Origin of the sequence: Streptosporangium sp. G11, assembly GCF_051192615.1 — a bacterium.
Lineage (GTDB): Bacteria > Actinomycetota > Actinomycetes > Streptosporangiales > Streptosporangiaceae > Streptosporangium.
In genome coordinates this window covers 1-114,004 of record NZ_JBPJUQ010000015.1, presented here as the reverse complement: position 1 = coordinate 114,004, position 114,004 = coordinate 1, and the positions used below count along the sequence as shown (strand labels likewise).

Annotated in this window: 95 protein-coding genes, 1 tRNA gene and 2 pseudogenes (1 of these 98 cut by a window edge); 49 read left to right on the top strand and 49 right to left on the bottom strand. The window is 69.7% G+C overall.

Annotation, left to right across the window (positions count from 1 at the left end):
* The 5 genes from ACSDR0_RS17405 to purD all read right to left on the bottom strand — a co-directional run.
* Positions 1-526, bottom strand: the 5' portion of a protein-coding gene (locus ACSDR0_RS17405; RefSeq protein ID WP_435289856.1) for an EamA family transporter. It extends 416 nt beyond the left edge of the window; the window shows 526 of its 942 coding nt (coding positions 1-526); the start codon lies at positions 524-526; its stop codon lies beyond the left edge, outside the window.
* A 417-nt stretch (positions 527-943) separates the two neighbouring features.
* Positions 944-2,233 (bottom strand): GTP cyclohydrolase IIa, encoded by a 1,290-nt coding sequence (locus ACSDR0_RS17400; RefSeq protein WP_435289855.1) that lies wholly within the window; start codon positions 2,231-2,233, stop codon positions 944-946.
* A gap of 225 nt (positions 2,234-2,458) precedes the next feature.
* Positions 2,459-3,727 (bottom strand): UDP-N-acetylglucosamine 1-carboxyvinyltransferase, encoded by a 1,269-nt coding sequence (gene murA, locus ACSDR0_RS17395; protein WP_435289854.1) that lies wholly within the window; start codon positions 3,725-3,727, stop codon positions 2,459-2,461.
* Between the two features lie 460 nt (positions 3,728-4,187).
* Positions 4,188-5,222, bottom strand: a complete 1,035-nt coding sequence (locus ACSDR0_RS17390; RefSeq protein WP_435289853.1) for a hypothetical protein — start codon at positions 5,220-5,222, stop codon at positions 4,188-4,190.
* A 100-nt stretch (positions 5,223-5,322) separates the two neighbouring features.
* Entirely contained in the window at positions 5,323-6,555 is a 1,233-nt protein-coding gene (gene purD / locus ACSDR0_RS17385) for a phosphoribosylamine--glycine ligase (protein ID WP_435289852.1), read from the bottom strand.
* Positions 6,556-6,973: 418 nt separating this feature from the next.
* Between purD and corA the strand changes: the two genes are divergently transcribed.
* On the top strand, positions 6,974-8,092 hold the full coding sequence (gene corA, locus ACSDR0_RS17380) for a magnesium/cobalt transporter CorA (protein WP_435289851.1): 1,119 nt from the start codon (positions 6,974-6,976) through the stop codon (positions 8,090-8,092).
* A gap of 21 nt (positions 8,093-8,113) precedes the next feature.
* Here the strand turns inward: corA and ACSDR0_RS17375 are convergent, their stop codons facing one another.
* The 4 genes from ACSDR0_RS17375 to fbaA all read right to left on the bottom strand — a co-directional run bounded on the left by ACSDR0_RS17375 (position 8,114) and on the right by fbaA (position 12,148).
* A complete protein-coding gene (locus tag ACSDR0_RS17375) occupies positions 8,114-9,040 on the bottom strand; it encodes a glycerophosphodiester phosphodiesterase family protein (protein WP_435289850.1) in 927 nt (308 codons plus the stop codon).
* Between the two features lie 84 nt (positions 9,041-9,124).
* The gene (locus ACSDR0_RS17370) at positions 9,125-10,408 is read right to left on the bottom strand and encodes an adenylosuccinate synthase (RefSeq protein WP_435289849.1); all 1,284 of its coding nucleotides are present in this window, start codon (positions 10,406-10,408) and stop codon (positions 9,125-9,127) included.
* A gap of 196 nt (positions 10,409-10,604) precedes the next feature.
* The gene (locus tag ACSDR0_RS17365; RefSeq protein ID WP_435289848.1) at positions 10,605-11,024 is read right to left on the bottom strand and encodes a DUF3151 domain-containing protein; all 420 of its coding nucleotides are present in this window, start codon (positions 11,022-11,024) and stop codon (positions 10,605-10,607) included.
* A 101-nt stretch (positions 11,025-11,125) separates the two neighbouring features.
* Positions 11,126-12,148, bottom strand: coding sequence for a class II fructose-bisphosphate aldolase (gene fbaA, locus ACSDR0_RS17360; protein WP_435289847.1), 1,023 nt, complete (start codon positions 12,146-12,148; stop codon positions 11,126-11,128).
* Positions 12,149-12,463: 315 nt separating this feature from the next.
* On the opposite strand from fbaA, the gene ACSDR0_RS17355 reads away from it, so the two are divergent.
* Positions 12,464-12,889 (top strand): hypothetical protein, encoded by a 426-nt coding sequence (locus ACSDR0_RS17355; protein ID WP_435289846.1) that lies wholly within the window; start codon positions 12,464-12,466, stop codon positions 12,887-12,889.
* A gap of 48 nt (positions 12,890-12,937) precedes the next feature.
* Here ACSDR0_RS17355 and pyrE read toward each other — a convergent pair whose 3' ends face one another.
* Complete coding sequence (gene pyrE / locus ACSDR0_RS17350) at positions 12,938-13,474, bottom strand: orotate phosphoribosyltransferase (RefSeq protein ID WP_435289845.1); 537 nt, start codon at positions 13,472-13,474, stop codon at positions 12,938-12,940.
* A 170-nt stretch (positions 13,475-13,644) separates the two neighbouring features.
* Here pyrE and ACSDR0_RS17345 point away from each other — a divergent pair, with 170 nt between their 5' ends.
* Both ACSDR0_RS17345 and ACSDR0_RS17340 read left to right on the top strand, forming a co-directional pair.
* Positions 13,645-16,329: a zf-HC2 domain-containing protein gene (locus ACSDR0_RS17345; RefSeq protein ID WP_435289844.1), complete on the top strand. Its 2,685-nt coding sequence runs from the start codon at positions 13,645-13,647 to the stop codon at positions 16,327-16,329.
* A gap of 385 nt (positions 16,330-16,714) precedes the next feature.
* A complete protein-coding gene (locus ACSDR0_RS17340) occupies positions 16,715-17,914 on the top strand; it encodes an NYN domain-containing protein (RefSeq protein ID WP_435289843.1) in 1,200 nt (399 codons plus the stop codon).
* Between the two features lie 39 nt (positions 17,915-17,953).
* On the opposite strand, the gene ACSDR0_RS17335 is transcribed toward ACSDR0_RS17340, so the two are convergent.
* Positions 17,954-18,586 carry a response regulator gene (locus ACSDR0_RS17335; protein ID WP_435289842.1) on the bottom strand — a complete coding sequence of 211 codons (633 nt, stop codon included), beginning with the start codon at positions 18,584-18,586 and terminating at the stop codon, positions 17,954-17,956.
* 3 nt (positions 18,587-18,589) lie between these two features.
* Positions 18,590-22,762, bottom strand: coding sequence for a HAMP domain-containing protein (locus tag ACSDR0_RS17330; protein WP_435289841.1), 4,173 nt, complete (start codon positions 22,760-22,762; stop codon positions 18,590-18,592).
* A gap of 120 nt (positions 22,763-22,882) precedes the next feature.
* Here ACSDR0_RS17330 and ACSDR0_RS17325 point away from each other — a divergent pair, with 120 nt between their 5' ends.
* The gene (locus ACSDR0_RS17325; protein WP_435289840.1) at positions 22,883-24,421 is read left to right on the top strand and encodes a PP2C family protein-serine/threonine phosphatase; all 1,539 of its coding nucleotides are present in this window, start codon (positions 22,883-22,885) and stop codon (positions 24,419-24,421) included.
* 153 nt (positions 24,422-24,574) lie between these two features.
* On the opposite strand, the gene ACSDR0_RS17320 is transcribed toward ACSDR0_RS17325, so the two are convergent.
* The 3 genes and pseudogenes from ACSDR0_RS17320 to rho form a co-directional block, all read right to left on the bottom strand.
* Positions 24,575-26,341, bottom strand: coding sequence for a S9 family peptidase (locus tag ACSDR0_RS17320; protein WP_435289839.1), 1,767 nt, complete (start codon positions 26,339-26,341; stop codon positions 24,575-24,577).
* Between the two features lie 176 nt (positions 26,342-26,517).
* On the bottom strand, positions 26,518-27,348 hold the full coding sequence (locus tag ACSDR0_RS17315) for a putative RNA methyltransferase (protein ID WP_435289838.1): 831 nt from the start codon (positions 27,346-27,348) through the stop codon (positions 26,518-26,520).
* Positions 27,349-27,421: 73 nt separating this feature from the next.
* A pseudogene (gene rho / locus ACSDR0_RS17310) lies at positions 27,422-28,489 on the bottom strand (transcription termination factor Rho); the annotation flags it as partial.
* Positions 28,490-28,816: 327 nt separating this feature from the next.
* Here rho and ACSDR0_RS17305 point away from each other — a divergent pair.
* A complete protein-coding gene (locus ACSDR0_RS17305; RefSeq protein WP_435289837.1) occupies positions 28,817-29,563 on the top strand; it encodes an MBL fold metallo-hydrolase in 747 nt (248 codons plus the stop codon).
* 7 nt (positions 29,564-29,570) lie between these two features.
* Here ACSDR0_RS17305 and ACSDR0_RS17300 read toward each other — a convergent pair whose 3' ends face one another.
* Together ACSDR0_RS17300 and ACSDR0_RS17295 are read right to left on the bottom strand one after the other, a co-directional pair.
* Entirely contained in the window at positions 29,571-30,803 is a 1,233-nt protein-coding gene (locus ACSDR0_RS17300) for an MFS transporter (RefSeq protein ID WP_435289836.1), read from the bottom strand.
* Between the two features lie 62 nt (positions 30,804-30,865).
* On the bottom strand, positions 30,866-31,633 hold the full coding sequence (locus tag ACSDR0_RS17295; protein ID WP_435289835.1) for a helix-turn-helix domain-containing protein: 768 nt from the start codon (positions 31,631-31,633) through the stop codon (positions 30,866-30,868).
* Positions 31,634-31,705: 72 nt separating this feature from the next.
* Here ACSDR0_RS17295 and ACSDR0_RS17290 point away from each other — a divergent pair, with 72 nt between their 5' ends.
* A complete protein-coding gene (locus ACSDR0_RS17290; RefSeq protein ID WP_435289834.1) occupies positions 31,706-32,956 on the top strand; it encodes a benzoate/H(+) symporter BenE family transporter in 1,251 nt (416 codons plus the stop codon).
* Between the two features lie 12 nt (positions 32,957-32,968).
* Here the strand turns inward: ACSDR0_RS17290 and ACSDR0_RS17285 are convergent, their stop codons facing one another.
* Positions 32,969-33,463, bottom strand: coding sequence for a hypothetical protein (locus ACSDR0_RS17285; RefSeq protein ID WP_435289833.1), 495 nt, complete (start codon positions 33,461-33,463; stop codon positions 32,969-32,971).
* A 325-nt stretch (positions 33,464-33,788) separates the two neighbouring features.
* On the opposite strand from ACSDR0_RS17285, the gene ACSDR0_RS17280 reads away from it, so the two are divergent.
* The 4 genes from ACSDR0_RS17280 to ACSDR0_RS17265 all read left to right on the top strand — a co-directional run bounded on the left by ACSDR0_RS17280 (position 33,789) and on the right by ACSDR0_RS17265 (position 39,021).
* A complete protein-coding gene (locus ACSDR0_RS17280) occupies positions 33,789-34,754 on the top strand; it encodes a magnesium transporter CorA family protein (protein ID WP_435289832.1) in 966 nt (321 codons plus the stop codon).
* Positions 34,755-34,904: 150 nt separating this feature from the next.
* The gene (locus ACSDR0_RS17275; protein ID WP_435289831.1) at positions 34,905-37,526 is read left to right on the top strand and encodes a DUF4118 domain-containing protein; all 2,622 of its coding nucleotides are present in this window, start codon (positions 34,905-34,907) and stop codon (positions 37,524-37,526) included.
* Positions 37,523-38,191, top strand: coding sequence for a response regulator (locus ACSDR0_RS17270; protein WP_435289830.1), 669 nt, complete (start codon positions 37,523-37,525; stop codon positions 38,189-38,191). Before ACSDR0_RS17275 ends, ACSDR0_RS17270 begins: the two co-directional genes overlap by 4 nt.
* 107 nt (positions 38,192-38,298) lie before the next feature.
* The gene (locus ACSDR0_RS17265) at positions 38,299-39,021 is read left to right on the top strand and encodes an HNH endonuclease family protein (RefSeq protein WP_435289829.1); all 723 of its coding nucleotides are present in this window, start codon (positions 38,299-38,301) and stop codon (positions 39,019-39,021) included.
* 115 nt (positions 39,022-39,136) lie between these two features.
* Here the strand turns inward: ACSDR0_RS17265 and ACSDR0_RS17260 are convergent, their stop codons facing one another.
* Positions 39,137-40,024 carry a DUF4429 domain-containing protein gene (locus ACSDR0_RS17260; protein WP_435289828.1) on the bottom strand — a complete coding sequence of 296 codons (888 nt, stop codon included), beginning with the start codon at positions 40,022-40,024 and terminating at the stop codon, positions 39,137-39,139.
* Positions 40,025-40,235: 211 nt separating this feature from the next.
* Here ACSDR0_RS17260 and ACSDR0_RS17255 point away from each other — a divergent pair, with 211 nt between their 5' ends.
* From ACSDR0_RS17255 to ACSDR0_RS17245, 3 genes are all read left to right on the top strand, one after another.
* On the top strand, positions 40,236-41,513 hold the full coding sequence (locus ACSDR0_RS17255) for an aminotransferase class I/II-fold pyridoxal phosphate-dependent enzyme (RefSeq protein ID WP_435289827.1): 1,278 nt from the start codon (positions 40,236-40,238) through the stop codon (positions 41,511-41,513).
* A gap of 244 nt (positions 41,514-41,757) precedes the next feature.
* Positions 41,758-43,167: a diaminopimelate decarboxylase gene (gene lysA, locus ACSDR0_RS17250; RefSeq protein WP_435289826.1), complete on the top strand. Its 1,410-nt coding sequence runs from the start codon at positions 41,758-41,760 to the stop codon at positions 43,165-43,167.
* A gap of 183 nt (positions 43,168-43,350) precedes the next feature.
* Complete coding sequence (locus tag ACSDR0_RS17245; protein WP_435289825.1) at positions 43,351-43,752, top strand: hypothetical protein; 402 nt, start codon at positions 43,351-43,353, stop codon at positions 43,750-43,752.
* Between the two features lie 3,134 nt (positions 43,753-46,886).
* Here the strand turns inward: ACSDR0_RS17245 and ACSDR0_RS17240 are convergent.
* A complete protein-coding gene (locus ACSDR0_RS17240) occupies positions 46,887-47,132 on the bottom strand; it encodes a hypothetical protein (protein ID WP_435289824.1) in 246 nt (81 codons plus the stop codon).
* 669 nt (positions 47,133-47,801) lie between these two features.
* Positions 47,802-48,797 carry a LacI family DNA-binding transcriptional regulator gene (locus ACSDR0_RS17235; RefSeq protein WP_435289823.1) on the bottom strand — a complete coding sequence of 332 codons (996 nt, stop codon included), beginning with the start codon at positions 48,795-48,797 and terminating at the stop codon, positions 47,802-47,804.
* A gap of 427 nt (positions 48,798-49,224) precedes the next feature.
* Here ACSDR0_RS17235 and ACSDR0_RS17230 point away from each other — a divergent pair, with 427 nt between their 5' ends.
* Both ACSDR0_RS17230 and ACSDR0_RS17225 read left to right on the top strand, forming a co-directional pair.
* A complete protein-coding gene (locus ACSDR0_RS17230) occupies positions 49,225-50,964 on the top strand; it encodes a discoidin domain-containing protein (RefSeq protein WP_435289822.1) in 1,740 nt (579 codons plus the stop codon).
* 96 nt (positions 50,965-51,060) lie between these two features.
* Complete coding sequence (locus ACSDR0_RS17225; protein ID WP_435289821.1) at positions 51,061-51,981, top strand: DUF1996 domain-containing protein; 921 nt, start codon at positions 51,061-51,063, stop codon at positions 51,979-51,981.
* Between the two features lie 204 nt (positions 51,982-52,185).
* Here ACSDR0_RS17225 and ACSDR0_RS17220 read toward each other — a convergent pair whose 3' ends face one another.
* A complete protein-coding gene (locus ACSDR0_RS17220; RefSeq protein ID WP_435289820.1) occupies positions 52,186-53,058 on the bottom strand; it encodes a hypothetical protein in 873 nt (290 codons plus the stop codon).
* 413 nt (positions 53,059-53,471) lie between these two features.
* On the opposite strand from ACSDR0_RS17220, the gene ACSDR0_RS17215 reads away from it, so the two are divergent.
* From ACSDR0_RS17215 to ACSDR0_RS17200, 4 genes are all read left to right on the top strand, one after another.
* Positions 53,472-54,236, top strand: a complete 765-nt coding sequence (locus ACSDR0_RS17215) for a 2,3-dihydro-2,3-dihydroxybenzoate dehydrogenase (RefSeq protein WP_435289819.1) — start codon at positions 53,472-53,474, stop codon at positions 54,234-54,236.
* Between the two features lie 83 nt (positions 54,237-54,319).
* The gene (gene dhbC, locus ACSDR0_RS17210; RefSeq protein ID WP_435289818.1) at positions 54,320-55,468 is read left to right on the top strand and encodes an isochorismate synthase DhbC; all 1,149 of its coding nucleotides are present in this window, start codon (positions 54,320-54,322) and stop codon (positions 55,466-55,468) included.
* A 146-nt stretch (positions 55,469-55,614) separates the two neighbouring features.
* Positions 55,615-56,283 carry an isochorismatase family protein gene (locus tag ACSDR0_RS17205; protein ID WP_435289817.1) on the top strand — a complete coding sequence of 223 codons (669 nt, stop codon included), beginning with the start codon at positions 55,615-55,617 and terminating at the stop codon, positions 56,281-56,283.
* Positions 56,284-56,362: 79 nt separating this feature from the next.
* A complete protein-coding gene (locus ACSDR0_RS17200; protein WP_435289816.1) occupies positions 56,363-56,644 on the top strand; it encodes a metal-sensitive transcriptional regulator in 282 nt (93 codons plus the stop codon).
* Between the two features lie 45 nt (positions 56,645-56,689).
* On the opposite strand, the gene ACSDR0_RS17195 is transcribed toward ACSDR0_RS17200, so the two are convergent.
* Positions 56,690-57,097 (bottom strand): MerR family transcriptional regulator, encoded by a 408-nt coding sequence (locus ACSDR0_RS17195; protein ID WP_435289815.1) that lies wholly within the window; start codon positions 57,095-57,097, stop codon positions 56,690-56,692.
* A gap of 175 nt (positions 57,098-57,272) precedes the next feature.
* On the opposite strand from ACSDR0_RS17195, the gene ACSDR0_RS17190 reads away from it, so the two are divergent.
* Positions 57,273-57,998, top strand: a complete 726-nt coding sequence (locus tag ACSDR0_RS17190; protein WP_435289814.1) for a methyltransferase domain-containing protein — start codon at positions 57,273-57,275, stop codon at positions 57,996-57,998.
* 118 nt (positions 57,999-58,116) lie between these two features.
* Here ACSDR0_RS17190 and ACSDR0_RS17185 read toward each other — a convergent pair whose 3' ends face one another.
* From ACSDR0_RS17185 to cmtR, 4 genes are all read right to left on the bottom strand, one after another.
* Complete coding sequence (locus ACSDR0_RS17185; protein ID WP_435289813.1) at positions 58,117-59,406, bottom strand: MFS transporter; 1,290 nt, start codon at positions 59,404-59,406, stop codon at positions 58,117-58,119.
* On the bottom strand, positions 59,403-60,611 hold the full coding sequence (locus ACSDR0_RS17180) for a PLP-dependent cysteine synthase family protein (RefSeq protein WP_435289812.1): 1,209 nt from the start codon (positions 60,609-60,611) through the stop codon (positions 59,403-59,405). Before ACSDR0_RS17180 ends, ACSDR0_RS17185 begins: the two co-directional genes overlap by 4 nt.
* A 158-nt stretch (positions 60,612-60,769) precedes the next feature.
* The gene (locus ACSDR0_RS17175; RefSeq protein WP_435289811.1) at positions 60,770-61,225 is read right to left on the bottom strand and encodes a hypothetical protein; all 456 of its coding nucleotides are present in this window, start codon (positions 61,223-61,225) and stop codon (positions 60,770-60,772) included.
* Positions 61,226-61,356: 131 nt separating this feature from the next.
* Positions 61,357-61,689, bottom strand: a complete 333-nt coding sequence (gene cmtR, locus ACSDR0_RS17170; protein ID WP_435289810.1) for a Cd(II)/Pb(II)-sensing metalloregulatory transcriptional regulator CmtR — start codon at positions 61,687-61,689, stop codon at positions 61,357-61,359.
* An 82-nt stretch (positions 61,690-61,771) separates the two neighbouring features.
* On the opposite strand from cmtR, the gene ACSDR0_RS17165 reads away from it, so the two are divergent.
* On the top strand, positions 61,772-62,695 hold the full coding sequence (locus ACSDR0_RS17165; RefSeq protein WP_435289809.1) for a cation diffusion facilitator family transporter: 924 nt from the start codon (positions 61,772-61,774) through the stop codon (positions 62,693-62,695).
* A 144-nt stretch (positions 62,696-62,839) separates the two neighbouring features.
* Here ACSDR0_RS17165 and modA read toward each other — a convergent pair whose 3' ends face one another.
* The gene (gene modA / locus ACSDR0_RS17160) at positions 62,840-63,631 is read right to left on the bottom strand and encodes a molybdate ABC transporter substrate-binding protein (RefSeq protein WP_435289808.1); all 792 of its coding nucleotides are present in this window, start codon (positions 63,629-63,631) and stop codon (positions 62,840-62,842) included.
* Between the two features lie 266 nt (positions 63,632-63,897).
* Between modA and ACSDR0_RS17155 the strand changes: the two genes are divergently transcribed.
* Positions 63,898-64,848 (top strand): LysR family transcriptional regulator, encoded by a 951-nt coding sequence (locus ACSDR0_RS17155; RefSeq protein ID WP_435289807.1) that lies wholly within the window; start codon positions 63,898-63,900, stop codon positions 64,846-64,848.
* Between the two features lie 125 nt (positions 64,849-64,973).
* Positions 64,974-66,143 carry an NAD-dependent formate dehydrogenase gene (locus ACSDR0_RS17150; RefSeq protein ID WP_435289806.1) on the top strand — a complete coding sequence of 390 codons (1,170 nt, stop codon included), beginning with the start codon at positions 64,974-64,976 and terminating at the stop codon, positions 66,141-66,143.
* An 89-nt stretch (positions 66,144-66,232) separates the two neighbouring features.
* On the opposite strand, the gene ACSDR0_RS17145 is transcribed toward ACSDR0_RS17150, so the two are convergent.
* Positions 66,233-66,742: a hypothetical protein gene (locus ACSDR0_RS17145; RefSeq protein ID WP_435289805.1), complete on the bottom strand. Its 510-nt coding sequence runs from the start codon at positions 66,740-66,742 to the stop codon at positions 66,233-66,235.
* Positions 66,743-67,071: 329 nt separating this feature from the next.
* Here ACSDR0_RS17145 and ACSDR0_RS17140 point away from each other — a divergent pair, with 329 nt between their 5' ends.
* Positions 67,072-67,563 carry a GNAT family N-acetyltransferase gene (locus tag ACSDR0_RS17140; protein ID WP_435289804.1) on the top strand — a complete coding sequence of 164 codons (492 nt, stop codon included), beginning with the start codon at positions 67,072-67,074 and terminating at the stop codon, positions 67,561-67,563.
* 142 nt (positions 67,564-67,705) lie between these two features.
* Here ACSDR0_RS17140 and ACSDR0_RS17135 read toward each other — a convergent pair whose 3' ends face one another.
* Positions 67,706-68,359: a TetR/AcrR family transcriptional regulator gene (locus ACSDR0_RS17135; RefSeq protein ID WP_435289803.1), complete on the bottom strand. Its 654-nt coding sequence runs from the start codon at positions 68,357-68,359 to the stop codon at positions 67,706-67,708.
* Between the two features lie 662 nt (positions 68,360-69,021).
* Between ACSDR0_RS17135 and ACSDR0_RS17130 the strand changes: the two genes are divergently transcribed.
* Positions 69,022-70,626 carry an aldehyde dehydrogenase family protein gene (locus ACSDR0_RS17130; RefSeq protein ID WP_435289802.1) on the top strand — a complete coding sequence of 535 codons (1,605 nt, stop codon included), beginning with the start codon at positions 69,022-69,024 and terminating at the stop codon, positions 70,624-70,626.
* Between the two features lie 15 nt (positions 70,627-70,641).
* On the top strand, positions 70,642-71,148 hold the full coding sequence (locus ACSDR0_RS17125; RefSeq protein ID WP_435289801.1) for a type II toxin-antitoxin system RatA family toxin: 507 nt from the start codon (positions 70,642-70,644) through the stop codon (positions 71,146-71,148).
* Between the two features lie 292 nt (positions 71,149-71,440).
* Here the strand turns inward: ACSDR0_RS17125 and ACSDR0_RS17120 are convergent, their stop codons facing one another.
* From ACSDR0_RS17120 to ACSDR0_RS17110, 3 genes are all read right to left on the bottom strand, one after another.
* Positions 71,441-72,205 carry a class I SAM-dependent methyltransferase gene (locus ACSDR0_RS17120; RefSeq protein ID WP_435289800.1) on the bottom strand — a complete coding sequence of 255 codons (765 nt, stop codon included), beginning with the start codon at positions 72,203-72,205 and terminating at the stop codon, positions 71,441-71,443.
* 435 nt (positions 72,206-72,640) lie between these two features.
* Positions 72,641-72,714, bottom strand: a tRNA-Pro gene (locus ACSDR0_RS17115).
* A gap of 35 nt (positions 72,715-72,749) precedes the next feature.
* Positions 72,750-73,673 carry a metallophosphoesterase gene (locus tag ACSDR0_RS17110; protein ID WP_435289799.1) on the bottom strand — a complete coding sequence of 308 codons (924 nt, stop codon included), beginning with the start codon at positions 73,671-73,673 and terminating at the stop codon, positions 72,750-72,752.
* 80 nt (positions 73,674-73,753) lie between these two features.
* Between ACSDR0_RS17110 and ACSDR0_RS17105 the strand changes: the two genes are divergently transcribed.
* Positions 73,754-74,212, top strand: a complete 459-nt coding sequence (locus ACSDR0_RS17105) for a GatB/YqeY domain-containing protein (RefSeq protein WP_435289798.1) — start codon at positions 73,754-73,756, stop codon at positions 74,210-74,212.
* Between the two features lie 337 nt (positions 74,213-74,549).
* Here ACSDR0_RS17105 and ACSDR0_RS17100 read toward each other — a convergent pair whose 3' ends face one another.
* Positions 74,550-76,826 (bottom strand): transglycosylase domain-containing protein, encoded by a 2,277-nt coding sequence (locus tag ACSDR0_RS17100; RefSeq protein ID WP_435289797.1) that lies wholly within the window; start codon positions 76,824-76,826, stop codon positions 74,550-74,552.
* Between the two features lie 266 nt (positions 76,827-77,092).
* Here ACSDR0_RS17100 and ACSDR0_RS17095 point away from each other — a divergent pair, with 266 nt between their 5' ends.
* A complete protein-coding gene (locus tag ACSDR0_RS17095; protein ID WP_012887233.1) occupies positions 77,093-77,389 on the top strand; it encodes a WhiB family transcriptional regulator in 297 nt (98 codons plus the stop codon).
* Between the two features lie 177 nt (positions 77,390-77,566).
* Here the strand turns inward: ACSDR0_RS17095 and ACSDR0_RS17090 are convergent, their stop codons facing one another.
* Both ACSDR0_RS17090 and ACSDR0_RS17085 read right to left on the bottom strand, forming a co-directional pair.
* Positions 77,567-78,694 carry an ArsA family ATPase gene (locus tag ACSDR0_RS17090; RefSeq protein WP_435289796.1) on the bottom strand — a complete coding sequence of 376 codons (1,128 nt, stop codon included), beginning with the start codon at positions 78,692-78,694 and terminating at the stop codon, positions 77,567-77,569.
* Positions 78,691-79,695: an ArsA-related P-loop ATPase gene (locus ACSDR0_RS17085; protein ID WP_435289795.1), complete on the bottom strand. Its 1,005-nt coding sequence runs from the start codon at positions 79,693-79,695 to the stop codon at positions 78,691-78,693. The genes ACSDR0_RS17090 and ACSDR0_RS17085 overlap by 4 nt, the downstream gene beginning before the upstream one ends.
* Positions 79,696-80,239: 544 nt before the next feature.
* Between ACSDR0_RS17085 and ACSDR0_RS17080 the strand changes: the two genes are divergently transcribed.
* From ACSDR0_RS17080 to ACSDR0_RS17065, 4 genes are all read left to right on the top strand, one after another.
* A complete protein-coding gene (locus ACSDR0_RS17080) occupies positions 80,240-80,395 on the top strand; it encodes a DUF4177 domain-containing protein (RefSeq protein ID WP_344742745.1) in 156 nt (51 codons plus the stop codon).
* Positions 80,392-80,850: a RidA family protein gene (locus tag ACSDR0_RS17075; RefSeq protein ID WP_435289794.1), complete on the top strand. Its 459-nt coding sequence runs from the start codon at positions 80,392-80,394 to the stop codon at positions 80,848-80,850. The genes ACSDR0_RS17080 and ACSDR0_RS17075 overlap by 4 nt, the downstream gene beginning before the upstream one ends.
* 398 nt (positions 80,851-81,248) lie before the next feature.
* The gene (locus tag ACSDR0_RS17070; protein WP_435289793.1) at positions 81,249-82,085 is read left to right on the top strand and encodes an NUDIX hydrolase; all 837 of its coding nucleotides are present in this window, start codon (positions 81,249-81,251) and stop codon (positions 82,083-82,085) included.
* The gene (locus ACSDR0_RS17065) at positions 82,082-82,870 is read left to right on the top strand and encodes an MBL fold metallo-hydrolase (RefSeq protein ID WP_435289792.1); all 789 of its coding nucleotides are present in this window, start codon (positions 82,082-82,084) and stop codon (positions 82,868-82,870) included. The genes ACSDR0_RS17070 and ACSDR0_RS17065 overlap by 4 nt, the downstream gene beginning before the upstream one ends.
* 130 nt (positions 82,871-83,000) lie before the next feature.
* On the opposite strand, the gene ACSDR0_RS17060 is transcribed toward ACSDR0_RS17065, so the two are convergent.
* On the bottom strand, positions 83,001-83,723 hold the full coding sequence (locus ACSDR0_RS17060) for a Crp/Fnr family transcriptional regulator (protein WP_329426616.1): 723 nt from the start codon (positions 83,721-83,723) through the stop codon (positions 83,001-83,003).
* 45 nt (positions 83,724-83,768) lie between these two features.
* On the opposite strand from ACSDR0_RS17060, the gene nth reads away from it, so the two are divergent.
* Together nth and ACSDR0_RS17050 are read left to right on the top strand one after the other, a co-directional pair.
* Positions 83,769-84,488 carry an endonuclease III gene (gene nth, locus ACSDR0_RS17055; RefSeq protein ID WP_435289791.1) on the top strand — a complete coding sequence of 240 codons (720 nt, stop codon included), beginning with the start codon at positions 83,769-83,771 and terminating at the stop codon, positions 84,486-84,488.
* Positions 84,489-84,605: 117 nt separating this feature from the next.
* On the top strand, positions 84,606-85,250 hold the full coding sequence (locus ACSDR0_RS17050; protein WP_435289790.1) for an NUDIX hydrolase: 645 nt from the start codon (positions 84,606-84,608) through the stop codon (positions 85,248-85,250).
* Here ACSDR0_RS17050 and ACSDR0_RS17045 read toward each other — a convergent pair.
* On the bottom strand, positions 85,200-85,751 hold the full coding sequence (locus ACSDR0_RS17045) for a HEAT repeat domain-containing protein (RefSeq protein WP_435289789.1): 552 nt from the start codon (positions 85,749-85,751) through the stop codon (positions 85,200-85,202). The two genes, ACSDR0_RS17050 and ACSDR0_RS17045, sit on opposite strands and share 51 nt — an antisense overlap.
* A gap of 72 nt (positions 85,752-85,823) precedes the next feature.
* Here ACSDR0_RS17045 and ACSDR0_RS17040 point away from each other — a divergent pair, with 72 nt between their 5' ends.
* Positions 85,824-87,023 (top strand): MarP family serine protease, encoded by a 1,200-nt coding sequence (locus tag ACSDR0_RS17040; RefSeq protein WP_435289788.1) that lies wholly within the window; start codon positions 85,824-85,826, stop codon positions 87,021-87,023.
* A 120-nt stretch (positions 87,024-87,143) separates the two neighbouring features.
* On the opposite strand, the gene ACSDR0_RS17035 is transcribed toward ACSDR0_RS17040, so the two are convergent.
* The 5 genes from ACSDR0_RS17035 to acs form a co-directional block, all read right to left on the bottom strand.
* Complete coding sequence (locus ACSDR0_RS17035; RefSeq protein WP_435289787.1) at positions 87,144-87,584, bottom strand: DUF309 domain-containing protein; 441 nt, start codon at positions 87,582-87,584, stop codon at positions 87,144-87,146.
* On the bottom strand, positions 87,581-88,504 hold the full coding sequence (locus tag ACSDR0_RS17030; RefSeq protein WP_435289786.1) for an alpha/beta fold hydrolase: 924 nt from the start codon (positions 88,502-88,504) through the stop codon (positions 87,581-87,583). Before ACSDR0_RS17030 ends, ACSDR0_RS17035 begins: the two co-directional genes overlap by 4 nt.
* Positions 88,501-88,968 (bottom strand): phage holin family protein, encoded by a 468-nt coding sequence (locus tag ACSDR0_RS17025; RefSeq protein WP_435289785.1) that lies wholly within the window; start codon positions 88,966-88,968, stop codon positions 88,501-88,503. Before ACSDR0_RS17025 ends, ACSDR0_RS17030 begins: the two co-directional genes overlap by 4 nt.
* Positions 88,965-89,120, bottom strand: a complete 156-nt coding sequence (locus tag ACSDR0_RS17020) for a hypothetical protein (protein ID WP_435289784.1) — start codon at positions 89,118-89,120, stop codon at positions 88,965-88,967. The genes ACSDR0_RS17025 and ACSDR0_RS17020 overlap by 4 nt, the downstream gene beginning before the upstream one ends.
* 560 nt (positions 89,121-89,680) lie before the next feature.
* Entirely contained in the window at positions 89,681-91,666 is a 1,986-nt protein-coding gene (gene acs / locus ACSDR0_RS17015; RefSeq protein WP_435289783.1) for an acetate--CoA ligase, read from the bottom strand.
* 467 nt (positions 91,667-92,133) lie between these two features.
* On the opposite strand from acs, the gene ACSDR0_RS17010 reads away from it, so the two are divergent.
* The 7 genes and pseudogenes from ACSDR0_RS17010 to ACSDR0_RS16980 all read left to right on the top strand — a co-directional run bounded on the left by ACSDR0_RS17010 (position 92,134) and on the right by ACSDR0_RS16980 (position 101,249).
* Positions 92,134-92,898, top strand: coding sequence for an oxidoreductase (locus ACSDR0_RS17010; protein WP_435289782.1), 765 nt, complete (start codon positions 92,134-92,136; stop codon positions 92,896-92,898).
* 1,637 nt (positions 92,899-94,535) lie between these two features.
* The gene (gene ssd, locus ACSDR0_RS17005; RefSeq protein WP_435289781.1) at positions 94,536-95,582 is read left to right on the top strand and encodes a septum site-determining protein Ssd; all 1,047 of its coding nucleotides are present in this window, start codon (positions 94,536-94,538) and stop codon (positions 95,580-95,582) included.
* Positions 95,579-96,193 (top strand): annotated as a pseudogene (locus ACSDR0_RS17000) (ATPase, T2SS/T4P/T4SS family); the annotation flags it as partial. The gene ssd and the pseudogene ACSDR0_RS17000, both read left to right, overlap by 4 nt.
* 105 nt (positions 96,194-96,298) lie before the next feature.
* Entirely contained in the window at positions 96,299-97,315 is a 1,017-nt protein-coding gene (locus tag ACSDR0_RS16995) for a hypothetical protein (RefSeq protein ID WP_435289780.1), read from the top strand.
* A gap of 133 nt (positions 97,316-97,448) precedes the next feature.
* On the top strand, positions 97,449-98,291 hold the full coding sequence (locus tag ACSDR0_RS16990; RefSeq protein ID WP_435289779.1) for a hypothetical protein: 843 nt from the start codon (positions 97,449-97,451) through the stop codon (positions 98,289-98,291).
* Positions 98,288-100,486 carry a hypothetical protein gene (locus ACSDR0_RS16985; RefSeq protein WP_435289778.1) on the top strand — a complete coding sequence of 733 codons (2,199 nt, stop codon included), beginning with the start codon at positions 98,288-98,290 and terminating at the stop codon, positions 100,484-100,486. Before ACSDR0_RS16990 ends, ACSDR0_RS16985 begins: the two co-directional genes overlap by 4 nt.
* A 283-nt stretch (positions 100,487-100,769) precedes the next feature.
* Positions 100,770-101,249, top strand: a complete 480-nt coding sequence (locus ACSDR0_RS16980; RefSeq protein ID WP_435289777.1) for a PASTA domain-containing protein — start codon at positions 100,770-100,772, stop codon at positions 101,247-101,249.
* Positions 101,250-101,261: 12 nt separating this feature from the next.
* On the opposite strand, the gene ACSDR0_RS16975 is transcribed toward ACSDR0_RS16980, so the two are convergent.
* Together ACSDR0_RS16975 and ACSDR0_RS16970 are read right to left on the bottom strand one after the other, a co-directional pair.
* Positions 101,262-101,765: a hypothetical protein gene (locus ACSDR0_RS16975; protein WP_435289776.1), complete on the bottom strand. Its 504-nt coding sequence runs from the start codon at positions 101,763-101,765 to the stop codon at positions 101,262-101,264.
* Positions 101,762-101,995, bottom strand: a complete 234-nt coding sequence (locus tag ACSDR0_RS16970; RefSeq protein ID WP_435289775.1) for a hypothetical protein — start codon at positions 101,993-101,995, stop codon at positions 101,762-101,764. The genes ACSDR0_RS16975 and ACSDR0_RS16970 overlap by 4 nt, the downstream gene beginning before the upstream one ends.
* Before the next feature lie 93 nt (positions 101,996-102,088).
* On the opposite strand from ACSDR0_RS16970, the gene ACSDR0_RS16965 reads away from it, so the two are divergent.
* The gene (locus ACSDR0_RS16965) at positions 102,089-102,376 is read left to right on the top strand and encodes a winged helix-turn-helix domain-containing protein (protein WP_435289774.1); all 288 of its coding nucleotides are present in this window, start codon (positions 102,089-102,091) and stop codon (positions 102,374-102,376) included.
* Positions 102,377-102,913: 537 nt separating this feature from the next.
* The gene (locus tag ACSDR0_RS16960; protein ID WP_435289773.1) at positions 102,914-104,404 is read left to right on the top strand and encodes a pentapeptide repeat-containing protein; all 1,491 of its coding nucleotides are present in this window, start codon (positions 102,914-102,916) and stop codon (positions 104,402-104,404) included.
* Positions 104,405-104,835: 431 nt separating this feature from the next.
* Here the strand turns inward: ACSDR0_RS16960 and ACSDR0_RS16955 are convergent, their stop codons facing one another.
* A complete protein-coding gene (locus tag ACSDR0_RS16955) occupies positions 104,836-107,022 on the bottom strand; it encodes an NACHT domain-containing protein (RefSeq protein ID WP_435289772.1) in 2,187 nt (728 codons plus the stop codon).
* 431 nt (positions 107,023-107,453) lie between these two features.
* On the opposite strand from ACSDR0_RS16955, the gene ACSDR0_RS16950 reads away from it, so the two are divergent.
* Positions 107,454-108,554, top strand: a complete 1,101-nt coding sequence (locus ACSDR0_RS16950; RefSeq protein WP_435289771.1) for a site-specific integrase — start codon at positions 107,454-107,456, stop codon at positions 108,552-108,554.
* A gap of 713 nt (positions 108,555-109,267) precedes the next feature.
* Here ACSDR0_RS16950 and ACSDR0_RS16945 read toward each other — a convergent pair.
* The gene (locus ACSDR0_RS16945; protein WP_435289889.1) at positions 109,268-110,281 is read right to left on the bottom strand and encodes a magnesium transporter MgtE N-terminal domain-containing protein; all 1,014 of its coding nucleotides are present in this window, start codon (positions 110,279-110,281) and stop codon (positions 109,268-109,270) included.
* A 199-nt stretch (positions 110,282-110,480) separates the two neighbouring features.
* Here ACSDR0_RS16945 and ACSDR0_RS16940 point away from each other — a divergent pair, with 199 nt between their 5' ends.
* Entirely contained in the window at positions 110,481-110,651 is a 171-nt protein-coding gene (locus ACSDR0_RS16940; RefSeq protein ID WP_435289770.1) for a hypothetical protein, read from the top strand.
* 199 nt (positions 110,652-110,850) lie between these two features.
* On the opposite strand, the gene ACSDR0_RS16935 is transcribed toward ACSDR0_RS16940, so the two are convergent.
* Complete coding sequence (locus tag ACSDR0_RS16935; RefSeq protein ID WP_435289769.1) at positions 110,851-111,357, bottom strand: hypothetical protein; 507 nt, start codon at positions 111,355-111,357, stop codon at positions 110,851-110,853.
* Positions 111,358-111,768: 411 nt separating this feature from the next.
* Here ACSDR0_RS16935 and ACSDR0_RS16930 point away from each other — a divergent pair, with 411 nt between their 5' ends.
* Positions 111,769-112,467, top strand: a complete 699-nt coding sequence (locus ACSDR0_RS16930) for a hypothetical protein (protein ID WP_435289768.1) — start codon at positions 111,769-111,771, stop codon at positions 112,465-112,467.
* A gap of 72 nt (positions 112,468-112,539) precedes the next feature.
* Here ACSDR0_RS16930 and ACSDR0_RS16925 read toward each other — a convergent pair whose 3' ends face one another.
* A complete protein-coding gene (locus ACSDR0_RS16925) occupies positions 112,540-113,064 on the bottom strand; it encodes a hypothetical protein (RefSeq protein WP_435289767.1) in 525 nt (174 codons plus the stop codon).
* A gap of 380 nt (positions 113,065-113,444) precedes the next feature.
* Here ACSDR0_RS16925 and ACSDR0_RS16920 point away from each other — a divergent pair, with 380 nt between their 5' ends.
* Entirely contained in the window at positions 113,445-113,633 is a 189-nt protein-coding gene (locus ACSDR0_RS16920) for a hypothetical protein (RefSeq protein WP_435289766.1), read from the top strand.
* The last annotated feature ends 371 nt before the right edge of the window (positions 113,634-114,004 follow it).

The window sequence follows — 114,004 nt, the reverse complement described above, 5'->3', positions numbered from 1 at the left end:
GGAACGAGCCGGCCGCCCACGACAGCGACGCCAGCAGGATGATCACGACTCCGGAGCCGTCGGCCGCGTTGCTCCCGCCGCTCAGCGACAGCACCGCCACGCCGCCGAACCCGATGAGCACCCCCACGAGCGTCAGTACCCGCGGCCGGTCCCTGAACGCGATCCTGAAGATGACCAGCCAGAGCGGCGTCGAGGCCACCAGCAGCGCCGCCAGGCCGCTGGAGATGTGCTGCTCGGCCACGGCGACCATGCCGTTGCCGCCGTTCAGCAGCAGCAGGCCGACCAGGGCCGCCCCGCCCGCCTCCTTCGCGGTCATCCGGAAGGCGCCCCGGCCCTTCAGCAAGCGCACCGCGACGCCCAGGACGAGCGCGGCCGTGACGAAACGGACAGCCCCGCTGAGCAGCGGCGGGATCGTCTCGATCGTGATCATGATCGCCAGGTACGTGGAACCCCACACCACGTACACGATCGCCAGCGCACCCCAGACGATGAGCGGCCTGCGGCTGTCAGTACTGTCTTGACGCATAGCTCATGACAATAGCGGCTGAAACCGACATTATGCTCGCGGGTTTCGGACCCTGAGATCCGGCGCGGCAGGCCGTGGCCCGGCGGATTCCGTGACACCGCCCCCGGCGGATCGCACGCCGGGGGATCGCGGCCCGGGGGTCCTCGCCGTACCGGGACGGGGGGGACCGTAATGACCGGGCCGGAATGAACAGGCTGCTGTGAACAGGCCGAAATAAACAGGCCGGAATGAACAAACCACGGTGAACACGCCGCCAGGAACAGGCCGTGGTGAACACGCCGCGGTGAACACGCGGCGACGAGCCGGCCGCGCCCCGGCAGGCCACGCCACGCCGGGATCGGCGTGCCGTGACCTGGGAGGTTCCGCCGCCCGGGTGCGGCGGAAGCCTCCAGGTCGGTAGAGGCGTCGGCGGAGGGCTCAGCGGGTGCCGAGCTTCTCCACGATCAGCCGGTACAGCTGCCGGGGGCGCCCCGGCTGCGGCGTCCGGTTCGGCGGAAGCGGCCACGCGAGTCCCTCGTCTACCAGCGTGCGCAGCAACCGCCGTGCCGTACGCGGGGTGACACCGAGCATCTTGCCGGCGCCCTCCGCGTCCACCACCGTGTCCCCACCCTCCAATTTGGCCGCCAATCGGGCCAGGACCTCCACGCCCTTCGGCTTCAGCGGTCCGGCGCCCTGTGGGGGCATCCTGGGGGCCGGGATGAGCGCTCTGCCCTCGCGGTCGACCGCGAAGCCCTGAGCCTGCTTGCCCGCCTGGGTGCGCGCCAGCGCGGCCCTGGCGTGCGACTCGGCGTCGTGGGTCGTACGGCCCATGCCGACGCCCACCTCGACCGCCAGGCCCAGCTCGTCGCGGACCCGCGCCGCGAACGGCAGGACCCGGAAGCCCTCGGTGGCCGCGGCCACCGAGCCACGGGTCGCGGTGACCATGTAGCTGTGGTCGTCGACCGCGGTGACCGACGCGTTGATCCGGTTGGCCTCCTGCACCAGCAACCGGTGCAGGGACAGCCGGAGCTCGTCGCGCCAGTAGCGCGGCGCGGCCCGGCGAACCGGCTCGCGCAGCGTGGGCACCTCCACCAGGACCACGGTGAGCTGCGACTCCTCCAGCCGGTGGTGCGCGCCCAGCAGGGCCGCCGTGTGCAGCGCCGTGCGCACCGCGGCGGAGGTGGGGCGGATCCTGACCACGGGCACCCCTGCCGTCTGAAGGCGGTCGGCGACCGCGGGCAGGCAGGTGAGCGCCCCGCTCGTGCTGCCCTGGCGGGCGAGGCGTTCATGGAAGGCCGCGATCGTACCGGTGGCGCCCGGTTCGTCGCGGCTCTGCACGTCCCCTGAGGGGAGACTCAGATCGTTGTACGCCTCCTCGACCTCTGCTCTGCTCAGGACGTCGATGCTGACCCTGCGTGGGTCTATCCGTTCGTCCAGCGCGGCCCTCGCCAGCGCGGCGATCAGCGCGGCGCCGCCGAGCTGGACATACGTCGCGGGCATCGTCAGCACCCCCGATCGCCGGGCCAGATCGTAGGGAACCGGGCTGGCGAACAGACACGCGTCCACCCCGGCTCCCAATCGGGTTACCTTGTCTGCGGCCTCCTGCTCGTCGCGGTACGCCGCCGCCACAAGGCGGCAGGGCAATGGGGCAGCCGCATGCCCCATCAACATCACCCGTTCGACGAGGTCATGGGGGCCCACCACACCGATAGTGAGGTCCGGTGTCATGGCACCCGGGCGTGACACTCGTGGCGCTTCTTCGGCCCGCTCGACCAATGTTCGTCCCATCATGCCGTCCGTTTGTTTTCGGCTCTCTTTTGGAACGATCGCTCGCGAGGGCCGTAATGTCACGCCCGATTTGCGGCCAATTCCGGAAGCCACTTCCGGGTTAAAGCCATGACTGGCACCGTTTACACAGGTCAGAGCGGTTTTTGAGTGTCTCAAACCCGCTGATTATGATGCTGAAATCTCTCGTCGCACGTCGGCTCCCAGGGCCTGCATACGCTCGGCCAGATAAGAGTGCCCGCGGTCGATGAGATATCCCGATCCGATCACGGTCTCCCCCTCGGCGGCCAGACCCGCGAGCACGAGCGCGATTCCCGAACGCAGATCGTGAGCGGTCACCTCTGTACCGGTGAGCGGAGTAGCGCCGCGAACGACGGCACTGTTCTCTTTCACTTCAATATCGGCGCCCATCTTGTTCAGTTCTGAGGCCAGAGCGAAACGCCCATCGAAGATGCGTTCATGAATGTAACTGGCACCGTCGGCGAGACAGGCGACCGTCATGATCGGCGACTGCAGGTCCGTGGCGAAGCCGGGGTAGGTGTCGGTGATCACGTTGATCGGGCGCAGCGGGCGGTCCCTGCGCACGTGGAGCACCGCGCCGTGGTCGGCGAACTCCACCCCCATCTGCTCAAGCTTGTAGCGGACCACGCCGAGGTGGTCCAGGTCGGCGCCGACCAGGTTGACCTCGCCGCCGGTGATGGCGGCGGCCATGGCGAACACGCCCGCGTCGAGGCGGTCCGGCATCACGGTGTGCTCGACGGCCTGGAGCTCCTCCACGCCCTCCACGGTGATGAACCCCGTGCCGCCGCCGCTGATCTTCGCGCCCATCCGGGTCAGCATGTCGATCACGTCGAGGACCTCGGGCTCCAGCGCCGCGTTCTCGATCACGGTGGTGCCGCGCCCGAGGGCGGCCGCCATGATCAGGTTTTCGGTGCCGGTGTGCGAGGGGGTGTCCAGGTACAGGGTGGCGCCGGTGAGGCCCGCCGACTTGACGTGGATGACCGAGTCGCCCTCGTCCACGATCGCGCCCAGGCGCTTGTAGCCCAGGTAGTGGAAGTCGAGGTTGCGGCTGCCCAGGTTGCAGCCGCCCACGCCCTCGATGATCGCCTCACCGAGGCGGTGCAGCAGGGCGGGCACGAACAGCACCGAGCCGCGGAAGCGGCGGGCGATCTCGGCGGGCAGGACCGGGCTGCTGAGCGTCGAGGCGTCGATCACCAGTGTGCGCTCGGCCTCGTGGAGCTCGACCGTGGCGCCGACCGTCTGGGCCAGCTCGACCGCGCGGCGGACATCCTCGATGATGGGGACGTTGCGCAGGACCGTACGGCCCTTGGACGCCAGCAGCGCCGCGCCGATCATGGGCAGCACGGCGTTTTTGGCACCCTGGATGAAGGCGGTTCCACGAAGTGGGTTGCCACCGCGCACGCGGTAACGGACCATGCGTCATGCTCCTTGAAGAGGTTTAAGTGATTCGTGTGGCGCGGGGCGGCAGCCGAGGTTTATCCGGCCAACAGTAGCCGTTAGATGCCCCTGAAACGGCCACTTCAGGAGGGGAACTACCCCTCGGATGGCCGATAATCATCGGCCTCCACGGCGACGGGCGACGGCGGCCCGCCCACCCGGCCCCCCGTCCCGTCCGGCCCGTGTTCTCCGGTGTCTTCGCGCCCCCTCGACCATGTGTCCCGGCACCGCCCGCGACCGGGTCGTGCGGAAGATCATCTCATGACCGTCCGGCCGTGAAACGGGGAGGTGGCGTCAGGGGCGCCCGGTCCGATCAAGCCTCGCGGCGCCGCCGTGCGGTCCCGGTCTTGTGCGGCGCCGCCGTGCGGTCCCGGTCTCGTGTGCCACCGCCGTACGGCCCCGCCCTCGCGCCACCGCCGCCGTCGTACGGCTCCGGGGGTCATCTCCCCTTCGCGCTCCCCGCGGCTGTGAGCGGCGAGGCGGCCGTCAGGAGGCTGTCGGCCCGCTGGTCCACGAAGCGGGTGACGACCTGCTGCCCGTACCCGAACGCCATCGCCCAGACCAGGATCGCGGCCTGCGAGCCGAGCCCCGAGAAGCCGGGCACGAAGCCCGAGTTCAGGATCAGCAGCCCGAGCACGGAGGTGGCCACCCCGGCGGGCGCCTTGAGAAGGTTCTGGACGACCGCCAGCGAGTAGCGGGTGGACAGCTCCGATCGGGTCGACAGCGAGGCCGCGGTGGCCAGCGCCGCCCCCAGCATGCCGATCAGGGCCACGAGCGGGACGTCGCCGTGACCGGGCTGCAGGCCGCCCGTCGGGCAGATCTGGGCGGGCATCAGCCCCTGGGCGCGGATCACCGACTGGTTGCCGCACATCGGGATGGCGTTCGGCCAGATCGCGCCGATGACCACCACGCCCAGCACGATCAGGGTCAGCATGGCCACCCCGCCGAGCAGCAGGTTGCGGAAGCTGCGGACCCGCCCGGTCTCCATCGCCTGCGCGGTGTACGCGGCCCGCAGGACCGACTGCATCAGCGGCCTGTCGTTCTCGCCCAGGTCCCCCACGGCGAGCCTGGCCTGGAGATGGACCAGCCGGGGGTCGTCGCCGGGCAGGTAGGCACGGCCGATCGCCGCCACCTCGGGGCCCCGCCCGCACAGCTCGGCCGTCGGCAGCACGCCGTACAGCATCACGGTCGCGCTGTTGACGTTGGACCAGGCGCCCTCGATGGCCTGGCCGGTCAGCCAGCGCCGCACGCCGTGCCTGCTGCGCGCGTATGTCTCCGCGCGGGCCAGGTGCGTGCCGATGCCCTCGCCCATCGAGACCAGCTGGCCCGCCCCGTCGCGCATCGTCAGGGCCCGCTCGGCGTCGGCCCTGATCTCCTCGCTCCGGGTGGCCACGTACACCCGCCAGGTGCCGGGCCAGCGCAGGACGCCGGTGTCGCCGATCCGCTCGGGGGGCATCGCGGGGTCAAGCGACATCGTTCCTCCGGGGGGAGCGGCCTGGGACGGCGGGCGTCGACTGCCCCAGGCTTACCGCGACATGCCGATCGGGCGCTACGCCTCCGCGGAAAACCGGGGTTCAGGCGCCGCGGCCCGCGATGTCGGTGCGGTGGTGCGAGCCGCGCATCCGGATGCGCTCCACGGCCTCGTAGGCCGCCGCCCGCGCCGCGGGGACGTCGGGCCCCGTACCGACCACGCTGAGCACCCGGCCCCCGTTGGAGACGATCCGGTCGCCGTCGAGGGCGGTGCCGGAGTGCAGCACGTAGGCGTCCTCGACGGGGTCGGACAGGCCCTCGATGACGTCGCCCCTCACCGGCTCCGCGGGATAGTTCTCCGCGGCGATCACCACGGTCACCGCGGCGCCGTCGCGGTAGGAGAGCGGCCCGAACCGGTCGAGCGTCCCGTTCGCGCAGGCGAGCAGCAGGGCCGCCAGGGGCGTCTCCAGCCGGTCGAGCACGACCTGGGTCTCCGGGTCGCCGAACCTCGCGTTGAACTCGATCACCTTCGGGCCCTTGGACGTGAGGGCCAGCCCCACGTACAGAACCCCCGTGTACGGGGTGCCGCGCCTGGCCAGCTCGGTCACGGTCGGCATGACGGTCTCGGCCATCACCTGGTCGGCGAGGTCGTCCGGCGCCCACGGCAGCGGCGTGTAGGCGCCCATCCCGCCGGTGTTGGGGCCCTGGTCGTCGTCGTAGGCGCGCTTGTGGTCCTGCGCGGGCTGGAGCGGCACGGCGGTGGAGCCGTCGCAGAGCGCGAACAGCGACACCTCGGGGCCGTCGAGGAACTCCTCGATGACGACCCGCCCGCAGGCGGCGGCGTGCCGGAGCGCCTCGTCGCGGTCGCCGGTGACCACCACACCCTTGCCCGCGGCCAGGCCGTCGTCCTTGACCACGTACGGCGTGCCGAACTCGTCGAGCGCGGCGGCGACCTCCTCGGGCGTGACGCAGGTGTGCGACCGCCCGGTGGGAACGCCCGCCGCGACCATGACGTCCTTGGCGAAGGCCTTGGAGCCCTCGATTCGCGCCGCCTGCCGAGATGGCCCGAAGCAGGGAATCCCGGCCTCCCTGACGGCGTCGGCGACCCCGGCCACCAGGGGGGCCTCGGGGCCGATCACGACCAGGTCCGCCCCGAGTCTCCCGGCCAGCCCGGTGACCGAGGCGGGGTCGGTCGGCGTCACCGGGTGCAGGGTCGCGACCTGCGCGATACCCGCGTTTCCGGGAGCACAGTGAACCTCGGTGACCTGGGGGTCCGCCGCCAGCGACCGGCACAGGGCGTGTTCACGCCCGCCGGATCCAATCACAAGAACGCGCACTTGTCAGAGCCTATCGTCCCCCCGGCACCCTCCTCGGATCCGCGTCCGTGTCCCGGATCCGCAGGCTTGTCCACAACCTGTGGACGGGGCCCGAACGCACGCATGCGAGGAAGGTGCCGTAAAGGCCGTGTGAATTTTGTCTGGTTCTGCATGATCAACAGTTGAACCTGGGAGTAAACTGAGAGACCTCTCCCCGATCGTGTTAACTTTTGGGTGGCTTTGCGTGTCTCTTGCTGATTGGAGGTGGTTCGGGATGTCCTCTGGCGATCCCAGCAGTACGTGCTCGCGCACCCCTGCTGTGCGCACTCTCGACCACCCCATCTCGGTGCCCGACCGGCGCCACACGCATCACCCCCTCCACCGGGGGTGACATCGCATCGCGTGTGGATCCCGCCAGGTTGGGCGGGAAAGGCTCGCCATGCGCTCCTCGCTCCTTTTTCCCCGCATCAAGCACACACGCACGATTCGTGCCGCGCACACGCCCGCCGTCTCGCTCCGTGAGCGGATGACCGGGGTCTGCGTCCCGCCGAGCGACTCGCTCGTCGAGTACGCCGCCTACGTCGGCGGCAAGAAGATCGACGCCCTGGGCATCCCCGACGCCCTGGAGATCGTCCGCGCTCACAACGCGGCCTCCGACGGGGGCAACGCCTTCGTCTGGGTCGGTCTGCACGAGCCCGACGCCCCCGAGGTCGAGTGGCTCGCGGAGGTCTTCGCCCTGCATCCGCTCGCCGTCGAGGACGCCGTCAAGGCTCACCAGCGGCCCAAGGTCGAGCGCTACGGCGACTCGGTGTTCGTGGTCCTGAAGACCGTCGCCTATATCGACCACGACGTGCTGACCGCCACCAGCGAGATCATCGGCACCGGCGAGCTCATGGTGTTCGTCGGCCCCGACTTCGTGGTGACCGTGCGCCACGGCAGGCACTGCCCCCTCTCGGAGGTGCGCCAGCGCCTTGAGGACAAGCCCAAGCTTCTCAACCGGGGGCCCACCGGCGTGCTGCACGCGATCGCCGACCACGTCGTCGACAGGTATCTCAGCGTGGCCGACCGGATGCAGGCCGAGCTCGAGGACGTCGAGGCCATGGTCTTCGCCGACGTCAGCGCCCGCGACATCGGCCGGATCTACAACCTCAAGCGCGAGATGATCGAGATGAAGCGGTCCGTCATGCCGCTCCAGTCGCCGATGTCCACGCTGGCCCAGCGCCGCATGATCCCCTCCGAGATGCGTGAGTACTTCCGCGACGTCGTCGACCACCTGGCCCGCGTCTGCGAGCAGGTCGAGTCGTCCAACGAGCTCTGCAACTCGATACTGCAGGCGGCGCTCGCCCGCTCCAACGCGCTCGCCAACGAGGACATGCGGAAGATCTCCTCGTGGGTCGCCATCATGGCCGTCCCCACGATGATCGCCGGCATCTACGGCATGAACTTCGAGCACATGCCCGAGCTCGACTCCGTCTTCGGCTATCCACTGGTGATCGGCGTGATGGTCGTCGCCTGCACGCTGCTCTATCGCGGCTTCCGCCGCAACGGCTGGATGTGACCCGGGTCCTCGCACCGGCCCTCAGGCGCTCAGGGGGCGCGCGGGGGTGATCGGCCGGGGGACGCGCATGCCCCGCCCGGCCCACAGGGCGATCATCCGGTCGGGATAGTCGGTGACGACCGCGGCCACCCCGAGGTCGAGCAGCTCCTCGGCCCGCCCCGGCTCGTTGACGGTCCACACGGCCAGCGGCAGCTCGGCCTTCTCGGCCAGCCGGGCGAACTCCCGGTCGACCATCACGTGCTCGGGGGAGAGCGTGGTGCCCCCGGCCTCGGCGGCGGCGGCCGGGACGTCGCCGCCGAAGTCCTCCAGGCGGAGGCCGTCGAGCCAGGCGCTGTCCATGGTGGCGCGCTCGATCAGGGCGTACCGCGGGGTCGCGGGGACCAGCGAGCGGGCGATCCGCAGGACGCGCCAGTCGAAGCTGAGGATCGCCGCCCTGCCGAGCCTGCGGTGCCGGTCGAGCTCCGCGACCACCATCTCGGTGAACTCCGCGGGGTCGGCGCTCAGGTCGGGCCTGGTCGGGTCCGACTTCAGCTCCACGTGCACCCGCACCCCGTCGGCGCCGTACGCGTCCACCAGCCCCAGCACGGAGCTCAGGGTCGGCATCCGGGTGTTGGGCACCGGCACCTGCGTCGGGGCGAAACGGTCGCCGGGGTGGCGCGGCACCCGTATCCCGCACTCCAGCGTGCGCAGCTGCGCCAGCGTGAGCGCGCCGACGGGCCGGCCCACGTACGGGAAGGCGGGGTCGTCGCGGAAGGCGGGACGGACGTCGGCGCTGGTCACCGGCGACACGGTGAGATCGTGCGTGAGCACCAGCCGCCGGTCGGCGGTCAGCGCGACGTCGAGCTCAAGCGCGTCGACCCCCAGTTCGAGGGCGTGGGCGAAACCGGGCAGGGTGTTCTCGGGGCGGAGCCCGCGGGCTCCGCGGTGACCGTGAATCTCGGCATGCACACAGGGACCTTATCCACCCCGCGCGCCGATCGTCCGGTACGGCTCGCGCCTCGGCGGTGCCGGGCGCGAGCCTGCCGGCGGAAACTAGAGCATCGAGTGGATCTGGAGCGTCTCGGTGCGGCCGGGGCCGACCCCGACGGCCGAGATCCTGGAGCCGCTCATCTCCTCCAGGGCCTTCACATAGGCCTGCGCGTTGGCGGGCAGGTCCTCGAAGCTCCTGGCACCGGTGATGTCCTCCTTCCAACCGGGGAACTCCTCGTACACCGGCCTGGCGTGGTGGAAGTCGGTCTGGGTCATCGGGATCTCGTCGTGGCGGACGCCGTCGACCTCGTAGGCGACGCAGACGGGGATCGTGTCCAGGCCAGACAGCACGTCCAGCTTGGTGAGGAAGTAATCGGTGACGCCGTTGATCCGGGTGGCGTAGCGGGCGATGACCGCGTCGAACCAGCCGCAGCGGCGGTTGCGCCCGGTGGTCACCCCGTACTCGCCGCCGGTGGTGCGCAGCCACTCGCCCATCTCGTTGTCGAGCTCGGTCGGGAACGGGCCGGCGCCGACACGGGTGGTGTACGCCTTCAGGATGCCGATCACGCCGGTGAGCCGGGTCGGCGGGATGCCGGAACCCGAGCAGGCGCCGCCGCTCGTCGGGGAGGAGGAGGTGACGAACGGGTAGGTGCCGTGGTCGATGTCGAGCAGGTTGCCCTGCCCGCCCTCGAGCAGCACGACCTTGTTCTCGTCCAGCGCCCTGTTGAGGATCAGCGAGGTGTCGGCGATGTGCGGCTTGAGGCGCTCGGCGTAGCCGAGATACTCCTCCAGGACCTTGCCCGCGTCGATCGCCCGGCGGTTGTAGATCTTGGTGAGGATCTGGTTCTTCTCGCCCAGCGCGACCTCGATCTTCTTCTGCAGGATGCCCGGGTCCAGCAGGTCCTGGACCCGCACGCCCATCCGGTAGATCTTGTCGCCGTACGCGGGACCGATGCCGCGCCCGGTCGTGCCGATCTTGGCCTTGCCGAGGTAGCGCTCGGTGACCTTGTCGAGGGCCTTGTGGTGGGGCATGATCAGGTGCGCGTTGGCGGAGATCAGCAGCCGCTCGGAGGAGACTCCGCGGGCCTGGAGCCCGTCCATCTCGCTCAGCAGCACGCCCGGGTCGATGACGACGCCGTTGCCGATCACGGGCACGACGTTCGGGGAGAGCACTCCCGTGGGCAGCAGGTGCAGCGCGTACTTCTGGTCGCCGATGACGACCGTGTGGCCCGCGTTGTTGCCTCCCTGGTATCTGACGACGTAGTCGACCCGGTCTCCAAGCAGGTCGGTCGCCTTACCCTTGCCCTCATCGCCCCACTGGGCACCAACGAGAACGACAGCCGGCATCGTGAGTCTCCCACCACAAAAACGAAAACCCCTGACGCAATCGCGACAGGGGCTCTTGCGTGGAGAGAATACCCGACGGCGTCCGAAATAGGGATCTCCCACCTCGCGAAAGAGGGCGAAGCGGGAGATCCGAGGGGTGAGTCGGAAGCTGATCGGTGGCTCAAAGGGACGGATCAGGGGCGGGACCGGCCGCGGGTCAGCGGTTGGTCAGCTCCTCGGACGCCTCGGCGCTGGAGTCCTTCAGGAACTGGAAGCACCGCTCGGCCTCCTCCTTCTCCCCGATGGTCTGGGCGGCGCGGGCCAGCGCGTGCAGGCAGCGCAGGAACCCCTGGTTGGGAAGGTGCTCCCAGGGGATCGGGCCGTGCCCCTTCCACCCCGCCCTGCGGAGCTGGTCCAGGCCGCGGTGGTAGCCGGTGCGGGCGAAGGCGTACGACGTGACGGCGTGCCCCGCCGCGAAATACTCGTCCGCGAGCACGGCCCAGGCGCCCGGGTACGCGGGGAAACGCGCGGCGACGTCGGATGCTTGGGCCCCGGCTTCCAGTGCCTCCCGGGCCTCCGGCAGGTCCGGAAGGAGGGTGGGCGGCGGGCCGGCGAGGAGGTTCTCGTGCGATTCCATAACGACAGTCCTACCCGGTGGACCCACGTCAGGCCAAGATCGGCCCCCGGAGTCTTTCCGGAAGCCGATCCCGTGATCTCTCCTGTGACCCTTTCGGGACCTTAGGAGATCTTGGTGCCCGCGGACTTCAGGTGCTGGGCGGCCTCGACGATGCGCGCCGCCATCGAGGTCTCGGCGGCCTTGCCGTACGAGCGGGGGTCGTACGCCTTCTTGTTGCCGACGTCACCGTCGACCTTGAGCACGCCGTCGTAGTTCTTGAACATGTGGTCGGCGATCGGGCGGGTGAAGGCGTACTGCGTGTCGGTGTCGATGTTCATCTTCACCACGCCGTAGGAGATGGCCTCGTGGATCTCCTCGAGCAGCGAGCCGGAGCCGCCGTGGAAGACCAGGTCGAACGGCTTCTCCTTGCCGTACTTGGCGCCGACCGCGTCCTGGATCTCCTTGAGCACGCTCGGGCGGAGCTTGACGTGGCCCGGCTTGTAGACGCCGTGCACGTTACCGAAGGTCGCGGCGAGCATGTAGCGGCCCCGCTCGCCCAGGCCCAGGACCTCGGCGGTCGCGAGGGCGTCCTCGGTGGTGGTGTAGAGCTTCTCGTTGATCTCGCCGACGACGCCGTCCTCCTCGCCGCCGACGACGCCGATCTCCACCTCGAGGACGATCCGCGCGCGGGCCGTCTTCTCGATGAGCTCCCTGGCGATCTCCAGGTTCTCGTCCAGCGGCACGGCGGAGCCGTCCCACATGTGCGACTGGAAAAGGGGGTCCTCGCCCCTGGCGACCCGCTCAAGGGAGATGTCGAGCAGCGGGCGTACGAAACCCGCCAGCTTGTCCTTGGGACAGTGGTCGGTGTGCAGGGCGATCGTCACGGGGTAATTGGCCGCGACGACGCGGGCGTACTCCGCCAGCGCCACCGAGCCGGTCACCATGTTCTTGACCGTGGTGCCCGAGAGGAAATCGGCGCCGCCGGTCGACACCTGGACGATGCCGTCGCTCTCCGCCTCGGCGAACCCCCTGAGCGCCGCGTTGAGGGTCTGTGATGAGGTCACGTTGATGGCCGGGTAGGCGAAACCGCCTGTCTTGGCCCGGTCGAGCATCTCGGCGTAGACCTCTGGAGTAGCGATGGGCATCGTGTCATCTCCCTGGAGACGGCTATGAACAGCTGGCGGGGCTATGAGGACATAGCCCGTAGGCCAGTATTCCGGGTTCCTTCCCGGCCGGATAGCTCCAATACCACTTCGGTCCGTACCGATGTGTTCCCGGCCGCGTCCCCGGTACCTCCCCGGCACTTCCCCGGCACGGGATTGCGGGGGCCGTGACACGGCTGGGGCGGGTGGGGGCGGTCATCCGGGGCACGGACTTCCCGGCCGATCCGCCGGGTCGGTCGTGAAATCTCCTCACGAACCGCTAATCTCCACAGTGTGGGACGCCACAGGTCTGACCCCATGGGTATCGCGCGCCTGGTCCTCGTCGGACTGGCGGTGCTGGTGGTCGTCGCCCTGATCGTGTTCGGGGTCCTCTCGCTGATCGGCAGCCTGGGCTCCGACGCGGAGACGGTCCCTTCGCCCGCCCCCTCGGTCACCGCGTCGTCCGTGGCCGCCTCCCCGTCTCCCTCCGCCACCTCCGAGCGCGTCCCGACGGTCCTCGTCGAGTGCCTGCGGGAGCGCTGCCCCACGGTCTTCCTGAAGGTCACCGGGGGCGACGTGCTGCTCGACCGGGAGATGGACCGCGGCGAGCAGTTCCAGTCCTTCGATCCCAAGGTCGACGTGGTCCTGGCCGACTCCGCCGCCGTCCGCGTCCAGGTGAACGGGGCCGTCCGCTCCCCGGGCAAGGCGGGGGAACGCCAGGAGTTCACGGTCTCCCGCGACTGACCCCGCCCTCTCCCGCCGGCTCCGGATCCTCAGCGGCCGTACGCGGCCCTAGGCCAGGCCGAGGTCGGCCAGGGTGTAGGCGGTCCTGTACGGCAGCCCGGCTCCGGCGATCGCCGAGGCGGCTCCCCGGTCCACGATCGTGGCGACCGCCACGACTTCGGCGCCCGCCTCGCGCAACGCCTCCACCGCGGTCAGCGGGGATCCGCCGGTCGTGGAGGTGTCCTCCACCACCAGCACCCGCCGCCCCGCCACGTCCGGTCCCTCGATCCGGCGCTGCATGCCGTGGGTCTTCTGCGCCTTGCGGACCACGAACGTGTCGAGCCTCCCGCCTCGCCCGGCCGCCGCGTGCATCATGGCGGCCGCCACCGGATCGGCGCCCAGCGTCAGGCCGCCGACCGCGTCGTAGCCGAGGTCCTCGGTCATGTCCAGCATGACCCGCCCCACCAGCGGCGCCGCCTGCCCGTCGAGGGTCACCCTGCGCATGTCCACGTAGAAGTCGGCCTCCATGCCCGAGGACAGCGTGACCTTGCCGTGCACCACGGCCTTGCCCTTGATCTCCGCCAGCAGGTTCTCTCGATCGCTCATGGCACAAGGTTAGGGCGACCCCGGAACCCGCCCGATCGGGCCCCGCCGGGAAACAGGCCTGCCGTAACGCCGGTTTCGGCCCGGGGGTGGCAAAAGTGCGATCCGGGTTTACTCGCGGCGCGTACTGCGGGATTATCCGGCAGGCAACTCCGGGTAATGGTGAGGTCACAATGAGTGTGAAAACATCTCAAGGCGACGCTGAACTGCTGGCTGCCACCAGGAACGGCGACGTGGCCGCCTACCGGGTGCTCCATCAGCGGCACGCCCCCGCGGCGTACGCCCTGGCCCGCCTGCTCCTGCCGGGCGAGACCGAGGCCGGGGGCGTCGTGGAGAGGACCTTCGCCAGGGTCCACCACGTGATCGCCCAGGGAAACGGCCCGGAACAGGCGTTCCGCCCCTACCTGCTCACCGTCCTCCGCCGTACCGTCGACGACCGCTCCGGCACGACGGGCGGCCCGGTGGCCGCCGAGCGACCGCTGCCGGAAGCCGCCGAGCGGGCGGAGGGAGAGGCCGGTGGAGGGGCGGACGGGGAGATCGGCGAGCAGGCGGATGGAGAGACCCGTGGTCGGGCGGGCGGAGAGGCCGCCGAGGGCGCGGACGGAGCGGACGGAGCTTCAACAAGAGCGGACGGAGTCTCGGAAAGAGCGGACGGGGAGATCGACGAGCGGGCGGATGGGGAATTCGCCTCCTTCGGCCCGCGCGCGTTTCTCGTCGACCCCTCGGTGGAGGGGCTGGAACGCTCACCGGTGGCCAGGGCGTTCCTCTCCCTGCCCGAGCGCTGGCAACTCGTCCTGTGGCACGCCGAGGTCGAGAGGCTCAGAGCCGAGGAGATCGGGCTCCTGCTGGGCCTGACGGTCAACGGCGCCGCCGCGCTCGCCCACCGGGCCCGGGAGGGCATGCGCCAGGCGTGCCTGCGCGTCCACCTGACCGAGACGCCGACCCCCGAGTGCCGGCCCGTGCTGACCAGGCTGGGGCCCTACACGCGCGGCGGCCTGGCCAAGGAGCAGAGCAGGGTCATCGACAGGCACCTGGAGGGCTGCTCCGGCTGCCGCGCGGTGCTCACGGAGCTGACCGGCATCGGCCGGGACGTCCGCTCCGTCATCGGCCCGCTCGTCGTCGGTCCCGCGTTCCCCGCCTACCTGACGGCGCTCGCCAGGATGGGGGTCACGGCGGGAGGCGGGTTGTCCGGCCGCTGGCGGAGGGCCCCCCGGTCCGTACGGCGCACCGTGGCGGCCGCCGCGACGGCCACCGCGGTCGCGGTGGTCGCGGCCCTCGTGCTGGTGTCGGCCGGGGAGCCCGCCCGCCGGCCGAGCACGGCCTCCGAGCCGATCGTCGTGGCCCCGGTGCCCGATTCCCCCGCCCCGCGGAAGTCCTCGGGAGGGCCGAAGACCTCCGGTTCGCCCATGTCGACCCTCTCGGGGCAGCCGGTTGGACCCGACCGCGAACCCGGCGAGACCGGCGAGACCGAAACGGCGCCCGGGTCCGCCGGGGCGGCCCCCGAAGGCGAGTCCGGCGGGTCCGAGATGGGTGGCCCGGCCGGGACCGGGCAGGACGGCCGGACGGGTTCCTGGCTTGCGCCCCGCCTGGTGGCCAGGATCGACGCGCTCGGCGCCCTGGTCAGGTCCGAGGCCGGAATCGTCGTGGTGCGGCTGCGCAACGCGGGCCGAGGGCAGAGCGAGGACGTCGTCGCCGACGTCGGCCTGCCGCGAGGCGTGACGCTGCCGTCCAGGTCCGGCCGGGGAAACGCCGTCGGCGGCGTCACGCCGGTCGGTACGGTCGACGGCTGGTCCTGCCGGGCGCGAACCCGGGGTGCCCGATGCGTCCGCGGCCCGCTGCCGGCGGGCCGGGCCACGGCGGTCTTCCTGAGGGTCCTGGTGTCGGGCGACGCGGCCTACGGGGCGGCGCCCTCGGTCACGGTCTCCACCGCGGGGACACGGGTGGCGGCCAGGTCGCGCAGCGGGGTACGGGCGACGGGTGCCCCGGCCCGGTTCGCCACCGACGGCCGGGTGGCCGTCTCCGCGATCGGCAACACCCTGATGAGCTGCGCGCCCTCGGAGCCCGCGTGCGAGGCGGCCCGTTCGCGGCGGGGCGGCAGGCGCGACAACAACAGCTGGGAGATGCGTCCCCTCGACCGTGACGGGGATCCGTCGACGAGCACCTCGAGCGCGGCCCGGCTCGTCCTGCCGGCGGCGAGCAAGGTGGTCTGGGCGGGGCTGTACTGGTCGGCGAGCGCGCCCCCCAGCGGGCGGATCAAGCTCAAGGTGCCGGGCGAGGAGCGATACCGGCAGGTCAGGGCCACGCGGGTGGTGGAGCGGGAACTGCCCGCGGGGCGCGGTTACCAGGCGTTCGCCGACGTCACGCGCCTGCTGGGAGCCGTACGCGGGACGTACTGGGTGGCCGACGCCTCGGTACGGCCCGGCGTGGCGCGCCACGCCGGCTGGAGCCTGGTGATCATCGTGGCCGACCCGCGCCGGCCGTACAGCCAGGCCGTCGTCGTCGACACCGCGACGGTGCTGGACGGGGGGCACCGCTCGGCGCGGATACCGCTCGACGGGCTGACGCCCTCCGAGGCGCCCGCGAGGATGGCCCTGGTGACCTGGGAGGGTGACGCGGGTGTCATGGGTGATCGGGTGAGGCTCGGCGGCCGGCCCCTGCGACCCGCCGGTGGGGAGCGGGACCCGCGCAATCCCTTCGACGGGTCCGCCGCCGGGGCGCGGGGCACCGGCACGACCTTCGGTACGGACGTGGACCGCTTCCGGTCGCCCCTCGGGCGTGACCCGGTGCTGGAGCTCAGCACGCACCGGGACGTCCTGCTGTTCGGCGCGGCGGCGGTGAGCGTGCGGACCGCCCCGTGACGGCGCGCGCGGTGCCGTAGGAGAGATGTTTCGCCCGTGTCCCCGGTGGTGCTCGTGTCCCCGATGGTGGGAGAGGGGCGCACGGTCGGCCCGGGTCCGCTGTGCGGTGAAGGGGGCGTGCGGGGCCCGGGGGCACGGGTGGTGGGACGGTGTGAAACCCGAATGAGTAGCGCCTCGCCGAGGGGGGTTCACGAACGGGACAAACTGGTACGGTCTGCGTGAACGATCCAGCGTGTGGTCGAGCGCGGGTGGAATCGTCGGGATTCACCCTCGGATGGTCAGCTGCTTGATTACCCTGAGGAAGGGCCGTCTGTCCGGTCTCTTAGGGGTTCTTTCAGGCTTGTCTGAACCGAAGGATCGGGCTACGTAGGAAGGGCGGTGTCGTGTGGATCGTTGCGCGCTGTTCGTGGACGCCGGCTACCTGCTGGCCGACGGCGCGATGGCGGTGCACGGTACCCGCCACCGTGAGTCCGTCTCCTGGGACTACCCGGGTCTGCTCCAGCTGCTCAACAAGTTGTCGAGAGAGCGCACCGGCCTGCCGCTGTTGCGCTGCTACTGGTACGAGGCGACCGTGGAGGGCCGCCGCACACCGGAGCACGACACGCTGGCCGACATCCCCGGCCTCAAGCTCCGCCTCTCGCGCATCCGCCCCGGCCGCCGCGAGGGCGTCGACGCCCAGGTCCACCGCGACCTGATGACGCTGGCCCGCAACGGCGCGGTCTGCGACGCGGTCGTGGTCAGCGGCGACGAGGACCTGGCGCAGGTCGTCTGCGACGCCCAGGACCTCGGCATCCGGGTCACCGTGGTCCACATCAGCGCCGACGGCAGCTGGGCCGTCTCCCGTACGCTGCGCCAGGAGTGCGACGACCTGATCGAGATCGGCGCCGGCCATCTGCGCCCCCACGTCAGCCTGCTCAGCGGCGATATGCCCGCGCTGGCGACCAACGGCCATCAGCACGCCACCAACGGCCAGCCCGTCGCCTCACGCGGGACCGGCGGGAGCAACGGCGCCCCGGCCACCAGCCCCATCCCCGCGGTCCAGGCGTCCCGCGCGGCCCACGCCCAGCCCGCGCTGCCCTCCGCCTACCCGAGCTACACCCAGGAGTCGCCGGTCACCCCGGCCACCCCCGCACCGCCACCGCCACCCCCGCCGCCCCCGCCCGCCTCCACGCCGTCACACGCCGCCGTCAGCACCCAGACCGGCCCGCTCCCGGTCGCGCCGCAGTACTCGATGGGCAACACCGGCAGCATGCCGAGCTACCAGCCTCCGCAGATGGGCGCCTACACCGGTCCCCAGGCGGCCCCGGTGCCGCCGCAGAGCGCCGGGATCGGCGCCGCGACGACGCTCTCCGACGCGGTGCAGGCCGCCCACAAGGAAGGCCACGACTTCGGCGAGTCCGTGGCCAAGGACGCGCCCGCCCTGTGGCTGGAGGCGGTTCTCGCCCGCAAGCCCCGGATGCCCTCGGACCTGGAGGCGCGCCTGCTCCAGGGCTCCTCCCTGCCGATCGACTTCCTCCTGCACGACGAGGTCCGCCACGCCCTGCGCCGCGGCTTCTGGGACGCCCTGGAGCGCGCCCGCCGCTGAGGTGCGCGGCCCGCCCCAACCGCCCGGCGGAAACGCCCGTCAGGTGAGGGCGTCGAAGCCCGCGCGCAGGTGGTTGAGGCGGTTGGACAGGTCGGCCATCGGCCCCGAGAGGCCGGGGTCGCCGCTCTTGCGGACCAGCTCGGCGACCCGGCCGAGCTCCTCCTCGACGGCGGTCAGGCGCCTGGACAGCTCGGGCAGCACGGCGGCCTGGTCGGACGACTCACCGGGCGGCAGCTCCGTGCCGAGGCGCTCGCGGAGCATGGTGGCCTGCTCCGCCAGCCTGCGGTTCATGTTGTAGAGCTCCACGAACACCGCGACCTTGGCCCGGAGCACCCACGGGTCGAAGGGCTTGGTGAGGTAGTCGACGGCACCCGCCGCGTAGCTGCGGAAGGCGTAGTCGGGCGCGCTGTCGACCACGGTCAGGAAGATGATCGGGATGTTGCGGGTGCGCTCGCGGCGCTTGATGTGGGCCGCCGTCTCGAACCCGTCCATGCCCGGCATACGGACGTCGAGCAGGATCAGGGCGAACTCCGTGCCGAGCAGGGCCTTCAGCGCCTCCTCCCCCGACTTCGCCCGGACGGGTATCAGATCGAGCGAGCTGAGAATGGCCTCGAGCGCGATCAGGTTCTCCTCCCGGTCGTCGACCAGGAGGATCTTGGCTCTGTCCGGCATCGATCACACGCCTTCGTTGGAGTCGCCGGCCGGCTTGCCCCGCGTCAGCCAGCCGCGCAGCCTTTCCAGCAGGCGGTCGACGTCCACGGGCTTGGGCACGTAGTCGGAGGCGCCGGACGCGATGCTTTTCTCCCGGTCACCTCGCATGACCTTAGCGGTTAGCGCGATGATCGGCAGGTCTGCGAACTGGGGCATCCGGCGGATCGCCGAGGTGGTGGCCCAGCCGTCCATCTCCGGCATCATGATGTCCATCAGGACGAGGGCGACGTCCTCGTTGCGTTCGAGCTGCTCGATGCCCTCGCGGCCGTTCTCCGCGTAGATCACCGTGGAACCGTAGCGTTCGAGCACGCTGGTCAGGGCGAACACGTTGCGGATGTCGTCGTCCACGATCAGGATCTTCGCCCCGGTCAGCGGGTCGTCGCCCTTCCACGGCTTGCCCTCGCCCTGCGGGAACTGCGGCAGGGGCAGGTCGTCGTTGAGCGTCAGCTCCGGCAGGTCGTCGGGCTCCTCCAGCACGCCGACGAGCGCCGGGTTGCGGGGGGAGGTGGGAGCGCTCGCCCCGCCGTCGCGCGAGGCCAGCGGGCCGCCGTACGACGGGGGCAGGTAGAGGGTGAAGGTGCTGCCCTCGCCGACCTCACTGACCACGTGGATCTCGCCGCCGAGCAGGCGGGCGATCTCCCGGCAGATGGACAGGCCCAGGCCCGTCCCCCCGTACTTGCGGCTGGTGGTCCCGTCGGCCTGGCGGAACGCCTCGAAGATGACCTCCAGCTTGTCGGAGGCGATCCCGATGCCGGTGTCGACCACCTCGAAGGCCAGGATGCCGTCGGCGCCGCGCAGGGTGTCGTCCACGAAGGCGACGGCGCGCCTGGCGTGGATCACGCGCAGCCGCACCTCTCCCTTGGGGGTGAACTTGATCGCGTTGGAGAGCAGGTTGCGCAGCACCTGCTGGAGACGCTGCTCGTCGGTACGGAGCTCCTGCGGGATCGACGGGTCGACCTCGACGGTGAACGACAGACCCTTGTCCTGGGCCAGCGGCGCGAAGGTGGCCTCGAAGTAGTCGACGAGCTTGGGCAGGGAGATCTGCTGGGGGTGGACGTCCATCCGCCCGGCCTCGACCTTCGACAGGTCGAGGATGTCGTTGATCAGCTGCAGCAGGGCCGAGCCGGCGCCGTGGATGGTCCTGGCGAACTCCACCTGCTGGGGGGTGAGGTTGCCCTCGGCGTTCTCGGTGAGCAGCTTGGCCAGCACGAGGAGGCTGTTCAGCGGGGTGCGCAGCTCGTGGGACATGTTGGCGAGGAACTCGGACTTGTAGCGCGAGGAGACCGCGAGCTGCTCGGCGCGCTCCTCCAGCGTGCGGCGGGCCTGCTCGATCTGGAAGTTCTGGATCTCGATGGCCCGGTTCTGCTTGGCCAGCAGCGCGGCCTTGTCCTCCAGCTCGGCGTTGGAGCGGCGCAGCTCCTCCTGCTGGCGCTGGAGCTCGTCGGAACGCTCCTGCAGCTCGGTGGTGAGGCGCTGCGACTCGGTCAGCAGGTCCTCGGTCCTGGAGTTGGCGATGATCGTGTTCATCGTGACGCCGATGGTCTCGACGAGCTGGTTCAGGAAGTCGTGGTGGATCTCGCTGAACTCGCTGAACGAGGCCAGCTCCAGGACGCCGAGCACCTGCGTCTCGAACAGGACCGGCAGCACGACGATCTGCGCGGGCGTGGAGGTGCTGAGGCCGGTGTCGACGGTCAGGTAGCGGGCGGGCACGTTGCCGAGGATGATCCCCCTGCCCTCCATCGCGGCCTGGCCCACGATGCCCTCGCCGGTCGAGAACCGCTGCCGGGGGCCGTTGCCGGGGCGGGCGCCGTATCCGGCGATGAGGTGCAGGTCGCGGTCGCCGGTGGGCTCGGAGAGGTAGAAGGCGCCGTAGTGGGCCGACACCAGCGGGGTCAGCTCGCTCATGATGAGCTTGGCGACCTCCATCAGGTCGCGGTGGCCCTGCATGAGGCGGGAGATCCTCGCCAGGTTGGACTTCAGCCAGTCCTGCTCCTGGTTGGCGGTGGTGGTGTCGCGCAGCACCGCCACCATCATGTTGATGTTGTCCTTCAGCTCGCCGATCTCGCCCTCGGCGTCGACGGTGATGGAACGGGTCAGGTCGCCGGTGGCCACGGCGGTGGTGACCTCGGCGATGGCGCGCACCTGGGTGGTCAGGCGGGCGGCGAGCTCGTTGACGTTCTCGGTGAGGCGCTTCCAGATGCCCTCGGCGCCCTCGACGCGGGCCTGGCCGCCCAGCTTGCCCTCGGAGCCGACCTCGCGGGCCACGCGGGTGACCTCCGCGCCGAAGGACGACAGCTGGTCGACCATGGTGTTGATCGTGGTCTTCAGCGCGAGGATCTCGCCCTGCGCGTTCACGTCGATCTTGCGCGTCAGGTTGCCCGACGCGACCGCGGTGGTGACCTCGGCGATGTTGCGGACCTGGTACGTCAGGTTGTTGGCCATGGAGTTGACGTTGTCGGTGAGGTCCTTCCAGACCCCGGAGACGCCGCGTACGCGGGCCTGGCCGCCGAGCTGGCCCTCGGTGCCGACCTCGCGGGCGACGCGGGTGACCTCGTCGGCGAACATCGACAGCTGGTCGACCATGGTGTTCAGGGTGTCCTTGAGCTGCAGGATCTCGCCCTGGGCGTCCGCGGTGATCTTCTTGGACAGGTTGCCCTGCGCGACGGCCGTGGACACCGCGGCGATCTGGCGGACCTGGGTGGTCAGGTTGTTCGCCATCACGTTGACGTTGTCGGTGAGGTCCTTCCAGGTGCCGGAGACACCGGGCACCTGCGCCTGGCCGCCCAGCTGACCTTCCGAGCCGACCTCGCGGGCGACGCGGCTCACCTCGGAGGCGAAGGACGACAGCTGGTCGACCATGGTGTTGATCGTGGTCTTCAGCGCGAGGATCTCGCCCTGCGCGTCCACGTCGATCTTGCGCGTCAGGTCTCCGTTGGCGACGGCGGTGGTGACCTCGGCGATGTTGCGGACCTGGTACGTCAGGTTGTTGGCCATGGAGTTGACGTTGTCGGTGAGGTCCTTCCAGACCCCGGAGACGCCGCGTACGCGGGCCTGGCCGCCGAGCTGGCCCTCGGTGCCGACCTCGCGGGCGACGCGGGTGACCTCGTCGGCGAACATCGACAGCTGGTCGACCATGGTGTTCAGGGTGTCCTTGAGCTGCAGGATCTCGCCCTGGGCGTCCGCGGTGATCTTCTTGGACAGGTCACCCTGCGCGACGGCCGTGGACACCGCCGCGATGGCGCGGACCTGGGTGGTCAGGTTGCCCGCCATCACGTTGACGTTGTCGGTGAGGTCCTTCCAGACGCCCGACACGCCGCGCACCTGCGCCTGGCCGCCGAGCTGGCCCTCGGTGCCGACCTCGCGGGCGACGCGGGTGACCTCCTCGGCGAAGGCCAGCAGCTGGTCGACCATGGTGTTGACGGTGTTCTTCAGCTCGAACATCTCGCCGACCGCGTCGACGGTGACCTTGCGGCTCAGGTCGCCCCGCGCGACCCCGGTCGTCACCGCGGCGATGTCGCGGACCTGCGCGGAGACGCGGCTGGACATGGTGTTGACGGCCTCGGTGAGGTCGCGCCAGCTTCCCGACATGCCGCGCACGTTCGCCCGGCCGCCCAGGCGGCCCTCGGTGCCGACCTCCCTGGCCACCCGCGTCACCTCGGACGTGAACAGCGACAGCTGGTCGACCATGCCGTTGATCGCCTTGCCGAGGCGGCGCACCTCGCCCCTGGCACTGCGGTCGAGGTCGATCCGGCGGGAAAGGTCGCCCTTGGCCACCGCGTCGATCACGTCCGCGGCCCCGCTGACCGGGCCCACGAGCGCGTCGATCAGCGTGTTGACCGAATCGACGCTCTCGGCCCACGAGCCCACGCCGGGACCGGGGGTGAGGCGCTCGCCGAAGCGGCCCTCCTTGACCACCTCCCGGCGGACCCGGTGCAGCTCGTTGGCCAGATGCTCGCGGCGGTCGGCCACCTCGTTGAGCAGCAGGCGGATCTCGCTGAGGATTCCCGGCGGGGCGTGCGGGACCCGGCGGCGGAAGTCACCGTCGCGCCAGGTGATGAGCGTCTGCAGGATCGGTTGCAGGTCCGATTCGCTGTAACGTCGCTCCTCGACGTCGGGCACGGTGTTGACCGTGGTCATATGACCTCCTTGACTCCCGGGGGCGCAGCCGTGAGTCACCCCAGTCTGTCACGGTGCGCAATGTGTAGTCCCACCTTCGATTCACCCCATGTCAACGGGAAGTGTGGTAGTCACGGAACAGTGACCAGTGCTCCACGTGCCGTCTTGGCGGCGACCTTCGCCCCAGGACAGACGGCCGTCCCTGCCGCCAGGCGGTTCACCATCGAGGTGATGACCGCCTGGGCCGCCGCGTCCGTTCTCGCGGTCGCCGAGCGGCTGGCCGCAGACCTGTCGTCACAGGTGACCGACGTCCCCTTCGAGATCGTCTGGAGCCATCTGGGCGACGGGCTGCAGATCGAGGTGCGCCAGAAGCAGGCTCCCGAGGAGAGCCCCGGCGCCCCGTCCGTGCCGGTGGAGGAGTGGGGTGTCACCTTCGCCGGTCAGCAGCGCACGCACTGGGCCAGGATCCGGCTGCCCGGATCGTCCGGACGGCCGTCCTCGGAGTGGGCCACCGAGGAACCCAGCCGCGGGCCGATATGGATGGGTTTTCTCGCCGATGCCAGCGACCTGCTGGCGGGCACCCTCGACCCCGACATGGTGCCCGCGATCATCTCGCAGATCGTGGTGCCGCGGCTGGCCACCTGGTGTGCCGTCTACACATGGAGCAACGGCGGCGGCCCGCAGCGTCCAGCCTACCTCTGGCACACCGACGAGAGGCGCATCGACGAACTCCGGGAGGAGCTCGCCAGCGTCCAGATCCCGCAGGCCGGCGGGTCCATGCAGCTCGCCGACTCGCAGGTGCTGGTCATCCCGCTCCTCGCGCGCGGGCGAACGCTGGGGGCGATGTGCCTGGGGCGGCCCGACCGGTTCGCCGAGGACGTGTTCCAGTACGCCGAGGACATCGGCCGCCGCGCGGCGCTCGCCCTGGACAACGCCCTGCTGTACGCCACCCAGGCGGCGGCCAACCGGGCGCTCCAGCGCAGCCTGCTCCCTCCCAACGAGCCGGGCGAGATCCCCGGCCTCGACCCCGCGGTGGTCTACGAGCCCGCGGGGGAGACCAACGAGGTCGGCGGCGACTTCTACGATCTTTTCGCGGCCGGTGACGGCTCCTGGCGGTTCGCGGTGGGCGACGTCTGCGGGACCGGCCCCGAGGCCGCCGCAGTCACCGGCCTGGCCCGCCACACCCTGCGCCTGCTCTCGCGGGAGGGGTACGGCGTGGCCGCCGTCCTCGACCGCCTCAACCAGGCCATCCTGGAAGAGGGCGAGCGTGCCCGCTTCCTGACGCTGCTGCACGGGGAGATCACGCCCGTGCCGACAGGCCTGGACGTGGCGATGGTCTCCGCCGGGCACCCGGAGGCGCTGAGGCTGCGGCCCAGCGGTGTCGTGGAGGCCGTGGTGACCTCCCAGTCGCTGCTGGGCGTCTTCCCCGAGGCGACCTTCAAGGCGGAGCTCGTCCACCTCGACCCCGGCGACGTGCTTCTCGCGGTCACCGACGGGGTCACCGAGCGTCGCAGGGACGGGCGGCTGCTCGACGACGACGCGGGGCTGGCCAAGCTGCTGGCCGAGTGCGCGGGGCTGTCGGCGCGGGCGGTCGCCGAGCGGATCCGCCGCGCGGTCCAGGACTTCGCCCCCGAGCCGAGCGCCGACGACATGGCGATCGTGGTCCTGAGAGCCCGTTGACGGGGCCGTCCACCTGATGATCGTGGTTCTTGGGGCCCGTTGAACGGGGCCGTCCACCTGGCGACCGCGTGCCTGCCGGCCGGACAGGCCCCACCCCGCGCCCCGGCGGGGCGGTACGGGCGGGGCCGTCACCCCTTCACGGGGTAGCACGGATTAGATGTCGGTCTTCACGTGCTTTCGGGCGAAGTCCAGCTGCGCCGACATCTGCGCGATGCGCTCGGAGACGACCAGGGAGCCGTGGCCCGCGTCGTAGCGGTACACCTTGTGCTCGTGGTCGTGCTCGGGGAGCCGGGCCACGTAGGCCTCGATCTGCCCGATCGGGCAGCGCGGGTCGTTCTCCCCGGCGAGGATCAGCAGCGGCGCCTCGACCTGGTCGACGTAGGTGATCGGCGAGCTGTTCACGTACCGCTCGCGCTGCTCCTCGGGTGAGCCGCCGAGCAGCGCGCGGTGGTAGGAGCGCAGCGCCTCCGTCTCCTCCTCGTAGGTGGCGATGTGGTCGGCGATCGGCACCGTGGCGATGCCCGCCGCCCACATCTTGGGCTGGGTGCCCAGGCCGAGCAGCGTGAGATAGCCGCCCCAGGAGGCGCCGGACAGCACCAGTCGGTCGGGGTCGCAGACACCGCGGTCGACCAGGGCGTCCCTGACGGCGGCCACGTCGGACAGTTCGATGTGCCCGACCTCGCCGTGCAGGGCGTTCCGCCAGGCCGAGCCGTAGCCGGTGGAGCCCCGGTAGTTGACCCGCACGACCGCGAAGCCGATGTCCACCCAGGCGGCCACCTGCGGTACGAAGGAGTCGTCGTCCTGCGCGGTGGGCCCGCCGTGCAGCATGAAGACCGTGGGGAAGGGGCCCGAGCCGCGCTCGGGGCGCGAGACCAGGGCGTGGATGCGGCCTCCGGGCCCCTCCACGTCCACGTCCTCGACCGGGACCGACGGGGGCGAGGTGGGGCCGCCGTGGTTCATCACCACGTGGCCGCTGGTCGACCGGATCAGCGGCGGGTGGGCCCCGCTGGACCAGGAGTACTCGACGGAGCCGTCGGGACGGGGCGCGGCGGCGTCGATCACGCCGTGCTGGGTCTCGATCGGGAAGAACCCGCCGCCGGGAAGGTCGTAGCGGGTCAGATAGGTGCGGCCCCGGTTGCCTCGCACGACGAGCAGCGAGCGGCCGTCGTCGTACCAGTCGGCGGTGATCTCGCCCGGGTCGCGCAGCCAGATCTCCCGCTGGTCGCCGGTCTCGGGGTCCCAGACGAGGGGCTCGCGGCGGCCCCTGCGCTCGTGCAGGGTGAGCAGCCGGCGGTCTCCGGACACCGGTGCGAAGCGCAGGCCGACGACGCCCTTGCCGGGGCCGTCGTGCAGGTCGCCGACGACCTCGCCGTTGCGCCGGAGCACGCGCAGCCCGGGGTGCCGGGCGTCGCCGCGCTCGCTGTGGCTGATGGCGATCAGCGAGCCGTCCAGGGAGACCGCGGAGACGGCGGCCGCCTCGGTGTGCTCGTAGATGGTCCGGGCGGGCTCGCCCTGCGGTACGAGATGGATGGTGAAGCCCTGCCCCGGCCTGGCCATGCCGATGACCGCGTCGCCCGTCGCCGAGAGCCCGAGCCCGGCGGGGAAGCCCGGGGCGAGGTCGATCGGCTGGTCGGGGCCGCCGTAGAAGGGCTGGCGCATCCACCGGCCCCACTCGTCGCCGTCGGTGTCTTCGAACCACCAGATCCACTGGCCGGTGGGGTCGATCGCGCCGTGCGAGGTGCCCTTGGGCCGTGAGGTCGCCTGGCGGGTGGAACCGCCCGCGCGGTCCCAGGCGTAGACCTCCCACGCCCCCGAGGCGTTGCTGCGGTAGACGGACCGGCTGGGAGCCTGGCCCGCCCACACGGGCAACGTCGCGCGCGGCGCACGGAACCTGGCCTGCCAGCGCTCCTCCGCCTTCATATGGCGCTTCCCTCCGTCAAGGCGTCAGCTTCACGCGTCCAGGCGCGGGCTCGCCGGATTGCGGTCCAGTATGTCGTCTTCACCGGCTAATTGCTTGAGTAATGTCTGGGAATTTCGGACTAAAAGTCACATCAGTAACAGGTGTCCCGAAGGTGGCTGTCAAGCACACAGCTTGCTCAGAGGTGGTGCTTAAAGATAGACATACGGAAAGAGGCCTCTACAGGGCTCATTTCTGGCAGTTCTGCGATCTTTCTTCGCATAACTTCCGGATCCGTGTGCCACGCGCTGGGCCCCATTCCCACGACCGCCTCGACCGCATCATGCCCCAGGGCCATCTCGAACGCGAGAGTGCTCCGGCCGGTCTCGACGAAGTGCTCGTTCAGGCTCTCCGCCACGCGCCGCTCCTTCGATTCGTCCACCGACAGGAGCCCCAGCCGCTCCACCAGTGGCGCGAGATGCCGCGAGGTGGGGGTGACCACTACGAGCTCACCGTCCTCCTTGAGCACTCGTGCGAACTCTGCCCCATTTCTGGGGGCGAACACATTGAGAAGTACATCTATCGTGTCATCTCCCAGCGGCAGCGGTCTCCATACGTCGGCCACCACCGCCCCCAGCCGGGGGTGGGCCCGCGCGGCACGCCTGATCGCGTGCTTGGAGACGTCCAGCGCCACCCCCGTGGCCCCCGGCAGCCCGTCGAGCGCCCGCGCGAGATAGTGGCCCGTCCCGGCCCCGGCGTCCGCGACCACCTTCGCGCCGCCGCGGCAGGCTCCGGCGACCGCCTCCGCCAGCGGGGCGTAGTGCCCGGCGGCGAGGAACGCGTCCCTGGCCGCCACCATGGCCGCGCTGTCGGCCGTTCCCGGCACCCGCGACCCGGTCAGCAGGCTGACGTATCCCTGCCTGGCCACGTCGAAGCCGTGCCCCAGGGCGCACCGCAGGACCCGCCCTTCGAGCGTCAGGGAGCCGCGGCAGACCGGGCAGGCGAGGTGTTCGACGACATCGTCCAGCATCTCCCCATCATCTCGCGTCCCGCCGCGGCCGAATTGTCATGATGGGCGCGGGACCTGCGGGGGGGAGGACAGGTCAGGCGGTCTGCTGGATCTGCTGGAGGAAGGCCGCGTTGGAGGGGGTCTCGCTGAGCCTGCCGGTGAGGAGCTCCAGGGCCTGCTGCCTCTCCAGGCCGCCCAGCGTGCGGCGCAGGCGCCAGGTGAGCTGCCGCTCCTGGGGGTCGAGGAGGATCTCCTCGCGGCGGGTGCTCGAGGCGTCGAGGTCGACGGCCGGGTAGAGGCGCTTGTCGGCGAGGGCGCGGCTGAGGCGCAGCTCCATGTTGCCGGTGCCCTTGAACTCCTCGAAGAGGCTGTCGTCCATCCGCGAGCCGGTCTCGACCAGCGCGGTGGCGAGGATGGTCAGCGAGCCGCCGTCGCGCAGGTTGCGGGCGGCGCCGAAGAAACGGCGCGGGGGGAGCAGGGCCGTGGCGTCGATGCCTCCGGCGAGGGTGCGCCCGCCGCCGGGGGCGAGGTTGTTGTACGCGCGGGCGAGCCGGGTGAGGGAGTCGAGCAGGAGGACGACGTCGTGCCCGGCCTCCGCGAGGCGCTTGGCGCGCTCGACGGCGAGCTCGGCGACGGCGGTGTGGTCGCGGTCGGGACGGTCGAACGTGGACGCGGCCACCTCGCCGTGGATGGACTCGCGCATCTCGGTGACCTCCTCGGGGCGCTCGCCGACGAGCACGACCATGAGGTGGCAGTCCGGGTGGTTGGCGGTGATCGCGGCGGCCAGGTCCTGCAGGACCATCGTCTTGCCCGCCTTGGGCGGGGCGACGATCAGGCCGCGCTGGCCCTTGCCGACCGGCGTGAACAGGTCGACGACCCTGCCGGTCAGCGACCCGGTCTCCAGGCGGAGCCGGTCGCGGGGGTGGATCGGGGTCATGTCCGCGAAGTCGGGCCTGTTCCGCCAGGCGGTGGCGCCGTTCACGCTCTCCACCCCCTCCAGCTTCTCGTACGGGGCGCGCGCGATGGCCACGACGTGGTCGCCGGGGCGCAGGCCGTACTCGGAGAGCTGGGAGTGGGGCACGCGGACGTCGCGCGGGGACGGCAGGTAGCCGCCGGTCCGGATGTGTCCGGTCCGGTCACGGACGTCGAGCAGGCCGGTCACGGTCTCGACGGGGGTGTCGCGCCCGGGAGACCGCCCGGTCGTGGTCGCGCCGTTTCCCCGGGGGGCTTTCCTGGAGGTGTTCGCGTCGCCTCCGCGGGGACGCGGCACCTTCTTGGCGGTGATTTTTTCGATGGTGGGTTCTTTGAAAACGGGTTCCGCGGTCATGAATGACCTTTCACGGGAGATGAGGACCGCATGCCTGAGACAGGGGCGGTGCTGAGAGAAAAAGCGAGAAACGGGGGCGGATCATCGCACGCGGCCTAGCCAGCGGTGCGTCACGCCCGGTATCACGGTAGCACCGTTGCCCCATCCCGAACAGGAGAGCGGATGCTACATCAGTCCATAACGGTCGCCGGGGTCGAGGTGTTCCCGCTGTGCGACGCGGTGGGACCGATGGGTGAGTCGATCCGGCGCCCGATGTCGCAGATGTTCCCCGGTGGCCGCCACGGCGGGTCCGACGAGTGGATCCTGCACTTCCACTGCTACCTGCTGCGCGACGCGGCGGGCCGCACGGTGCTGGTCGACACCGGCATCGGCCCCCGCGACTCGCCCGCGGCGAGCTGGGCGCCGGTGCCCGGCGTCCTGGGCGCCGAGCTGGCCCGGGTGGGGACGGCTCCCGGCGAGGTGGACGTCGTGGTCATCACGCACCTGCACAGCGACCACGCGAGCGGCGCGGTGGTCGCGGGGGCGCCGGTCTTCGCCAACGCCCGGCACGTCCTGCAGCGCGCCGAGATCGACGCGGCGGGCGGGGCGATCCTCGGCCACGTCGTCCGGCCGCTGGGCGAGCGGGTGCAGGCGGTGGACGGCGGGGCGGAGGTGCTGCCCGGCATCCGGGTGCTGCTCACGCCGGGGCACACCCCCGGCCACCAGGTCGTCCAGGTCGGCGATCTGGTGCTGACCGGCGACGTGGTGCTGCATCCGGTGCAGCTTGAGGATCCGCGGGTGCCCTACCTCTACGACGCCGACCCCGAGCTGGCCGCGGCCACGCGCGTGGAGCTGCTCGACCGGGTCAGGGCGGAGGGCGGGATGATCGGCACCGCCCACTTCGCCGAACCCTTCACGAGGATCGTGTGAGGGGACTTCACGAAGACTGTGCGGTGAGGGGAGACGAGAGGGCGCGGCTCCGCCGTGCCTTGCCCCGGTAGCGGAGGACCTGGACGGCGCCCAGTGCCCAGATCGGGTACTGCGTGGCGAACGCCCACCGGAAGGCGTCCAGGCCGCTGTCGCCCGTGAGGTCGAGGGTGACGCCGATCAGGGCGATCACCGCCACGGACGCGACGAAGCCTCCGCCGTTCACGATGCCGGTGGCCGCGCCGATCCGGGTGGCCGGGTTGAAGGTCCTGGCGTAGTCGAAGCCGATCATCGACCCGGGGCCGTTGGCCGCCAGCACCACCACAAGCGCCACCAGCAGCCAGAGCGGTGCCCGTCCCGGCCAGGCCAGCACGACGGTCCACGCCCCGGCGGTGGTGCCGATCACGATGAGCACGATCCGGGAGCGGTGGAAGGGGAACCGCCCGGCGAGATAGCCGAGCAGCGGCCCGCACACCATGCCGCACAGGGTCAGCGTGGTCAGCAGCACGCCCGCCGTCGAGGGGGTCAACCCCTGACCCTGGACCAGGAACGGGTATCCCCACAGCATCAGGAACGCCGCGGCCGAGCACTGGGTGGCCGCGTGGGTCCACATGCCCAGCCGGGTGCCCGGCTCGGCCCAGGCGGCCTTCAGGCTCGGCGGCTCCCCCGTGCGCTCGGGGCGGGGGTCGCGCAGCACCGTGATCAGCAGGAACGCGGAGACCACGCCGAGGACGGCGGCGCCCATGAAGGTCGGCGTCCAGCCGTACGTGTGCAGGGAGTAGATGAGGGGCACCGCGGAGGCGATCGCGCCGAGCTGGCCGAGCAGGCCGGTGAGCTGGACCATCAGCGGGTTGCGGCGGGCGGGGAAGGAGAGGCCGACCAGCCTGATCACGCTGATGAACGTCATCGCGTCCCCGCACCCGATCAGCGCCCGCCCGGCGATCCCCGGCAGCAGCCCTTCGGCCAGGGCGAAGACGAGCTCGCCGCAGGCCATCACCACGGCACCCAGGACCAGCATGCGCTTGGAACCGAGCCGGTCGACCAGCATCCCGACGGGCACCTGCATGCCCGCGTAGACCAGCAGCTGGCACATGGCCAGGAACGAGAGCCCCGCCGCGCCGACGTCGAGCCTCGCCGCCGCCTCGATGCCCGCCACACCCAGCGACTGCCGGTGGAAGACGGCGACGACGTAGGCCAGTACACCTGTGGCCCAGAAGAGAATCGCCATGGACCGTGGTGTCATGGGGCAAATATTACTTTTTAGGTGTTTTAGCTATGCGATCGGGTCCACGGGGCTCGTCGTGATCAGCGGCGCGGGTAGCGGATGAGCAGGCTCGCGTGCACATCCCGGTCGCCGAGGACGGTGTACGTGTGCGGGACGTCCGACCGCCAGGAGATGTGCTCGCCGGGACCGGCCCGCAGGGGAGCCCCGGCCGGTCCCGCGCTGAGCGTCCCGGCGAAGACGGTCACGTGCTCGGTGACGCCCTCGTGGTGGGCGGGCGAGACCTGCGTCGCCCCCGCGCGGATCACCAGCCGGTAGAGCTCGTACGTGACCTCCTCGTCCTCGAAGACCTGGAGCAGTGTCCCCTCGGAGGCCCTCCCGTGGACGACGGGGACCACCTCGGCCCGCTCGCCGCCGCCCGCGGCCTCCACCGGCGGGGTGCCGATGGCCATCGCCAGGGGGACGCCGAGCTCGGCGGTGATCGCCCAGAGGGTCTCCAGGGTGGGGTTGCGGGTGCCGTTCTCCAGGCCGGAGAGCGTGGCCTTGCCGACACCGGCGCCGCGGGCGAGGGCGGACAGGGAGATGCCGCGCTCCTCGCGCAGCCTGCGGATCCGCCGCCCGATGTCGAGCGTGCCGCCGTCCATGGCGGGCCGGTCGGGTGCGCTGTCGTCCACGGCGGGTGGGCCGGGAGCGCCGGTGACCGCGGCGGCCCGGCCGGAGGTACCGGTGGCCGGCCGGTCGGGTGTGCCGGCGCCCGCCGAGGGGCCGCCGGACGCGTGGGTGGCCGCGGCGGGCCGGTCGGGTGGGCCGGTTTCCCCGGCGGGCCTGGGGCTTTGTGCTCCGGAGTCCATGGGGCTATCGTGCAGCACGAGACCCGTTCCGTTTACGGAACAGGCCGCGCCATCCCCCACGAGGACCGAGAAATGACACGTCTGCTTCAACCCGTACTGGCCGGGGTGGTGACCGCGGTGGTCGGTTTCGCCAGTACCTTCGCCGTGGTCCTCGCCGGGCTCAGGGCCGTGGGCGCCGACCAGCGGCAGGCGGCGTCGGGGCTGCTCGCCCTCTGCGTGGCCAACGGCGTGGTGGCCGTCTGGCTGGGCCTGCGGCAGCGCGTCCCGATCATCGTCGCCTGGTCCACCCCCGGAGCGGCGCTGCTGGTCGCGACCGGGACCGTGGAGGGTGGTTTTCCCGCCGCGGTCGGGGCGTTCGCGGTCTCGGGACTCCTCCTCACCGCCGCCGGGCTCTTCCCGGCCCTGGGCCGGTGGATCGCGGCCATCCCCACGCCGATCGCGGGTGCCATGCTCGCCGGGGTCGTGCTCGACCTGTGCGTCGCGCCGGTCAGGGCGCTCGCCGAGATACCGCTGATGGCGGGCCCCGTCGTGCTCACCTGGGCGCTGCTGAGCAGGTTCGCCCGCAAGTGGGCGATCCCGGCGGCCCTCCTCGTCGCCGTCGCGGCCATCGCCCTGACCGGTCCCGAGCTGGGGGCGGTGGACGTGCGGCCGGTGCTCGAGGTGACCGTCCCGTCCTGGAGCGCCCAGGCGATGGTCAGCGTCGCGCTCCCGCTGTTCCTGGTCACCATGGTCTCGCAGAACGTGCCGGGCATGGCGGTCCTCGCCGGGTACGGCTACCGTCCCCCGCTGCGCGGCATCCTCGTCTCCACCGGCCTGGCGAGCACGCTGGGTGCCCCGCTGGGCGGCCACGCGGTGAACCTGGCGGCGATCAGCGCCGCGCTGTCCGCCGGGCCCGACGCCGACCCCGATCCGGCCCGCCGGTGGATCGCCTCGGTCACCTCGGGCGTGTCGATGATCGTCCTCGGGATCGGCTCGGGGCTGGCCACCGCGCTCGTCCTGCTCTCCCCGCCGCTGCTCGTCGAGGCCGTCGCCGGTCTCGCCCTGCTCGGCGCGCTCGCCTCGGCCATCGCCTCCGCCGTCACCGACCCCGAGGGCAGGGAGGCCGCGGCCGTCACCTTCGTGGTCACCGCGTCGGGACTGACGTTCCTGGGTGTCGGCGCCGCCTTCTGGGGACTCGTCGCGGGCGGGCTCATGACACTCCTGCACCGCCGTCGCGTGAACACCCCCCGGACCCCGCCGTACGGGGAAGAGGCCGTGCCGGACGGGGGCGAAGAGGGGCCGGACACGCCTCAGCCGGTGCGGCCCGCGGGCCGCACCGGCTGAGGCGAGACGTGACTACTGGTGGTCCGAGCGGCCGTGGCGACCGGCCACGAGCTGGTCGGTGGCGGACTGGCGGGGCACCTCGACCCGGGGGTGGGGCGCGGTGTCCTCGACACGGTCGTCGACGCCGTCGCGGTCGCGGTCGACCACGGGGGCAGTGGCGGTCGTGGCGGTCGCGGGAGCCGCAGGGGTCTCTTCAAGCTTGCGCTCCAGTTCCCGCTTCTCCTCCTCCAGACGGGTGACGCGGTCACGCGCCTCCGTCCGCGAGGCACGGAGCCTGCGACGGTGCGCGGCCGAGCGCCGCATGCCGGAGAACATCATTCCCAGGCCGAGCAGGAGAACCGCTCCCGTGGCGACACCCGCGAAGAAGAGTTCCAGCTGGGTGAGCTGGAACAGGCGGTCGAAGATCGTGAACGAAGCGGTGGTGGTCGATGCTGCGGTCTCGTCCCAGGAGACCGCGATCACGGTCGCACCCGCGAGTACGATCAAGAGAAGTCCCAGCACTATCATGTGACCTCACCTCAGGCTTTGGCTGTTGTGGTAGCCACTGCTGCCCCCGGCGCGCGGGATTATTCCTCGAATCCCCATGCTCGCCGGGGAATGTGACGGACAGGCCGCCGGAAGACGCCACGGACGTCAGCGTCGCCGACGTCATCGGCGTGGGGCGGGCGGGCCTCTTCGGTGCATGCCTCCCGAGCCGTACCGGGCGGCCGGTCCCCTCCGCGGCGTCGTACCGGGCGGCCGGCCCCCTCCACGGCGCGGGACGGCGCGGAGAGCGGAGGCGCGGACCTCCGGGAGATTTCGGGCCTGTCGCGGAGGTCTAGGGTTGACGCCCATGGACCGTACCCGCCTGTATCGCAACGGCGTCCTGGAGGCCGAGGGCTTTCCCATCGACGACATCTCCGAGTATGTGGAGGACGAGTCCGCCATCGTCTGGTTCGACCTCTGCTCGCCCACGCAGGCGGACCTGGCGAAGATCAGCGAGGAGCTGGGCCTGCACCCCCTGGCCGTCGAGGACGCCCTCCACAGCCACCAGCGCCCCAAGCTCGACACCTACGACAGTCACCTGTTCATCACCGCCTACGCGGCGAGACTGGCGGACAAGGGAATCGACTTCATCGAGGTCTCGATCTTCGCGACCAAGAACGCCCTGGTCACCGTGAGAGAGAACCCCGAGTTCAACATCGACGAGGTGCTCAGGCGCTGGGACGCCAACTCCATCATGGTCAAGTTCGGGGTGCCGTACCTGCTGCACGGCCTGCTCGACTACATCGTGGACGGCTACTTCGAGGTGCTGCAGGGGGTGGACGACCGCGTCGAGGAGCTGGAGGACGATCTCTTCCAGGACAATCCCGGGGACATGCCGCACATCCAGCGCCGGACCTTCGAGATGCACAAGAAGCTGGTGCGTTTCCGGCGGCTGGCGGTGCCGACGCGCGAGGTCGTGGGCAGCCTGCTGCGCAGGCAGGACGTCCTGGACCCCAAGCTGGCCCCGTACTACCAGGACATCTACGACCACACCCTGCGCACCGCGGAGTGGAGCGAGTCCCTGCAGGACCTGGTGGGCAACGTCCGCGAGGCCCACATGAACCAGCAGGGGTTCCGGCTCAACGACATCATGAAGAAGATCACCAGCTGGGCGGCCATCATCGCGGTGCCCACGATGATCACCGGTTTCTACGGGCAGAACGTGCCCTATCCCGGCTACGACCAGTCGATCGGGTTCTGGACGTCCACGATCATGATCATCGTGGGCACCATTCTGCTCTACCGGGCGTTCAAGAAGCGCAACTGGCTCTGACCAGGTCGTCGTCCCCCGTCGCTCGCCGGGTCACCCGGTCGGCCGGGGGTCGCCCACCGTAGCCTGGCCTCAGGGGGAGAACCGGCCCTCCGGGCGCCGGGTCCGACCCGGCATCCGGCAGGGATCGGCGATCGGCGAAGGACGAACTGCATGGCACGCGGACGGCTGCGCGTCTACCTGGGGGCGGCCCCCGGGGTGGGCAAGACCTTCGCGATGCTGGCCGAGGGGCACCGGCGCCGGGAGCGCGGCACCGACGTGGTGATCGGGCTGGTGGAGACACACGGGCGCGAGCGCGTCGAGAGCCTGCTGGAGGGGATGGAGATCGTCCCGCGCGTGGCGGCGGAGCACCGCGGGGCCGTGTTCGGCGAGCTGGACGTGGACGCCGTCATCGCCAGGAGACCGAAGGTCGTCCTGGTCGACGAGCTGGCCCACACCAACGTGCCGGGCTCGCGCAACGCCAAGCGCTGGCAGGACGTGGAGGAGATCCTGGAGGCCGGGATCGACGTGATCTCCACCGTCAACGTCCAGCACCTGGAGTCGCTCCGCGACGCGGTCGAGGAGATCACCGGGGTGGTCCAGCGCGAGACGGTGCCCGACGAGGTGGTGCGGCGGGCCGGGCAGGTGGAGCTGGTGGACATGACCCCCGAGGCGTTGCGCCGCAGGATGGCGCACGGCAACGTGTTCGCACCCGAGAGGGCGGACGCGGCCCTGTCGAGGTACTTCCAGCCGGACAACCTGGCGGCGCTGCGCGAGCTGGCGCTGCTGTGGGTGGCGGGAAGTGTCGACGAACAGCTCGGCCGCTACCGCGCCGAGCACCGCGTCGCCGGGGTGTGGGAGACCCGGGAGCGGGTGGTGGTGGCGCTGTCGGGGGGCCCGGAGGGGGAGACCCTGGTGCGCCGGGCGGCGCGGATCGCGGCCAGGTCCCCGCGGGCGGAGCTGCTGGCGGTGCACGTGACGATGGCCGACGGGCTGACCGGTGCCGATCCGGCGCACCTGGCCCGGCAGCGCGCGCTGGTGGAGAGCCTGGGCGGCGGCTACCACCAGGTGGTGGGAGACGACGTGTCGCGGGAGCTGCTGGAGTTCTCCCGGCGGGTGAACGCCACGCAGCTGGTGCTGGGGGTCTCCCGGCGCGGGTGGCTCGCGCGGATCCTCTCCCGGGGGGTCGGCGTGACCACGGCTGCGTACTCGGGGACCGTCGACGTTCACATGATCACCCACGGGGAGGCGGGGGAGTTCGGCGGTCGCGCCCCGTCGCGCGCCGCGCTCACCCGCTCCCGCAGGCTGGCGGGCTGGGGGACGGCGCTGCTCGGCCTTCCGCTGCTCACCGCCGCCCTCCTGGAGTTCAGGCAGGCGGCGACGCTGCCGAGCGTGATATTGCTGTTCCTGCTGATGGTGGTCTGCGTCGCGCTGGCCGGTGGCATGTGGCCCGCGATCACCGCCGCGGTGGCCGGTTTCGCCCTCCTCAACTGGTACTTCACGCCGCCGTTCCACTCGCTGGCCGTGACGCGGCCGGAGAACCTGCTCGCCCTGTTCGTCTACGTGCTGGTCGCGATCATGGTGAGCGCGGTCGTCGACCTGGCGGCCCGCCGCGCCAGGGAGGCCTCCCGCGCGGGCGCGGAGGCCGAGGTGCTGGCGACCCTCGCCGGGTACGTGCTGCGGGGCGAGGCGGCGCTGCCGTCCCTGCTCTCCCGGCTCAGGGAGACCTTCGGGCTGGCCTCCGTCACCCTGCTGGAACGCCGGCCCGGCGGGCCGTCTGGCTCGTCCGGCTCGTCTGGGCCGTCTGGCTCGTCCGCTGGCTCGTCCGGCTCTGGCGGGCCGGATGACTCGGATGATTCGGACGGCTGGCGGATCGTGGCGACCGGGGGCGGGGAGCCGTCCACCCGTCCCGGCGTCGCCGACACCGACGTGGTCGTCGACGACGACCTGGTGCTGGCCGTACGCGGGCGGCTGCCCGGGGCGTCCGGCCGCAGGGTGCTGGAGGCGTTCGCCGCCGAGGCGGCGGTGGCGTTGCGCCACCAGCGCCTCGCCGAGCAGGCGGAACGGCTGCGCCCGATCGCCGAGGCCGACAGGATGCGCACCGCGCTGCTCGCCGCCGTCAGCCACGACCTGCGTACCCCGCTCGCCTCGGCCAAGGCCGCCGTGGAGAGCCTGCGCAACACCGGCATCGACTGGTCGCCGCAGGACAGGGAGGAACTGCTCGCCACCGCCGACGAGTCCCTGGCCAAGCTGGACCGCCTCGTCGCCAACCTGCTCGACATGAGCCGCCTGCAGGCGGGGGTGCTCGGGCTGACGCTGGAGCCGACGGCGCTTGAGGAGGTCGTCCCCCGGGTCGTCGACGACCTGGGACCGCTGCGCGACCGGGTGCGGAACCGCCTGCCCGGGGACCTCCCCGAGATCGCCGCCGACCCCGTGCTGCTCGAACGCGTACTGGCCAACCTCGTCTCCAACGCCGTCCGCCACAGCCCGCCGGACGTCGGCGTGCTGGTCGGCGCGAGCGTGGAGGGCGACCACGTGGAGATCAGGGTCGTCGACCGGGGGCCCGGTATTCCCGAGGAGTCGCGCGACCGGGTCTTCATGCCCTTCCAGCGGCTCGGCGACCGCGACAACGCCACCGGCGTCGGTCTCGGCCTCGCGCTCTCCCGGGGGCTGGCGGAGGCCATGGGCGGCACCCTCGTACCGGACGAGACGCCGGGCGGGGGCCTCACCATGATCCTGACCCTGCCCGTCTTCCCGCGGCACCGGGCCGCGCCCGCGCCCGTGGAGGACCTGTGACGCGCATCCTCGTCGTCGACGACGAACCCCAGCTCCTGCGGGCGCTGCGGATCAACCTGGCCGCCCGCGGGTACGAGGTGGCCGTGGCCGCCGACGGCGCCGTCGCCCTGCGCCAGGCCGCCGACTGGCACCCCGACCTGGTCGTGCTCGACCTCGGCCTGCCCGACATGGACGGGGTGGACGTCATCCACGGGCTGCGCGGCTGGACCACCGTCCCGATCATCGTGCTGTCCGGCAGGGCAGAGGGCCGCGACAAGGTGGAGGCCCTGGACGCGGGCGCGGACGACTACGTCATCAAGCCGTTCGGCGTCGACGAGCTGCTCGCCAGGATCCGCGCGGTGTCGCGTCGCGCCGCGGTCCCCGAGGAGGAGCCCGCCCGGTTCGTGATCGGCGAGCACGAGGTGGACCTGGCGGGCAAGACCGTCTCCGGCGGCGTGCGGCTGACGCCCACCGAGTGGCGCCTGCTGGAGATCCTGGTCCGCAACCCCGGCAAGCTGATCACCCAGCGCCGCCTGCTGAACGAGGTCTGGGGCGCCTCCTACAGCAAGGAGACCAACTACCTTCGCCAGTACATGGCCCAGATGCGCAAGAAACTGGAACGCGACCCCGCCCACCCGGTCCACCTGCTCACCGAACCGGGCATGGGCTACCGCTTCCAGCCCTGACCGGGTCATCTCCGGGTACGGTCTCAACCAGCGGACACCCTCGTGTCAACCAGGGGATTACCGGGAATCGGTCAAGAATAAGCCTGTAGACCCTTCTGGAGGCATGGGTGAGCACGCGGGGGGTGGTCACCGTGATGCTCGGCGCCGCGGTGCTCTTCTCACTGTCGACGCAGGGTGACACGCGTGCGAGGGCCGCGCCGGCCCGGGTCGCGCCGCTGGACAACCCGGACGGCGTGGGCCCCGGTCTGGCGCCCGTCAGATCGGCCGGAGACAAGGACATCGCCGTCAGGCTGATCGGGAAGCTCCGGGTCAGGCCGATGGGTTCCAAGGCCGGCTACACCCGGGCCAGGTTCGGCGAGAACTGGGCCGACACCGCCAAAGGGGTGCCGTACGCGCGCAACGGCTGCGGTACCCGCGACGACCTGCTGGCCCGCGACGGCGAGGACGTGCGCTACCGCCGCGGATCCGACTGCGTGGTCGTCTCCATGAAGCTGCGCGACCCCTACACCGGCCGGATCGTCCGCTGGACCAAGAAGCGCTCCGACGAGATCCAGGTCGACCACGTGGTCCCGCTGTCCTACGAGTGGCGGATGGGCGCTTCCCGCTGGCCGCTGTCCAAGCGGAAGCGCATCGCCAACGACCCGCTCAACCTTCTCCCGGTGTACGGCGACGCCAACGAGGCCAAGGGCGGCTCGGGACCGGCGTCCTGGCTCCCTCCCGTCCGCAGGGTCCGCTGCGCCTACGTCGTCCGCTTCGCCCAGGTGGCCGTGAAATATGACCTGCCGGTCACCCGCGCGGACAAGAACGTCATGCTCGCCCAGTGCCGGTGACCTCCGCGCGGACGCCCGGAGGCGAGGGCTGTTCATAAGCGGGGGCTGTTCGTGAGCGGGGGTGGGAGCGGGCGTTCGTTCGAAAGCCGGGCGCCGCCCGGAAGCCGGGTGTCGCTCAGAAGCGGCGGAGCAGCGCCTGCTTGGCGGTGGTGAACTCCTCGTCGGTGAGGATGCCGTCCTTGTGCAGGTCGCCGAGCTCGCGCAGGCGGCGCAGGAGCGAGTCGGGGTCGTCGCCGCCAGCGGGCGCGGCGGGGGCCTCGACCACCGGGGGCTCGACGGCGGGGGGCAGGCGGGCGTCCGAGGGGTGCGGCAGCCTGGCGAGGACCGTGGCGACGAGCAGCGCCGTCGTGCGGGTCTCCTTGTCGAAACCCCACAGGACCAGGCAGCTCGGGTCGTGCTTGGGAGCGAGCTTGTGCGGTGCCGCGCCCTTCACGTGGAAACGGAGATAGCCGTTCTCCAGGCCCGCGGTCGGGAACCACTCCACGCCGTTCAGGTCCTTCAGCGCGAGCCGCTGGGGACCGGCGGACTTCTTGCCCTCCTCCGTGGCCCAGTTCCATTCGAGGCGGATCGACTCGCCGTCGAACGTCGCCGTGCCGTCGCCCGCCGGGACCACCACGGGCAGTGCCGGGCCCGGCATGAGGTAGCGCTCCGATGGGCCGTCCGGCACCTGCTCGATCACCAGCGCGTTGCGTACCTCGTCGACGAAATACTCGGCGGCGCCGGTGCGGTCGGCGTCGACGACCAGCTGGTAGGGGTCGGCGGCGTCGGCGATCCGCCCCCGTGCCGCCTGGTTGAACGGGTCGGCGCCCTCCCGCAGGCGCAGCCGCAGCCTGCCGCCCTTCTTGCCGGGCTCGTAGGCGATGCCGGCCACCGCCTCCAGCGGCACCCGCATCTCGCCCAGCAGCTGCCGCAGCTTCTTCACACTCCGGTCGCGGCCGGGCACGATCCGCAGGATCTCGCCGTCGAACGTCCAGGTTCCGTCACGCGCCATGACCTCCGCCATACGGCGATCGTATGGTGGGACGGCCGCGTGACGCGCGTGATCGAGCGGCCGAATCGCCTCGGACCGGTGCGTCGCGAACGGTCCCGCTTCCGATCGGGCGCAGCGGTCTTCTATCCTTCGGAGTTGACCCAGGCACCTTCGGAGCCGCTCCTCCACCGTCTTACCAGCCGGCCGTCTCCGGAGCCGATCACCAGCAGGCGAAGGAACTCCCGTGACCTCTCCGGCCCTGACCATCGACGAGCTGATCGCCCAGCGAGACGCCGCCCGGCGTGACTACGACGCGCTCGTCCGGCGCGGCCTGTCCCTCGACCTGACGCGGGGCAAGCCGTCGGCGCGGCAGCTCGACCTCTCCGAGGCGCTGCTGGACCTGCCCGGCGGTCACACCGCCGCGGACGGCACCGACGGCCGCAACTACGGCGGGCTCCAGGGCCTCGCGGAGCTCAGGGAGATCTTCAGCGGCCCGCTGCAGGTGCCCGCCGCGCAGCTCGTCGCCGCGGGCAACTCCAGCCTCTCGCTGATGCACGACTCGATCGTCCACGCCCTGCTCGGGACGCTGCCCGGCGCCGAGCGCCGCTGGGCCGACGAGCCGCGGGTCGCGTTCCTGTGCCCGGTTCCCGGGTACGACCGCCACTTCGCCCTGTGCGAGCGGTTCGGCATCGAGCTGATCCCCGTGCCGATGAACGCCGAGGGGCCGGACATGGACGTGGTCGAGCGTCTCGTGCTCGAAGACCCCCAGGTCAAGGGCATCTGGTGCGTGCCCAAGTACAGCAACCCCAGCGGTGTCTCCTACGGTGACGAGACGGTTCGACGCCTGGCCGCCATGCCGGCCGCCGCCCCGGACTTCCGGATCTTCTGGGACAACGCCTACGCCGTGCACCACCTGACCGACACGCCCGTGGAGATCGCCGACGTCCTGGCACTGTGCGCCGAGTACGGCAACCCCGACCGCGTCTTCGTCTTCGGCTCCACCTCGAAGATCACCTTCGCCGGTTCCGGTGTCTCCTTCTTCGGGTCGTCCCCGACCAACGTGGCCTGGTTGCTCGGGTACACCGCCAAGCGCACCATCGGCCCCGACAAGATCAACCATCTTCGTCACGTCGAGTTCCTCCGCGACGAGAACGGCCTGGCCGAGCACATGCGCCGCCACCGGGAGCTGCTCCGGCCGAAGTTCGACGCGGTCGAGACGATCCTCACGAAGGAGCTGGGCGGCACCGGCCTGGCGACCTGGTCCACTCCCCTGGGCGGATACTTCGTCAGCCTCGACGTGCTGGAGGGATGCGCGCGGGAGGTGGTCAGGCGGGCGGGAGAGGCGGGCATCGCCCTGACCCCCGCGGGCGCCACCCACCCGTACGCGACGGACCCCCGCGACAGCACCATCCGCATCGCCCCCACCTACCCCGAGCCGGCCGAGGTGGAGCCGGCCATCTCCGGTCTCGCCACCTGCGTGCGCCTCGTCGCCACCGAGAAGCTCCTGGCCGACGCCCGCTAGGTGTCCCGTCGGCCCATCGGCTCATCGGCCCGTCACCGGAGGTCCCGCGCGTCCCCCGGCGCCTCTCCGCGCCGGGGGACGTTCCGCGGTGCGGATCTCACGCTTCGTGTCCGGCCGTCAAGGAGGTGTCAGGGTAGGGCGGAGGAGCGTCAGGGTCCCGTCCAGAACCGCTCGTTCCGCCCTTCGCCGTCCTAGCGTCCCCTGTGTCCGGCCATCCCGCCGGGCGACGCAAGCAGGAGGAAGCATGGGCGTCTCGCACGCGAGTGAAACCCCGTTGCCGCTACCCGTCCGCCCGGGTCCCGGGATTCCGGCCCCTTCCATCGGTTCTCCCGGGCGGGGAGCGACCGCACCCGGCGAGGCCGCCGGTGCCCCGTGGTCGGCGACCACGCGCGTCACGGCCACCGGAGACGTCACGATCGGCGGGGTGTCCCTCACCGAGATCGCCCACCGGTTCGGCACCCCCAGCTACGTGGTCGACGAGACGGACGTGCGGCTGCGCTGCCGTGCCTACCGGGCCGCGCTCCCGGGCGCCGAGATCGCGTACGCGGCCAAGGCGTTCCTCTGCCGCGCGATGGCCGACTGGATGCGGGACGAGGGGATGAGCCTCGACGTCTGCTCGGCGGGCGAGCTGGCGGTGGCCAGGTCCGTCGGGTTCCCCGCGAGGCGCGTCATCATGCACGGCAACGCGAAGACACCGGCCGAGCTGCGCAGGGCGGTGGACGAGGGCGTCGGCAGGATCGTGATCGACAACGTCGGCGAGATCAACAGGCTCGCCGCGCTGGTCCCGATCGACCGGCGCCAGAAGGTCCTGGTCCGGGTGACGCCCGACATCGAGGCGGGCGCCCACCCCAAGATCCGTACCGCGGGCGAGGACCAGAAGTTCGGCCTGTCCATCGTGAGCGGTGCGGCGGGGGACGCCGTGTCCAGAGTGCTGCGCCAGCCCCGGCTGGAACTGGTCGGGCTCCACTGCCACCTGGGCTCGCAGATCGACGGCGTCGAGCCGTACGAGCGGGCGGCCAGGATCCTGGTCGGGGAGATGGCCGGGATCCGCGACACCCACCGCGTGATCCTGCCCGAGCTCGATCTGGGCGGCGGGCACGGCATCGCCTATCTGCCGGGGACGGAGGGCCTCGGCCTGGAGCGTTTCGCGGACGCGGTCGTCACCGCGATCACGGAGCGGGCCGCCGGATTCGGCCTGCCGATGCCCCGGCTCATCGTGGAGCCGGGCCGGGCGATCGCCGGTACCGCCGGGACCACGCTCTACCGTGTCGTCGCGGTCAAGCGCGGGGGCTCGCGGACGTTCGTCGCCGTCGACGGCGGGATGAGCGACAATCCCCGCCCGGCCCTGTACGGGGCCCGCTACACCGTACGGCTCGCCGGACGCGTCTCCCGCGAGGGGCCGCGCTCGTTCACGGTCGTCGGCCACCACTGCGAGACGGGCGACACGATCGCGGAGGACGTTCCGCTCCCCGCCGACCTGCGACCGGGTGACCTCATCGCGCTGGCGGCCACCGGGGCCTACCACCACTCGATGGCCTCGGCCTACAACCTCATGGGCCGGCCTCCGGTCGTCGCCGTGCGCGACGGCCGGGCGAGGCTGCTCGTCCGCAGGGAAGTGGAACAGGACCTGATGCGCCGCGACGTGGGCCTGTAGGGATCGCACCCGGGGGTGGCGGTGGGCGAGGAGTGGCGTAAATGAACGTAGGGAAAGGGTGAAGAAAACATATCGACATTGGCTTGCGGGCGTTTCCCGGGATTTCATGGAGGGGCAGAGGTCTGTTCCCCGGCAAATGTCTGTTCCGCAACGAATGTCTGCTTTGCGAAAGGAGTGTTTGCGATGTTCGGATCCGAACCGGTGGGATTCTCGCTCGCCGGAGGGTTCGTCACCGTTGTCGCCACGGCCGCGACCGCCTCTCTGCTCCTCGCCTCGGCGGAGGTCACCGGCCGCGTACTGATCATGGTGATCGCCGTGTGCGCCTACGCCGCCTGCGGGGTCCGCGCCGGGGTCGCGCTGGCGACGGCCGTCATGGCATGGTTCTTCGGTACCGGATTCCTGGTCAACGGTGCCGGAGAGCTCAGCTTCGGCAGGCCCGACCTGCTCCGCCTCGGCCTGTTCGTCGTCGTCGCGCTGGGCGCGAACGCGTGCGCCGCCGCGTATCGGGCGATCGTCGCCAGGCGCCGCCTCCACGTCCCGCTGCCCGGAGAAGACCCCTCGCGGCTGGTCCTCGTCCGGAACTGACGCGCCTCACGGCCCGAGCGGGAACGGGAGATTGTCGAGTCGGGGACACTACCCATCCGGTTCGTTCGGCTCGCTTGGCTCATCCGGATCATTCGGTTTATTTGGCCCATCCGGCCGGGCGGGGCATGGGTGACCACGCGCGTTCGAGGGGTTCGATATGGCGAATGCCGTGCCCGGCTGGTGCCGGGCACGGCATTTCCTGTATCCGGTCAGGCTCTGAAGAAGCTTAGATCGGCGGTGTGTCGTTGGTGAACTTGTCGCAGTTCGCCGGGTACGCGGGAGGCCCGAGAGGCGATCCGGGAGCGAAGAAGCCTCCCGTCACCGGAGCCGGTCGCCCGAGAAGGCACTTCGTCCAGGCGACCTGGCCGGCCGAATTCTGAACCGAGAGGTGAAGGTACGGAAGGGCGCCCTCCTGGAGGACCGTTGTCGCCACGTCCACCACGTCGGCCGGATGACCGGGGATCCTCGAAAGGTCGTGCCAGCGCGGAGTCGTCCGCGGGTCGCGGAGTTGTGTCGTCCCGTTGTTGCGGACCGACGTGGTGATCGGTTCGTGAAGCAGGTACGACACGGACACGGCGGACATCGGCGCCGCCGGGCCCGCGGGCCCGGCGGGTCCCTCCGGGCCGGGTTCGCCCGGTTCGCCCGGGGCTCCCGTGGCGCCGGTCGGTCCCATCGGTCCGGTGGTGCCCGGTTCGCCCGCGGGGCCGGCGGGTCCCGGCGCGCCGTCCGCGCCCGCGGGCCCGGCGGCACCGGCGGGTCCCTGGGGGCCGATGGGTCCTGCCGGTCCCTCCGGTCCGATCGGTCCTACCGGTCCTTCGGGGCCCGTTGCTCCCGCGGGCCCGGCAGGCCCGATCGGTCCCGTGAGTCCGTCGGCGCCCGTCGGGCCGATGGGTCCGGCCGGACCCATCGGTCCTACCGGGCCGGTGGCGCCCGTCGCACCCGCGGGTCCTTTCGCGCCTGCCGGGCCCGGCGCTCCCGGCGCGCCGGGAGCGCCGGTGTCACCCTTCGCCCCTGTCGCTCCCGTTGGTCCGGCCGGACCTGGCACGCCCATGGCGCCTACCGGCCCTGCCGGTTTTTCGGGCCCCGCGGGCTTCGCCGGATCGAGGGGGCCGAGCGAGTCGTTTGGAAGGTCGGTTTTGGCGGGGGCCGCCGAGGTCGCGGAATCCGGCGGCAGTCCGAGGCTCGACGGGTTCTTTCCGCTGTCGCGGCCGCCGCCGCCCTTCCCGCCGCCACGGTTGTTCTTGCCGGGACGGCCACGGTCGCATACGCAGTTCTGCTGCCCCCGGCACTTGCACTCCCGCCTGAGGGTTCTCATCAGGGAGGCACGCGCATCGTCTCGCGCGTCGGTCGCTCTCCGAACCGGAACGGTCTCGACACCGGCGTCTCGCATGTTGAGGAGAACGATTTCTGTGGTGTCGGTTACGGCGCCGGCCGGCGTCTGGCAGGAAAGTGCCAGGACGGCACCGATTGCTGTTGTCGCGACGGACCAGTTTCGAGCACGTTTGCCGGAATTAATAATTTGAGCCCGTCTTCTACCGCTAGAAGTCATCGCATTCCATGTCTTTTGTGATTCCGGGGAATCGGATTGCTTGAACCGCGACGGTGGCGGCAAGCAGGAGTTACCCGATGATCGACACGGCAAAGCGCAACCCCCGTTAACAAGGTTTAAACGGATTCGTCAACGACGGGAATGTGTCCAAGTTGTTGAGCTTGAAAACCATGTGTTCCAGAGGTTTCCTGCCCTGTGATTAATGGCCGGAATGTGGAGTTCGTGAGCGTCGCGAGAATTTTGGTGTGATTCGCCGATCGTGATCCGCGGTGAGAGCGGCGCGGTTTCGCCGGCGATTCTCCGATCCGGATCCGACGTTCCTCACTGCTTTCCGCGCTGTTGGGGCCGGTCGGATTTCCGGCTGCCCGGGGGTCTTGCCGCGAGTCGGAGTGAGAGAACCTCGCGGCAAGCCCCCGAGCCTGTTTCCGGCGATCATCTTTCCGGGCGACCGCCGAACCGGGACCGGGCGGGACGGCCGCCGGACAGGGAAAGGGCAGGCCGGTCCGGCGCACCGCGGGTGAACGGAAGACGAGACCCCCGACGGGGTGATCATCGTCGATCGTGGTTTCCGTCGAGGGTCTCGCCGCCTATTGGTGATGGCGTGATACGGCTACAGCCATCCGGTATCCGGACGACATCCCGCCGTCTCGGCCGATCCGTCAACGTGAGCCACCGAGCTCGCTCACACCGCCCGAGAGAATCCTCGCACGCTCTCGTACGGAGAACCGGATCATGCGCCACGCGGAGAACACGAGCCTTTAGGCAGGTCCCACACACGAGCTGGAGACCGTCACGGTCGGCACGAGCGCTCCGCCATTGGCGAATGTGGCGCTCCATCGGTTGCCGACCACCGACTCGGAGTCCGTCACGTCGACCCCCAGGGCGCTGCCACTCCATTCTCCGCCGACGGCGAGCGTTCCCGCCGGGCATACACCGCCGAGAATGGTCACCGTCGTGCCCACGGGAACGGCGGTCGGCGTTCCCGCTGCGACCTGCATAGTGATCAGGACGCTCGGCCCCGCGGGTCCGGTCGCTCCGGTCAGGCCGGTTGGTCCTGCGGGTCCGATGGGTCCTGCGGGTCCAGTTGGTCCTGGGGCGCCGTCCGCGCCCGCGGGTCCAGTCGCTCCGGGGGCTCCGGTCAGGCCGATAGGCCCCACCTCGCCGTCGGCTCCTGCTGGTCCTGCTGGTCCTGCCGGTCCGTCGGCTCCTGCTGGTCCTGCTGGTCCGATGGGGCCCACCTCGCCGGCCGGTCCCGCTGGTCCTGCCGGTCCGTCTGCTCCGTCGGCTCCTGCTGGTCCTGCTGGTCCGATGGGGCCCACCTCGCCTGCCGGTCCTGCCGGTCCGATGAGGCCCGGTCGGCCCATGGGCCCGATGAGGCCCGGTCGGCCCATAGGCCCGATGAGGCCTGGCCGGCCCACAGGTCCGATGGGCCCGATGGCTCCCGCGGGTCCTGCCGGTCCTGCCGGTCCTGCCGGTCCCGCTGGTCCGATGGGGCCCACCTCGCCTGCTGGTCCCGCTGGTCCCGCTGGTCCGACGGGTCCTGCCGCGCCGTCTGCTCCCGTGGGTCCTGCTGGTCCGATGGGGCCTACCTCGCCTGCTGGTCCTGCTGGTCCCGCTGGTCCGGTTGCTCCGTCCGCTCCCGCTGGTCCTGCCGGTCCCGCTGGTCCGTCTGCTCCGGTTGGTCCGGCCGGTCCTGCTGGTCCGGTTGCTCCGTCCGCTCCCGCTGGACCCACGGGGCCGACCGGGCCGCGAGGACCTGCGGGACCGGAGGGGCCGGGCAGCCCGATTCCCGGCAGCCCGTCCTCGCCGTCTCGGCCGTCCCGCCCGTCACGGCAGCAGCGATTCCTCCGGCACTTGCAGCCCTTTCGCCTGGGGTCCCCGATCACATGGATGCGCGAATGGTCGAATTTGCCGGTCGCCCTGCGAACGGGAGCGGTCTCGTTGCCGCTGGGCCCCATGCTGAGGAAAGGTATTCCCGTGATGTGGGCGACGGCGTCGGCCGAAGCCTGACAGGAAAGCGCCAGAATAGTGCTGATTGCTGTTGTCGCGACAGACCAGTTTCGAGGGCGTTTGCCGGAATTAACGTGAGTCCGTCTTCTGCCGCTAGAAGTCATCGCATTCCATGTCTTTTGTGATTCAAGGGAATCGGATTACTCAAACCGCGATAGTGGCGGCAAGCAGGAGTTACCCGATGATCGACACGGCAAAGCGCAACCCTCGTTAACGAGGTTTAAACGGATTCGTCAATGACGGGGATATGTCCAAATTATTTGATTTTCGCATGGCATGTGCTCGACGGACGGCCGTTCCCCTGGTTCGCATATCCGAGATGGGGGCCACTTATTGTCCGTAAGGATTTTTGGGATGATTGTTCGGACAAAAGTCCGCGGTGCGGGCTGTGTGGTTTTAGCCACCGGTTTTGGGCCCCCGTCCGATGCCTCCCGGTGCTTTCGCGCCGGCGGAACCGGACGGGCACCGCATGTCCTCGGCCGGGCTCCGGCTAGCTGGACTCCCTGACCACGAGATGGGTCGGGAGGATCACCGGGGTCGCGGGCTCGCCTCTCAGCAGGCCGAGCAGCAGGCGGGCCGAGGCGGCGGCCTGCTCGCCCATGGGGCTGCGTACCGTGGTGAGCGGGGGATCGGTGTAGAGGGCCGCCTCTATGTCGTCGTACCCCACCACCGCCACGTCGTCGGGCACCCGCCGGCCCGCCCGGCGCAGCGCCCGCATGGCGCCGATCGCCATCAGGTCGTTGGCGGCGAACACCGCGTCCAGCGCGGGGTCGTCCTCAAGCAGCTGCGCCATGGCCTCGGCTCCGGAGATCCGGGTGAAGTCGCCGATGGCCACGATCGAGCGCCGTCCGGTCTCGCTCAGGACCTCGCGGTAGGCGCCGATCCTGTCCTGGGCGGCGGACATGTCCAGCGGCCCGGAGATCGTGGCGATCCGGCGCCGTCCCCGTTCCAGCAGGTGCCGCACCGCCTGGGCGGCCCCGCCGGTGTTGTCGTTGTCCACCCATGGCACGTCCACCCGGGAGGCGGGCCTGCCGTGGGAGACAAGGGGGACGCCCGTCGCGGAGAGCGCTGCGGGCAGGGGGTCGGCGCCGTGCATCGACACGAGCATGACCCCGTCCACATGGCGGGCGGCCACGAACTGCCGGGCCCGCACGCGGGCGTCGTCGGAACCGGCGAGCATGAGCACGACCTGCTTGCCCGCCGCCTCGAACTCGCGGCTGGCCGCGCGCACGACCGTGGAGAACATCGGGTCGTCGGAGACGAGTCCGGCCGGGGGGTCGGAGACGATCACCGCGATGGAGTCGGTGCGCCGGGTCACCAGGCTGCGCGCCGCGGGGTTGGGGATGTAGCCCAGCTCGTTCACCACCCGCATGACAAGGTCGCGGATGTCGGAGGCGACCGTTGGTTCGCCGTTCACCACCCGGGAGACCGTCGACTTGGACACGCCGGCCCGGGTGGCGACAGCCTCCAGGGTGGGTCGTCTCATATGGTTCTCCCGCAGTTCGTACCGCCGTTGGTCCGGTGGTCCTGAACGTGCGGTCCCACCCTTTCCCAAGCTTATCTCGGTGATCATGAAGAGAGCGCTCCCTCACAAAGGGTGACCGGAAGGAGGGTTTCTGTCAATGCCTCGAATGGAGCCGGATTTTCCCTCGCGAAGACCCGTGGAGGGAATCCGGGAAAGCGCTCCCCGAAAAGGATCTCCTTAGGCCCAGCTCACAACCGTTTGTAACGATGCAACCGATTGTCCGGGAGCGCTCCCTCGGATGTGCGGTTGATTGCCAGATCATGTGTAGTCCGTTTCATCCTGGTTAAACGGACACTTGACAGCTCCTGTCGGACGAGAGCAATCTCTGGTTGAGAGAGCGCTCCCCGACCCGCTACCGGTACGCACCCCCCACCCCCGAGGAGACGCGATGCCCTCGTCCCGAAGTCCCGGCCGCCGTATGGCCCTGTTGATAGCCGCGGCCGTCACCCTCGTCACGTCCTGTCTCGCGATCATGCCTGCGGCGGCGGCCGACGCTCTGCTCTCCCAGGGCAAGACGGCGACCGCCTCCTCCTCGGAGAACGTGGCCTTCCCCGCGTCCGCGGCCGTCGACGGCAACGCGGGCACCCGCTGGTCCAGCGGGTTCAGCGACCCGCAGTGGATCCAGGTCGACCTCGGCGCCAGCGCGACCATCACGCAGGTGTCGCTGAACTGGGAGGCCGCCTACGGCAGGGCCTTCCAGATCCAGACCTCGCCCAACGGCACCACCTGGACGCCGATCCACTCCACGACCACCGGCACCGGCGGCAACCAGACGCTGGCCGTCAACGGCACCGGCCGCTACGTGCGCGTGTACGGCACGCAGCGAGCCACCCAGTACGGCTACTCGCTCTGGGAGTTCCAGGTCTACGGGACCATCGGGGGCACCGACCCCACCCCGACCCCGACCCCCACCCCCGACCCGGGCGCGCTCAAGCTGCTGTCCTACGGCAAGCCCGGCGCCGCCTCCACCTCCCAGAGCGACGGGAACTGCTGGGAGTGCACCCCGGCCAGGGCGTTCGACCGCGACCCCGCCTCCCGCTGGGCGACCAGCTCCACCACCGGCTGGGTCGACCCGGGCTGGATCTCCGTCGACCTCGGCGCCACCGCGCAGATCAAGCAGGTCGTCCTCCAGTGGGACCCGGCCTACGCCAGGGCGTTCCAGATCCAGGTCTCGGACAACAACACCACCTGGACGCCGATCTACTCCACGACCACCGGCACCGGTTTCAAGCAGACGCTGACCGTCGACGGCACCGGCCGCTACGTGCGCATGTACGGCACCCAGCGCGCCACCCCGTACGGCTACTCGCTGTGGGAGTTCCAGGTCTGGGGCACCGGTGGCGCCCCGATCACGCCGCCGCCGCTCCCGCCGGACCCGGCCAACCCGCCGACGACGCTCGTCTGGAGTGACGAGTTCAACGGTGGCGCGGGCACCAGGCCCGACACGGCCAAGTGGACCCAGGACCCGGGAACCGGCCCGAACAACGAGCTTGAGTACTACAAGCCCGAGAACACCGCGATGGACGGCAACGGCCACCTCGTCATCACGGCACGGCAGGAGACCACCGCGGGATCGTCCTGCCCGGGCGGACCCTGCCAGTACACCTCCGGCCGCATCAACACCGGCGGCAAGTTCACCTTCACGTACGGCAAGGTCGAGGCCCGCGTCAAGGTCCCGAAGGGCAACGGCCTGTGGCCGGCGTTCTGGATGATGGGCGCCGACTTCCTCACCGGCAGGCCCTGGCCGTACAACGGGGAGATCGACATCCTCGAGGTGCTCGGCAAGGACGTCAAGACCTCCTACTCGACCGTCCACGCTCCCGCCTACAACGGCGGCGGTGGCATCGGCACCCCGTACACGCTGCCCAACGGCGCGGACTTCTCGGACGACTTCCACGTCTGGGCCGCCACCTGGGACAGCAAGGGCATCGTCTACACCCTGGACGGCCGGACGGTCTTCACCCTGAGCAAGGCGCAGGTCGAGGCGACGCGGGGACCGTGGGTCTTCGACCACCCGTTCTACATCATCCTCAACCTCGCGGTGGGCGGTGACTGGCCCGGCCCGCCGGACGCCAGCACCGGCTTCCCCAAGCAGATGGTCATCGACTACGTGCGCGTCTACAAGTAATCCCCTCCGCTCCGGCGCGGCTCGTCCGAGCCGTGCCGGAGCCTCCCCAGAACCGGAGCACCAACGGCCGGAGTCCCCCCAAAAAGGAGTCCATCCATGCACCCGGCACTCTCCCCAGCCCGCCTACGACGCCGGTTACGCCCGTTGACCCTGGTGGCCGCCATCGTGGCGCTTCTGGGAACGTCCCTCGTCATCCAAAGCACCCAGGCAAGCGCGACGTCGAAGGCCCAGTCAGGGGGTTCGTCCGCCGCGGTCGTACGGGTGTCGGAGTTCCTCGCCGACTGCCCGTTCAGCCACCGGCTGCCCGACGACCCGATCATCTTCCCGGGGCTGCCCGGCGCGTCGCACATGCACAGCTTCTTCGGCAGCACCACCACCAACGCCCACTCGACCCTGGCGTCCCTGCAGAGCTCCCCCACCAACTGCAACCCGCGCACCGACCTGTCGTCGTACTGGGTGCCGACCCTGTACAACGGCAACACCCCGGTGGAGCCGACCGGCACCACGTTCTACTACCTGGGTGAGGGTGTGCGCGCCGACATCGTCGCCCGGACCCAGTCGCTCCCGCTGGGCCTGCGGATCGTCGCGGGCAACGCCAAGGCGACCAGCCCCAACGACCCGAGCAGCAACGCCCGCTGGTCGTGCCTGCACGCCGGTCACGTTCCGCCGTCCAAGGACTTCGTGAACTGCCCGGCGGGCACCATGCTGGAGTCCTACCTGGACTTCCCGCAGTGCTGGAACGGCAGGGACCTGGACTCGGCCGACCACAAGAGCCACATGGCCTACCCGGTCGGCCAGGCCTGCCCGGCCTCGCACCCGGTGCCGGTGCCGAAGCTGCGCCAGGTGCTGCGCTACCCGGTGAGCGGGAACCCGGCCAACTTCCGGTTGGCGTCGGGTCCCGGATACACCATGCACGGCGACTTCTTCAACGCCTGGCCGGTGGCCGAGATGGAGCGTCGCGTGCGTGACTGCATCCGCCCGGTCATCAAGTGCGGCGCGGACGGTACCCCGTCCTGACGCCGGAGTGCCGGACTCGCGTCCCGTCCTGACAGCGGCGTGCGGTCCGGCGTCTCATTCCGACGGCACCGGTGCGGGGGCCGCCGACCTCCGCACCGATCCCCCGTGCCGTCCCCCGGCGGCGGGACCCGGAACATCGGGTCCCGCCGCCGGCGGGTGTCGCGGGAAAACCGGTGAACGCCCTCGGGGACGTGCCTGCCGGCCTCAGCTCCCGCTCGCCTGCTCCTCGCCCTCCTGCTCGGCGAGCGTGCCGCACTTGTAGCCCGCCTCTCGCTCGGGCTGGAGCTGGATGCTGCCGAGGTTGGTGGTCTCGATCGGGCGCCGGAAGGTATCCAGCTTGTCGCAGTCGTAGAAGACGTACGTGCCCTCGCTCTCGCCGAGCAGCATCATCCACCGGCCCTCATAAAGGGGCTTGTCGTCCTCGGCGTTCTTGATGACGGTCCACTGGTCCTGGAATCCGACGAAGGGGAGGAGGTCGTTGGCCTGGCCCGTCTCCTGCACCTCGACCGCTCCCGTGATCATCTGCAGGATCAGCAGGAACCCCAGGCCGATGCCCGTGAGAGCTCCGGTGAGCACCTTCATGCCGGCGCGGCCGACGGGCTTGCGGCGCAGCAGCCGGAACGGCACGAGGAACGTCAGCACGCCCAGTCCCACCGCCACGATGACCATGGCGGCGAGGTCGAGCCCGCCCATGAGGTCCAGCAGGCCCCAGTAGGTCGCGCCGCACCACAGCGCGGCGATCAGCGCGGCCACCCAGGGCCGCCGCCGTACGGCCGCCGTGGACCTTCCGATCGCGCCGCGGGTCATCTTGTCGGCCAGCCAGCCGAGCCCGACGACGAGGCCGAGAAGCGGCAGGACGATCAGCAGGAGCAGGATCAGTGTCCCCATCAACCGGCCGAGCAGGACGGACTGGTCGATCCCCGCCTGCTGCGGGCTGATGTTGAACACCCCGTACATCTGTTCCACGCCGAGGTAGAGGACGGCGTAGAGCGCGACGCCGATCGGGACGACGACCGAGCCGATGCGCTCGATCATCGCCAGGACGCCGCTGTTGTTCTCCTCCTCCACAGGCTCCACAGGCTCTGCGGGGGGTTCGACTGGGGGCGCAGAGGGAATATAGGTCTGTCGCCCAGAAATATCCTGACTTGTCACGAAGGACGATGGTAAGTCATAGCGGTTGACAGGGCGTTGACTAAACATAAACGCGGTGATTCGTCCCTCAACTGGGCGGGAGCACGGGAGCCGGCCCCGCTTCGGAGGGCTGCCGCCGGGGGCCTGTCCGCCACCCGAGGTCTCCCCGTATCACAGCGTCCCGCAGTCCGGAGTGTTCCTACTAACCTCCGTGATGTCCTCCTGATCTGTGAAAAGTAACTATAAGTTTTTGCTGCGCGACCCAAAGTGATGAGGCTAACCTGCCTACCGGCACAGGCTGACTGTGGCGAGAGCGGCGAGAACGCACAGGCGCCGAGGACGGCGAGGACGGTGAGGACATGGTGACGGAAGGCGCGGTGGCCATGGTCACCGGTGCGGCACAGGGCATCGGTGAGGCGGTGACGCGAGCCCTGGCTGCGACCGGCACGCGCGTCGCCGCGCTCGACGTGAACGCGGAGCTGGTCGAGCGGGTCGCCGCCGACCTCGGTGTCGCGGTCGCCTACCCCTGCCAGATCACCGACAGCGCCGCCGTCGACGACGTGGTCGAGCGGGTCGAGGCCGATCTCGGCCCGATCGAGCTGCTCGTCAACGTCGCCGGAGTGCTCTGCTCAGGACCGGCCGTCGCCATCAGCGACGACGACTGGGCACGCACCTTCGCCGTCAACACCGGCGGGGTCTTCCACCTTTCCCGCGCGGTCGCCCGCCGGATGATCCCCCGCAGATCCGGGGCGATCGTCACCGTGGGTTCCAACGCCGCCGGCGTGCCCCGGATGAACATGTCGGCCTACGCCGCCTCCAAGGCCGCCGCCGCGCAGTTCACCAAGTGCCTCGGCCTGGAGCTGGCGCCGTACGGCATCCGCTGCAACGTGGTGTCGCCCGGCTCCACCGACACCCCCATGCAGCGTGCCCTGTGGACCGGCGGCCACGACGCCCGGACGGCCATCGACGGATCACCGGCCACTTTCCGGGTGGGCATCCCCCTCGGCAGGCTGGCCGATCCTGCCGACATCGCGGACGCGGTCCTCTTCCTGGCCTCCGACCGTGCCAGGCACATCACCATGCAGGACCTGTACGTCGACGGGGGCGCCACGCTCCGGTCGTAGCGCGGCACCCTCCCATTCCTGGATCCCTCCTGACAGGAGACCTCTTAACCATGTCGTCGAACGACGCCCTCACCATGTCTCGAATGCCCGATCTTCTGGGGGATTACGAGCCCGGCACCTTCTTCTTCACCTCGCCGACCCGGACTCTGCTCGCCAGGGGGGTGCTCCAGGAGGTCCCCGATTCCGGGACGACGAGTCTGCGGGGTCGTGTCGCCTCCGCCCTGCGTGACGCGCGGGATTCCGGTCACCCCCACCCCGTCGTGGTGGGCGCGATTCCCTTCCGCGACGACCGGCCCGCGCGCCTGCTGGTGCCCGCCGCCGTCTGCTGGACGAGCCCGCCGACCGGCCCCTCCGCCGCCCCCGAACGGATCACGGGGACGTTCACCGGGTTCGGCCCGGTCTCCGACCCCGGCGACTACGTGCGCGGTGTGGAGAGGGCGCTGGCCAAACTGACCGCCGGAGAGCTCAAGAAGATCGTGCTGGCCCGCACCCTGGACATCACCCTGGGTGCCCCCGTCGACGTCGGCCGTATCCTGCGCAACCTCGTCCGGCGCGACCCGCAGGCCTACGGGTACGCGGTCGACCTGCCGTCCAGCGACGACACGGCCCGCACCCTCCTGGGGGCCAGCCCCGAACTGCTCGTCTCCCGCTCGGGCCGCCGGATCACGACGAACCCGCTCGCGGGGTCCGCGCCCCGCCACCCTGACCCCGTCGTCGACGGCGAGAGGGCCCGCGCCCTGCTCGCCTCGGACAAGGACCTCCGCGAGCACGCCCTCGTGATCGAGAGCATCGTGGAGGCACTGCGCCCGTACTGCCGTAAGTTGTCCGTTCCCGCCGGGCCCTCGCTGCTGTCCACCGCCTCCATGTGGCACCTGTCGACCCGGATCACCGGCGTGCTGGACGACCCGGCGGTCACGTCGCTGGAGCTGGCCACCATGCTGCACCCCACCCCCGCCGTCTGCGGTACGCCCGCGGGCGCCGCGCGCCGGGCCATCGAGGAGATCGAGTCGTTCGACCGCGGCCTGTACGCCGGCCTGGTCGGATGGGGCGATGCGACGGGCGACGGCGAGTGGGTCGTGACCATCCGCTGCGCCGAGATCGCCGACCAGACCCTGAGGCTGTTCGCGGGCGCGGGGATCGTCGCGGGGTCGGTACCGGAGACCGAGCTCGCCGAGACCACCGCCAAGTTCCAGACCATGCTCCGCGCTGTCGGCCTGGACCAGGCCCGCTGACCCACCGATGCGGGAGGCGACCTGCCGGTACGGCGGACGACTCGCCGCGGGAGACGACTCGCCACCGCGGGAAACGGTCGGCCGGCGCGAGAAACGGTTCGCCACCTCAGGAAAGATTCGCCACCTCAGGAAAGGAGACAGTGTCCGTGGCCCTTCCCCAGATCGCCCCTTACCCGCTGCCGGGGGAGGACGATCTTCCCGAGAACCGGGTGAGCTGGCGCCCTGATCCGCGCCGCGCCGTCCTGCTGGTCCACGACATGCAGAACTACTTTCTCGCCCCCTTCGCGGCCGGTGTCTCACCGCTGACCGGGCTCATCGCCAATATCGGTCTCCTGCGCGACGCCTGCGCCCGGCTGGGGGTTCCCGTCGTCTACTCGGTGCAGCCCAGCGGCCAGAGCAGACACGAGCGCGGCCTGCTCCAGGACTTCTGGGGCTCGGGCATCCCCGGTCTCCACGAGAGCGAGATCGTCGCGAGCCTCCTTCCCGTGGAGCCCGGCATCCTGCTCACCAAGTGGCGCTACAGCGCCTTCCGCAAAACCGACCTGCGCGCCCGGATGGAGGCCATGGGACGAGACCAGATCATCGTCTGCGGTGTCTACGCCCACATCGGCTGCCTCATGACCGCCTGTGACGCCTTCATGCAGGACCTCCAGCCGTTCCTCGTCGCCGACGCCGTCGCCGACTTCTCCCCGGAACACCACGCCATGGCCCTCACGTACGCCGCACAGCGCTGCGCGGTCACGGCCGTCACCCGGGGGCTGTTGCGCGGGTGGGAGTCCGTGTCGCCGTCAGCCGAGGTGGTCGGCGGCGTGTAGCCGGGGCCCGGTTCGCGAGGCTGCCATAAATACTATCGGGGGGTATTCTTTGGTGGGGAGGCCGAGCGGAGGGGGAGAGATGCACGGATACACCGCCAACAAGCAGGACCATCTGCGGCGGCTGCGCAGGATCGAGGGTCAGACGCGGGGCTTGCAGCGGATGGTCGAGGAGGACAAATACTGCATCGACATCCTCACCCAGGTGTCGGCGGCCAACCGAGCCCTGCAGTCCTTCGCGCTGGCCCTGCTGGAGGAGCACCTGGCCCACTGCGTGGCCGAGGCCACCGCCAAGGGTGGGGCCGAGGCCGAGGAGAAGGTCAAGGAGGCGTCCGACGCGATCGCCCGCCTCGTCCGCTCCTGAGCCCGTCGCGACGGGCGTCGCCGTCACCGAGCCCGTCGCGCGCGGTCACACGCCGATCTTCTCCGCCAGGGTGCGCTGGAAGTGGGCGCAGCCGGTGAAGTCCTCGTGGTCGCAGTCAAGAGCGCATTCGATCATGTGGAGCGACGACCGCGCCTGGGCGACACGTCGCGTCAGGTCCGCGTGCCTGCGGCGCAGGATGTCGCGCCGCGCCTCCGGATCGCCGGTGGCGACCATCTCCCGGATGTCGGCGAGGGAGAACCCGGCTTCCTTGGCGCGCAGGATCACCGCGACACGACAGAGGTGGTCACGGTCGTAGCGGCGACGGTCGGCCTCGACGCGGGCGGGGGTCAGAAGTCCCATGGACTCCCAGTGCCGCAGGACATGGGTGGGCAGGCCGAACCGACGGGCGATCTCGCCGATGCTCATCATCGCGCCATCATCGCTTGACTTCATGTCGGCATTAAGTCGCATTCTCGATGACATGTCCAACAACACCACTACAGACCGAGCAGACCAGACAGGCCGGGAAGAGCATGCGAGCCATGCGGACCGAGCAGGCCAGGAGAAACGGGAAAACCGGGAAGACCGAGCAGCGGGGGAAAAGCCGGAAGGCGACGCCGTCGCCGGGTTGGTCCGGTTGCTCGACGCGCTCGACGCCCTCCCCGATTCCGTCCGGATGCGCGCCCGCTCCTACGACCTGCTCCACCTCACACCGGGGGCACCCGTGGTCGACGTCGGCTGCGGGACTGGCCTGGCCGTCGCGGAGCTGACCGGGCGCGGCGCGCGGGCTACCGGTGTCGACCTCAGCGAGTCGATGATCACCGAGGGTCGCCGGCGCGAGCCCGGCGCGGATCTCCGCGTCGGAGACGCCCGCGAGCTGCCGTTCCAGGACGGGGAACTGGCCGGGTATCGCGCCGAGAAGCTCTACCACGAGTTCGGCGATCCCTCGGGGGCGCTCGGCGAGGCGCGACGGGTGCTCGCCGCGGACGGGCGCGTCGTCCTGATCGGGCAGGACTGGGACACCTTCGTCATCGACTCCGACATCCCGGCGCTCACCCGGACCATCGTGCACGCCCGCGCCGACCTCATCCCCGCCCCTCGCTCCGCCCGCGCCTATCGCGCCCTCCTGCTGGACGCCGGATTCGACGACGTCACCGTGGAGGTCCACACCGGTGTCCTCACCGGCCCGATGGTGCTGCCCATGCTCGCGGGGACCGCCGATGCCGCCCGTGACGCCGGCGCCATCACCGCGGAGGACGCCGGTACGTGGATGGCGGAACAGGCCGAGCGCGCGCGTACCGGACGGCTCCTCCTGGCGGTGCCACTGTTCGTCGCCGCCGCGCGCCGTCCCTGACGAACGGCGGGGGCGGCGGGATACCGTCACCTCGGTGAGGCGGCCCCGCCCTCGCCGGCCGTCAGGACCGGACAGGCGGCCCCGCCCCCGCCGACCGTCAGGACCGGCGGGTGACGTCTCACGCCGTCGTCGGAGCGTCCTCCGCCGAGGTCGCCAGGCGTCCCGACCGATCCAGGGCGGCGACGGCCGCGGCGCAGCCGAGGCCGATCAGCACCAGGAGCAGCCAGGGCAGGCTCGGCAGGCCGGTTCGCGCGCCCAGGTCCAGGGCCCACCCGGTGAGCAGGTTGCCCGCGGCGGTGCCGATCCCGGCCAGGGTGCTGTAGAGCCCGTAGTACGTGCCCACCATGTGCCGGCCGCCGAAGGAGGCGATGGTCGCCATCTCGAACGGATAGATGATCATGGTGGCCAGGCTGAGCAGCACCGTCGTCCCCAGGACGGGGACCAGTGCGAGCATCAGGGCACCGCCGCCGGACGGCACGACGGCGGTGCCCGCCCGGGGGGCGGCCAGGGCCAGGGGGGCGAAGGCGAGCCCCATCAGGACCAGGCCCCGGGCGATGGCCTGCGGCGGTCGCCATCGCCTGGTCGCCCACGCCGTCAGACGAGCCTGGCCGACGATGATCATCACCGCCGAGACGGCGAACACGAGGGTGACCCCCAGCTCGCCGCCCGTCACCCGCCGGATCTCCAGCGGCAGCCCCAGGTAGACCTGGAAGTTCAGCACGTAGGAACCGATCATGGCCAGGGAGAACAGCAGGAACGGCCGGTTGCCGACCACCCCGCGCCAGGCCGGCAGCACGCCCCGCCCGCCCCCGTTCCCCGAAGCATCCCCCGGAGCGGTCCCCGCGGGCAGAGTTCGCGTCTGGGCGACCGTCAGGGCCGCGAAGATCACACCCGCGACCAGGCAGACGAGCCTGAAGGCCACCGCGTTGAGCAGCAGGCCGATGAGCGGTCCGATCAGGATGCCGACCTGGGAGAAGGCGTTGAACGCGGCGAACGCCTCGACCTTCCTCGCTCCGGCCTCGCGGGCGAGGCAGGCCCGTACGGCGGGATTGAACAGCGCGCCGGCGAACCCGGTCAGAGCCGAGGCGATCACCAGCATCGGCAGGGAGTCCGCCACGGCCAGCAGCAGGAACGCGACCGTGCGCAGCCCGCACCCCGCGACGATCATGGGCTTGTGACCGAGCCTGTCGGCGAGGGTGCCGCCGACCAGGAACATGCCCTGCTGACTGAGGTTGCGGATGCCCAGGACCAGGCCGACCAGCGCGGCCGGAAGCGCCAGCGTTCCCGACAGGTGACCGGCCAGATAGGGCATCAGCATGAAGAAGCCGATGTTGATGGTGAGCTGGTTGACCAGCAGCAGTTTCACCGGCCGGTCGAAGGAGCGTGCCAGGGCCAGGGTGCTTCTCACCGCGGCGTCCTTTCCCCGCGCGTCTCCTCGACGGCGGTGACCTCGGCACGGACGCCGTCCTCCGTGGTGTCCGAGGGCGTTCCCGCGACGCCGTCTCCGGAGAAGGTGGCCGGGTCGAGCACGGTCGCGCATCGCGTCCAGCGTGTCAGCTCGCGCTCGGCCGGATGGGCGATCTCGTCGGGGTCCGTCGCCGGGGGAGCGCCGAGCAGGCCGCGTTCCGCGCAGTAGTCGTCGTTGAACACGGTGTCGAAGTAGCGGTGCGGGCCGTCGGGGAAGATCGCCGCTATCCGGGTGTAGCCGGGCAGCGCGCGGGCCAGCCAGGACGCCACCAGGGCCACCGCGCCGACACTCCAGCCGCCGGTGGCGTACCGCAGCGCGGCCAGGCGCCGGCAGGCCCAGACCGCCTCCGCGGGTGCGACCCAGTGGACCTCCCCGAAGGCCTCGTACGCCACGTTGCGCGGGTGGATGCTGCTGCCCAGGCCGCGCATGAGCCGCGAGCGCGCGGGCTGGCCGAAGATGGTCGAGCCGATCGTGTCGACGCCGACGAGCCGCAGGTCGGGGTAGAAACGCCGGAGCGCGCGGTAGACGCCGGCGCTGTGGCCGCCGGTGCCCACGCTGCACACCAGGACGTCGATCCGCCCGAGCTGGCCGGCCAGCTCCACGGCCAGTCCCGCGTAGGCGGCGACGTTGTCGGGGTTGTTGTACTGGTCCGGGCAGTAGGCGTCCGGGTACTCGCCGAGCAGCTCCCGCACGCGCTGCCGGCGGGCCCGCTGCCAGCCGCCCACCGGGTGCGGTTCGGTGACGATGACGAGGTGGGCCCCGTAGGCCGACAGCAGCCGGCGCATCAGCGGTTCCATGCCCGGGTCGGTCACCAGCGTCACCGGGTGGCCGTGCACGATGCCGGCCAGCGCGAGGCCCAGCCCGAAGGTCCCGCTGGTGGATTCCACGATGGGCGCACCTGGCCGCAGCAGGTCGCGCTCGCGCGCCCGCTCGACGATGTAGAGCGCGGAGCGGTCCTTGATCCCGCCGGGGTTGCCGCCCTCCAGCTTCGCCCAGAATCCGCGTCCCAGCCCCGAGGCGATCTCGGGAACCCAGAGCACCGGGGTGTTGCCGACCATGTGCTCGGGAGTGTGGCAGGTGGCCCCGGTGATCAGCTGGCTGAGCGAGGTGGCGTCGATCTGCGGTGAATTAAGCGTATATGTCATGATTCGTTTCCCCTGGATGCGATGTGATCAACTCGCTTCTGGGCACGCGCGAGCGACGGCTCGTATCGCTCATGAAGGGGCTACCGGAAGCTCATGAGAAGCCCACCGGGGGCTCGTGAGGAGCGCGGAGTCGTTGACGAGCGGGCCCGCGGGGCGGGCTATATGCGGGAAACGGATTTGAGAAGGAGTAACGCCGCCCCGGGGGGCGGGCGGACCGGTCGCGCGCGACGCCGCGCGGGCGGCGGTGAGGCTGCCGGGGCCTCCTCGGCGGCCACCGGGTCACCGATGACCGGGCCGGTCGGCACCGGCGCGCGCGCACCGGTGATCTGCGCTCCGGCCGCCGCGCCGCACAGGTGATGGTCCTCACCGGCGGGCGGTGCCGGGCACGGTACGTGGTCCGCGGGCGTCTCCGCGCCGATCACGGTGAGGCGCCCGGCGGCGTCGGCGATCGTGCCGGCGTTCGCGGTGGCCGGTGACCAGTGGCCGGGTGCGTGAAGGTGTTCCCGGTGCGCGGGGGCCACGACGCACAGCGCCAGATGCATCAACACGACGGCGCCGAGCACGGCCAGCCCTAGCGCGAGGGCGATGCCTCCGCGCTGCGGGACTCGCCGCATCGACGCGATCATGACCACAAACGTACATTACCGTCTGTCATCACTCGACTTCGGAGGGGTTACTTTATGCCATTAAAGAGCACTAGATGAGCAGTTAGGAGCTCGTGGAGCTGGGTGATACCGGTATAGAGCTATCCCGTCGGATCCGCCTCGTGGGCATCGCGGTGGTCGGGGTCGACGGCGAGCACGACGTGGAGCAGGTCCTCGATCGCGTGGGCGAGGCGCTGGTCGGACAGCTCGTATCGGGTCTGGCGCCCTTCGGGTACCGCGACCACCAGGCCGCAGCCGCGCAGGCAGGACAGGTGGTTGGACACGTTCTGGCGCGTCAGCCCGAGCTCGTCGGCCAGTCGCGCCGGGTAGGTGGGTCCCTGGAGGAGGGCGATGAGCATCCGGCAGCGGTTGGGATCGGCCAGCGCCCTTCCAAGGCGGGCCATCGCGTCAAGACGCGTCGCGGCGGTGAGCATGGTTATCACAATACATCAGTTGCTGTATATACAGCAGTTGCTGTATAAACACTGGGAACTGTACCGACGGGGATGGAGCGTCATGGGGCACGGACACGGGCACGGGCACATGGGGCCGACTGCGGCGGCGGCACACACCGGTCGCCTGGTCGTCGTGCTGCTGCTGACCGTCGGCGTGCTCGTCGTCGAGGTCATCGGCGCGGCACTGTCGGGCAGCCTGGCGCTGCTCGCCGACGCCGGGCACATGGCCGCCGACGCCGCGGGCATCGCGCTGGCGCTGTTCGCCGTCTGGATGGCCGGCAAGCCGGCCAGTGCCCGGCGGACCTTCGGCTACCAGCGGGCGGAGATCCTCGCCGCCGCGATCAACGCGGTCGTCCTGCTCGCCCTGAGCCTCTACATCCTGTACGAGGCCGTCCGGCGCTTCGCCGATCCCGAGCCGGTCGGCGGGACGGTGATGCTCGCCGCGGCCACGGCCGGCCTGGTCGCCAACGCGATCGGGCTGTGGCTGCTGCGTCCCGGCCAGGCGGAGAGCCTCAACCTGCGGGGCGCCTACCTGGAGGTCCTCGGTGACCTGCTGGCCTCGGTCGCGGTGATCGTCGCCGCGATCGTCATCGCGCTCACCGGCTGGACGACGGCGGACCCGATCGTCTCCGTCGTCATCGCCCTGCTGATCGTGCCGCGCAGCTGGAGCCTGCTGCGCGAGGCCGTGGAGATCCTGCTCGAAGCCGTGCCCAGGGGCGTCGACCTGGAGGAGGTCCGCAGGCACCTGCTGGAGACGCCGGGCGTCATCGACGTCCACGACCTGCACGCCTGGACGATCACCTCCGGGCTTCCCGTCATGTCCGCCCACGTCGTGGTCGTGGACGGCCTCCTGGTGGACGGCTCCTTCGGCCCGGTGCTGGACCGGTTGCACGAGTGCCTGGCCGGTCACTTCGACGTCGAGCACTCCACGCTGCAGCTGGAGCCCGCGGGCCACGCCGACCACGAGGGCGCCCGGCACCGCTGAGATGCCGCGTCACTGGGATGCCACGCCGCTGAGACGCCACGTCGCTGGGATGCCGCGCCGCGCACGGGCGGGGCCGAGCGCATTCCACCCGCAGGGTGCGGGCGGGGGCACGCGCGCGGCGATGTCGCGGAGAGTGCGGGCCGGTCAGGGGGTCTGGAAGCCGGCCTTGGTCAGTATCTCCTTGCCCTGTTGTGACAGGACAAGGTCGACGAACTGCTGGGCCGCCTGGGGGGCGGGTGCGCCGGACAGGACCGCGATGGGGTAGTCGTTGATCGCTTTCTCGGCCTCGGGGAAGTCGATGCCCTTGACCTTGCCGCCCGAGGCGAGGACGTCGGTCCTGTAGACCAGGGCGGCGTCGACCTCGCCGAGTTCGACCTTGGTCAAGGTGGCCTTGACGTCCTGTTCCAGGGTGACGGGGGTGACTTCGAGCCCGGCGGCGTTCAGGGCCTTGGTAGCGGCGGCGCCGCAGGGCACCTGCTCGGCGCACAGGGCGACCTTGACCTTCGGGTCGGTCAGGTCCGCGAGGTCCTCGACCGTGGCGGGGTTGTCGGCCGGGACGGCGATCTGCAGGGAGTTGCGCACGAAGACGGCCGGGGTGGTGGCCAGGGAGGCGTCGGTGACGATCTTCATCGTGGCGGGGCTGGCGGCGGCGAAGACGTCGCCGGGAGCGCCCTGGACGATCTGCTGGGCCAAGGTGGCGCTGGAGCCGAAGTTGAACCGTACCGTCGTGCCCGGGTGCGCGGCCTCGAAGGTCTTGCCCAGCTCGGTGAACGTGCCGGTCAGCGACGCGGCGGCCAGCACCGTCAACGTCGTGGCCCCACCCCCGGAAGAGGCGGCGGTGGAGGCCGGACCGCCGGAGCCGCACCCCGACAAGGCGGCGGCCAGGGTGAGGGCGAGGGGGGCCGTGACGGCCCACCGGGAAACACGCCTGAACAACAAGGGCTCCTTACCGGCTCACCGAGCGGACCCGAAACGTCGTCGTGACCAATCACGCCATCTTCGCATATTCAGGCCTCAACGGGCAGTCTCCATGGCAACACGGAAACCTTCTGCTGTTCTGTCATGGCATCTGCGGCTTCGAGTCGACGTTCCGCACCGGCCACGGACCCGAGGGCGCGGGCGCCCCCGGGCGGCGCCCGGCGGGTGAAGGCGCGTCGCGGAGCGGTGTAGACGGGGCGTACGCGGCGGGAGCATGCTGTGTCGTGCTTTTGCGCCAGTTGGAGTATCTGGTCGCGCTGGCCCGCGAGCGGCACTTCGCCCGCGCCGCCGCCGCCTGCCACGTCTCCCAGCCGTCCCTGTCAGCGGCGATCCGGAAACTGGAGCGCGAGCTGGACGTCCCCATCGTGCGCCGGGGCCGCCGGTTCGCCGGTCTCACCCCCGAGGGGGAGCGCGTGCTGCTGTGGGCGCACCGGATCCTCGCCGAGCGCGACGGGCTGCTCGACGACCTCTCGACGATGCGAGGCAGCCTGTCGGGCACGCTGCGAATGGGGGCCATTCCCACCGCGCTGACCGTCGCGCCGCTGCTGACCACGCCGTTCTGCGAACGCCACCCCCACGTCCGGGTGTCGCTGGAATCGCTGTCGTCGCACGAGATCACCCGGCGGCTGGCCGAGTTCGATCTCGACATCGCCATGACCTACCTGGACGGCGACAGCCTGGGAAACGTGCGGACGACGCCGCTGTACGAGGAGCGCTACCTGCTGCTGACCCCGGACGACGGCGAACTGGCCGGTCGTGCCGTGGTGCGCTGGGCCGAGGTGGCCACGCTGGCGTTGTGCCTGCTGGCACCGCAGATGCGCAACCGGCGCATCCTGGACGAGATCTTCGCCGAGGCCGGCGCCGTCGTCGTACCGGCGATCGAGACCGACACCGTCTCGGCGCTGTACGCCCACGTCGCCACCCATCGCTGGTCCAGCGTGATCGCGCACGCCTGGCTGCACATGTTCGGCGTGCCCGACGGGATGCGGGTGGTCCGGCTGGAGAGTCCGTCGCGGGCACCCCGGGTCGGCCTGGTCGTCGCCGACCGTACCCCCGAACCCGTGCTGGCGCGTGCCCTTCTCGACGCCGCCCGCGGCGTCGACATGCGCGCCGTCCTCGATCGGCTGCTGCACGGCTATCTCTCGGGACCGTCCGCACGGAAAAACGGCACATAGACACGGCACATAGACGCCGTCTATCTATTCATAGGTATTTTCGTTTTGACCTTTTATGTCAATGGCGAGGAAGGTGAAAAACAGCTGCACGAAAACCGTATGAAAAAAGACGAGGAGTAAATGTCATGGCGAAGGTGCTGTGCGTCCTGTACGACGACCCGGAGAACGGTTACCCGACCTCCTACGCCCGCGACGACCTTCCCCACATCGCGCATTACCCCGGCGGCCAGTCCCTGCCCGCTCCCCAGGGAATCGACTTCACCCCCGGTCACCTGCTCGGCAGCGTCTCCGGAGAGCTGGGTCTGCGCGCCTTCCTGGAGAGCCGAGGTCACACGCTGGTCGTCACCTCCGACAAGGACGGCGAGAACTCCGCGTTCGACCGCGAGCTCCCCGACGCCGACGTGGTCATCTCCCAGCCGTTCTGGCCCGCGTACCTCACCCCCGAGCGGCTCGCCAGGGCGGCCAACCTGAAGCTGGCCGTCACCGCGGGCATCGGCTCCGACCACGTCGACCTGGACGCGGCCATCGAGCACGACGTCACCGTGGCCGAGGTGACCTTCTGCAACAGCATCAGCGTCGCCGAGCACGTCGCGATGACGATCCTGTCCCTGGTCCGCAACTACCTGCCCTCCCACCGGCGGGTCCTGGACGGAGGCTGGAACATCGCCGACTGCGTGGCCCGCTCCTACGACCTGGAGGGCATGCACGTCGGCACCGTCGCCGCCGGACGCATCGGCCTGGCCGTGCTGCGCCGCCTCAAGCCCTTCGACGTGCACCTGCACTACACCGACCGCCACCGGCTGCCGCCGGAGGTCGAGGAGGAGCTCGGCCTCGTCTTCCACCCCACCACCGCCGACATGGTCCCCGCCTGCGACGTGGTGACCGTCAACGCGCCCCTGCACCCCGAGACCGAGGGGATGTTCGACGACGAGCTGATCGCCACCATGAAACGCGGCGCCTACCTGATCAACACCGCCCGCGCCAGGATCTGCGACCGCGACGCCGTCGTGCGCGCCCTGGAGAGCGGGCAGCTCGCCGGGTACGCCGGTGACGTGTGGTTTCCCCAGCCCGCGGGCCCCGACCACCCCTGGCGGACCATGCCCCACCACGGCATGACCCCGCACATCTCCGGTTCCTCCCTTTCCGCTCAGGCCCGCTACGCCGCGGGAACCCGCGAGATCCTGGAATCCTGGCTGGACGGCACCCCCATACGCCCGGAATACCTCATCGTCCAGGGCGGGAAGCTCGCCGGAACCGGGGCCCACTCCTACTCCGTCGCCAAGGACCACGGGTAGGCGGGGCCTGGCCGGCCCGTCGACTCGTGACGGTGAGTGGCCCTCTCCGCGAACGGGGTCTGGTCCCTCCGGGCGGCCGGGCGGCGGATTCACGTCGTCCGGTCATCGCCCAGGGTGGCGCGCACGCGCGCGACGGCCCGGAGGATCTCGTCGCGGTGCTTGGCGCTCTTGACCCACGCGGGCAGGGCCTCCACCAGCGTCCGCGACGCTCCCCGGTCCCGGCGGACCGGGGAGCCGGAGCCGTCCGGGGAGAGCCCGCGCTCGCGGTGCCGGGCGGCCACGTACCCCTCCAGCAGATCCAGATGTCGGCGGCCGTACGCCCACAGCGTCCGGCCGCAGCACGGCGACTGCAGCCACAGGGGGAGGCGGAAGTAGGGGTCCTCCGGCTCGTCGTAGCGGCCGACCCGATCGCCCTCCCAGTCACGGCCGTGCCCGCACGCCGGGCACAGCAGCCTGCGGGGTGCGAAGACGCCGCTTCCCGCGCCGTCCCGCAGGGGAGGGATCAGGGCGCGGCCGTCGCACCGGGGACAGCGGACGAGGATCTCGTCGGCCAGCAGGTCGTACCAGGACACCCCGGTGTCGCGGAACCGCTCGCTCATACCGCGACGTTAGACGACCACCACCGCCGGTCCACCGGATCCGACGGTGGGAAAGCGGTCTGATCCGGAGAAACCCGCGGGCGGTGCGTCGCCGGGCGTACGGAGGCCAGGTGAACGGGGGCCGGGCGTACGGAGGCCGGACGAAGCGGGGGCCGGGTGAACGGGGGCCGGGCGAGCGGATCGGCGTCCGAGGGAAGGGAAGGCACGGCCGGGGTGCCGGGGACCTCGCGGGGGGGAGGCCTTCACGACGGTGACCCGCCGGTGGATGATGTCATGCCGCACTATCGTGACCGTCGTGTCCACCGGATGCCGGGATGAATGGATCAGGAATGGATCTGCTGCCCTTCGCCGCGACGTACGCGGCCACGGTCGCGGGCTGGCCCGCCTCGTCGCGGGAGGTCGCGATGTGGTGCGGACGGCAAGAGTTCCCCCTGCCGGCACGGGTCGTCGACGACTGGCAGCGAGGGGAGGACGTGCGCTCCCACGTGCTCCTCGCGGACGGGGCCCTGCTCGGCTACGGGGAACTGTGGATCGACACCGAGGAGGACGAGATCGAGCTCGCCCGGATCATCGTGGCCCCCGGTGCCCGAGGCAGGGGGATCGGGCGGGAACTGGTGCGGGGGCTGGCCGCGCTGGCTAGGGACGCGGGCTACGCGAACGTCTTCATGCGCGTGCACCCGGACAACGACCGGGCACTGCGGTGCTACCGGGGCGCGGGTTTCCTGCCGGTCGACGCGCACCTGGCGGCGGAGTGGAACGTCTCCCAGCCGGTCGGCTACGTCTGGCTGCGGCACGCCGGTCCCGGGGACTCCGGCCGCTGACCCCGGCTGCCGGACAGGAGGGCCGACCGGCCCGTATTTTCCCCGTTTCCTCGTTTTCCCCGGTTCCCCTGCGTGGTGAACAGCCCGTCGGCGGATCGGGGGCCGCCCGTCGGCCTGTGCGGCGTTCCCGCGCGGGCGCGGTTCATCGGACGGTCATGACCGGGGCGAGGATCAGCCCGACGAGCGCGTCGATCAGCCCGCGCGCGGTGGCCTCCCACACGTCCCCGGGGTCGGCGGTCTCCTCCTGCAGGGCACGTTCGCGTTCGGCCAGCATGTGCACGACGAGCACGCGGCACATGTCGGCGCGCTCCTGGCGGACATTTTCCGGCATGTCGGGCAGCAGCCGGAACAGGCCCTCCAGCGCCCGGGTCATGGAGGGCGTGGCGGTCGCCTCGTCGACGACGATGCGGCGCAGGCCGGGTTCGGTGTCGGCCTGCGCGACGAAGCGCGCGTACCAGGTCGGTGCCGGCAGCGAGGCCAGGTGGTCGGTGGCGGGCCGGACCAGGCAGGAGACCCACGCACGCAGGTCGGCCGCGTCGGTGATGCCGTCCAGCATCCGCGTCCGCAGCTGTTCCATGGCGGTGCCGCGGCGGCGTACGATCTCGCGGACGAGGTCGGCCCGGGTGCCGAAGTGATAGCCGACGGCGTAATGGTTGCCCTGCCCCGCGGCCTCGCTGACCTGCCGGTTGGAGACGGCGGCGATGCCGTGTTCGGCGAACAGCCGCTCGGCGGTCGACAGGATCAGCTCGCGGGTCTCCCCGCCGCGTCCGGGTCTGGCGGCCGTACCGGCGGGCATGCTCACCATCTGAAGGGGACCTGCCGTGGGCTGCCGACGACCGGCTCTTCGCGGACGGCGGCCATGCCGCACACCACCGGTGTGCCCGCCGGCGGTCTCCCACCGGCGACCCGGACCTCCCGTGACAGGTGACGCGGCATCGGACTCCCCTCACGCATGCTCGCCCGCTCCGGTGGGGGCTCCGGCGCGGCCGGGCTCCGGAGCGGGTACTCCGGCGCAAGATCACTCACGGTATACCTCCCGAGCTGGGACGACGCTGCTTCTAAGCCGGGTGACTTAGTTTTATCTAAGCGGGTGACGTCATTAAATCAAGTGATTCGAACAGGTCGCCGAGGAGGGGGCCGGGCCGGCCACGGCCGTTTTGTTCGTGGTCACGCGTGCCAGGGCCCGTCCCGTGGCCAGGTGCTCTCCGGCCGACGATCCCGCTCGGAGCGGGCGGAGCGGGCGGGGCCGGGGGATCGGGTGATCGGCTGGCCGGGTGCCGCCCGTCGCCGGTGATGCCTCACCGACGTCCCCGGCTCGCGGGGGAGAAACGGCCCCGAGCCCAATAAGGAATGGCTCTTGGGCTCGATAAGGAGCCCTTATGGGGCGGCCGTTGCTCCAGCCTATTGCCACACCTAGCGTAAATATCAGCCGTGGTCGGATCGAGCGGAGGAGGAAATGTGAAATTCGGGATATATCCTGCCTACATCTGCGGCCAGGATGTCACCGGTGACGACGCCCGGTTTGTTCACACAATCACCGCTCGGGCCCTTATCGAGGACACCTTCCCCAGCCTGCGGCTCAAGCGTGACCTCGACCTGGGAGTCGTCGATCCGCATGAGGCGGGGGAACGTGTCGTGGGGGCGTGCGTCGTCGCCGACGAGGGCATGACGGCTCTGGCCCTCGAATCGGCCGCCCGCGCCGCTCCCGAATGGAGCCGCGTCCCGCTCACCGAGCGGATCGAGATCGGACGCCGCATCGCGGAACGGCTCCTTGAGCACCTCGACCCCCTCGTCGAGATCCTTGTCGCCGAGGGCACACCGCGCTCCGCGGCCGAAGACATGATGGGCGCGCTCCCGTTCACCAGCTGGAGCCGGGAGACCCTCGAATGGTGTGCCGAGCAGATGGAGTTCCGCCGGACGGACGGCGACCGCGAGATGATCCTGCGCCGGGTTCCCGACGGGGTCGTCTGCATCAACCCGCCCCAGAACGCCGCGGCGGTCAACGCCCTGAACGGCCTCACCGCCCTCCTGGCCGGTAACGCCGTGGTGGTGCGGGCGCCGCGCGGGGTCGCTCTCAGCTGTATGTACGCGATGCGGGAAATCGTGGCGCCGGTGCTCGAAGAGGCGGGAGCGCCGCCGGGAACGCTCAACGCCCTCTGCGGGCCGCCCATGCTCGACGCCTGGATGGCCAGCGAGCACGTCGACGACGTCCTCTACTTCGGGGGCAGCAGGAAGGGGCTTGAGTTCGAGGCCGACTGCATCGCCGCGGGCAAGAAGCCGATCCTGGAGCTCGCGGGCAACGACTGCTGCGTGGTGTGGCACGATGCCGACCTGGACGCCGCGGTGGAGACCCTCACCCAGTTCTTCATGAACTCCGGCCAGATCTGCAACGTGCCCAACCAGGTGATCGCCCATCCGGCGATCGCGGACGAGCTCATCGAGCGGCTGGTCGTGGCCACCAGAAAGATCCAGCCCGGATATCCGGACGAGGCCGGTGTGGTGCTCACCCCGGTGCTCGGGGTCGACTGGTTCTTCGGGTGCCTGGGAGAGGCGCTCGCCAAAGGCGCGAAGCTCGTCCACGGCGGCCGTCGCCTCGAAGTGGACGGATCGCCGTCCGGCACGGGGTTCTTCGTCGAGCCGAGCATCGTCCGTGTCGACGGGCTCCGAGACGCCAGGTCGCTGTCGGTGGTCCGCGACGAGACGTTCTTCCCGCTTCTGCCGGTCATCGTCCCCGAGGCCGGATCAGGGGACGACGCCCTGCTGGAGGAGGTGCTGACCTTCGTCAACACCAACGCGTACGGCCTGCGCAACTCCTTCTGGTCAACCGGGACCTCGACGATCGAGCGGTTCCTGGAGAGGGCCACCAACGGCGGCAACCTGAAGATCAATGATTCGCACAGCACCTTCCTCCCCTTCCTGCCCAACCAGGGCGGGCCCGGTCTCACCGGCGGTGCCTTCGGAGAGGCGAGCCACCCCATGCTGCGCACCACGCGTCTGCAGGGTGTCAGCGTCATCCGCCCGGCGGACTCACGGCGGGGTGACAGTGGAGAGACGGCGGACTGACAAGGAGCGCACGTCATGACGTCCCGTATTTTGAAAGCCACGGTGTCGGCAACGGCCGCCGAGGTGATCGAGCGGCTCGGCGACGAGCCGGCATTCACCGCGTACGCCCGTGACATCGTCTCCGTCTCCGACACCGGCGACGGGCTCCGCCGGTGGGTGCTGGCCTTTCGCGGCGGCACGGTGAGGTGGGTGCAGCGCAGTCAGGGGCCCGGAGGCGGCCCGCAGCCGTACCGCATCGAATTCGAGCAGGTCAGTGGGGATTTCCAGCACCTCAAGGGAGCGTGGACGAGTACGGACCTCCCTGACGGCTGTGAGGTCGTGTTCGACGTGAACTACAGCACGAGCGTTCCCCATCTCGCGGGCGCGATCGACTCGGCCGTCGGGCGGGTACTGGTCCGCAGCGCCCACCAAATCATGTTCGCCGTCGGAGGCCCGGTGCGTGTCACGGCCGGAGGCCACCACCTCCGGGACCTGCCGGAGGGCTTCGTCCCGGTAGGCATGGCGGGCGACGCGGTTCGGTGACGCCCGGGGCCTACCCGAAGAGCCCGCTACCGCCTCACTCGCGAACGGGTGCGCCACCCCTGCCGCACCGGGCCGTTCATCGCCCCGCACCGGGCCGACCCCTCCGAGCCGTCCGGCTCGTCCTGCCCGCGCGGGTGCCCTCCCTGGAGGGAGTGGCCCCACAGGCGCGCGTCCGCGCGGACGCGGATCTCGACGACCTCGCTGATGTGCCGCCCGCCGCCCCGATCTCCGGGCACCACCAGGTACGGCCCGCGCGTCGAGGTCGTCGCCGTCCGCCTGTCGGCCCCTTCCTTCAGGGGTGGCCGACGACGAGCCGCAGCGAGCCGACGAACTCCGGCTGGTCGCGCAGCACGCCGTACCTGGCGTCCCAGGCGCCGGAGGCGAGATCGTCTCTCAGGCGGTCGACGCCACGGGCCTCGTCGGCGTCGTCGACGAAGCCCCACGCCGACTGCGAGGCGCGGACCCGAGGATCCAGGAAGCGTTCCGGGCGCGCGTAGTAGGCCTCGGCGAAACCGTCGACGCAGTCGGCCGGGATCGGCACCGGGATGACCTCGCTGCTGCGGCCGATCAGGGAGCGGACGGTCTCGATGGGCGGGAACCTGCGGCGCTCGACAGCGATGATCTCGGGCACGTACTCGGCCAGCCACAGCAGGTCCAGGGCGTCGCCGTCGAAGGTGAGCACCACGACCGGCCCGGTGGCGACCCGCCGCAGCTCGCCAAGCCCCCGGGCGAGGTCCTGCCACTGGTGGACGGTGACCATGGCCATCGCGGCGTCGAACGAGTCGTCGTCGAAGGGCAGCCGCTCGGCGGTCGCGTCGATCGCCGGGACCGCACCCGCGGGACGTTGCGCCCGCATGGCCGCCGACGGCTCGACGGCCACCACGTAGCGGTCGTCCGGCTCGTAGGAGCCCGCCCCGGCGCCGACGTTGACGACGGTACGGGCCTCGCCCAGCGCGGCGTGGACATAGGCGGCGACGCGCGGGTCGGTGCGGCGCTGTACGGCGTATCCGTGGCCGTGGGTGTCGTAGTCGAAGTCTCCCGCGGGAGCGGTGGTCATCGATGTGATCCTTTCCGCGATGCGAACGCCCCCTCCGCCGAGCGTGCACGGCTTTCCGGAGCCGGGGCTCAGGAATCGGTGTAGACCCAGGGCGCACGCCCGAGGCGAGCGTCACGAGCACCCACCGAAGTCTAGAACGCGGACGATCATCACATCTCGGACGGGAAGGCGTACCTTCTTCCACTCCGGTGGACGTCATCATCGGCCTGCGCCGGGCGCGCGCCTCGAAACGGCTGTGACCTTGGCGGTAAGGGCGATGGACTGAAACACCCGGGCGGCGGCCCTTCTGGATGCCCAGGGTGAGGCCGCGGAGCCTTTCGCGCAGATAGAGCGATGCGGCCCGACGCGCCGGAGTTTTCGGATCAGTCACTCAGTGAACGCAAAAGGCCGCTCCTGATTTCTCAGGAACGGCCCTTTACCTCGGGAAAATCAACGTCGGGGTGACAGGATTTGAACCTGCGGCCTCTTCGTCCCGAACGAAGCGCGCTACCAAGCTGCGCCACACCCCGGTCACACGCCCGGTCTTGCTCGTGCTTGGAAAAGTCTAGCGGACTTCGTGGGTGCTTGCGTCGCCACGGCGGCGGGGCATCAGGGTCAGGAGACTGGCCTCGGGGTAGCAGGCGAAGCGGACCGGGGCGTAAGGGCTGGTGCCGAGACCGGCGGAGACGTGGAGGTAGGCGGAGTCGTGGCGGCTCATGCCCTTGACGCGGGCCCGGTCGATGCCGCAGTTGGTGACCAGGGCGCCGTAGAAGGGGACGCAGAGCTGGCCGCCGTGGGTGTGCCCGGCGAGCAGCAGCTGGTAGCCGTCGGCGGCGAAACGGGTCATGTTGCGGGGCTCCGGCGAGTGCATCACGCCCAGGCGCAGGTCGGCCGCCGCCGGGGCGGGGCCGGCGATCAGGTCGTAGCGGTCGAGGTTGATGTGGGAGTCGTGGATGCCGCCCACGGCCACGTCGAGATCGCCGACCTTGAGGCGGGCGGTGGTGTTGTTCATGTCGAGCCAGCCCTCGGCGGCCATGGCGGCGCCCAGCTCCTCCCAGGGGAGGGTGGGGATCTTCTGGCCGTAGTCGGCCTTGGAGGTGCGCCAGAGGTAGCGTGCGGGGTTCTTCGGCCGCGGCTCGTACATGTCGTTGGAGCCGTAGACGAACAGGCCCGGTCGTGACAGCAGGGGCTCCAGGGCATGCATGAGGGGCGTGATCGCATCGGGGTGCGAGATGGAGTCGCCGGTGTTGACCACCAGGTCGGGGTTGAGGGCTCCCAGCGAGCGCACCCAGTCGATCAGCATCCGCCTGCCGGGGGTGAGGTGCAGGTCGGACAGGTGGAGAATGCGCACAGGCCGCTGTCCGGGCTCCAGAACGGGCACGTCGAAACGGCGCAGCCGGAACGCGTTGCGCTCGATGACCGAGGCGTACGCGAGGCCGGCCAGGCCGATACCGAACAGGGACAGGGGCACCGCGGCTGCTTTCCTCACCTTCTCATCATGCCCGAGATCGGGCCCTCGAACGGAAACTCGGGATACAGCTGGGCTGGTGAGGCGGCAAGATGGACAGCATGAGCGCATTGAAGGACAAGCTGAAGGCCGATCTCACGGCCTCCATGAAGAGCAGGGACGAGATCCGCACCCGCACGATTCGCATGGCCCTCGCGGCCGTGAACGTCGAAGAGGTCTCGGGTAAGACGGCACGCGAGCTCAGCGACGACGAGGTCGTCAAGGTGCTGGCCAAGGAGGCCAAGAAGCGCCGCGAGGCTGCCGAGGCGTTCAGCGGTGCGGGCCGGGTGGAGCAGGCCCAGGCGGAGGTCGACGAGCAGGCCGTGCTGGAGGCGTACCTGCCCGCGCAGCTGTCCGACGAGGAGCTCGCCGGGCTCGTGGAGGAGGCCGTCGCCGAGAGCGGTGCGACCGGGCCGCAGGCCATGGGCCAGGTCATGAAGATCGTGAATCCGAAGGTCGCCGGACGCGCCGAGGGCGGTCGCGTCGCGCAGGCCGTACGGGCCCGCCTGGCGTCCTCCTGATCCGCCTGGTCCGGGTCTCCCGACCAAGCTGAGCCGGCAAGGGCCCGGCTGCTCCGGGTCTCCTGATCGGGCTGAAGCTGACAGAGCTCGGCCGTCCGGTTCTCCCGATCGGACCGAGGTTGACAGAGCCTGCCTGATTCGGGCCTCCCGATCGGGCTGAAGCCGGCAAGAACCCGGCCGGTCCGGGAACGAGTGCGAGGCCGCGCCGGCGCTACCGGCCCGCCCCGTTGGGACGCGCGGCCCCCGGTGCGGGGGCCCGTACGGCGAGAGCCCTCCTTACCGGACCTTCGAGAGGTCCGGTAAGGAGGGCTCCGGCGTTCCTGGGGCTCCGGTGCCGCTACGGGACGGCCGGGGCGATCGGGGCGCCACCGGCCGGCCCGAACGGGGCGCCGCCGTTGACTTCCCGGTTGTCGTCGCCGCGGTCCGGCCCGAAGGGGCCGTCACCGTTGTCGCCGTCGTCACCCCGGCCGTCGCGGGGACCTTCGCCCTCGCGCTTCGGCGGGGGCTTGGGCGCGCACCGGCCGCCGGAGCAGCCGCCGAAGCGCTCCATGTTCACCGGGGTGAAGGGGGTCGCCTCGACGCCCTTGAGCGCGCCGAGCATGGAGTCCTTCCAGATCCGCCCGGAGATCGAGGCGCCGTACACGTAGTTGTAGTAGCGCCCGCCGATGGTCACGCCGGTGAGGTCGTACTTGAAGGCGCCGCGCGGGTCGCCGAGGCTCACCGCGGAGGCGAGGTCGGGGGTGAACCCGGCGAACCAGGCGGCGGTGTAGGCGTCGGTGGTGCCCGTCTTGCCCGCCGCGGGACGGCCGATGCCGCCGACCTCGGTCATCGTGCCCTTGGTGAAGACCCCGGACATGATGTGGGTGGCCGCGTCGGCGACCTCCTCGTCCAGGACCTGCTTGCACTTCGGCTTGTACGAGGTCTTCTTACCCTCGCGGTCGGTGCTCTCGGTGATCACCATCGGCCTGCAGTAGGTGCCGCGGGCGGCGACCGTCGCGTAGGCGGCGGAGACCGTCACCGGGTCCATCTCGTTGATGCCGAGCGTGAAGGTCTCGAACTCCTTCAGCGGCCTGCCGTCGGCGCGCTTGATGCCCAGGCTCTTGGCCATCTTGACCGTCTCGCAGAGGCCGACCTCCTGCTCCAGGCGCATGAAGAAGGTGTTCACCGAGCCCAAGGTGCCGGTGGTCAGGGTCTTGAAGCCGCCGCCGCCCTCGCTGGAGTTCTTGACCTCGTGGCTGGGCTCGCCGACCCCGTTGCCCTTGCAGTCGCGGAACGCGCCGTTGCTGGGCGCCCGGTAGCCGGAACCGGTGCCGAAGCCGTCGCCCAGCTTCATGCCCTGGTCCAGGGCGGTCAGCAGGGTGAAGGGCTTGAACGTGGAGCCCGCCTGGAAGCCCGCTCCGCCGCCGTGCGCCCTGTCGCCGACGAGGTTGTAGCTGATCTCGTTCTTCTTCTTGTTCCTGCCGAACTTGCGGCTGGCGGCCATCGCCTTGACCGCTCCGGTGCCGGGGACGATCATCGCCTGCGAGGCGACCGGCTTGTCGCTGGTCTTGACGTACTCCTTGATCGCCTGCTCCGCGGCCTTCTGCGCCTTCGGGTCGAGCGTCGTCTTGATGACCAGGCCGCCCCGCTGCAGCAGCCTCTCGCGCTGCTTGCGGGTCTTGCCGAAGTCCTCGTTCGTCGCGATCTCCTGCCGCACGTAGAGGCAGAAGTACGGGTAGGGGCTCTCCTCGCAGCCGCCGGGAGCCTCGATGTTCTTGAAGCCGAGCTTCTTCTTCTTGGCCTCCTCGGCCTCCTGCGGCGTGATCTTTCCGAGCTCGGCCATCCGGTACAGCACGGTGTTGCGCCGATCCACCAGCCGGTCGCGGGCGGCCTTGCCCGCGCCGGGGTCGGTCACGCTCGGGTTCTGCACGGCTCCGGCGAGGGTGGCCGCCTCCCACAGGGTGAGCTTCGAGGCCGGCTTGTTGAAGAAGCGCCTGGCCGCGGCCTGGATGCCGTAGGCGCCCGCACCGTAGTAGGAGATGTTCAGGTAGCGCTCAAGGATCTCCGACTTGGTGTACTTCTCCTCGATGGCCAGCGCGTAGCGCAGCTCGTTCAGCTTCCGGGGGAAGGTCGGCGCGATCGCGGCGTCCTGCTCCTCTTTGGTCTCCGCGGCGTTGAGGAGCACGAGCTTGACGTACTGCTGCGTGATGGAGGAACCACCCTGGACGACCCCGCCGCCCGAGACGTTCTTCACGGCCGCGCGGAAGGTGCCCTCCAGGTCGATCGCCCCGTGCTCGTAGAACCGGTAGTCCTCGATCGCCACGATCGCCGTCTTCATGACGTCGGCGACCTCGTCCAGCTTCACCGACTCGCGGTTCTCGAAGTAGAACTGGGCGAACTGCTTGCCGTCGGCGTCGAGCAGGGTGGTCTTCTCCGCGAGCGGGGGCTCCTTGAGCTCTTCGGGGAGAAGACGCAGCTCGTTCGTCGCCGCGTTCACGGTCATCCCCGCGCCACCCACCGCCGGAAGCGCCACGGCGGCGACAAGCACGCCCGTGACAGCCGCCGCGCCGAGCAACTTCAGCACATTACCGGCCGCGCCGATCACAGACCCCTGGTCTTTGCCTTGAGCTTGCACGAGTCCAAGGGTACGTCGGACGGATGGCCGAAACGGTAACGGAACGCCATCTTAGCTTGGGTTTGTCCCGTATCTCGGGCAGGTGACTAGTCATTCCCGGCCAGATGGCCGTGGATGACCATGTGAGAATTTGGTCCCGCCGGGGTCTGTCGGCCCGAACGTCTGGTTGCGTACGTTCTCTTTCTGCAGCAATTGAATACCGAGGCCTGACGCCCGCGCCCGTCGGCCCAAGTCACGACTGACCACCTAAAGGGGAGTGGGGTCGAATGTGGATCACGGATTGGACCTCCCGTGCGGCCTGTAAGGGTGCGGATCCTGACGCTTTGTTCGTTCAGGGTGCTGCCCAGAACCGAGCGAAGCTGATCTGCCGAGGATGCCCGGTCCGGACCGAGTGCCTCGCCGATGCGCTGGACAATCGCATCGAGTTCGGGGTGTGGGGCGGGATGACCGAGCGCGAACGCCGAGCGCTGTTGCGTCGGCGACCGGATGTCGACTCCTGGCGGGACCTGCTGGAGTTGGCCAAAGAAGAGTACGAGCGGACTAACGAGCTGATCGCCGGCTGAGTTCGCGCCGATCCCGTACGGCTGGCGCCGGGCGCCAGCCGTACACGCATGTCACGGGCCGGTGAACGCGTGCCGTCGGCGCGTTCCCGACCCGGCCACATCTGCCCGATCTTCTCGCGCCCGCCCGGAGGCAGCCCTCACAGGCGGGCCCGGGTCTTGGCCGATGCCGCCGTACGGCTAGCGGGCGGCCAGGAGGTGACCCACCTCGCGCAGGCCCTCCAGGTCGTGCACGTCCTCCGCCATGGCGGGGACCCGCGCGACGGGCACCGTGGGATGGGCCGAGACGAAGTGCTCCTCCTCGCGTTGCTCGCGGGCGGCCAGTTGCATCCGACCGGCGTGCAGCCGCAGCACGGCGGAGGTGAGCTCGTGCTCGCCGCGCGACTCCAGGTCCTCGGCGGCGGCGGTGCTCCGCGCCCCGGACAGCATGGACGCGGGCGAGCGGTGCACCCGGTTGACCACGAGACCCGCCAGGGGCATGCGCTCCTCGGCCAGCCTCTCCACGAAGTAGGACGCCTCGCGCATCGCGTCGCGCTCGGGCGAGGCCACGACGACGAACGCCGTCCCCGGGGCCTGCAGGAGCCGGTAGGTCTGCTCCGCCCGCGCCCTGAAACCGCCGAAGACGGCGTCCAGCGCGGACACGAACGTCTGCAGGTCCTTGAGCACCTGCGCGCCCAGCAGCTTGGTCAGCGCTCCGGCGACGATGCCGAAACCCGCGTTGAACAGCTTGAACGCGCTGCGCCCCCCGGCCTTGGCGGGAAGCATGAGCAGCCGGATGAGCTTGCCGTCGAGGAAGCGGCCGAGCCGCTCGGGAGCGTCGAGGAAGTCGAGCGCGGAACGGGACGGCGGGGTGTCGACGATGATCAGATCCCATTCGTCCGACCGCCTGAGCTGGCCCAGCTTCTCCATCGCCATGTACTCCTGGGTGCCGGAGAAACTGGACGACAGGGACTGGTAGAAGGGGTTCGTCAGGATCTGGCGGGCTCGCTCGGGGTCGGCGTGCGCCTCGATGATCTCGTCGAAGGTCCGCTTCATGTCGAGCATCATGGCGTGCAGGCGGCCCTCCCCCTCGACGCCCATGACGGGCCTGGGGGTGTTGTCGAGTTCGGTGAGCCCCATCGACTGCGCCAGCCGCCGCGCGGGGTCGACCGTGAGCACCACGGCGGAGCGGCCGCGCTCGGCGGCGCGCAGCCCCAGCGCCGCGGCGGTGGTGGTCTTCCCGACACCGCCGGAGCCGCAGCACACGACTATCCGGGTGTTCGGGTCGTCGATGATCGCGTCGAGGTCGAGAAACGGGGGGGTCTTCACGCTGCTCCCTGGGTGCGGATCGATTCCGCCAGCTCGTACAGCCCCGACAGGTCCACCCCGTCGGCCAGCAGCGGCAGGTCGTAACGGGGGCGGGCGGCCTTGTCCAGCGCCAGCCCCTCGTGCCGTTCCAGCTCGGTGCGGCGGGCGTGCTCGGCGATCTCCTCGGTCAGGGCCTCGGCCACCGCGACCGCGGCGGAGCCGCCGTCGGTGAGTCCCGCGGCCTTGAGACCGAGCACCAGCTCGGCCGGGTCGAACCTGTCCTCGGCGGCGGCGTTCAGGACGGGGGCGGGAAGCATCGCCTCGCGGATCATGTTGACGAAGATCCCGCCGGGCGGGAGCCCGGCGGCGCGAAGCTCACGCAGGCCGTCCAGGGTCTCCTGGACGGGCATCTCCTCCAGGAGCGTGACGAAGTGCACGGCGGTCTCGGGGGAGGACACGACACCGTTCACCAGGTCGGCGTGGTTCTTGATCGGGCCGACCCTGGCCAGCCCCGCGACCTCGTTGGTGACCTTGAGGAAACGCGCGATCCTGCCGGTCGGCGGCGCGTCCAGCACGACCGCGTCGTAGATCCTCTTGCCGTCCTTGCCCTTGCGCCGGACGGCCTCGCTCGTCTTGCCGGTGACCAGAACGTCGCGGAAGCCGGGGGCGATGGTGGTGGCGAAGTCGACGACGCCGATCTTGCTGAGCGCCCTGCCCGCCCTGCGCATGCCGTAGAACATCTCCAGATATTCGAGCATGGCCTCCTCGGGGTCGATGGCCAGCGCGTAGACGTCCCCGCCGTCGGGCGCGACGGCGATCTTCCGCTCCTCGTACGGCAGCGGTGGCAGGTCGAAGACGCGGGAGATCCCCTGGCGGCCCTCGACCTCGACCAGCAGGACCTTTCTGCCACCCGCCGCGAGGGCGAGCGCGAGTGCGGCGGCCACCGTCGTCTTGCCGGTGCCGCCCTTGCCGGTGACGACGTGAAGGCGTACGCCGTCCCAATCGGTGTCGCGAGCTCTCACCCTTCGAAGGCTACCCAACGGGTACTTGACAACTCCTCGGCGCCTTCCCCTGGAGATCGCGCACCGGCACCGCTCCCCGGCGGGCGGGGGGTGGGCACGCCCGGTCACGGGCGTCCGTCCGAAGGGCGGCCGGGGCGCCTCCGCCGGGTGTCCCTGTCGCCGATCGCCCTGTTCAGCGGGGCTGCGGGGGCCGTACGCGCCGGAGACGGACCCGCGGGGGGCCCGGCGCGCGCTCCGGAGAGCCGTACGTGACCGTCTCACTAATCGATCGCATGCGGAAAGTAAATATGCAGATTCTCACAGTGAACCGTCCTGGATCATCCTGAATCGTCCGCCGATTCGTCTGATCGTCGGCTCGTTGGTGGCGGTGAGGAATCATGCCGGTATCCGCTCCGGGATCGCGCCGGGAATCATCACGCCGGGATCGCGCCGGGGCCGCGTGGGGCCGTCCGGGGTCGTTCTGGAGCCGCGTGGGAGACAGGCCGGGCGTCCGAGGGCTCGTGGTGGGCCGCTTGGCGGGGGCGGTCTCGCTAATGTGTCCCGCATGACGAAATGGGAGTACTCGACGGTGCCGCTGCTGGTCCACGCGACGAAGCAGATTCTCGACAACTGGGGTCAGGACGGCTGGGAGCTCGTCCAGGTCGTGCCGGGTCCCAACCCCGAGCAGCTGGTCGCCTACCTGAAGCGGCCCAGGCAGTGACGGCCGAGAAGAGACTGGCGGAGCTCGGCCTGACCCTGCCGGAGGTGGTGCCGCCGCTGGCGGCGTACGTCCCGGCGGTGCGTTCCGGCAACTACGTCTACACCTCGGGACAGCTCCCGATCGTGGACGGCAAGCTGGTGGCCACCGGGAAGGTCGGCGCCGAGGTGGACGCCGAGGACGCCTACGGGCTCGCGAAGGTGTGCGCGCTCAACGCCCTCGCTGCGGTGGCCTCGACGGCCGGAGGATTGTGGAACATCGTCCGGATCGTCAAGGTGGTCGGCTTCGTGGCCAGCGCTCCGGACTTCACCGGTCAGCCGCGGGTCCTCAACGGCGCCAGCGAGCTGTTCGCCGCGGTGCTCGGTGACGCGGGCAAGCACGCCCGCAGCGCGGTCGGCGTCGCCGTCCTGCCGCTGGACGCGCCGGTCGAGGTCGAGGTGATCGCCGAGGTCCGCTGAGGTCGCCCGGGTGCCCAGGGCCCAGAGGGCCGAGGTCGCCCGGGTATCCGGGGATCGCGGGAAAGGCCCCTGACGGCCGGTGAGGTCCGCCGACGGCGAGTGAGCCTCCCGGGGGCGGGTGAGGCTCATCGGGGCCGTACGGGCGCCCGTGGGAGCCCGCCGGGAGGGTCGTACGGCGCGTGGGGCCCACCGGGACCGCGCGGCGCCGTAGGAGCCCACCGGGACCGCATAGCCGTAGGAGCCCGCCGGGGCCGCACGGCCGTAGGAGCCCGCCGGGACCGCACGAGCGCCTGGCCCGCTCGTGCCGTGAGGTGTCGGTGTGGACCCGCGATTGTCCGGGGCGGTGCCGTGCCACATGATGGACCTGAAACCGAGTGATGTTCTGGTGGAGGGTCTCTATGGGCGGTATTCCGCTTCCCGGTGAGTTGGGCGAGCGTGCACGCGACATCCTGGCCGGGCGGCTCGCCCCCGTCCCGGCCCGGGACGCCGCCACCGTGGTCGTCCTCCGCGAGGACGCCGGCGGCCTGGAGGTCTACCTGCTGCGGCGCAAGGCGAGCATGGCCTTCGCCGCGGGCGCCTACGTCTTTCCCGGCGGGTCGGTCGACCCGCGCGACACCGACCAGGTGATCACCTGGGCCGGTCCCTCGCCCGCCGCCTGGGGTGAGATCTTCCGCGCGGACGAGCGGACCGCCCGGGGCCTGGTGTGCGCCGCGGTGCGGGAGACGTTCGAGGAGTCGGGGGTGTTGCTGGCCGGGCCGTCCGCGGAGTCGGTCGTCTCTGACACCACCGGCGACGACTGGGAAACCGACCGGCTCGCCCTGATCGGCAAGACCCTGTCCTTCGCCGACTTCCTCGGCAGGCGCGGCCTGGTCCTCCGCTCCGACCTGCTCCGGCCCTGGGCGCACTGGATCACCCCCGAGGTCGAGACCAGGCGCTTCGACACCCGGTTCTTCGTCGCGGCGCTCCCACCAGGCCAGCTCACCCGCGACGTCGGCGGCGAGGCCGACCAGGTCGCCTGGGTCCGGCCCGCCGACGCGCTCGACCAGGGTGGGACGGGCCAGATCTTCCTGATGCCCCCGACGCACCGCACGCTCACCGAGCTGAGCGCCTACGAGAAGGTGCCCGAGGTGCTCGCGGCCGGGCGTGAGATCGTGACCTTCATGCCGAAGATCGCCGAGGTGGACGGGGAGATGCGCATCGTGCTCGACGACGACTACCGGTTCGGCGCGCGGTGAGCGGGCTGCGGATCCCCCTGGAGGGACCCGACGGGGCCGGTACGGACCACGCGCTCAACCTCCTCGCCCCGAACCCCTCCGAGATGACCCTGGACGGCACCAACACCTGGGTGATCGGCCGTGGGGAGGAGGTGCTGGTCGTCGACCCCGGGCCGGACGACGACAAGCACCTCGCGCGGGTCGCGGAGCACCTGGAGGGCCGCCGGGTCGCCGCGATCCTGCTCACCCACGGCCACCACGACCACAGCGGCGGCGCCGCGACGTTCGCCGGGCTGGTCGGCGCGCCCGTCAGGGCCCTGGACCCCGCGCACCGGCTGGGCGAGGAGGGGCTCGGCGACGGTGACGTGCTCACGGCCGGGGACCTGGAGGTGCACGTCGTGGGCACGCCCGGTCATTCGTTCGACTCGCTCTGCTTCTGGCTGCCACGGGACCGGGCGATCCTCACCGGAGACACGGTGCTCGGCCGCGGTACCACCGTGATCGCCCCGGACGGCGACCTGGCCGACTATCTACGCTCCCTCGATCTGCTCCGGGCGAGGGCCGAGCGGGTCGGCGCCGAGGCTCTGCTGCCCGGCCACGGTCCGGTGCTGCCCGACCCGATCGGCGCCCTCGACGGCTACATCGCGCACCGGCGGCGGAGACTGGACCAGATCCGGGAGGCCCGGCGCGGAGGGGCGGCGACGCCCCGGGAGATCGTCGAGATCGTCTACGCGGACGTGGACAGGTCGCTCTGGCCCGCCGCCGAGATGTCGGTCCGCGCGCAGCTCGCCTATCTCGACGGGTAGACCCGCCTCCGGGCGGCCCGCTCCCCGAAGGGGCCGCCCTCGGAACGGTCCTTTTCCGGGTGGTCCGTCCCCCCGGGTTTCCGGGCGATCCGTCCCCGTGGGTTTTTGGGCCTTCCCGGGCTCTCGCGGGTCAGCGCGAGCGGTTGTGCAGCCGCTCCAGGTCCATGATGACCACGGCCTTGGCCTCGATGCGCAGCCAGCCTCGCTGGGCGAAGTCGGCCAGCGCCTTGTTCACGGTCTCCCGAGAGGCCCCGACCAGCTGGGCCAGCTCCTCCTGGGTGAGGTCGTGGTGGACCCGCACGCCGTCGTCGATCCGCTGGCCGAAGCGCTCGGCCAGGTCGAGCAGGGCCTTGGCCACCCGGCCCGGCACGTCGGTGAAGACGAGGTCGGCCAGCACGTCGTTCGTACGGCGGAGGCGTTGGGCCAGGGCCCGCAGCAGATGGAGGGCGACCTCGGGGCGGCCGGTCAGCCAGGGCCGCAGGTCGTCGTGTCCGAGCCCGGCCAGGAGGACGTCGGTCAGCGCGGTGGCCGACGCCGTACGGGGACGGGGGTCGAACAGGGACAGTTCGCCGAACATCTCGCTCGGACCGAGCACACTGAGCAGGTTCTCCCGGCCGTCTGGCGAGGTACGGGAGAGTTTGATCTTGCCTTCGAGCACCACGTAGAGGCGGTCTCCGGTCTCGTTCTCACTGAAGAGGGTCTGCCCCTTGGACAGCTCCACCTCGGAGATGCTCGTGCGCAGCGCGGCGGCGCTCTCACGGTCGAGCGCGGCGAACAGAGGGGCCTTGCCCAGCACGTCGTCGGAGTTCACAGTGCCTCCTGTTTCACGGCTCACGCAGTCATTGTGACCCATCCCACCGCGCCACTCTCCGGGGGGCCTTGAGCGTAGGCTGTCGGAGTGCTTCGCAACGTCAGCCCCGGTGGTGAATCCCAGCTTGCCCTGGTCCGTCGAGCTCGTCGAATGGACCGGGTTCTGGCGGAAACCTATCCCGACGCCCACTGCGAGCTCGACTTCCGCGATCCCCTCGAACTGCTGGTCGCGACGATCCTGTCCGCGCAGTGCACGGACAAAAGGGTTAATACAGTTACTCCTACCCTTTTTGCAAAATATCCCACAGCGGAAGACTACGCCGGTGCCGATCGGGCCGAGATGGAGGGGATCATCCGGCCCACCGGCTTCTTCCGCGCCAAGACCAACAGCATCGTCGGCATGGCCCAGGCCCTGTGCGAGCACCACGGCGGCGAGGTCCCCGGGAGGCTCAAGGATCTGGTGGCCCTGCCGGGAGTCGGGCGAAAAACAGCCAACGTCGTGCTCGGAAACGCCTTCGGGGTGCCCGGCATCACCGTCGACACCCACTTCCAGCGGCTCACCCACCGCTTCCGCTGGACGTCCGAGACCGATCCGGTGAAGATCGAGCACGTCGTCGCCGGGCTCATCCCGAAGCGCGACTGGACGATGATGTCCCACCGCCTGATCTGGCACGGCCGCCGCCTCTGCCACGCCCGCAAACCGGCCTGCGGCGTCTGCCCGCTCGCCGCGCTCTGTCCCTCGTACGGCATCGGCCCCGTCGATCCGGTCCAGGCCGCCAAGCTGGCGCGTCCGGGCCCCTTCTCGTGATTTTTCCCTGACCGTCGCCGGATGACCGCCCGGCCGGTGTTCTCCCGTCTCGCGGATCCGCGGACACCGGGAAGCGCGGGGCGGGACGCCGTGTTGCAGAGAACCGGAGGTGTGCCCGTGGAAGAGGTCCCTGGGTGGTTGGAAACGCTGGCGGAGCGGGCCGCGGGGACACGGGTGCCCCCCGTGATGCGCCCTCCGGCGTCCGGAGGGCGTCCGGCGGCGGTGCTCCTGCTCTTCGGTGAGGGGCCGCTCGGCCCGGACGTGCTGCTCATCCAGCGGAGCTCACGCGGGCGCACGCACGCGGGACAGCCCGCGTTTCCCGGCGGCGGGGTGGACCCCGAGGACGACGGCCCGATCGCCGCCGCGCTGCGCGAGGCCGGGGAGGAGACCGGTCTCGATCCGGCGGGCGTCCGGGTGCTCGGGACCATGCCCGAGCTGTACGTGAGCCACAGCGACAACCGGGTGACCCCGGTGCTGGCCTGGTGGCACACCCCCTGCGTAGTGCACGCGGCCTCGCCCGACGAGGTGGAGTCGGTGGAGCGGGTCCCGGTCCGCGAGCTCGTCGACCCGGCCAACCGGATCAGGCTGCGCCACCCGAGCGGTCACCTCGGACCGGCGTTCCGGGTGCGCGGGCTGCTGGTGTGGGGGTTCACCGCCGGAGTGCTCGACGGGGTGCTCGGCGGCTCGGGTTTCGAGCTTCCCTGGGACCGGTCACGGGTCGAGGACATCCCGCCCGACGTCCTCAACCTCGCGTCCCGTTGACAGCGCGAGGCCGAGGCGGGCCCAGTCGGCGACGTCCTCGTCGGGGTCGAGAGTCAGCCGCCGCAGCGCGGCCAGGCCCGTCGGGTCGGGCGGGCTGCCCATGATGTTCGGCAGCGCGTAGGCGGCCCCGTACCTGATGCGGGGATCGTCGTGCTCGGCGAGGGCGATCACCGAGGGCAGCGCGCGGCGGTCCCTGAGGTGGCCGAAGGCGATCAGCACCGAATAGAGGACCAGGCAGTCGTCCTCCCGGACGGACAGGGCGCGGAGCACCGGCAGCGTCCGGTCGACGAAGCCGAGCCGTCCCAGAATGTCGACCCCGAGCATCCGCTCGGCGGTGGTCTCCCCCGAGCACAGCCTCCGTGCCGCCGTGAAGGTCTCCAGATCGCCACGTTCCTGCAGCTGGGTGATCGCGCGCCAGCGGGCCGCGCCCTCCTGATCTCGCTCTCGCAGCGCGGTCTCGATGAGAGACTCCACCGCCGCCGCCCCTCCGATCATCGCCATCCGGCCACGATAACCGCAGAGACCTCACAGAAGGTGTGCACGCGCGGGGCGGCGGCTGGATACCGTAAGGGAGTGAGCGGTGATCTCCTCGATCTCATCCTGATCGCCCTGATGGTGGCCTTCGCGGTGTCGGGATACCGCCAGGGGTTCATCATCGGCGCCCTGAGCTTTGTCGGTTTTGTCGGTGGTGCGCTGCTGGGCATGTTCATCGCCCCGCCCATCGCCGAAGCCGTTGTCGACGGTGAGACCGAGCGTGCCCTGCTGGCGATCGTCATCGTCTTCCTCGCCGCCACGGTCGGGCAGTTCGCGTCGTCCACGATCGGCGCGGTGGTCCGCAGCCATGTCACCTGGGAGCCCGCCAAGGTCGTCGACGCGGTCGGCGGCACCTTCGCGAGCGCCTTCTCCGTGCTGATCGTCGCGTGGCTGATCGGCTCGCTGCTGGCCTCGTCGCAGTTCACCTTGATCAGCGAGCAGATCAACAGGTCCCTGCTGCTGAGCACGGTCGACCAGACGCTGCCCAGCGCGGCCAAGGACCTGCAGAAGCCGTTCAAGAACCTCATCGACACCTCCGGCTTCCCCAAGGTGTTCGACGCCATCGGGGGCGGCCAGCTCGTCGACGTCTCGCCGCCCGACCAGAGCGTGGCCAAGGGCAACAGGCAGCTCACGCGGGCGCGCCGGGGCATCGTCAAGGTCCAGGGCGTCGCCACGAGCTGCCGCAAGCACATCGAGGGCACCGGGTTCGTCTACGCCCAGAACAAGATCATGACGAACGCGCACGTGGTCGCCGGGGTCGACCAGGGGCTGCAGGTCACCGACTACCTCAACAAGACCCACCAGGCCAAGGTCGTGCTCTACAACCCCGACCGCGACATCGCCATCCTCCACGTCACCGGGCTCAACATGCCGATCCTGCGCTTCGACGGCACCGCGGAGAAGGGCGACGACGCGATCGTCGCCGGATTCCCGCACGGTCACGGCTACACCATGAACGTGGCCCGCATCCGGGTGCAGCAGAAGGCCAAGGGCCTCAACATCTACGAGCGCAAGACCGTCGTCCGCGACGTGTACGCCATCCGCGGCCTGGTCCGCCAGGGCAATTCCGGCGGCCCGCTGCTCACCACCGACGGCAAGGTCTACGGCGTCGTCTTCGCCGCCGCCCTCGACCAGCAGGAGACCGGCTACGTGCTCACCGCCGCGGAGGTCGCGCCGGACGCCGAGGACGGCTCCAGGCTCTTCAACCAGGTCGACACCCAGGAGTGCGACCAGAACTAGCGCGTCGCCCCTCTTCGCCTTCGCCGGGATGCCCGGCCCGATCGCCCGGCATCGCCCGACGTTCCCGGCCCGCGGACCGTCCTCAGATCTTCTCCGTCGCGGCGGGGCGAGGGGTGAAGGTCAAAGAAGGGCCTCGATCCTGGCGATGGCCACCTCGGCCTCCAGGTCGTCGAGCTCGTGGGCGATCCTGGCGATCCGCTCGTACGGCATGCCGTACCGGCTGATCCGGTCGGCGCCCCGCGCGAACAGCGTGGCGGCCCCGCGCCGGTTGCCCCGCTGCAGATGGGTGAGGCCGACACAGATCTGCGCCAGTCCCTGCCACAGCTCGCGTTCCTCCTCGGGGGAGTTCTTCCAGCGGCCCTCCAGCACCTCGTGGGCGTGGAACGGCCGCCCCTCGCCGAGCAGGCGCCGTGCCTCGGAGACGGCCTCCTCCGCGCTCGGCGCGTAGTCGTCGGGGATGCGCTCCACGCCCTCGGCACCGTGGGGCAGCGGACGCCCGAACGCGTCGCGGGGACGCCGGCTGCGCGGCCTCCCGTCGGGATCCCGGTCGCGCCCGTTCACCGGTCGGGCTCCGGGTCGGACAGCCAGGCGACGAGCTCGGCGTCGAACTCCTCGGGCCGCTCCTCGTGCGGGAAGTGCCCGGCGCCCTCGATCAGCCGCCACCGGTAGGGGGCGGCGACGTAGCGGCCGGAGCCCTGGGCGGTGCGCGGCAGGATGTGCCCGTCGAGCGCGCCGTGCAGCTGCAGGGTCGGCACGTTGATCTGGGTACGCATGGTCCTCGCGTAGCGCCATCCGTCCGGGCGGATCTGGGAGCGGCCGAACCAGCGGTGATACTCCAGCGCGCAGTGCGAGACGTTGCGAATGCGGAACGCGTCGCGGTAGGTCTTCGCCACGTCCTCCTCAGGCCAGCCGGGACCCGACCACTGGTCGAGCAGCCGCCCCACTTTGGCGCCGGAGTTGGCGGTCAGGCGCCGCTCGGGAAGCAGCGGCAGCTGGAAGCCCAGGGCGTAGCGGGCCGCTCTGAGCTGGCCGAAGGGCTCGGTGAGCAGCGTGGTGCGCAGACGGCGGGGGTGCGGCGCCGAGACCGGGACCAGCCGCAGGACCGCCTTGGGATCCGTCACGGCCATGGTCCAGGCGAGCAGCCCGCCCCAGTCGTGGCCGACGACGATCGCGGCGGTCTCGCCCAGCGCCCGGATCAGCCCGGCCGCGTCGGCGGCCAGGGTGTGCAGGTCGTAGCCGCGCGGAGGCTTGTCGCTGGCCCCGTAGCCCCGCAGGTCGACGGCGACGGTGCGATAGCCCGCCGCCGGAAGCGAGACGAGCTGGTTGCGCCAGCTCCACCAGAACTGCGGGAAGCCGTGGAGCAGCAGCACGAGAGGGCCCGTACCGGCCTCCACGACGTGGAAGCGGGTACCGCCGGCGTGGACGGAACGGTGGGTCCACGGGCCCTCGACCCTGACCAGGGACTCGTCTGGCCTGCTCACTGGCCTGGTCTCACCGGGTCGCGATGGCCGCCCGTCTGACCGGCCGTGACCGGAGCCGCGCCGAGGGCGGGGTCGTGCTCGCCGCTCTTGATGGTCTTGAGCGAGCGCAGTGTCCGCTTCATCCCGGTCAGACCCTTGAGCCGCCGTATGCCGATGAAGACCAGCAGCCCGGCCACGATCAGGTAGAACACGGTGACGACCAGGAAAGCGGCCCAGGTCCACATGCCCGCGGCGACCAGGCCGTAGGCGATCGCGAACGAGGCGAGGATCAGGCACAGGTGGGCCATGAACGCCGCGGCACCGAAGAGGCCCGCCGCCGTGCCGACCCGTTTGGCGTCGAACCTGAACTCGGCCTTGGCCAGTTCGATCTCGGCGCGGACCAGGGTGGATATGTGGTCGCTGGCGGCGGCGACCAGCGCGCCCAGTGACTCCTCCTGTGGTTCCGCGGGCGGGATGTGTGTCATGGACGATCTCCTATCGAGGGCCTTTGTCGAACATCATGCTGCGCGTCGAGGCGGTCGCGCACGCACACCCGCAGCGGAATCGTCGCCGGAACCGGCGCCGCGAGCACGCCGGTGGTCATCGCGTACGTGTCATCAAATACCTGCGTCGTCAAGACTTCAGACTTTAGTCCCGGGGCGGAAGAGAGGCGTGGGACTGCCCCGGTTTGGTGAGGTCCCGGCGCTCCGGTGGTGAGAACCTGGCCGCCGGGTGAGATGTGATGCCCGTACGGGACCGTCGGGCTCTGGGTCTGGACGGCGACCCCCGGTGGGTGAGGGCGGGGATTTCCCGGCTCCGGCGGCCTTCGGCCATGAAGAGGATGTCAACGGGCCGAGGGCTACCCCGGCGGCGGCCCGGCGAACATCGCCGGATCGGCGGAAACGGTCCCCTGACTGGAAATCTCCGTTACCGGAGACACGCCGGAGGCATCGCCGCGGGTGTCCTCGGAGGCATCCGGAGACGTCGACCGGCGAGCCGCCGGGAAGCCGTTGAGCCGCCGCCGGGGCCCCAGCCTCCGGGAGAACCACCGCGGAGGTCACGAGAGCTCCCGTGAGCTCGTGGGGGAGCTCTCGGGAGGCTTTCCGGAGGGCTTTTCACGGGGACCCGGTGTGCCCAGGAGGCTCGGTCTCCGTGGGTGGGCCGCGTTTCCGGCCCACCCGGGTGTCCCCGCTTCGCTCAGTCTTCGCTCTTGGCGCTGGGCAGCTTCTCCGAGATGAGGTTCATCACCGTGCTGTCGGCCAGGGTGGTGACGTCGCCGACGCTGCGGTTCTCCGCCACGTCACGCAGGAGACGCCGCATGATCTTGCCGGAGCGGGTCTTGGGCAGCTCGGGGACCACGAGGATCTGGCGCGGCTTCGCGATCGGGCCCAGCGCCTTGGACACGTGGGCGCGCAGTTCGGCCGCGATGTCCGCGCCCTCCTCGGCGTTGCCGCGCAGGATCACGAACGACACGATGGCCTGCCCGGTCACCGGGTCGGTCGCGCCGACCACGGCCGCCTCGGCGACCTTCGGGTGGGAGACCAGCGCCGACTCGACCTCGGTGGTGGAGATGTTGTGCCCGGAGACGAGCATGACGTCGTCCACCCGGCCGAGCAGCCAGATGTCACCGTCCTGGTCCCTCTTGGCGCCGTCTCCGGCGAAGTACATGCCTTCGAAGCGGGACCAGTAGGTGTCGATGTAGCGCTGGTCGTCGCCCCAGATCGTGCGGAGCATCGACGGCCACGGGTCGCGGATCGCGAGGTAGCCGCCACCGCCGTTGCCCACGCTCCGGCCCTGGTCGTCGACCACGTCGGCGGTGATGCCCGGCAGTGGGCGCATGGCCGCGCCGGGCTTGCCCTCGGTGACGCCGGGCAGCGGGCTGATCATGACGGCGCCGGTCTCGGTCTGCCACCAGGTGTCGACCACCGGGGTACGGTTGCCGCCGATGTGCTCGCGGTACCAGATGTACGCCTCGGGGTTGATCGGCTCGCCGACGCTGCCCAGGATCCGCAGGGACGACAAGTCGTACTTGGCGGGGATGTCGTCCCCCCACTTCATGAACGTACGGATGGCCGTCGGAGCCGTGTAGAGCAGCGTGACCCCGTACTTCTGCACGATCTCCCAGAACCGGCCGCGGTGCGGGGTGTCCGGGGTGCCCTCGTAGATCACGCTGGTCGCGCCGTTGGCGAGGGGACCGTACACGATGTAGGAGTGGCCGGTCACCCAGCCGATGTCGGCGGTGCACCAGTAGATGTCGGTGTCGGGCTTGAGGTCGAACACCGCGTTGTGGGTGTAGGCGGTCTGGGTGAGGTAGCCGCCGGTGGTGTGCAGGATGCCCTTGGGCCTGCCGGTCGTCCCGCTGGTGTAGAGGATGTAGAGGGGGTCCTCGGCGTCGTTCGGCACCGCCTCGTGGACGTCGGACTGCCGGTCCACGACGTCGTGCCACCAGACGTCCTTGTCGGTCTGGTCGACGTCCTGGCCGGTCCGCCTCACGACGAGGACGTGCTCGATGCCGGGGCACTCCTTGACCGCCTCGTCCACGGTCGGCTTGAGCGCGCTGGGCGCGCCGCGGCGGTAGCCGCCGTCGGCGGTGACCACGAGCTTGGCGTCCGCGTCCAGGATCCGGCCGCTGAGCGCGGTCGCGGAGAACCCGCCGAACACCACCGAGTGAACCGCTCCGATGCGGGCGCAGGCCAGCATCGTGATCGGCAGCTCGGGGATCATCGGCATGTAGATCGCGACCCGGTCACCCTTGCCGACGCCCAGCTCCTGGAGCGCGTTGGCGGTCTTGGAGACCTCACGCAGCAGGTCGGCGTAGGTCAGCGTGCGGCTGTCACCCTCCGGCTCGCCCTCCCAGTGGTAGGCGACCTTGTCGCCGCGGCCCGCCTCCACGTGGCGGTCCACGCAGTTGTAGGCGATGTTGATCTCGCCGCCGACGAACCACTTGGCGAAGGGCGGGTTCCACTCAAGGGTGGTGTCCCAGCGCTTCGACCAGGTCAGCCGGTCAGCCTGCTTCTCCCAGAAGGCGAGGCGGTCCCGCTCGGCCTCCGCGTAGGCGTCGGCGGTCACGTTCGCGGCCGCGGCCAGGTCGGCAGGAGGTGCGAACCGCCGGGTCTCGTGCAGCAGGTTCGACAGCGTCTCCTGGGTCTCACGCGACTCGGAACCAGGGGTCTCCGGGGCCACTACGCACTCCTCACGTACTGCTATCGACTGGTCGTGTCCCACTTCACCAGGCCACCCGTGTCCGCCACAAGAGGTCTAGACAGGTCTGTACCAATCGGTGATGGGAGGCCGTAGGCATTCAAAACGCCTTAAATCTGGGGAGAACGACCATCGAAACGTTGTGTTTTCGACACCGTAGGAATGTAGACGGCGTTATTCAACGTGCATTATCGGGGTGGTGCGCCGGACGGTGTCATGCGCTCGGTGAACGGTTCGCCCGCCGTTTCCGGGGGTGGCTTCCGGGAGGGCCTCCCGAGGGCGGTCTTCTGCGCCGGTCTGCTGCGTCGCTCTCCCACGGCCGGTTTCCCGAGGGAGGGCTCCCCGGAGAGCCAGGGCGGCCGGGGTGCCTCGCGGCCTGGCCGAAGTCTCACCGAGCGGTCCCGATAGGGTCGGGCAGCGTGAGCGACCCATTGGCTGTCATCGCGGAAATGCCCGGAGTATCCGAGGCGGTCACCGACGCGCGCAAGGCCGTAGACAGGCTCTACGGGCACCGGGTGCTACGGCGTAAGAGCCCGGAGGTGTCGGCCAGGTCCGCGCTGCGCGGTGCCCGCGCGTCGGCCGCCCTGGAGGGCGTGGACGTACCCCTCGACGCCATCCCCGAGATCACCGATCCCGTGGTGCAGGGCGCGTTGCGGGTCTCGGCCGAGGTGGGGCGGCTCGGCGCGACCTGGCGCGCGGCGCCTCGCCAGGTGCTGGCCAGGCTGCACACGCTCGCCGCCTCGGGGCTCCTCACCGGGGAGGGCGGAGGCGCCGGCGACCTCGGACGTCCCAGGGCCACCGCCGGGGCGCCCGACCCGCTCGGCCTGGGGGCCGCCCCCGGACCGCAGGAGACGGTGGCACGGGTGGACGGACTGGTCGAGCTGGTGACGGCCTCCTCGAAGGCCCCCGCGCTGGTGCTCGCCGCCATCGTGCACGCGGAACTGGCCGTGCTGCGCCCGTTCGGGACGGCGGATGGGGTGGTCGCGCGGGCGGCGGAGCGGCTGACGCTGGTGGAGTTCGGCCTGGACCCCAAGTCGCTGGTGGCCGTCGAGGTGGGCCACCTCGAACTCGGCCCGGCGTACGGGGAGGGGCTGCGGTCGTATCTGAGCGGCACCCCCGAAGGCGTCGCCACGTGGGTGCGGCACTGCGCGTCGGCGGTCACGCTGGGGGTGCGCGAGGCCACGGCGATCTGCGAGGCCATGCAACGCGGCTGACCTCGGGCGGGCGGTGTCCGATCGCCCTGGTCGGCGGGGGCTCGGGGTGTGGGTGTCCGTCGTGGCGTGTCCGTCACGGGGATCTTGTGGTGTGTCGGTCACGGGGGATGTTGTGGTGTGTCGGTCACGGGGATGGGGTCACCGTCTGCGGCGGTCGAGGGTGGCTGGTCGCGTCGCGGACGACCGGCGGCCCGGTGGCGGATCGTACGAGTCGTACGAGACCGTTCGGGTGAGAGAACGCTTGCGCGCGTCCCGCGCCCGTTCCTGTCCGCGTGCTCGTATACCTCGTGTTCACGTCCTTGACCTGCCCGTACCCGTCAGCGTGCTCGTACGCCCGTCTGCTCGTACGTCTCGCGGATCGCGTCCTTGGCGTGATCGTGCATATCGGCGTGATCGTGCCTTCGGCCCGCTCGCGCACCTACTCGTCCGTGCCCCTGAGTGACGGACGACCGCATGTTCGACTACCGATGGTCACTGATTACGGACATGCCGAGAAGCCGTCCTGACGCACCGACGGCGCCCCTGGTGTGGGGCGCCGTCGCTGGCACGTCCCAACCGAGTTACCAAGCGTGCACCTGATATTCGCTGAAGCGGGACAAGCCCGCTACAGCGCGCCTCCCGCGGCTGACGGCGCGTGGGTACTCGGCGGCCGTGCCCGGACAAGTGGTCCGTAAAACCTTTGTACGTCCGATCCGCGCTGATGGGAAGCCCTGGGAGCAAGACCTTTACGGATCGGGGGACATTAATGGGCGAATCCCCTCTTATGACGATTTATGCTTCGCGAGGCCCGGTTGGTGTGGTGTCCGGCGGGCGCCCCGGCGCCCCGACGGCGATCACTGAGCGTCACCGTCGTTCGCCCGTGTGTGGAGCGCGCCTCGCCGGGGCCGTATCCGGAGACTGGACCGTTACATTAAAAAAACTAGTGGGAATCGGGGATTACTCCTCGACGAAACTTGAGTTGATCGGGCAGCATGAGGAGGTATCTCCCCAAACCGGAGTAACTGCGCATGGGTTGCATCGCAATCCTCTTGCCATGTTCCGGTCAGCTGTTGAAAGCTTTCTTCTGAAACGGGACCGGCTCTACCCCCCCAGAGCCGGACCGGTTGGCGACCCCCGCTCTCCCCCCCGGCGGGGGTCGCCCTTTTTCGCGACCGCCCTCTGTCTCGGCGGCACACCTTCCTGTTCTCCGCCCGGGGCGGCGGTCTCCTCGCCGACACGTTCCTTCGGTGGCACGGATCCTCACCGGTAGGGCTCCCTCGCCGGAGGGCTTCCTCAGCGGTACGCCCCGGTGCGATGTTCACCGAGTGTGATCATGCACGGCCGGGCCTCGGTGCGTTCGGGACTTCCTGTCCTGCGTCCGATCCTTGTCTCTCGTCCGATCGCCTGGCCGGCCACCTGATCGGCCCGCCTGGCCGCTTGATCGCTTGGCCGCCTGGTCTCGTCCGGTCCAATCCGTGCTCGTCCGGCTTCTTCCGTGCCGGTGAATCCCCACGTACGGACCCGTGCGCGGACGGCACGGCCGCCGGTTTTCCACAGGCGGGGCCGTTGGCGGCCGGTTTTCCACAGTGCGGCGTTCGGTGCCCCGGGGAGGGGAGGCCGTCACGGACAGTGGGATCCCCGCACCCCAGGGAGGATCCGTGGACCGCCCGCTGGTCATCACCGAAGACCATGATCTGCTCGACGACCTGCTCCGCGTCGCCGCCGCGGCCGGGGCCGAGCTCGACGTCGCCCACGTGCCCGCGCACGCCCGGCCCTACTGGAACCGCGCCCCGCTGGTCGTCGTCGGCGGCGACGTGGCCGATGCCCTGGCCGCGACCGGCCCGCCACCTCGCCCCCGCGTCTTCCTGGCCACCCATGCCTCCGAGGATCCCGACACATGGCGCAAGTGCGTCGCGATCGGCGCCCAGGGCGTGCTGGAGTTGCCCGCCGCGGAGCGACAGCTGGTCGACGAGTTCGCCGACGCCGTCGAGCCGCCCGCGAGCCCCGGATCCGTGGTGTGCGTCACGGGCGGGCGAGGAGGAGCGGGAGCCAGCGTCCTGGCGGGTGCGCTGGCGCTGGCCGCGTCCCGGAAGCGCGTCCGCACCCTCCTCGTCGACGCCGACCCGCTCGGCGGAGGTCTTGACCTCCTGCTCGGCCAGGAGGAGTCCGACGGAGCGCGCTGGTCCGACCTGGTCGCCCGTGAGGGCAGGGTCAGCCACACCGCGCTCCAGGCGGCCCTGCCGACCTTCGCCGGGCTGACGTTGCTCTCCTTCCACCGGGGCGAGGCCGACCCGATCCCGGCCGAGGCGATGCGCTCGGTCCTTGAGGCGGGCCGCAGGGGCTTCGACCTGGTGGTCGTCGACCTGCCACGCCACCTCGACCAGGCGGCGGTGGAGGCGCTCGGGCGGGCCGCCACCACCCTCCTGGTCGTCACCGCCGACGTGCGTGGCGTGCTCGCCGCGGCCCAGGTGCTCACCGGACTGCGCGGGCACACGGGTGAGGTGCGGGCCGTCGTGCGCAGCGGGGTCCTGAACGACGACGTGGTGGCGACCTCGCTCGGCATCCCGCACGGCGGCAGCCTCCCCGACCAGCCTCGTCTCGCCGCCGCACTCGACCGGGGGGACGTTCCCCCGCTCGGCCGCCGCACCTCTCTCGGACGGTTCTGCGCCGCGTTCCTGCACGAGCTGTTCGGGCCGGACGCGTGAAGCGGGCCGAGACCGCCGTGACGGTCTCGCCGGAGCTGGTGGAGGCGGTCCGCGTACGGCTGGTCCGGACGGGCGTCGAGCCCAGTGCCGCGCACGTCGCGGTCGCGCTGCGAGCCGAGCGGGCGATGCTCGGTGACGCGGAGATCCTGGCGGTGGCCCGGGTCCTGTGCGCCGATCTCATCGGGGCGGGTCCGCTGGAGCCGCTGCTGGCCGAGGCCGAGGTAACCGACGTGCTGGTGAACGGTCCGCGCGAGGTGTGGGTCGACGACGGCGGCGGGCTGCGCCTGACCTCGATCGTCTTCCCGGGCGAAGACGCTCTCCGGCGGCTCGCGCAGCGCCTCGCCTCCGCGGCGGGCAGGCGCCTCGACGACGCGTGCCCGTACGTCGACGCCCGCCTCGCCGGAGGCGTCCGGCTCCACGCCGTCCTTCCGCCCGTGGCGCCCAACGGCACCTGCCTTTCCCTGCGACTCCCGCCCCGGCGCACCTTCACCCTTCCCGACCTGGTCGAAGCGGGCGCGATCAGGGCCGACAGCGTCGCCGTCCTCACCGCGGTGATCGAGTCGAGGCTCGCCTTCCTGGTCACGGGCGGCACGGGTACGGGCAAGCCCACACCACGCAAAAGCCACACCTAGCCCGAAAAAAACGGCCCCAAGCCGAGTGCATCATCACCCGGCTGGGACCTGGATCCATCCCCTGACTAGACCAGGAGAGAATCTGTGAAGCAGCTTACCCCGCCGCCCGGTCCCGACCCTGACGACGATTTCTCGTCCCTCGCCGACGAGGCCGAGGCCTATCTGGCCTCGCAGGCCCCCGCGCCGCAGCAGGCCCCCGTAGACGGCGAAACGCGCCGGGTGCGGAAGCTCCGCGCTGAGGTGGCTGAGGCGCATCTGTTGGCCGATCTCCAGGGTGACGACCGGCCGCTGATGCTCGACTCGGTTAAGGTCCGCAGGCGCCGCCGGGCCGCCTACGAGGCCGCCCGGCTTCACGAGCTCGCTCAGGACCCGATGATGCGTGCCTGGCAGGCCTCGCAGATGCGCAAGCTGCTGGTGACCGCCGCCATGGTGTCGCTGACGCTCGCGCTCGGCTGGTCGACCGCCGGTGTCCAGGTGTTCGCCAGCGAGGGAGCCCAGGCCTGGTCCCCGGCCTGGATCTTCGCCTGGTTCGTCGAGCCGTTCCTATCGATGGCCCTGCTGGTCGTCGTGGGCGCGCGGGCCTACATGGGCACCCGTGGTCAGCCGATCGAGTCCCGGACCCTCACCCGGATCGAGTGGCTGTTTCTCGGCCTCACCCTCGGCATGAACGCGTGGAGGCACCTGCCCGGCGTCGCCGCCGATTTCTCACTGTCCGCGCTGGTGCTTCACATCCTCGGGCCGGTCGTCGCGGTGGCCATCGTGACCGCCCTCCCGATCATTCTCGCGGCCTTCGCGACCCTGGACCACAGCGCACCGAAGACCGCCCCGGCCCCCTCCCCGGTCGTCGATCGGACCCCCTCCCCGAAGGCCTCCCGCAGGGTCTCCCCGGCTCCCTCTCCGACGGCCCCCGACCAGCAGTCGGAGAGGGAGGCGGCGACCCCTCCTCGTGGCCGGACTCTAGGCGACCACCGGACGGAGCTGACCCTCCTGATCGCAAACGGCCGCCTCCCGGAAAAGCCGTCGGCGGAAGCCATCCGGAAGGCGCTCAATTGCGCTCGGGAGACTGCCGCGCAACTCCGCGACGAGCTCCGTACCCCCTGACGAAAACGGCCCCGGTCGGTGCTACCAACACCGGCCGGGGCCTGGTCCACAACCTGACTACACCAGGAGCAAACCTGTGCCCAACCGTACTGGGGGAGTCCGGCGCACTGCATTCCCCGCCGACAACTTCACGATGATCAGCAACAAGTGGTTCCGCGACCGCCGGGTGTCGCTGAAGGCCGCTGGCCTGCGCGACTGGCTGGCGTCCCACAAGGTCGGATTCCGCGTGTCGGAGAAGACCATCATTTCGGCCTTCACGGACGGGCGTGAGTCGGTTCGTACGGCTATCCGGGAGCTGGAGACGCTGGGTTACCTGGTGCGCGAGCGGGAGCGCATCGGCGGCAAGTTCAGCACCGTTGAGTACGTCTTGTGTGACCCGTTCGCGGCGCCGAATTCCACCACGGACGGGTTTCCCGTCGATGGTGACGAGACCCCACCACGGACGGGAAACCCGTCAATGGACGTGACCAGCGGAAACACTGCATCGCCCCAGGTCAACACCAACGACGGGTTTCCCGACGACGGTTTTTCCGCCCCTATAAGAAGAACAACAACCCAGAAGACCAAGAAGAAGACCAACGACGAAAACCCTGCTTCTCCTCTCGCCGTAGGCGCCGATACGGTCCGTACCGCGCGTGAGGCCGTCACGACGCCTTCGGCGAACCGGGACAAGATTTCGCGGGTGGCTGGGGAAGTGCTCAGCCTGCTCCCGGACCACTACCGCGCGGCCCCGACCTGGCTCCGAGCGCGGCTGCTGAACAAGATCACCGATGCCCTGGCCGACTACGGCCCTGGTGCGGTCGCGGCCTACGCCGCCAAGTTCCTGGACGACCCGAATTTCGGCGCGTACGAGCACCTGCGCCGGTTCGACGACATCGTCCGCAAGCTTGCCGCCGACGTCGCTGAGGGGATCACCTGTCCCTCGTGCGGCCTCGACGCTCGCCACCCGTTCTGCACGGCCGGAGGTGCTCGATGACCGCCACCGAGATCGAGCGCCCGGCCCCACATGCCCACGATGTTGACCAGAGCCCCATGATCGACGCTGAGACCGCTGTAGAGCAGACCCTGACGGGGAGGTCCGTCGATCTTCCCGAGGACGCTGGCGGGGATTCTGTGGCCGTCTACGCCACCGTGATCGGCCGTGGGGATGTCCGGCGTCGACCGCTGTCCCCGCAGGACGCGGGCATCCTGCGCTACACCGCCAGCGTGGCCGGGTATGGCGTCCTCAAGACGCCGCTTCACACCTGGGAACGCGTCTGGGACTGGGCCAAGCTGGCTCACCTCCGGGAGGGCGGCACGCACCGGGGCCAGGTAGCCGAGCGGCACGCGGCGATGTACACCAAGCTCCAGCAGGACCGGGCCCGCTGGGCGGGTGCCGTTGCCAGGGTTGCCGCGCTTCCGTGGACCACTCGGGCGAAGGTCGGGAAGTTCCCCGTGGCGCTTGGGACTTGGGGCGCTACCGCTGGCGAGGTCGTCCACATCGCGCAGCCCACGAACCAGTTTTTCGTCACCGTGATCGGTGGGCTCAACGGCCTGCTCGCCGACGCGGTGGCCGCCGTCGCCAGCCTGGCCAGCCCGGTTGCTCTGCCCGCTGCTGGGCTCTTCGGCCTGGCCGCCGTCGGTGGCAGTATCCGGTGTGAGCACGACCGGCGCCGCAAGCTGCTGTTGACGCGGGACGGCTCCGACGTCGGAATCCGCCAGGACGGCGGGTTGCTCACGGTCATCCCGATCGCTGACTGTTCGACCTCCGACGTGGCCATGGAGGCTGTCCGCCGTGCCCTGGCGGTTGAGAAGATCAACGTCCGCTCCCTGTCGGCCGCCGCGACGTCGTGGGGCTGGGAGGTTCTGGTGCAGATGCGACAGGGGCAGCCGGGCGACATCACCCGGGCCGCTGCGGATCTGGAAACGCTGCTGGACGTGCGCGAGGCCGGCGTCCTGGTCACTCCCCACCGCGACCGGCGTGCCCGCGTCACTCTGCGGATTGTCGAGTCGGACCCGTGGGCTGACATGCCGCCTGTGCCTGACTACGCAGGCGCACGCCGGTCCGTTCACGAGCCGATTTGGCTCGGACAGAGGCTCGACGGCGCGCAGGTCCTTACGGCGTTCGCCAGCAAGCACTCTCTGATCCTGGCCGCCTCGGGTGGCGGTAAGTCGATCCTCCTGCGGTCGATAGCTGACGGCCTCGGTGCTGCCGCCGACGTCCACATCTGGGACCTGGACCCGTCCGGCGTCGGCCAGGCTCCGCAGGCCGCCGTCATGGGCCGCGTGGCCCTGGACCCGGCCGACTGCGAGCGCGCGCTGACGGACGCTGTGGCCATTGCTGTGGCTCGTACCCGGCTCCTGCGGAAGCTCGGCATGGGCGACTCGTGGCAGTCGTCTCCGCAGTGCCCGGCGCTGGCGGTCATCGTGGACGAGTACCCGCGCCTGTCGCCTGCTGCCCGTGAGGCCGCTGTGGCGCTGCTGCGGATCGGACGCAAGGCTGCTGTGTTCCTCATCTTCGCCAGCCAGGACGCGAAAAAGGACACGCTCGGCGACAGCATCGCCGGTCAGGTGGCGTTCCGCGCGGCCGGGCCTGGTCTCCAGGACTGGCAGGCCGATCTGCTGTTCGGCGCCGGTGCGAGGTCGCGCGGATGGGACCCCGGCCGCTACCAACCCGCCACGAGCACTGACGCCCCGAACGACGCCGGGACGTTCTACGTCGCCGGTGCTGGCGATGACCTGGCCCTGCCAATGAAGGTCGGTTACATGTCGGGCGCTGTGGCGCAGTCCCGCGCCGAGCGGTACGCGGAGCTGGGTCGGTGCCCGCTGCTGGACAGCGCGACGCTGGCCGCCGCTGGGCTGGACGCTGCGGACGTCTACGTAGGGGGGGAAGCTGGCGACGTTGTGGCCGCCCTGGCCGAGCCGGAGCCGATTTCTGACGAGGCCCTGGCGCTCCTGGAGTCGATCGCCGACGACGTCCAGGCCTGGCCGACGGAGTGGGTGCCTGCGGCCGAGCTGGCCGCGATGGCTGCGTCCCGCATGGGGCTGGCGCCGGGCAAGGCTACGGAGATGCGCGTTGCCGCCCTTCTGGACGGTGCTGGCATCCCGACCCGGCGCCGGTCGACGGGCCTAGTTCGACCGCGTCCGGCGCTGCTGGCGGCGGCCGGGCGAGACCTCGCGGCCATGGCCTAGAGCTACGGATCGTGTCGGCCGGCAATCGGGGCGTAGGTCTGCACGCGGGGCTACACAGTGTAGACGCGGTGTAGGCCTCTCGTGCAGACTGCATGACCTGGAAAAACGACCCTTTTAGGGTTGTCGTGCAGACCAGATATCAGGGGAGGGGCAGGAGCGGCGACCTGCGGAAACACGCAGCGGTCCCCCTCCCCTCGCCTGCTGGTGTCTATCGGGATGGCGATCACTCTCCGAAGTCGATTTCCCTGTCCGAGAGAATCTCTCAAGACCTGAGAAAAGGATCATGAAGCTCAAGATTTTGTTCGGGGCGATCATCGGCCTCATCACCCTGGGCGCCCTGCCTGACGCTTGCGCCTACCGGATGCCCTCCCTGACGAGCGTTCCCGCCATCCCGACGACGAAGGCCGCCAGCCCGACGCCTGCTCTCCCGCCGGAGGCTGCGCGGTTCTACGCCAAGCACAAGACCATGCCGAACGTGTCCGGGTGGACGCTGGCCCGGGTGGCCAAGCTGTTCAATCCGGTCCGAGACACGGTGTTGGTGGCCAGGACAGCGGACGCCACGATGGCCGTCGGCCGGGAGAAAGTCACGAAGCAGTTGCCGAAGAAGGGCGCCAGGTTGGTCGCTGGCCAGACGGTCAAGATCTGGATTCGGTACGGGACCAAGCGTCCTACTCGCAAGGTCCCCACTACTCGGCCGGACGTCAACGTGCCTGATCGCGACCGTGGCGAGAGCAAGTTCTGCAGCCGCCGCTGGTGGTGCTGAAGACCGAGTGCTCTACCCCGCCTCAGCCCCGATTTCGGGGTGGCGGACGGTGATGTTCTGCACGCAACCGGGGCAGGCCAGGGCGGACGTCAGGTCGAACGCGATCCGTCCGATGCCCGCCGTGCTGACCGGCTTGACCGACAGACCGCACAGGGCCTCGGTGACATCGCGATCAGCGCGGTTGCCGGGCACGGCGTGCCGGATCCCCCTGTTGGCCTTGAGGATGATCCGGAAGTCCTCAAACCCCACCGCGTAGAACACCGGCTCGGTGCGGGCCCGCGACGGGTACGAGATCACCGTAAGGTCGGCCGTGGAGATCGTCCACCGCCGCTGTCCCGGAAAGCCCTGGACGTCGTCGTCCATCTCGACCAGAGCGTAGGTGGACGATCCGCGCTCGACGAGACGTAGCACATGGCCAGTCCCGCCGACGAGCCTGCGCGCGGCCTGGGTGAAGGTGTGGCTGAAGAACAGGGAGTCGACGACGACGCGGCACCCAGGGGCGACGTCGACACTCACGCCGGTGAGGTGTCCTCGGGGCCCTCGTACTCCCACGACCAGGCGCTGATCCGATTCTTGATCGCGCGAATCTTCAGACGCGCTAGGTCCTCGTCGACCAGGACCCTCTCGCACCCAAAAGTGATGGCGTTCTCGGTCAGTAGTCCGGTGTACGTGGCCGTCCAGCCGACGTCGGTGTGTTCGACCTCGTAGCCCAGGATCTGGGGCGCTGTCTCGGAGTTGGTATCCATGTCTGCAGGTTATGACGCGGTATAGAGCGGTGTACAGCGCTAGGCCGCTACCCATACATATGTGCAGCTCAGAGCCGCTCTACGGTGAGTGTTATGGCAGATGTGCAGGGAGTCCCCGACTTCGATCCGTCGGAGATGGCGTACGTCTACACCCAGGTGGCCGACCACATCAGCCTGCGCATCACTGCCGGCGACCTCCGGCCCGGATCCCGCCTACCCGGGGAACGCGCCCTGGCCGAGGAGTACGGCGTGGCGCTCGGGACGGTGCGGCGGGCCATTGAGGAACTGCGAGACCGAGGACTCGTCGTGACCCTGCCCGCCAAGGGAACGTTCGTCGCGGTCGAGGCCGAAAACGATGCGGATCCGGCCGGATCGGTCTGAGCGTACTTACTGCTCACTCCTTCAGTGGGGGTCAGCCAGCAACTCGTCCACATGCGAGTTTTCCCAGTTCAGAGGCATGTACGTCATTCCGCGGGTGCCCTGCATGGGGCCGACCCGAATAGGGATCTCGATCCGCGGTCGAAGCGGCTGGATCCCAACTATGGGGCCAGGGAATTCCGTGTTTCGCCCGCATACGGTTCTGGCCCCCTACCAACTATCTGCCGTCGTGAGTTGGGGGCTCGACCCGGCCTCCGGGGGAATGTCGACGTTCCCGACGACCCCCAGAGGCCTACGACTTCGTGTACGCGCGTCTGAAGCTCCCAGACGAGCAGGCTCTGGAGTTTCTGGACGAACGTGGCGAGCTGGAGAGTTCGTCACGCCGTCGACAAGGCAGATGTGGTCGCCGCCTGTCGTAACGATAGAAAAACTGTCCAGCGGAGATAGAGCGTCATCAGTTGATATGACGGCATGCGCTTGCCTGCACGGCTCCGTCGTCGCCCTGAGCCCGATTTTCCGTCACCGACTGGATTGCCTGCGTTGCGTGAGCCCCGTCCTGCAGGGTGGTGGATCGTCCCGGCCGCGCTGCTGGTTGGTGGCGCCGTCTGCGCCGTAGCCTGGTGGCTGCTCTCCAGCTTGCCCGCATTCCCCACAACAGCCGCAGAGGCTGCCGCCCGGCAGGGCGCACTCCAGGTCGCGCTGACGGCAGGTGCCGGAATCGGCGCCGCCATCACCGTGATGCTGGCCTTCCGGCGGCAACGCCATCAGGAGCTCACCACCCTCATCACCAGCAGGCAGGCCGACCGCACCGCCGAGCTGGCCGAGCGTGTTGCCGAATACAACCGGCAAGACGCGATTGAGCGTCGGATTACCGAGCTGTACGCCAAGGCAGTCGAGCAGCTCGGCAGCGGCAAAGCCGCCGTCCGCCTCGGCGGGCTGTATGCCTTGGAGCGCCTAGCCCAGGGCAATCCCGACCACCGGCAGACCATCGTGAACGTGATCTGCGCCTACCTCCGCATGCCCTACACCGCGCCCGCTGTCGCTGCTACCAATTCATTACCTCCTGGCCCTTGGCATACCGAAGCCGATTTCGCCGATCAGGAAGGTGAACGGCAAGTCCGGCTCACCGCCCAGCGGATCCTGGCTGAGCATCTTCGTGATGAACGCACGGTCAATCAACGTGAGACAACACCCGCTGGTCCGCACTTTTGGGAAGCCATTGACGTTGACTTGTCCGGCGCAACCTTAATCAACATGAATTTTAATCATTGCCGTGCAGGGAAAGCTAGATTTAATAGATCTGTTTTTGTGGGAGCAGCCTTTTTTAGGAACGCGGATTTTGGTGATAATGCCCTCTTCTATGGGGCGCAATTTAAGGGGGAGGCATGGTTTTCCGGGGCGAATTTTGAATATTCGGTGTTCAGTGAGGCGGTCTTCGAGTCTAGTGCAAGATTTAGTTCAGCAATCTTCGCTCGGGGTACTGAATTCCACGGGGTTACCTTCGTTGATCCCGTTTGGTTCAGTGGCTCAAGGTTTGGCGCCATGGCATGGTTCGATGAAGCAACCTTCAACGCTATGGCTCGGTTCGATAAAGCAACTTTTAAAGGAGCGGTCATATTTAACGGGGCTGAATTTAATGGGGCGGCCACGTTCACAAAGGTGACTGCTGTCAAAAATTCCGAATTCCGCAATGCGGTTTTTTCTAAGGAGGTCGACTTTAGTAGGGCAAGGTTTTCTAGGTCGACTTTATTCGACAAGGCGACATTTAAGGGTAATGCTGAATATGGAGAGGCAATTTTTGAGGGAACAGTTTCATTCGTCGAAAGCTTTTTTATGGGAAAAGCTTCGTTCGTGAAGACGGTTTTCTCGCGTAAAGTGCGTTTTGAAAATGTGCGCACGCTTATGTCAGATGCGGGGCACTCCTGGCCAGGAGGCTGGACTGTCGTTGTGGGGACGGATGGCACTGGGATGCTGCGCCGTGATGACGCCACACCATCCGCTTCAGATCCGGCTCCCGCGGAAGAGGAATAAACGGAGGGCGGCGCGTGGTGTTCAGAGCGTTGATACCAGTTGCGCGAGCGCCGCATGTAGAGAAGCTGGCCCTTTCGGCCACTGTTTCACCCTGAAGGCTGATAGCTACCTAACTGACCGGGTTGGAGGCGTTGCGTGCGACTGCTTTAACGGAGGGGGGCGGCCCGAGGGGGCGACGTCGGACGGGGCGAGGGCCGCTCACGTGACGCACGCCGCAGGGCGGGGCCACCCACACGCGCCAGCTGCTGCGCGGGCTGGGGGCAAGGGAGCACGAGGCCGAGGGGGATGGGGAGATATATGGCATGCGCCCTCGGTAGGAGAGCGTCGCCGGCGAGCCAATTATACGTTCCTGCTCAAAATGGCGAGAGTGAAGCCGCTGAGCTGGAGAGCGTCAGGTTGATCTGGACAATCCGGGGTGAAGTTGTTCAGATTCAGGTGGCATTTTTAGTGGATCTTGGTGTTACGGCCGTGCTGCTCGGTGGGGGTAGGGCAGCGAGGTGGTCTTGGAGTTCAGCATGGCGAAACTGGTAGATCGGGCCGACGGTGCGGAGCAGGCCGAGGCGGTGAGCGTCGTCGAGAAAGGCCATCAGCTTACGAGGGAGATGCCCTCTTTTAGTCAATCGTCGGACGGCGATCGCATGGGCCAGCCAAGCATGATGATTTCCGGATATGAGTCCGGTCACGAGCCCGATCGGGAGCCCGGCTGCGAGTCCGACCGTGAGTCCGGCCATGGGTCCGGTCGTGAGTCCGGCCGCTTCGATCGTGAGCCCGGTTGTGAGCCCGAATATAAATCCGACCGCGAGCCCGAGTGTTATGACCCGTAGCAGTGTCAGGGTTCTATCGGCTTTCCAACTCGTCGGCGGTGTGATCGCGACCGTGAAGGATGCAGACTGTTCTGCCCACTTGAGTACTCCAGACGTGAGCCCAAACACGAGCCCGATCGCGAGCCCGTACGTGAGCCCGACCGCAGGCCCACCTGGGAGCTTGCCTAGGAATCCGAACGCAAGCCCACCCGGGAGCCCGATCACGAGCCCGATCGTGAGCCCATATCGTAACCATTTGGCGAGGTCGGCTGTTCTTTCCGACAGATGCAAATTGGCATATCCGGGGGTTTCAGTGAACCATGCGTCGACCCTGAGCCCAGCCGCGAGCCCAAACACGAGCCCGAACGTGAGCCCGAACGTGAGCCCAGCCGCGAGCCCAACCGCGAGCCCGACCATGAGCCCGAACGTGAGCCCAGCTACGAGTCCGAACATGAGCCTGCTTTGCCAGGTGATGCGGCGTTGTCCGGCATGAGGGATGGTGTGCTGAGCGAGCTGCCACCACGCTAGGTCGTAGGTGTCGCGGTCTTGCAGTATGCGGGCGAGGTAGGCCAGGTGGTCGCGGGCATGGTTTGGATTCCACGCGGTGCGGGGCCGGAAGTGTTCGGCGGGGTCGCTGCTGGGAGGCCGGTTGTTGATGACGGCGGCGATGAGGTGGTCAAACAGGTGGGCCCGCAGTGTCGTCTCCTGCTGGGCCAGGGGGCCCGTCAGGGGGGTGGGGTCGGCGACGGGAGTGATGTAAACGGTCCGGATCAGCCATAGTCCCAGCGCGGTTTCCGTCAGTTGGCTTAAGCCTGGGTGGGAGGCTTTGTGTAGTGCGGCCCAGATCGGGATCCAGTCGTGGCGGGGTACTGGTGGCAGGCAGGTGCGTAGGTACGTTTCAGCGTCGGCGGCGGCGATCAGAGCTGGGGTGATGACGGCTGCGGCGTTCAGGACGTCGCCGACCTGCTTGATGGCGTGATCGTATTCGGTGGTGCGGCTAGTGAGGATGAATGAGTCGCTGTCGGTCAGCCACCGGTTTAGCGCGCTGATCACCTGGGTGCGGGCGTGTTCGGGGATCTCGTCCAGGCCGTCCAGGATGGGCAGGATGTGGCCGTGATCAAGCAGGGCCTTGACCGCGCCTGTTCCGAATTGCGGGGCGGTCAGCGCTGGGTAGTCCAGGGGCAGGCGGGCGGCAAGCCAGTCGTGTAACCGCGGGTGGGCGGTGGTGTCCCAGCCGTTTACCGGAACCAGCACTGGCACCGGATCAGCCTCGTCACGCCCCGAACTCACTAGGTGCTGCAGCAGCTGTATGGCCAGGGTGGTCTTGCCGGTTCCAGGGCCACCGGTGATGACCAGCCGCCGACGCCGCAACCTGCGAAAAGCATTAGCCAGTTTGGGGATCTGGTCGCTGGAGCCGGTGAATGTCAATAGATGCTCGCCGACCAGGCGCGGGTGATCCATCATCGCGGCGTCGTCGACGAGGTGCCAAGTGATCGGGATTGGTTCGGGATCATCCAGGGCGCGGATGGTCGCCTCGGTACGCCACTGCCGGGCCACCATGACGGTCAGCGCATTCTTGGCCGCAGCGATAGTTTCCTCAGGGCTCGCTGGCGTCGAGGTTGAGGGCTCACGGCGGTCCGTGAACATTCCGAGCCCCACCGCCAGGCTGCTCAAGCCGATAAACGCGCCGATCACACTGGCCCACTGGTCGGCTTCTGCCAGATCGGCCCGCGTGAATAGGTAGAAGCCCATCACACTCATCGTGGCGACGAACACGACGATGGCTGCCCATTTCCAAAAGCGTCCCGACATCATTCCATCATTCTGTGACCGCAAGATCACGTGAAGCGATACGAAGCGTGCGGGCGCGATGCGCTCGGAATCGTTAGCCAGCCTCCTTTCGGCCTGTCACTTCACGGCTCGGTGAGCTTCGGGAGTACAGACCATAGCCGAGTTGGCAGAGTCCGCCCCTCAAGGACACCGATTTCTTTGTCGGTTGAGCCGGACCGCGCTGTCGACGGCATGCGTGCGTCACCCGGTACGTGAAATTGCAGACGTGGCGTGTTCTCGGTCGCGCCGTAGCAGCGGCCGCCATAGACATATGGCTGTTTTTCGCCTTTAATCACTATTGTTACCGTTTTATGACTCAGTGGGCCCTTTTCTAGATCAAATATGGTCTGGCTGCTGATAAGCTGACTTCTCACAAGCCAGAAACGGCCGAGGATCGACCCGAAGGACACCCCCCCGTGAACGAGACTGCCCCTCGCACCGCCGAGCTCGTTGTGATCCCCTCGACCGAGACCGTCGCCGCACACGCCCAGACCGCCGCGATGTTCGTCCACACCGATGCGGATTACCACCTGTCGGCCGCCGCGCAGGAGGCCGTTGCCGCCGGGATGCCTGCCTCAACCTTGAGGGCCTACACGAAGGACTGGAACGCCTTCGCCGCTTGGTGCGCGTCGACTGGTCGCATCGCCCTCCCCGCCACGCCGGAGACCGTGGCCGAGTACGTGACCCACCTCACGACCGCGATTTCCCCCCGGACTGGTAAGCCGCTCGGCCCGGCGAGTATCGACCGCGCCCTGGCCTCGATCACCACCTGGCATGGCTTCAACGACAAGACGCCGCCGCAGACGAAGGGCGCCCGGCGGGTGCTGGCCGGCTACAAGGCGAAGCTGGCCATGACGCACAGCGCGCAGGCGAAGACCCGGAAGGCTGAGCCCGCCGTCCCCGACGCCCTCCGGTCGATGCTCGCGACCCTGGATAGGTCGATTCTCGCCGGAATGCGTAACGCCGCCCTGCTCCTGCTCGGCTACGCCACCGCCGCACGAATTTCCGAGCTGGTTGCGCTCAACCTCGATGACGTCCGGGAGACCGAGGACGGCCTGTTGGTGAATGTCTACAGGAGCAAGGTGAAGATGTTCACCGAGACCGCCGTCCCGTACGGCAAGCTCCCGTCCACATGCCCCGTCCGCGCGGTTCGCGCTCTCCTGGTGGCCATGGCTGCCGCCGAGCGCACCTCGGGCCCGCTGTTCGTTCGGGTCGATAGGCATGGGAAGATCGCGGCGCCGATGACCCGAGGTGGTCGCCCGATCGGTGACCTTGAGGGCCGGATGACTCCGAAGGCCGCCGCCGACGTGGTCACCAACGTCGCCGAGGCCGCTGGACTCGAAGGGAGCTGGACCGGCCACAGCTTGCGGCGGGGGTTCGCCACGGCTGCTAGGCGGGATGGTGCGAGTCTGGAGCGGATCGGGAGGCATGGGGGCTGGAAGGATGGATCGACGGCCCTGCTCGGATACCTCGAAGAGGGCGACCGGTGGACCAATAACCCCGTGGCGGGCCTGTAGCTCCAGACCCCGAACGCGTCCGGCCTCGAAAAAGGACTGGGCGCGTCGGCCGCAGGGTGGCCTACAGGGGACGATCCTGAAACAAGCTTTCACGATCCGCGCTGGCTTGATATGCCATGACTCATGGACGAAGAACTAGACGAGCCACCGTGGCACAGCTGCCCCGCCGATAACTGCGACTACGGTTCAGTCGACCTAACGGAGTGGCCTGATAAAGAAGGCGACGGTTCCGCCATAACGGGCGGCAGTTGCGACCGATGCGGCACCGCAGCCGCTCAATGCTTCGAATGCGGAAACCTCATCGCCCTACTTGACTGGGAACCAGTTCCATGTGATGCCTGTGGCGAGACGGTGTACCAGAGGGTCCCCGAAGACAAAAAGGGCACTGATTTCTCGTTCCACCGCCTCTCCTAACGAGCCAGGCGACGTCGGCCGGAGGAGGCCACTGCCTCCGGCCCTGGGCGGACGTTTGTGCCCGAGCCTCGGAAAACAGCATGGGGGCCGGGGGTAATTGGTCTGGCCGGATTGCGCCGCCAATGATCAGAGGCGGGCGCCCGATCGGTGACCCTGAGGGACGCATCACGTCTAAGACTGCGGCTGACATCGTCGGTAACGTCGCCGAGATGCCGAGTTGGAAGGCCGGTGGTCTGGTCACTCTCTCCGGCGCGGGTTCGCTACGGCAGGTGGGCCGATGGAGCGACGGCGTTGCTCGGCTACATCGAGGAGTCCGACCGATGGTCGAACAACCCCGTGGCTGGATTATAGAACTGAATGAAGTTGTTGATCATTCGGTGGGCTGCTTCCTCCGGGGGTAAAACTTCCAGCAGTTGGGCCGTTTTCTCCGGTGTCATGGCCTTTAGTATTTCGATCGCTTTCTTCAGATCCATGGGCCCCGCTATATGGGCTGTTTCCCCCGAGGCTGCAGACGCTAGCAGTTGGGCTGTTTTTTCCCGAGGCATAGCCTCCAGTAGTTGGGTTGATTTCTCTGGGTGCATGGTTTCCAGTAGTTGGGATACCCAGTACAAAGGCATAAGAGCGAGTCGATCAGCGGCGGCGTCCTCTGCCATCTTTCCGATAAATTCAACTGCGTAGCCGAGGCCCATTTCCGTGAGAAATTCAGCTGCCTGGTTGGGGTCCATCGCAACGAGCACTACAACTGCTGCCGTAGTGGGCATCGCCAACAACCTGGTCATCGCCGTTTTCTGTGGCATTTCTGACAGGCGTTTCGCCGCGAAGTATGGGTCCATTGCGGTGAGTTGATCGACGGCCTGCTGGATGGGAATGGCAACCAGCAGGGAAGTCGACAGGCCGACATCAGTCGGAGGTAGTGCAAGAGCAGTGCCCGCGCCTGTGGAGGTCTGCCTCACCTCCTCAGGGAGGATACGACCGCGCTGGCGACTGAGCCACGCTCGCTCCCAAGCGGCCCCCCAGCGCTTCAGCTCACTCGGCAGCACGGGATTGGGGAAGTAGCAGGCGCGGACAAACGCCTGCACGACTTCCAGCCGGGGCAAAATTCGGCCAGATTTAGCGTTGCCGGCTGTGCTGTGCGGCAGGATGTCGCCCTGCTCCTTCGCCCGAGTCTCAAGCGTCCGCAGCGTGGGGCCGCCAGTGGAAGCACGTAGGCGCTGCAGTTCGCGGCCTAGGTCGGCTACGGTGGTCACAGAGTCTGGGTCGGGACGCACCCCCAGACCAACCGTTTTCTCCACCTCGTTGTGGGGCTCATCCATCACCGTCCAACGATGGCCCACGATGGCCCATCCTGTCCCATGATCTCCCAAGTCGGGGACCGCTGTTTCGGTCGCGGTCAGTCCGTCCGGGATCTCTACCCGTACCCGCGTGGTGCCGATTTCCTTGGACTGAGCGGCCTGTCACTCGGACAGGCCGACCAAGAAAGGCCCTACGATGCACAACCCTCGGCCTCTATGGTTGGCGATCACGCTGATCGCGGCCGTTCTCGTCGGTGTAACCGGCGGAATTTTGGCCTGGCTCGGCGGCGCCCTGGTGGCCAACGCCATCATTGTCGGTGGCAGTAGCTTCGCGGGCACCGTGTTGTTAATCCTGGCGATCGCTTACTTCCTTATCGGAGAGAAGTCGTGACGAGGCGCGGTCCTCGGGATTCGAGCTGGTTGAGGACGTACGCCATTCCGCGGCCTGCTCGTCGGTGACCTCAACAGCCTTCGACGCCGCGCGGTAGCGCCGAACACATAAGAGCGCCCGTTCCCCTGGTGAAGGGGGCGGGCGCTCCGTCGTTCTCAGGGTCAGGCCTGCTGCCAATGGCACTCCGACGTCGATCCGGTTACTCGGTTGGCACGTATACCTCAGCCTTGACGACGACGCACTTAACGACGTCGCCGGGCAAGTCGCCCTTCTCTACCCCGGTCGAGTCCGTGATCTTCGCGGATTGGCCAGGGCGGATGTTGTTGACGCCCGGAGGGCTCTCAGCGACCGCGTCACCGTTGGCGTTCTGGTACTGCACTGTGAGGGACACCGTTCCAGTGAGGGTGGTGGTGTTGGTCACCCTGAAGGCGGACTCAGCGCCATAGGCGATGCCTTCACCTATGGACGTGTAGTCGTCCTTGGTAGCCCGGCACCGGGTGACCTTCACGCTGGCCGGGTCGATTTTGGCCCTCTGAATTCCGAGAGGATCGGTGTAGTCATCGGTGACGGGCGTTGTCTCGCTCGGCGCTGCGGATGCCTGCCCAGTCTGCTGAGCTTCCTCGCCTCCCTGCCCTTCAGGGCTGGTGCTGCACCCCGTGAGAATGAAGGCGGTCACGCCAGCGGCGATTAGGGCGGTGAATCTCATGGCTTTCATCCCTAAGTTGGTCCTTCAGGTGTGTCTTCTTCTCGTATGTCCGGAGAGGCATCTTGCTTTTGACTGATTTCCTGTCCGATGGTGCCTGTGAGGACGGCTGGCTGACCGTACTGGTTGCCCGGTCGACGCTTTTTGATGGGGCGCCCAGGTGGAAAGATCTCAATTTGTGTTGTTTGGAGGGTATTGTGCTTTACGTCACTCTCCTGTCTCGGTGGCAGCTTCCTGGCGTAGCCGTTCCAGGGGCAGGACCAAAGCTGTCTTCGGCGCGGTCGTGGAGCTAATCCGATGACCCCTCACGCAATGAAGTCATGCCGCCAGGTTCGTCAGATGGGATGATTCGTCGCAGCAGAACGACGTCCAGGAAGGGTGTAACACCGACTGGTGCGCTGACGGTTACCTTTTGTGCTCATTCCTCCTCGGCTTGACCCCGTTCACCGCTTCAACCCGCCACCCGGCTGGCCACCTACACCGCCGGGCTGGTCATCTACACCCAGTTGGGAACCGGATCCTTCATGGCCGACCGCTCCTGAGGGGTGGCAATGGTGGATCTCTGCCGAAGAGGCGGCCGAGTCGGAACTTCCTGCACCGACTACCACCGGCACCACGCTGTTTATCAGTTATGCGGTAGCTGTCGCCGTCTTGATCGCGGGTGCGATCTTGGTCGTCGCGAACATAGCCGGAGGGGACGACCCGGTTGAGGTTGCAGCTTCACCTTCTTCTGCGGCAGCGGCGAGCCACTCCGCGGACTCGGAAGACGAGATCGGCGAAGCTCCCGACCGTGTCATCCGGCCGATGTATGAGCGGCTTGTCCGAGGTGGCCTGAACTGCGAACCATTCGCGGCGATGTATGTCTCCCCGGACCAGCTCTACCGGCGAATCGAGAGCGGAGCATGTGGCTCAGCTGCAGAAATTTCCATAATTTTCGCGGCGTACGGAAACGCGACGGATCGAGCTGCTGAGGTTACGTGGCTCGCCGACTCATCTCGTGAGCTGGGGTTCGTCCCGTTGATCGTCTATGGCGAAGATTGGGCCGTGATCTGCGAGGACGGGGCGGTGCTGTCCGCAGTGCAGCGCATTCTCGGTGGAACGATCGTCACCTGACCTGCAGGCTATTTGCCTCGATCTTCCGTGCTCGGCTGCACAGGGAGTAGCAGCCGAGCGCTGTTCTCACCCCTAGGATGTCGGCCCACACTGTTTCAGCTGCGATGACAGACGCTCCTGCGCCATCTGGTCAACAGACTTGGATCGGTACTCCTGCTGCTGGTCGGCGGGCATGACGTACCGCCACGCGTTGCCCTCGTAGGCGAAGTCGAAGGTGAAAGCTCCGATCAGCCGGGTGGCTTGTACCTTCGCGGTGGCCCCGCTGACCGTGACCGAGGTGATCGTGAACCGCAGATTCTGCGCGATCTGCGGGCACAGTTTGAATAGGCGCGTGTAGTCGTTACGCGAGACGATCTGTTGTGACTCCGCCGACCAGCGGTCCCAGAACTCACCGTAGGAACCGGAGGAGTACAGGTCAAACGCCTCCTGAGCGGCGGTGCGAGCGCCGGCTTCGGTCTGTTCCTGCTCGGGCAGGTCTACGACTGCCACTTGTGTGCCGTCAGATGAACCGGCCGGAGTGGCAGGGTCGATCACCATGACGGTCACGACGACGGTGATGCCGAGGAGTACCGCGATGCCCAGCACGAGGCTCGTCATGGCAAGGATCGGGCGGCCGCGCCGTTGAGGTGACTGTTGCCCGTACTGACGGTGGGACTGTTGCGCCTGGTCATAACCGTGGAGAGGATGCCCATACGGCTGCTGTCGTAGGTCCGGTCGCCCTGGGTAGCTGCCTGGTGGATACCGATGCGACGGTTGGGCAGGTGGGTGCTGCCCCCGGTTTGGCTGTTGTGGTTGCTGTGGGGGATACGTCATGACATCTCCGGGGGGTGGGGTGCATCTGTGACGCCCGAGGTATCCGGCCGGGTTACAGGGGCGAGTCGACTGTGTTGGATCGTTCCCGTTCCAGGAGTCGTGTTCTGCCGCTTGGCGCACGTCTACGCCATACTCGAAGCCCGACGGCGCGGAAGGAAACGGCGATGGCTGACCGGTCCCGCTCGGTCGCGTTCGGCAAATTCGTCACCGACTGGGAGCAGGAAAACGGCCCGGTCGACGGTAACCCGCGCGAGGAGGAGTTCCACGCGAAAGCGCGGGAGATTCTCGGCATTCCAGAACCCGGCACCGCCCCGGCCTGGATGCCCTATATGCGAGGTGACCGCCCCATCTGATCGCCTTCACTCGCTCGGGCCACGGGTTTCAGGCCACTGTCCCCGGCCCGGGGTGGACGTCTGCGCCCGAGCCCCGGAAAACAGCACAGGGACGGGGTGGCGTAGTTAGTACTGACGGTACGGGGCCGGGTGGGCTGTCCCGGGACTCTCTGTGTGTCTGTATCAGACTGCGCTCTACGCGGAAAACACTCTGGTCCTGGGTCTGGGTGCCCTGGAGAGGAGCTTGGGAACCCAGAGCTTATTTATTAGACCTGTGGGAGTCTCCGAGGGTTTCCCACCTGCGGCGGAGCAATCGTCAAGACCTGTGGATCAAGAGTTTTAGGCAGCTGCGGATGGAGCCTGGTCACCGGGTCGTTCGACGAGTTTGCCGC

Excerpts from the sequence above, each read along its gene's own strand:
- ACSDR0_RS17125 (WP_435289801.1), top strand. The coding sequence starts at position 70,642 with ATGACGTCCCGTATTTTGAAAGCCACGGTGTCGGCAACGGCCGCCGAG.
- ACSDR0_RS17345 (WP_435289844.1), top strand. The coding sequence starts at position 13,645 with ATGAGTGTGAAAACATCTCAAGGCGACGCTGAACTGCTGGCTGCCACC.
- ACSDR0_RS17180 (WP_435289812.1), bottom strand. The coding sequence starts at position 60,611 with ATGACATATACGCTTAATTCACCGCAGATCGACGCCACCTCGCTCAGC.
- ACSDR0_RS17045 (WP_435289789.1), bottom strand. The coding sequence starts at position 85,751 with ATGGCGATGATCGGAGGGGCGGCGGCGGTGGAGTCTCTCATCGAGACC.
- dhbC (WP_435289818.1), top strand. The coding sequence starts at position 54,320 with ATGCCCGATCTTCTGGGGGATTACGAGCCCGGCACCTTCTTCTTCACC.
- ACSDR0_RS17305 (WP_435289837.1), top strand. The coding sequence starts at position 28,817 with ATGCTACATCAGTCCATAACGGTCGCCGGGGTCGAGGTGTTCCCGCTG.
- ACSDR0_RS17355 (WP_435289846.1), top strand. The coding sequence starts at position 12,464 with ATGGGTATCGCGCGCCTGGTCCTCGTCGGACTGGCGGTGCTGGTGGTC.
- ACSDR0_RS17145 (WP_435289805.1), bottom strand. The coding sequence starts at position 66,742 with ATGAGCGAGCGGTTCCGCGACACCGGGGTGTCCTGGTACGACCTGCTG.
- ACSDR0_RS16935 (WP_435289769.1), bottom strand. The coding sequence starts at position 111,357 with ATGAGATTCACCGCCCTAATCGCCGCTGGCGTGACCGCCTTCATTCTC.
- ACSDR0_RS17390 (WP_435289853.1), bottom strand. The coding sequence starts at position 5,222 with ATGTCGCTTGACCCCGCGATGCCCCCCGAGCGGATCGGCGACACCGGC.
- ACSDR0_RS17275 (WP_435289831.1), top strand. The coding sequence starts at position 34,905 with ATGGCACGCGGACGGCTGCGCGTCTACCTGGGGGCGGCCCCCGGGGTG.
- ACSDR0_RS17230 (WP_435289822.1), top strand. The coding sequence starts at position 49,225 with ATGCCCTCGTCCCGAAGTCCCGGCCGCCGTATGGCCCTGTTGATAGCC.
- cmtR (WP_435289810.1), bottom strand. The coding sequence starts at position 61,689 with ATGCTCACCGCCGCGACGCGTCTTGACGCGATGGCCCGCCTTGGAAGG.
- pyrE (WP_435289845.1), bottom strand. The coding sequence starts at position 13,474 with ATGAGCGATCGAGAGAACCTGCTGGCGGAGATCAAGGGCAAGGCCGTG.
- ACSDR0_RS17225 (WP_435289821.1), top strand. The coding sequence starts at position 51,061 with ATGCACCCGGCACTCTCCCCAGCCCGCCTACGACGCCGGTTACGCCCG.
- ACSDR0_RS16990 (WP_435289779.1), top strand. The coding sequence starts at position 97,449 with ATGATCAGCAACAAGTGGTTCCGCGACCGCCGGGTGTCGCTGAAGGCC.
- ACSDR0_RS16970 (WP_435289775.1), bottom strand. The coding sequence starts at position 101,995 with ATGGATACCAACTCCGAGACAGCGCCCCAGATCCTGGGCTACGAGGTC.
- ACSDR0_RS17140 (WP_435289804.1), top strand. The coding sequence starts at position 67,072 with ATGGATCTGCTGCCCTTCGCCGCGACGTACGCGGCCACGGTCGCGGGC.
- ACSDR0_RS16925 (WP_435289767.1), bottom strand. The coding sequence starts at position 113,064 with ATGACGAGCCTCGTGCTGGGCATCGCGGTACTCCTCGGCATCACCGTC.
- ACSDR0_RS16980 (WP_435289777.1), top strand. The coding sequence starts at position 100,770 with ATGAAGCTCAAGATTTTGTTCGGGGCGATCATCGGCCTCATCACCCTG.
- ACSDR0_RS17290 (WP_435289834.1), top strand. The coding sequence starts at position 31,706 with ATGACACGTCTGCTTCAACCCGTACTGGCCGGGGTGGTGACCGCGGTG.
- ACSDR0_RS17175 (WP_435289811.1), bottom strand. The coding sequence starts at position 61,225 with ATGCGGCGAGTCCCGCAGCGCGGAGGCATCGCCCTCGCGCTAGGGCTG.
- ACSDR0_RS17400 (WP_435289855.1), bottom strand. The coding sequence starts at position 2,233 with ATGACACCGGACCTCACTATCGGTGTGGTGGGCCCCCATGACCTCGTC.
- ACSDR0_RS17245 (WP_435289825.1), top strand. The coding sequence starts at position 43,351 with ATGTTCGGATCCGAACCGGTGGGATTCTCGCTCGCCGGAGGGTTCGTC.
- ACSDR0_RS17150 (WP_435289806.1), top strand. The coding sequence starts at position 64,974 with ATGGCGAAGGTGCTGTGCGTCCTGTACGACGACCCGGAGAACGGTTAC.
- ACSDR0_RS17315 (WP_435289838.1), bottom strand. The coding sequence starts at position 27,348 with ATGCTGGACGATGTCGTCGAACACCTCGCCTGCCCGGTCTGCCGCGGC.
- ACSDR0_RS17195 (WP_435289815.1), bottom strand. The coding sequence starts at position 57,097 with ATGAAGTCAAGCGATGATGGCGCGATGATGAGCATCGGCGAGATCGCC.
- ACSDR0_RS17300 (WP_435289836.1), bottom strand. The coding sequence starts at position 30,803 with ATGACACCACGGTCCATGGCGATTCTCTTCTGGGCCACAGGTGTACTG.
- ACSDR0_RS16985 (WP_435289778.1), top strand. The coding sequence starts at position 98,288 with ATGACCGCCACCGAGATCGAGCGCCCGGCCCCACATGCCCACGATGTT.
- ACSDR0_RS17010 (WP_435289782.1), top strand. The coding sequence starts at position 92,134 with ATGCCCGGAGTATCCGAGGCGGTCACCGACGCGCGCAAGGCCGTAGAC.
- murA (WP_435289854.1), bottom strand. The coding sequence starts at position 3,727 with ATGGTCCGTTACCGCGTGCGCGGTGGCAACCCACTTCGTGGAACCGCC.
- ACSDR0_RS17095 (WP_012887233.1), top strand. The coding sequence starts at position 77,093 with ATGTGGATCACGGATTGGACCTCCCGTGCGGCCTGTAAGGGTGCGGAT.
- ACSDR0_RS17330 (WP_435289841.1), bottom strand. The coding sequence starts at position 22,762 with ATGACCACGGTCAACACCGTGCCCGACGTCGAGGAGCGACGTTACAGC.
- ACSDR0_RS16965 (WP_435289774.1), top strand. The coding sequence starts at position 102,089 with ATGGCAGATGTGCAGGGAGTCCCCGACTTCGATCCGTCGGAGATGGCG.
- ACSDR0_RS17135 (WP_435289803.1), bottom strand. The coding sequence starts at position 68,359 with ATGCCCGCCGGTACGGCCGCCAGACCCGGACGCGGCGGGGAGACCCGC.
- ACSDR0_RS16945 (WP_435289889.1), bottom strand. The coding sequence starts at position 110,281 with ATGGATGAGCCCCACAACGAGGTGGAGAAAACGGTTGGTCTGGGGGTG.
- ACSDR0_RS17070 (WP_435289793.1), top strand. The coding sequence starts at position 81,249 with ATGGGCGGTATTCCGCTTCCCGGTGAGTTGGGCGAGCGTGCACGCGAC.
- ACSDR0_RS17105 (WP_435289798.1), top strand. The coding sequence starts at position 73,754 with ATGAGCGCATTGAAGGACAAGCTGAAGGCCGATCTCACGGCCTCCATG.
- ACSDR0_RS17335 (WP_435289842.1), bottom strand. The coding sequence starts at position 18,586 with ATGCCGGACAGAGCCAAGATCCTCCTGGTCGACGACCGGGAGGAGAAC.
- lysA (WP_435289826.1), top strand. The coding sequence starts at position 41,758 with ATGGGCGTCTCGCACGCGAGTGAAACCCCGTTGCCGCTACCCGTCCGC.
- ACSDR0_RS17120 (WP_435289800.1), bottom strand. The coding sequence starts at position 72,205 with ATGACCACCGCTCCCGCGGGAGACTTCGACTACGACACCCACGGCCAC.
- fbaA (WP_435289847.1), bottom strand. The coding sequence starts at position 12,148 with ATGCCCATCGCTACTCCAGAGGTCTACGCCGAGATGCTCGACCGGGCC.
- ACSDR0_RS17365 (WP_435289848.1), bottom strand. The coding sequence starts at position 11,024 with ATGGAATCGCACGAGAACCTCCTCGCCGGCCCGCCGCCCACCCTCCTT.
- ACSDR0_RS17025 (WP_435289785.1), bottom strand. The coding sequence starts at position 88,968 with ATGACACACATCCCGCCCGCGGAACCACAGGAGGAGTCACTGGGCGCG.
- ACSDR0_RS16920 (WP_435289766.1), top strand. The coding sequence starts at position 113,445 with ATGGCTGACCGGTCCCGCTCGGTCGCGTTCGGCAAATTCGTCACCGAC.
- ACSDR0_RS17165 (WP_435289809.1), top strand. The coding sequence starts at position 61,772 with ATGGGGCACGGACACGGGCACGGGCACATGGGGCCGACTGCGGCGGCG.
- ACSDR0_RS17215 (WP_435289819.1), top strand. The coding sequence starts at position 53,472 with ATGGTGACGGAAGGCGCGGTGGCCATGGTCACCGGTGCGGCACAGGGC.
- ACSDR0_RS17260 (WP_435289828.1), bottom strand. The coding sequence starts at position 40,024 with ATGGCGGAGGTCATGGCGCGTGACGGAACCTGGACGTTCGACGGCGAG.
- ACSDR0_RS17280 (WP_435289832.1), top strand. The coding sequence starts at position 33,789 with ATGGACCGTACCCGCCTGTATCGCAACGGCGTCCTGGAGGCCGAGGGC.
- ACSDR0_RS17295 (WP_435289835.1), bottom strand. The coding sequence starts at position 31,633 with ATGGACTCCGGAGCACAAAGCCCCAGGCCCGCCGGGGAAACCGGCCCA.
- corA (WP_435289851.1), top strand. The coding sequence starts at position 6,974 with ATGCGCTCCTCGCTCCTTTTTCCCCGCATCAAGCACACACGCACGATT.
- ACSDR0_RS17060 (WP_329426616.1), bottom strand. The coding sequence starts at position 83,723 with ATGGGTCACAATGACTGCGTGAGCCGTGAAACAGGAGGCACTGTGAAC.
- ACSDR0_RS16955 (WP_435289772.1), bottom strand. The coding sequence starts at position 107,022 with ATGATGTCGGGACGCTTTTGGAAATGGGCAGCCATCGTCGTGTTCGTC.
- ACSDR0_RS17200 (WP_435289816.1), top strand. The coding sequence starts at position 56,363 with ATGCACGGATACACCGCCAACAAGCAGGACCATCTGCGGCGGCTGCGC.
- ACSDR0_RS17080 (WP_344742745.1), top strand. The coding sequence starts at position 80,240 with ATGACGAAATGGGAGTACTCGACGGTGCCGCTGCTGGTCCACGCGACG.
- ACSDR0_RS17320 (WP_435289839.1), bottom strand. The coding sequence starts at position 26,341 with ATGAAGGCGGAGGAGCGCTGGCAGGCCAGGTTCCGTGCGCCGCGCGCG.
- ACSDR0_RS17235 (WP_435289823.1), bottom strand. The coding sequence starts at position 48,797 with ATGAGACGACCCACCCTGGAGGCTGTCGCCACCCGGGCCGGCGTGTCC.
- ACSDR0_RS17285 (WP_435289833.1), bottom strand. The coding sequence starts at position 33,463 with ATGATAGTGCTGGGACTTCTCTTGATCGTACTCGCGGGTGCGACCGTG.
- ACSDR0_RS17370 (WP_435289849.1), bottom strand. The coding sequence starts at position 10,408 with ATGCCGGCTGTCGTTCTCGTTGGTGCCCAGTGGGGCGATGAGGGCAAG.